Below are 115,343 nucleotides of genomic sequence, written 5' to 3'. Positions count from 1 at the left end.
CTCGTCCTGCTGGCTCCGGCAAGTGCTGACCTCATTGCCCGTATCGCGGCAGGTATGGGAAATGATTTGCTCTCCACTCTTATTTTAGCAACGCAGGCTCCCGTGGCCCTCGCACCAGCCATGAATCAGCAAATGTATCGACATGTCGCCACCCAGAGAAATCTGGAGACTCTCGCATCATTTGGCATGCACATTTGGGGACCGGATGCCGGAGAACAGGCCTGCGGTGATGTCGGACCGGGACGAATGCTGGAGCCGATGCAACTGGTGCACCTGTGTGAACAATTTTTCCAACCCAAGTTACTTGCAGGAAAATCGGTACTCATTACTGCCGGCCCGACCAGAGAAGCGCTCGACCCAGTCCGTTATATGACCAATCACAGTTCCGGCAAAATGGGATTTGAGATAGCCAGAGCGGCTGCCCAGCTCGGTGCTGATGTTACGCTAATCGCCGGACCAACCCATTTATCGACGCCAATTGGCGCTCAAAGAATCGATGTCAGCAGTGCCGCCACTATGTATGACGCAGTGATGGTGCAAGCTCCAAATCATGATGTCTTCATCAGTTGTGCTGCGGTTGCCGACTATCGGCCAGCGGACATTGCCGATCAAAAAATCAAAAAAACTGACGATTCCGATACCATGACCATCACGCTGGTCAAAAATCCAGATATTGTCGCCTCTGTTGCTGCAATGACCACTCACCGCCCATTTACGGTCGGTTTTGCCGCAGAAACCCAACAGGTTGAACAGTATGCCCGTTCGAAAATGGCGCGTAAAAATCTGGACATGATTTGTGCAAACGATGTATCGGTCAGCGGACAGGGATTCAATAGCGATCAAAATGCACTTCATCTGTTCTGGCCCACAGGGGAGCAAAAACTATCATTAGCTCCCAAATCGCAGTTGGCGCTGGCACTCATGACACTTATCAGTGAAAAAATAGGATAAAATAACAATCGTAACCGACTGAATTCATTCACCCGGTTACTGATAGCATGTGGTAACGGAAAGGGTATGGTAATGACCGGAACAAAAAAAAGTAATCGCCGTGACGAAATTCTTCAGGCACTGGCTGAAATGCTAGAGTCTCATGATGGCGCCTCTCGCATTACTACCGCCAAGCTTGCAAAGCAGGTCGGTGTTTCAGAAGCAGCGCTCTATCGTCATTTTCCCAGCAAAGCCCGCATGTTCGAAGGGCTGATCGAGTTTATCGAAGAAACGCTGATGTCGCGGATTAATATGATCCTCAATGAAGAGAAAGATACGCTCAACCGTCTGAACATGGTGATGCAGCTGATTTTAACATTCTCTGAACGCAACCCTGGGCTGACTCGGATATTATCCGGTCATGCGCTGATGTTTGAAAACGAGCGGCTCCGTGAACGAATCAACCAGCTTTTTGAACGCATCGAAACCTCTTTACGTCAGATTTTACGTGAGCGTCAACTTCGCGAAGGCAAATCATTCCCTGTCGGAGAAAATATTCTCGCGGCTCAACTATTAGGACAGGTTGAAGGAAGTTTGAATCGTTTTGTCCGTTCAGACTTTAAATATCAGCCAACTGCAAATTTTGAACAATACTGGTCACTGCTCAGTGCGCAATTGAAATAACACTTTATGAATGATTACAAAATCGGCAAACCTGCTTTTTCCGTCTCATTATTACACCCCAAATACTGGGGGGTTTGGTTTGGATTCGGCCTTCTCGCTGCAATCGTGAACCTCTTGCCTTATTCCATATCACTTTCACTGGGACGCTCACTGGGGAAATTAGGCATGAAGTTCGGCAAAAAGCGGGTCCATATTGCCAGAACAAACCTGAAACTCGCCTTTCCTGAAATGTCCTCCGATGATATCGAAGCGATGGTGGTCGAGAACTTCAAAAACACCGGTGCAGCGTTAGTCGAATCGGGGATCACATGGTTCTGGCCGACTTGGCGTTTTCGCCGCATTCTGGTCGAAAAAGATATCAGTGCCCTACGCAAACATGCAGAAAATAATAAGGGTGTGCTGTTGTGTGCAGTGCATGCCCTGAATCTAGAGATCTGTGCCCGTGGTTTTGCTGTACTCGGCTTACCCGGCTATGGTGTTTACCGCCCACATGGCAATCCCGCTTATGAATTTATCCAGTATCGCGGCCGAACCCGCAACGGCAACAAACTGGTATACCGCCGCGATCTCAAGCAGATGATTCGCGTGTTACGTAAAGGCGAACGGCTGTTTTATCTACCGGATCAAGACTATGGTCATAATAAGTCCGTCTTTGTGCCATTTTTTGCTGTTGATGAGGCCTGTACCACAACCGGTACCAGCCTGATTGCCTACCCCAGTAAGTGTGCTATTGTCCCCGTTTCCGGATTCCGGACGACTCAGGGCACCTATGAAATCATGGCCGATATTTCGATTGAAGAGCAATATCCCCAAAAGGATATGACGGCAGCGGCAGCCTACCTCAATCAATATATTGAGAGGGTGATCATGCGCGCCCCGGACCAATGGATGTGGCTTCATAAACGATTTAAATCGTTGCCTGACGGAACCAGTCACACTCGATATCAATAAACATCAGGATTATGCATTCATGAGTTCAACGCCAGACAATCCCCGTCAAAACAGCATTGACAATTACCTTTACAATCCGACTTTCCAGTGGTCCTTTTTGCATCCTCGCCACTGGGGAACTTGGTTAGGTATCTTGGTTGCCGCACTATTTGCTTTTATCCCCCCGAAATGGCGAGACGGGCTCGCACGTAAAATAGCCAAGCCAATCGTCAGTAAAAATGGCCGTGTCGTGCGTCGGGCTCGCGTCAACCTTGCCTACTGTTTTCCGGAAAAGAGCGAAACCGAACGCGAACAAATTCTGTACGAAACATTTGTCAAAGCAGCCCAGTACATGCTGGGCTACTCTGAATTTTTAGTACGCTCGACCCGGCATAATCAACAACGGGGAGAACTGATTGGTGAGGAAAATCTGTTACCGTTACTGGATGCCGGAGAAAAAGTTATCATTCTCGCTCCCCATGCCTGGGCAGTGGATTATCCTGCGGTCATGCTGGCGGCGCGCGGTTATAAAGTCACAACCATTATGAAACCGCAGCGTAACCCGATTGGTGACTGGCTGATGCATGTCCAACGAATGCAATATGGCGGACGTATTTTTGCACGAGACGCGGGTGTGAAACCGTTCGTTCGTTCCATTAAAGATGGTTACATCGGTTATTGGCTCCCCGATGAAGATCATGGCCCTCAGAATTCTGTTTTTGTGCCCTTCTTTGCCACCGAAAAAGCCACACTGAAAGGCTTTGGCAAAATGGCGCGTTTATCGAAAGCGAAAGTGGTCCCTGTGTTACCCGCTTATAACGATAAAACATCCAAATATGAAGTGTATATATTGCCGGCAATCGAAAATTTCCCGACCGGTGATGAAGAACAAGATGCCCGAGCAATGAATCAAGCAATTGAAGATTTGGTCACGCCACATCCGGAACAATATATGTGGAACTTATTTCTGCTACAAACACAGCGCGACGGCAAAAAAATATATCAGTAACATCAAAAAACTCAGCCACTGGCTGAGTTTTTTCATTCAAGCAATCATTTCAATCTGTCACGGATTTAAGCCACACCGTACTGATCACGATAAGCTTTCACCGCTGCCAGATGTTCAGCACTATTACCTTGCTCTTCGAGGTAAGTAATTAAGTCGGTCAGGCCTACAATTGAAATCACAGCACAACCGAAGTCTCTTTCCACTTCCTGAATCGCGGATAACTCACCGGAGCCTTTTTCCTGACGATCGATCGCCACCAATACTCCTGCCAGTGCTGCACCGTTGGCTTGGATAATGGCCATCGATTCCCGAATCGCCGTGCCCGCTGTAATCACATCATCCACCAACATGATCTTGCCTTGGAGTGCACTGCCGACCAGATGTCCGCCCTCACCATGATCTTTGGCTTCTTTGCGATTGAAACAGTATGGCGTATCGACATCATGATGATCCGCCAAAGCGACGGCGGTTGTGGTTGCAATGGGAATCCCTTTATAAGCCGGGCCAAACAACACATCGTAATCAATCCCTGAATCGACCAATGCTGCTGCATAAAAACGCCCCAGACGCGCCAAATCCCGTCCGGTGTTAAACAGACCGGCATTGAAAAAATAGGGGCTTTTCCGGCCGGACTTCAAAGTAAACTCACCAAATTTCAGGACTTCTTTTTCAAGGGCAAATTCAATAAATTCACGCTGGTACGCTTTCATGACTTTCTCTCTTTTTGTTGCTCTTTTTTCTGATAACGACTGTCGATGTTCCCATCCACAAAACAATCGCTAAAAAAATAGCGCCAACAAGGCGCCATTCTCGACCATTAATCTTCTAAGACCGCTTTCTGTACAGCCACAATATCCGTGATACCTTTTTTCGCGACAGCCAGCAGATCCAGTAGTTGTTCATGGCTGAACGGTTCGCCTTCTGCCGTCCCCTGAATCTCAATCATTTTCCCGGCTTCGGTCATCACCACATTCATATCGGTGTCGGCAGACGAGTCTTCGACATATTCCAAATCACACAACACATCATCACCGAGAATCCCGACAGAAACAGCAGCCACGTGACCTTTCATCGGGTTCTTCTTCAATTTTCCAGACTGAACTAAAGACTGAAACGCGTCCGCCATCGCCACACTTGCACCGGTAATCGACGCTGTCCGAGTGCCGCCATCAGCCTGAATCACATCACAATCAACTGTGATCATGATTTCACCCATCGCTTCCAGATCAACCACTGCACGTAAACTACGGGCAATCAGTCGCTGGATCTCCATCGTCCGGCCACCTTGCTTACCACTGGCAGCTTCCCGACGCGTTCGCGAATGAGTCGCGCGCGGTAACATCCCGTATTCAGCGGTCACCCAACCTTTACCCTGACCTTTCAACCAACGGGGAACATTCTCCTCCACACTGGCATTACACAACACTTTGGTATTCCCGAACTCAACCAACACTGAGCCTTCAGCATAGGCAGTATAATGGCGAGTAATTTGAATCGGACGAACTTGATCCGCAGCACGGTTGTTTGGACGCATAAGGTATCTACCTGTTGTTGTCTTGGATGAGTGATGAAATTGGCCGCAGATTATAGCGGAAATCCGCTCAGCAAACCACCATCAAGAATCCTCAGCGCAACGCAAATGGCATCAACCGGAATGACGCAAAACAATCCGCCGGATTCACTCTCAACGCACGTCTTACACAGTAGAATTGTGTTAAGATAAAACCAATATCAAGTCCAAATATTCAAGACTTAAGGAAAATTTGATGATTTATAGTATGACCGCATACGCACGCAAAGAGGTCAAAGCTGACTGGGGTACCGCCGTCTGGGAAATTCGCTCCGTCAACCAACGCTATCTCGAAACCTATTTCCGTCTTCCTGAACAATTCCGTAGTCTAGAACCGATTCTGCGTGAACGCTTCCGCAAACGTCTGGCGCGGGGCAAAGTAGAGTGTCACCTACGCTTTGAAGCAAATCCTTCCACAGCAGGTGAGCTAACAATTAACGAAACGCTCGCCAAACAGGTGATCGATGCGGCCAATCAAGTCATGCATATGACCGGAGAACTCAGTCGCATCAATCCATTTCAGGTCATGCAGTGGCCGGGAGTCATGGAAACGCCAGAACACGATATGGACACGATCAACACATCGTTGCTTGATGAGTTTGACGGTGCTTTAACGGAGTTCATCGAATCCCGCGGACGGGAAGGTGAAAATATGAAAGCGCTGATCGAGCATCGTCTCGATGCCATCACTCAGGAAGCCAACAAAGTCCGTGAACACATGCCTGAAGTCATCGAATGGCAACGTGAACGCCTGCTGAATAAATTTGAAGAAGCCAACGTCGAACTCGACCCCGGCCGAATCGAACAGGAACTGGTTCTCATGGCACAAAAATCCGACGTCGCCGAAGAACTCGACCGCCTTGATTCTCACGTCAAAGAGACCAAAAACATCCTCAAAAAGGGTGGCTCCTGTGGCCGCCGTCTGGATTTCATGATGCAAGAGTTCAACCGTGAGTCAAACACGCTAGCCTCGAAATCAATCAATACCGAAGTCACCGCCTCCGGCGTCGAACTGAAGGTTCTGATCGAACAGATGAGGGAGCAGATCCAAAATATAGAATAGATTCCCCTCTACTCCATACACTTCCACAAAGCCCTTGATTATAAGGGCTTTGTTATTTTCACCATCCATATACATCCATAAAATTCATCAACAGCCATGAAAAAACGGGGAGTATCTTGGGTAGTACTTTGCTATTTACTCCCCACCATAGTATAAATATCACAACATACTCCCCATTTCTGGAGGGTGATGTAATGATAACTTCGATTAGAGCTATAAATTCAAGGAGATAGAGATGGGGAATCTCACCGTCAACCAAGTTAAGGCGATAGTAAAAGACCAAAAAACGGGTCGTCATGCCGATGGTGATGGTTTCTATCTAATGATTCCTAGGATAGGTCGACCATACTGGATGCTAAGGTACACCCTTTTTAAGAAAAGAAAGGAGGTGACTATTGGCAAGGTCGATGAACTTTCTCTTGCAGATGCAAGGTTGAAAGCATCTGAGCTTCGAAAGCAAATAAGCGAAGGGATTAACCCAATTGCAGAAAGAAAACGGAGTAAGCAAGCCGATATACAAATAATCGATGATCTCTTCGAAGACTGGTACAAGGATTTGTCCAAAAGGCTCAAGCATCCCAATATACCTAAGCGTATCTATCAGAAAGAGATCTCTCCACAAATTGGTCAATACACGTTGAAACGTGTCACACCTTTAGATATCCGTAATATCATCCAAATAGTCGCTGATAGTGGCCGTCCAACCACAGCTAACGACACGCTAATGTATTGTAAGCAGCTTTTTAAACACGGTATGAAGATTGGTGTTATTGAGTCTAACCCTGCACTAGCATTTTCTAACTATGATGCTGGTGGCATTGAAGAAAGTCGAGATCGGGTCTTAGAACTGGAAGAGATTAAACATGTTTTTTCCGTCTTCAACCAAAACATTTATAGCTTCAATCGAGACAACTACCTAGCTTGTGCTCTGCTTCTTTGTCTTGGCGTTCGTAAATCAGAGCTAACAGAAGCAAAGTGGACTGAGTTCGATCTAGATAATGCTTTATGGAGCCTACCAGCGGAGCGAAGCAAATCTGGGACAGATTTCACTATTCCGCTTCCGGAGCTATGCATACAGTGGTTTAAAGAACTGTATATGCGAGCTTGTGGTTCGGAATACGTCTTCCCTAACAGAAGAGAAAGCAAAGTACCTCACATGGGCAAAGACACACTGAACAGGGCTATTTCAAAGCTATTTGGTCGAGAGCCCGGTCGTAAGGTACAACCACCAAATAAAATGGGCGATATCAAACACTTTGCGGTTCACGATCTACGCCGCACCTGCCGTAGCCTACTCGCTTCGGTAAAAGTTCCTAGCCATATCGCAGAGCGCTGTTTAAATCACAAGCTGAAAGGAGTCGAGGGTATCTATGATCGGTATGACTACTTGGAAGAGCGCAAAGAAGCACTGGAAAAAGTCACCGATCTGGTTAAGAATCATATTGTCATTTAGACATACTCAAAAAAGAAGAGAGGATGCTGCTAGCATCCTCTTATTGAATGCCTGCCTAATACACGATATGGCAATTTTGATTTAATAGTATTCTCAATCGCTCTACGTAGCCAACTTATGGACACAAATATTTCAGTGACTGAACTAAATTAGCAAGTAATGGATAACTAAAGGTATGGAAAATAACTTAAAATGATTTCTATTCTTTGATGATTCGAAACAGAATTACTAGTGAAGAGCCTCGTATAAAAATTAAGCCTTAGATTCCATTCTAAGGCTGATAGTTAAGTTAGATGCCAGATTTATAGTGTTTTTTCTCTATGTATCCTATAACATCTTTTACCACCAATTTGTGAATAGCGGATAGTAGGATAGTCATTAAATAATAATTAGGTTTGTTATTTTTTTGAGGAAGGGAAATATTCAACTCATCTGCATCTTTAGCATAAAAATTACGCCCGTAGTCGAATTTACCTGTATAAGATGACTTATGGATCGATGCGGTTACAAAAATAGCAGCATGTTTTGGAAGTTTTTCTGTATGAACTACCGCCACATGATCATCTCCGCCATATTCATAGTTCCGATATTTGGCAGAGCCAAACATATCTATCGTCGTAGTATTACTTGAGAATACAGTTACTGCATTTCCAATAAATGCCGATACGCCTTCTTCGGCTTCGCCAGCGGTAACAAAAGGTAAACTGCCCTCTATTCGATCAGCACTCTTTAAACGTTTACCACGAGTAGCTTTCCCGAAAAGTTTTTCAAGATTAAATTCACCCCAATCGATATTACCATTATCAAAGTCATCTAAAACCTTTTGTTCTTCAAGAGTTAATATGCAATTATCCAAACCTGTAATGGATAAGTACGTATCTAATTTTTTTATGCGCTCTGATTCTAACGTTGCTATGAAGTTTTCCATAAAATCGAAGTCAATTTTTCTATTTTTTACAGGCAGATGGATTTTTTTGTTTTTTACAACATTCCATCCTCCCAACTTATTTTTGTAAGAATAGATGCTCAAGTCTGTTACTTTATTAATACATTGAACGACAAATAAATATTGGTTTGGAGATAAATCAATATCATTGAAATTCCATTTTATTGCATAAGCATCTGATAAAACAGTAAATTCATTGGATTGAAAATAAGCCCTATACACATCACTATTTGAAGGAATTGAAATTACATTCTTCAAAATAGTGGCCTCTTTTCTAGGAACAAAATAATTCAAACCTTGATTTCTAAAGCTAGAAGTAAGGCAAGGAAGAGTATATTCTTCCGTTTTTTGCTTTGGCAATTCATCTGCTTTAAAAGGCAATTTTATGGTTTGTATTTTTTCGAATAAATCCCCAATCCTAAATTTTCCCCACTCTGCATTTTCTAACATATCGCTAAGTGGGGATGTCACTTTCCCGAATCATTACCTTGTTTTAAAAGGTTTGATACTTCCCATGCTAAATAACTGCTTACAGTATGTTTAAAATCGTTTAGCGTTGGCTTGGTGTCTATTGGAATTGATTGGTTCCAATCTGTTCCTTTATTAGGGTCTATGGTATTTTCGTAATATTCACTGGTAGTTAGAATATTCAGTTTACTTTTTCCAAAACGAACTAGATCGACAACTTCTTGATAACGCTCTCTTGCTTGATCTGTATCTTTGAGATTACTACTGGCTTTCTTTCGATTACTACGTGCATAACCATCATTAGAAAAATCAATAAACTTGACCATTTCATCCTTATGATGAGGTTCATTTACTTTAAACACATAAATGTAAGTTTGGACACTTGATTTACCAATAAATATGTCGATTGGCATTTTTATACTGGCAAGGAGAGTGTGTTTTATTAAGATGCGTTTGTTAATTTCCTTAGCCTTACCTGACCCCGCAGAGCCTTGAATAATGATTGCGGCATAACCTTTGCTCATCATATTTAAGGCCTTTTCCACAAAATTCATTCCGTTACCTTCCGCAGAATATGGAGGGTTAAGGATAAAAGCATCAGCAGGGAAATGCTCGTCCGTTTTACCAAAACCATACTTACCATCAAAGGTAAGTGAGTCTTCGTTTAAGATATTTGAACTACCATCTCCCATAAGAATCATATTCAGAATAGCAAGCATGTAAACGCTAGAAAGCATTTCTAAACCGAGTAGTTGTTCTGCTTTGATCTTTACTTCTTTAGCTGCTAATTCTTCGGGTGAAGTGATAGTGTTTTTTGCGTCATTGAGCATTTCATTCATAGCTGCAACTAGCAAACCTGCTGAACCTGTTGCAAAATCCCATACATAGGAATTTTTATTAACTCGTGCTAGTCGAGCTAACATAGTCGCTATGTATGAAGGGGTTAGAACAACGTCATTGAGCTTATCTTGTGAGAAGCCAAGCCAACCATACATTTCATTGAATAATTTACCCGTAAAATCGGTAGTTAAACCAATCTTGTAGTAAATTCCCAAATCATCCACGATCTTACTAAAGACCCGTTTTAATTGAGTTTCACCATCTACGACTTTATTAATATTTTCAGTAAGTAGAGTGTTTGACAAGGTCCTGATTATTAGATCTTTTTTATCTTGTGGAAGTCCTTTGTTCTCTAAAAACGCTGTGATTCGGCTGACGATAATATCTCCGTCTCTACCACCTTTGTAGTTTTGAGATTTTAACTCAGACTTCTCTAACGGAGGAACTTTATTAGGTATGCCTAAAGTAGCAATAATTGAAGCAGCAACAAGGTAAACACGGTCGTTCTCGCCTAAACCTTTTTCATTCTGATAAATATCATGATTAAGCTTACGCAAGCTTATATCAATTTCTTTTTCACGTTGTGCTTTAAGTTTGTCTAACTCTTCATCAGTCAGACTTAACGATTTGACTTTTTCAACGAAACTATCAAAGTGTTGTTCAGATAGAAATGAAAAATCAGTGTAATCACCAATTTTTTGACCAGCCCCTAAGTTGTCCTTAGATACAAAATAAACACCAATTTCATGTTGTAAATTCCCAGAGCCATCTTTGTATCCAGAGACCCCAATAGCGATGATATCGGTATAGCTTGTATGGTGTAGAACCGCATTAGCGTAGTGAATCGCCCCATTGACAGCATAGTCTTTGATGTTTTTGAAATTTGGTTCGTTTTTAGCCGTTAGATTATCGACTTGACCATCTTTATTAAGCTTTACCAGTTTGTTTTTGTAACCTTTATACTCAATCAATATAGGAAAAGATTTTAGCTGCTTGTCTTGTCGCAAAAGTTTTGCATCAGGGCGATTACCACCCTTACCACCGCTTTTCGAGTGGTAGTCATCCAGTGCTTTATCAATCTCATCATTTAATGATTCTTGTTCTAGCTTATAAGGTAGGTTGTAAGACTTTAGCCACCCGTTAGCCAAATCTGCAATATTAGGTTCGACTGATTGTACTTTTGCCATCTTTCCTGCTCAATTTTGTTTAAACCGGCGAAGTATATCATAATGGTTTCTATTGACTATTTGAATTGAAACGGAAAGCTGTTTAATTCTAGTAGGGCTGGTCGATATTCATCGACCAGCCTGATGATGCTCTTTTCCATATTCAGCATCGTCAGTCGTTCTAAGCATATCTCCGTTCAACTTGAATATGTAGGCTTGGGTAGCTGAAAATATGCGATGTCAGCAAGCCTACAACTTCTGGTAATGTTACATAAAAAAATTCTTTGTCTTTGATAGCGGAAATGAACGCTTTCTTAGATGAGAAGTAAACGTTGTTCCGAGCATGCTCATTCATGACTTTCTTGAGCCGTTCAATCGAGCTTAAATTCGGACTATAGGGCGGTAAGTGTAATGGGCTAACTCATCAGATTTTTCATACCAAAAGTGATCCTCTGAGGGGGGTATTATCTCATAAGTTGATCATTCTGATACTTACATTCCTTGCTTAGCCCTCTAAACCTCAGTCAAAAAATCTTCAGGCATATGTCATCAATGTGAAACCCCATCATTGATTACGACAGGAGCCTGAAATGAATCCCAAAACTTCCGATTACCAAAAGCAGCAACGCTATCAGGAAAATGAAATCCTAGAGCATGCCGCTGAGATACTGGCTACACGCTACGTGCGTGGTGATGCCCTAACCAATCCTGATGCCACCAAAGAGTATGTGCGCTGCAAGCTAGGCTGCTATGAGCGTGAAGTGTTTGCCTTATTGCTGCTGGATAACCAAAACCGACTAATTGAATTTAAAGAGCTGTTTCAAGGTACAGTGGATGCGGCCAGCGTCTACCCACGAGAAGTGGTGAAAGCGGTACTGGAAGTCAATGCCGCAGCGGTAATCTTTGCCCATAACCATCCATCCGGTGACTCAACACCGTCTCAAGCCGATAGACGCATAACCGAAAGACTCAAAGACGCTTTAGCTCTAGTGGATGTTCGCGTTCTCGACCATATCGTCACAGGCGATACCTGCACCTCATTTGCTGAAAGGGGATGGTTATGATTGAGCAACATTACGGTAAGCTTTCTATTGATGATGCTTTACATGCGTCACTGGAAGCACTTCTGAATCGGTACACTCTCCCAGAGAATGCTGAACGCCTCGTGCTGAACTGCCGCCAAATAAGTTACTACCGACATCGACAAGGTTTGCACCCGATAGAGGTACAATTTAAGCGAGAGTCAACCTCAAGCCCTTGGTTGGTAGTGTTCTTTGCCAGCTTCTCTTATCCCGATGACACCAGTACAACCGTTGAGCCTGAGTTGTACTTTCACCTTGCTAATCGCTGGTTCTATCAACCTGATGTGGGGAGCACGGATTTATCCCACCCAGAGGTACAAGAGCTACTCTCGGTATGGATGAAAGCCTTTGCTCGCCACCTTTCTCGCAATGTCTTTGATGACGTGCAACTGACGATGGTCGGTACGTTCAACTAAATCCTAACCCCTCATTTCTTATTTGAATCCTGAAACAAGGAGGACTCACTATGTCCAAATTAAACTTCACAGCATCATTACTACCTGTGTCAAAGAAACTGCATAAGCTGTTAAGTGAGCAACTCACCACTCATTTGCTGAGTGATGAAGCACTGACCACCAGCCGTTATCTGGTGTTTAACTTTCGCGATAAAACATACAGCGCGGATGAAGGCGGCTTCCATCCGGTTGAGATGGCGATTTGCCAAACCTCAACAGGGGAATGGAGCATCGAGTACATCACCGACTTTGCGTATATGGGCAACTACTACCCAGAGCTAGAGCGCAACTTGGACTTTGATTTTCGAGTTGGGCAGTTCTTTATGGCCTATCGTGGCTGGATACCGATGCAAGGTAGCCGTGATGCCAAAGAGCTGTATCGCCTATGGGAGAATAACTTTCTGGCCTATGTCGATATGGACGCTTACGACGAGATAGCCGTCACTCCGCAATAACTCATGACTTCCCTTCTTCTACAAATCATCAAACTTGTCACTGCTCTTATTACGTTGTTCTCATTATCTCCATTCTTCGGTGCTATTGGAGCCTTATCCAGCTTAGGGTTTCTAGTGGTGCTGTTGATTGGGTTATTAGCAGCCATTGTAGAGCTCAGTGATAAGCATAAGTCTCGTTAATGTTAATCGGCTCACGCTTTGGTGATGCCGATTGATGCTGTTTTCACCGTTGGACATTATGTGTCTGACCCACCTCTATTCTCCCGACATTAAATGTCCGACTCCGGTGTGGAGCTTTGATGTATTGAGAGCGTAGTCATGAGCAATAAAACCAGCATTGAAGGGTTATCCGCTTTGCTGCACACGCTGATGCTTATTCCTCAACATCGATGGATCACCGTTAGGGAGTTGCAGCAGCAGTTAGCCCTACTCGATATCCACCGCACCACGCGCAGCATTAAACGCTACCTCGATGAAGTCATTGTGGAGGTGTTCAACGTGGAGTGTGATTCGATGAGCATGCCCCATGTTTATCGCAAAACCTCAGAGCAATTACTGAAACTCAACAAACAGGAAATGCTCTATTGGCAACTGACCAACAAGTACTTACTACCGCTAGTTCCTGATGCACTGAATCATGGGCAAAGGTCCTCCTCGGAGAGAGACAAACCCTTGTCACACAAGGGTTCAGCACATTCAAAAGAGCAAGCATGGTTAGCCAAAGTACATGTGGCATTACCCACTATTCGCGAGTGGAGTGACGAGCAACGGCACGTGTTGAATGCGGTACACACGGCATTACTGCACAACCGTATGCTCAAGATATCTAGCCAAGTATTGCAGCAAGAGAAGGCGCTCATTGAGCCACTGGGACTCTCGGTTCAGTGTGACGCGCTCTTGCTGCTCTTTCGGTTATCCGGCCAACACACGATACGCACCCTCGCCTTGCCTTTGATTGATGAGGCCTGTGTATCGACGTTTTCTTTTACCTATCCGACTGATTTCAACCTTGAACGGTTCATGCGTGAACACGATGGAATCAGTGCGTCCTGAATTTCACTCACCGATAAGGAGAGCACCGTTATGACATTAACCAACCCCCTACTCCGATACGCCGCTATGACCATCCTGTTTATCGGGCTCACCGCTTGTGGCGACCAAGAAGAGACTCAAGCAGCAACCGCAGATATTGAAGTGTCGATATCGACTAACTCGCATTGGGGAACATTGGTTTTTGACCTGCAAGCCATCACCGACAGCACCGTAATCAGCAATGTGGTGATTAACCGAGGCAACTGCCGATTACCTGTGGGCACAGCCTCTGAGCTATCAAGAAACGTTTCATTGCAGTTCAGCCAAACCTACACCGGATACAGCAACAACTGCACCGTAGACAACGTGAAAGAAATCGAAGTCACCTCCAGCGCTGGCACCTTTGTCTACACCTTCTAACTTCCAATTCCCAAATAACACACTCAACCAACTCGTAAGGATAAACCATGAACAAGTCATCTCTACTCATCGCTACAGCGTTAGTTTTCTCTACCTCTTCCGCCTTTGCTGGTGGAACACTGGGCGGCAACCCATCCGCAGATTCGGGAGTCGTCAACGTCAGTGTTGGCAAATGCACTCAATACAAAATGGATGTGAAAGCGGCGCAACAGGCAGGTAAGGACGTAGCGAGCATCACCGTTCCTGAAGGCTGTGAAGCCGTGAAAGAAAAGTAATACCACCAGCAACGATAAAAAACGACAATGGGGAGCAATCTCGCTCCCCATTCTTTTTTTGCTTCTGTACGTAAGCTTCACACGGCCTTGACCATCACAGGCCTTGACCATCCACAGGCCTTGACCATCCGCTTAAACACGTTTTTGGACATTTCCGAATTAAAGCTTTAACTCTAACTCATCAGTTTCGGATTAAATTTTCTATGGCTTAACGCCGCGCTCACCGCAAACTGCGAGCGCAGCGAGTAATTTATCCGCGTGCAGGAACTTTTATACGTGAACTGAGCATCATCTCTATGTCCAAATCCGGCTATTAGCGGACGTTTAAAGTGTTTACTCGTTCTCCAAACCTAAGACCTTAAATATGCTAGTTTACTGGATATTCAGGACAGTGATTTCAACACATTAAGTGGTTTGAACAACACGCTTAACCGCATCTTGTAGACCGTCTTCTTTCACCTTACCCATATCAACGTTATAGCACTTAAATTCCGGCCCTGATCTAGGTAGCCAGTCTTCGAACTGGATTACTTTCATTGACTTGCCTTGAGGTGGGAGCAAAAAGTCAAGCATCCGGTTCGTCAAATCTTCATGGTGACTGGTAACAATGACCTGTCTTTTCCAACTATCGTTAGCATCGGCGTACGCCAGCTTACGAAGCAGCACGGCAGCAGGAATTAGCTGGTTCATATCAAGAGAAGTAGTAAAGTCATCAAATCCGATAACCCTATGGCCTAATTGTTCTGATAAGGCCAAGTTTAAGTTTATTGTCCAACAAATTGCTAGCTGGGATTTTTGACCTGTTGATAGGTCGTCGAACGGTACATCAGACTTCGTCTTAAAACCCCACTTTGGTGTTTTCGGAGTGCCATCGTTTTTAAGCTCGATAGGCAGAAAATCATCGGGAAAATGGAAGCTTGCAAGAAGCTGATTCATGTTTTTTAACAATTGATCAAGTTCAGCTTGCGGTATTACCTCAACAGCTGATAGCAACTGACTTCTTGCACTCGATTCCTGTTTACTTATAGCCAGAGCATCGGTGATCATTTTCTCTGCGTGCTCTAAACCATCCCAATCAATTGCGTTGGCTTCGTCTTCTACCTTCTGGATCTCTAAAGCTGACCAGTTAGTAAACACCCTGCCAAGCTGATGAATAATATCGGTTTCAGAAACGACTGAAGCACCCTCTGCAACTGGAGTTTTTATCGTTTCAAGATAATTACTAACATAGTCAGTTAACCCCTCAACAGTAAGGTTAGGTTCATTTAGAAGTTGTGAAAGCTGATTTGAATGAGCATTTATATCTCTCACAACCACCTGAGAGCGCTTTATCTGATTGAGACTAGCGGTAACAGCTTGCCCTCTTAAGGTAACCTTCTCTATCTTCCCTCTGATTTCAACAGAACGTGCAGTCGTCAATGTCGACAATTTTTCCAATTGAACCTGTAACCCCTGTTTCAAATCAATAACATCTGAAATATCAGGATGCTCGTCCCAAGCCTCTAACCAGCTACTAACATTGTCAGTAAAGCCATCAATCCAAGTTAGGAGCGAGCTGCCGTCTCCTTGCAGCTGCGCTTGTAGCTTATTAAGCCTTTGGTATTCGTAGGTTAACTCAATTCGTTGTTTCTCCAGTTCATCTACTGTATCAGCGTAAATGTCAGTATCTGAGCCTACGAATAAAGTATTCTCGAGTTCAGAGGGGGCCAAGATAGTATCTTCTGACCACTTTTTTATGAACAAGTTTGCTGGTAAAGACTGAATAGTAGATAAGAATTCTTTGGTAAAGGCAGGTGGTTCATTTCCTTTCTCAGAAAAATCGACCTGACGGCCTCGATACTCCAACAAACTATGCCCAATATGGCTCAACTGGTCAGGAAGTTGTGATCCTATCGGTTCAGCCAAGTTACTGAAGTTTCCGATGGAGCTAGAAAGGTTGCGGATTTGAGAATCCCATTTATTTTGTAGGTTGCCATTCTTTAAGGTCAACGTACTATCGACTAACAACTGACGAAACGGCAGATCGTGAGGGAGCTTATCGACAAGCTCATTAACTCTTCCAGCTAGAGTTTTTCTTTCTTCGTCATAGTTTTTTCTATACTTCAGCATATGTAGCTGGCGCTGCCAGTCTTCTAACTTTGCTTGTAACGCCTTCAAGCTCCGCTTAATCTCTTCGCCCGGCTTGTTTTCAGGCTCTAATAGTTGAATGATTTCGTCACATGCAAGCCCAGCAATATTTTCTTGATAAAAAAATGAGGCTACTGTACTGAGTTTCTTATGGTCAGTTTTAGCCTTACCGTTAAGCTCAAACCTCTTGCCATTTATAGATACCGCACCCTTGCTCTCCTTAGTGGTTATAAAACCACCTGCACCAACATTAGACTGATTAAGTACCCAGTCCATTGCTTCTAACAAAGAAGTTTTACCTACCCCGTTTTTACCCGTCACCAAAATAAGGTCGGCAGGCTGACCTGCTATCGTAAAATCAAGCTCTTTGGGGCCCCCATCTTCTGAAGCTCGGTAGCCTTTGAAATTTTCCAGTCCTATAGACTGAATAGTATCGATATTGTTACCCAAGAGAAGTTACCTCCAAAACTGGTTTACCTAATAGGTCATTGATGTCCTTAACAAGTTCATCCTGCCAGATTTGAGCAACGCTATCATTTTCACCAGTATCCACAGAAACCTTTAAAATATCCGTAAATCGAGTAAATAGCTGCGGCTCAACGCCTCTGGGAGGTTTAGCGTTTTTAACAGCTTCAGAAAGTACAGAAGAAAAATCTTGGGCTGTTATTCTCCTAGGAGTATATTCACTTGAGGCCAGCTCCCCTAACCAACGCTTCTTTGCATCTTCTACTGATTTTCCTTCAAATGATCTTACGGCTTGAAGAACAAAACGTCCCCGGTGCCAATCTTGATCACCCATAAGCTGTAACCAAGAATCGGATTTCTTATGCATATCAATAAGAGCAACTAAAGGCGCAAACTTCTGGTAGTCATGCATCAGGTCTGTGAGGCGATCCATCAGGCGGGCAACATATTTCTTTAGCTCACCCATTTCCTCTTCACTTGGTTCCGAATCAGAGCGCCAAACCACCAGATTACAAGCGGAGTGGCAATGGACAGACACAGGATAGATATCTCTTCTTGCTGGCTCACAGTCTGCAAAACTAATCTCCAATAATGATTCCATTCTTAAGCTTCTCGTAAGTAGGTTCGCCGCTTGATACTCGGCTGGTTGGCATAAAAGTAGTTTGTGGGAGAGTCAACTGCATCTAAGAGCGTTTCTGCGACAGTGTCTTTATTCCCATCATAAGGCTTTTGGTGAAAAATATGTTGCCACCCCAAAGTCACTATTATCTTTGGAGTGATAGAACCTGCCGCCGTATCTTTATTAATAACCCTGCGCAGGCTTGGACGAATATGAGCACCAGCCTGCCCTAGAGCGAGAGCCAGATGGTTATTACCTATCGGAACATTTACTTCATCCCCGGAAGAGACAAATGAGGGATCTGCATTAAGATAAAGAAGCTTATCGCCAGTGAATCTCGCCTCAGAATGTTTGAATGATAACGCAATGCCACCTTCCAGATCTTGTTCCGAAATTGGAGAAAGGAGACCTTCAAATAAAAACAGCAATGTTACAAGCTCAGACATAAGAGCTTTGTTTTCATTTATAGGATCATACTCTTTCGCTTGTCTACCATTGAGCTTAGATAAACTAGCAGCTAATGCAGAATATGCTTCCTGATCGGCGCTGCCGGCACTGATAACACCAGAAATAGAGTCTAGCCACGTAGGTGTCGCAGTGCAGTAGTCGGAATCGTCTAAGAATGTACCTTCGAGTGTTGATATAACTTGATGAAGAATGACTTCGGAAAATGGTAAGACAGAAGTAAAGCTTGCATTCATTGACTGAATACTGGTTTTTAAGGCTTCAACAATTAAAGTTCTTGCTACTCGCTCATAAATACTTTTCCAGAGTTCATCTGCTGTTAAGTTCTGTTCTCTATCAGGATGTCGAATAATTAACTTATCGCCGCCCTGCGGATGTTTCTTGTGGTGCAAGGCGTAGGTATTGACGATTTGCTGCTGGTGAAAAGTTGGGTAAGCGTCAAAAACTGCAACTATTGGTGCAGAATGTGTTTCCAAAACCTCTTTGTCATTATCTTCAAGTTCATCTGTATACTCGTCCAAAACCGTCTGAAGAGTGTGATGCACTTGTGGCTCGTCGCTACCAAAACCCACAAAAATCAGTGATTTACTTCTAAGTCGATCTCTAAAAACATCAGCAGCCCATTGTCTGTTCCGCCATTTTTGGAGCTGTCGCTCAGTGAGAAGTATCGATTCGTATCTCTTTTTAAAATCAGTATCAACAAGTCTCTCAGCACAACCATTTACCTTAAAGACCTTTAGACGATTGACATTGACATCTCCAATCTCAGCGCCTTTTTTACGGTAATCGTCAAGACAGGAAATTACATCTGAATTACTTGCACCGCTCAATTCAACATAGGCCTTTTCAAAGTTGCAGTCGTAGTTGGTGGTTATTACTTCATTAATCAGCCCCTCTCGTGACAACTTGGCTATGTAGTAATGAGCAGGCGTTGGGCATAGATCTCGATATTGATCAATTTTCAGAACCTCTACCAAGCTCTTATAACCAACATCGAGGCTAGCAAACTCCCACAGATACAGCTCAGACAGGCAGCCCAGCTGATTAGCGCTCGCGGCCTTGGTAATATCACAGAAAAAACACACTCCTTTACAGGTTTCACCAGTGATTTTATGACCAAGAGCTTCGAGTTCATGCGAGCACCAGCACTTGCATATAGTCCCATGATCTTCAGCTTTATATCGAGCCGATCGAAGCTTAAATAACTCTTTTTTTAGGGTATTCACCATCCATTTGACATTATGAACCTTCTCAGTGCTTGGCGAAGAACTTGACATAGATATACCAGCACCAGCAACAGGCACACAGCGTCGTCTCAATATTCTATCGACAGTGTAATTAAACGCATTCCTTGCAATCATCTCTTACAGGGCTCCGAATTTGGGTGGGCAGAGTAAACATTCTTGTTGTCCACTTTTGGTCGTAGGCGGACTTGGTGCGCCGTATAACAATCATAACGCAACGGCGCGGTTTGCCGTGTCCATTGCCGTGGCTTGTTTTGTGAGTAACAAATTACGTAGAAGGGGCGCATGATTATGGGCTATTTGACTTCCTTGTATCTGAACTCTCAGTATTCCGATCATATTGAGAATGTTTGCTCATCAGTTGAAGCTATTTAGCTGTGGCTGCGTATTAGCTCGCTTCACCTCCAACGCTAACTTTCAAGTTTGTTTGAAAGCATCATACTTAATCAATGCTTATCTACTGGTTATGAAGTAACTTTGTCGCATTACTAAAATTGGGTCAATGGTTTTGGAAAGAAGTTACCCCTTCGTCACGTTACTAACTTCGAATGGGGCAAAAACTTGCTAAGAGAGCGGTTGGTCTAATGCCCGTTCTCTCTCCCACATCGCATCAAGCTTCAGATATATGTTATCTACAAAAACGCAAATAACGGGATAATAGCGGTTTGTTGGATTGTGCCAACAAACCGCACTATTACATCAATCGATATCGCTTCTAGCAGCATCAACTGCTAACGAATCCGCTATCTCATTCCCTCTAACACCAGAATGAGCTTTGACTTTAAGTACCTCGACATACTTTCTAGAACGCAGTTCATCGACTTGTTTCCAGAGTTGCCGATGCTTAACCTGCTTCTTATTCGCTTTACGCCACCCTCGGTCTTTCCAATCGTCCATCCAGATGTTGAAACCTTTCACACAGTAATCGCTGTCCGAATAGATAACATCACCGTCTTCGGCATACTCTAATCCTTCGATAAACGCCAGTAACTCCAGCTCCGCACAATCCGTATCTCGGTCAATGGTGATGCTCTCTTCATGGACAATATCGTTGTCTTCATCCATGACCACCAGCCCAATACCACCTCGTGTACATCCGTGTTGGTTGTTTGGTGCAGCGCCGTCTACGTAAATTGAATAGCTCATTTTTTTATCTCTCTCTAATTGTAAAAAGGGCGCATGACTTTGCTTAGCCAGCGCCCCGTTGATGATGTGATTTGATGTTTGTGTTACTGAAAAGATTCTTGGTTGTCTCGCAGTGCTAGACGTTGCTCCATCCATTCCTCTATTTCACTTTCGACCCAAGCCACGGCACGTCCACCGAGTGGGACACTCTTCGGAAAGTCGGTTTCATCTGCCATGAACTTGTAGATAGTGGAGCGGCCTAGCCCTGTTAGTGACATCACTTCTTTTAGTCGTAAAAATCTCATGGGAATTGTCTCCTCTTGTATATACCCATGTGATAAGCCGCCACTGTAAAGAAATGCAGTCGGTCTACTCCAAGCTAGAGCCAAAGCAGTAACGCTTTTCTTCCCACGCTTCAGCAAGGCTGCTCATACGGTGGAAGACAGTGTTCTTTATGTTGGTGTCTTTACTACGACAACGAGTCCCTACCCCATAATTGCCTCGGTCATTGAGAAACACCAATGAACGCGCTTCGCCGCTGTAGTGCTTTTCTATCGCTTCTTGCCAAGCCGTTTTAAGGTGCTCGACCAATTCATTGCGCTTATCCCAACAAATAGCGGGACCAAAGTGCTGGCTATAGTCACTAAACAGCATCACGCGATAGTTGTGAGATGGCACCTTGTCTTCCCGCTTACGCCATACATAGAACAGAGAATCCGTATCAAGCTTTTCTTTAAGCAACTTAAAGTAATCGTTGAGGATACTGAGGTCGGTATCTTGATGATCTTCTGGCAAAAACAAGTCCAAACGTGTAGCAAGAGAGATGTCAAACTGACTGAGTGCCTGTTCAAAAACATCGACCATTGAGGTCAGTGCTGACTCGTATAACCCCTTGTCGCTGTAATACAGCGGGTAATCTTCAAAAGTTCTATCAAGAGTAATGCTTGGGAGGTAGGTTCTATTCGCCATGAGTAATGCCTTTTTGTTTGTGAATGACATAGGCATTACTCGCGCTGTATTTTTTAGGTGAGTCGTGACTGCAACCAAAGCTCTTGTTGAAGTGATCGTTCCGGTTGGCAATGGGCTTCGCGAGACGACTGATTCGATAGAAGAACTCGTTTAACTGTAACGGGAACACTTCAGCGTCAGACAACAGCTCAAAACCTTCATTCGTAGGAGAGTAGGCTAATCCAGAGCATGGTTGGCTGTAATAAGCTTCAACCACCCTATCCCATGTCTTCCTCACTTTTTTGTAGAGAGAACGCCCCCAACCCTCTCGTCCAGTGCCGAAGTTTTGAAAGAGATCCCTATCAAAGAGCAAGATAAGATGATGATGCTGGCTGGTGGATTCACTGGCCTTCGCCCAGATATAGCGAATGACCGTTTGCTGGTATTGATAAGTTCTGTCGGTGTATTTGTCTCTACAGAGCTCATTAGTCTCCGATTCTAAAATACGAAAGAAATGGGCAAACACCGCTAGGTAATCTTCCCCGAAGTCACTCGGTAGGTTTAGGTTGATGTGAACAGCAAAGATTCTTGGGTATTGGTTTAGTGCTTCAGTCAGCACTCGGTCTATCTCCTCTAGGTATTCGAGAACGAGACCATCCTTGTGGTAGTAGAGTGGCTTTCCATTAAAGGTTCGGTCACAAGTGATGGTGTGGTGGTTAAGAGCATCTGAACGACTATGAGTAACGTTAAGTTGATGAGTCATGATTGGTTCCTGTGGTTTGTTGTGATTCCCACAGGAACTGGTACTACCGTTACTTTTTAAGCTACTTATGACTATGACCGAAATTATTCATACGCTTTCCAAAATGCTTCGTTCTTCGTTTCGCTAGATAGCTCAGTCGATAAAAGACAGATTGAAACACCTCCTCAAACTCCTCAGAGTTACGTAGCAAGTGATACTGGCCTTGTTTGGAGAAATGGATAGCTGGTTTCTCTTTACCTGAGTACATGGCTTCCACTGAACGCTTCCATGCATTACGAATACGGTTAGCCAAACTTTGCTGATACTCTCCAAAATCCCCCAGAGAGCGAAAGATGTTCCGGTCAAGGATAAGTACAACGTGGTAATGACTGCTCGTTGAGGTATCACACTCTTTCGCCCATACATATCGAATGGTGGTCTCACGATAGGATTTGCGATTTAGGCGAGCACTACGTCTTCGATATGCCGCTACCTGAGATTTCAAAGAGCGGAAGAAACGAGTCATCACTGCTGAATCATCCCCTCTAAAGTCTGTTGGTAAGTTAAGGTCCACTCGAACGATAAAAAGCCTCGCATATTGCTCTAGAGCTTTCTCAAGGACTGACTCTATCCCTTCTAGGTATTCAACGACCAACCCCTCCTTGTCGATGTATATCTTGTTTCCGTTGAAAGTGGATTCGTGTGTGATGGTTAGATTTTTAGACATGATAGAGACCTATGTTTTGTTAATGACATAGGTACTGATAGTGACGTTATTTTCTAAGTCTCTCTTTGGGTAGGGGAACCCATCCCCTACCAAGATATCGAGTGATGAGGTCGTTGGTTGAGGTGTGGGATTAGATGAGTAGATGGAGAGGTATATATATTATTAATTACCGATCCCCCTCGATTCACTCCCACTCTGTTTTTAGGTGATTACTGAGCCTTCACATCGGCTAAATCCAACCAGCTAACCTTCATTTTTTATCAAAAATCACGGCTCATGCATTTTTACTTATGGAGTTCACTCACATAAAAAGTGACAATCCAAAAAATAATTTATTTAGATAGATCAATCGGACTACACTTTATGAACATAAATAATCAGCTAAAAACAGCTACCAATAAGTAGATCACTATGACCCCAAATCAGATAACAGATACAACCTACCAGCTCCACAATTTCATCAACCCGTTTGATAGGCAAGACAGTTATATTTTGCTTTCAGGAGGGTATTCAAAGACGCTAGTTATTGATAAAAATCGTCACTCTCCCACACGTTATTTGGGAATAAAAAACTGGGAACAACTAAAGTCAATATGGCCGGGGTTCACCCCTTTTGATGACGCTTACCTGATGCCATTCAGTCCGTTAAGCGAATCAAGATTTCGAAATAAACCCATAGCTGATGAATTCGTTGAGTATCAAAACATCTATCGTTATTTCGAAGAAAAGAGCATCAGGCAACAGCCAAAATCTACTCTCATTTGTTTGTGTATGTTGCTAGCAAAAAATTATGATGAGAAACTAGGCGGAATCCCAATGGGGATAAAAATGCTGGCCACTAGACTTGGAACTAACAGCCGTAAGATAACCGTCAGTATCAAATCACTCGAAGAAATGGGATTAATCGTTTTTCACCAAAGACGGGCAGATATCGACAAGGTGACTCTTCCTTGTTTTATTGAACCTACCAGCACATTTGTACTGAAATTTACGTCTCTATTTAGAAAAGGGAAAACAATACCAAAAGAAGAGCCAGAAGCAGGTACACCTAAGATTCAGACTGCCCCTGAACAAGATTATGACAACTTCATAAAAAGCATTGCCGCTCAAGAAAGCATCTATGATGACACAGAGGAAAACTTAACTTCCAAAAAGCCAGATTATTATCTACATGGTAAGGAAGGCTTCTTCTGGTATCAAAATAAAATATACACTCTTAAAGTGAGACTCTTGAACTTAGTAAGAAAGCCAAAGGTGGAGGAGGTGGTTAAAGCTCACGCCTATCGAGCTCTGCTCTAGATGCTCTGGTGTAGCAACACCTAAAACAAAGGCACAGTTGTTTACGGCAGAATTACATGACACTAGTATACAAATATAACTCACTCTGACAGCTTGGTGCTTCGATTAGTCAAACAGAACACATACAAATGAACATCATTATCATTAATATTCTGGCGACATAGTAATCGATAGTTGAACTACAGGATACTGTCACAACTTAGAGTGACTGAGTGAAGATTATTTCATCAAAAACAGAACTATTGTCAACGTAAGAAACATAGCAACTTAAACCAACTGGGTAGTATATTGGGTAGTAAAATTCTTAATTAGACAACACAAAACTACTAAGTTTATGATTTTTAAGTAATAAAACTTATTGCTCGACGAACAGATCCAGAATATAGAATAGATTCTTGGGTAGAAAGTTATCCGTCCAAGAATGTCTTAGAAGCCCTGGATTACCTTGTAAAAAGCATTGTAAATACAGGGCTTTTTTATTTTACCCGTCCAAATCGGTTTGCAGATGTCCGTTACCAACCACCTGTTTAGTGGTGGGCGGTCATTTTATTGCCCCTCCATTATTTCAGCAACGATGGCGTAAACATGGAAAACTCACCGCAAAACAGATAATTTCATACAGCAAAGCCGAACCCAAAAAATATGCAGACGGTGAAGGGCTCGCCTTACTGGATGATCCGCTATACCACGGCCAAACCCATCATGGCTTGAGATAACCATAATGTGTCGGATTCAAAACGGTACTCAACACGAGTTTCACCTTCTGCATAATAGATACCCCCCTTTTTCACACCATTGCCTCTTCGTAGACTTTTTCGACCTCAGCAAACTTAGTGACGCTCTCTAGGCGAGTTAAGGTTGTGAGTTTCATCGAGTGGCTGAAGTTTCGTAAAGGAACATGAGTAACAGGATTCTGAAGAGTTAACGGCCGGCCTAATTGAAAGAGATAATAGAGTTCAGAGGAATCGTCGGCCCTACCGGCTTGATCGGCAGTGATCGAACTACGTGGCAAAATTTCAACCTGTTTCACAGGCCATACCTTTGTTATCGTTTTAGTACCCACATGCTGAGTTGATGGCGTTGCTAACGCTAAATAGCGAATTTCATCAGCAATATGATAAGAACCTATTTTATTCTCTAGTTGCTTAATCGTTCTGACTTTTATGTGATACCACAAAGCAAGGCCACTTTCGAAGTTTTCGAGGTAGCTTGGGTCTCGGCCTTTTTGGGGGCCTAATGCGGCAGTAAGTATCAAATCAGGGTACAGTACTTGGCGCATGCCGTAATACGGTATGCGTGCTGCTTCTTGTACGTAGAGCCTTTCCGCCATCCCAGCCACAGGGGACATGGCTTCATTGCCTTGCCCTGTTTGTATATTTGGTGCTGTGCCAATTTGGGCTTGCAAGAACTCTAGCAACCACTGGTGACCGGAATAACCACTCCCAGTCTGGCTAAGATCAGTTTGACGGGGCTCATTTGGACTAGGCAACAGGGCAAACGCGCCAATACCCACTTCTTCTATAGCGGCTGCGTAGGGGTTTGGGGTTATGGATTGGTCAAAAAAACCTGGGTATAAAGCAAACGCACCAAAAACTGGGCGGCTTTTTTTAGCAGGTTGGCCTACGATTGAACTGGATGGAGAGTCAAGCAAGCGCGGCTCTGATAAACGGATGAGTGCATCCCGATAACGGTGCATTTGATTAATGGCATCGTCTGGTACGTAATCAGTACTTTCAATATCTTCATTGCTGTCATCAAAGCGGCTTTTCTCGGTTTTAATGCGGTACTTGGCATCAAACAGCCAAATAAACTGCTTCTCTTCTGATGAGCCTGAGTCTGCTTTTGTTAAATGGGCGCTTTTAGGTAATGTCACTTCCAAAACAATATCTGGCTTTTGGTTCACTAGATACGAACGTATTTTACCCGTTTTATTGAAAATCGGTTCATGAGCTAATCTTGCCGTCACACCATCAGCACGTTTAAAGTGAAAAGCGCCACACATGCCATCTTCTTTAAATTTAAAGCTATACTCAAAAAAATCATTTTGTTTTAACTCTGCCGCACCGTTTTCCACCAATTCAAAGCCAAGGTCCTGCTCTAAAATCTGCTTTAAACACAAAAAGCACCACACTTCGTAAATCTCAGCCACCGATTTCATCGAAATGCTCGACTGATTGCCAAACACTTCTAAATAAAATTTCAGCTCCTGCCAAATACGATACACCGTGCTGTAACCGGTTTTTTGCTGGAGCACTAAAGACTCACGGTTTAACCCTGTGTGTGCACCAACCTCTTTTAAAAAACTCTGATCTAACACTTTTTGCAGCGGTTGTTGCCAACTATGTAGCTCATTTAAAAATGAATCCGACAACCGTTGCCGCTCTGGCGCTTGGTTACTTTGCCTCAGCTTTTGTTCAAACTCCGCTAATTGCCGCTTGCTTTTACTCACCGCCATTTTGATAAAGCGGTTTTCTGGAGTATCAACACTCAGTTGCTTTTTTTCGACCGCGTAGCGTTTATCGTACTGGCCATTAGTAAAGTCTTGCTTGACTTGCTCCGCTAACTTATGAGGCAGGCGGCCTTTTAATTTGGCGGCTTTAATATTGGCTACTGTGGGTTGTAAGCGACGATGCGGTGCGGCACAAATCACTTTTAAGCCTTGCTCAAAACGCTCCTTTAACGCGGCAAAATTAGCCAACCACATCAGTGGAAAATGCCCACGTTGCTGGCTGGTTGCTGCGTCTTGTTCGGTTTTTTCGACCAAACTAAAGCGCCAAAGGGGGTAAACCTTATCAATGGCTTGGTACATAGCTGGCAAGTCTTGGTGCAATGCCATTTTGGTTGGCAGCACTTCAAACGCAATATGCTGAGTCTGTGTTTTGCCATTCAGCTCAAAAGTGAGTGGCAAACGCAACCAACCCACATCGTTGCCTGTATTGATGGTGCCAGTTAAACGTGCACTCAAGTCGTCTTCACTGGGAGTAAATATAAATGCATCACAAACAGTCCTAGAGCGGTGATTTAGGCTCGCCCATTGTACTTTTTTAAGAAAAATCCACTCTACTTGATACAGCGTGTTCTCAAAAAAAATAGGGAAGTCTAAATTGACTTGATCAGTGTGGTTAAGGTCTTCTACCGCATTCAAAAATGAGCATGAGCCATCGACAAAACCTCGTGGTTGCTCGCTAAGTTTTATTGCAGGAGCAACTCTTACAAAAACATTAGAATTAGTGCATCGGCGAGTAAGCAAAGTTTTGCTTAAGGTGCGGCTTCGGCTTTCAACCGATGCGGCTTTGATGGTAAATAAAAATTCGTCTGTTTTTAGCCTTAATAATTCTGGCATGCGCTCACCCTCCTTGAAGCCAATTGTTTAAGGCCAGAAACTGGTGAAAGTGGCACTGGCTAATCGCTCGCTCATCCACTTTAACTTAGCTTTTGAACGGCAAGGTATGCGAAGTACTTTTTCCTCATCAGTAGCACCGTCAGCCACGATTTTCTCGCGATACAAGTCAGGGCGTTGATTGGCTTCGTCCGTTTCAGATGTGAACCAAATTGGGGCTAACTGAGTAGTCAGTACAGTGTTCAGTTCTACCAACAAGGCCTTCCCATCGGATGTGGTCAGTTTGTCGATATCGCCTTCGATTCTCGGCAAAACCTTACACATCATAAAGTCGTCCCACACGGCTTTTAGGGTCAAGTCGTCTTGAGGTTGGCTGCTGGCCACCGCGAGGAGTAGTTCATTAAGCGCACGAAACGCTAATTCAAACGGCGTATTTTTTAGCACTGCATTAACGGCCGATAAAAACGCAACGGTTTTAGCGCCATCCGCATCAAAGGTATTGGCTAAATCCGCTTTACTGGCATTTGACCAAATGGGGTAACTAAGACGTTTATTGCAGCTGGTTGGGGTGAAAAAGTCGTTATAGTCGTTAGGGAAAAACGCGCCAAAATCAAAGCTCAGCGCTCGGTCAATCACTTTGCGCGAAAAGCCATGCGTGGTTTCATCCATATTCACCGTACCCGCGACAATCAAATTGAATGGAATGCTGATGCCGTGTTCTAAAAAGTAAGCCCAAATGTCTTTTTCTAGCGGTGTTGTTAAATCTAAGCCAAGATCTTTGGCTAAAAGAGTAGATGGTTTTGCGTTGATCTTTTCTGAGTTGTAGCTTTCGCCAAAGTTACTATCTAAATCTTTGAAAACATCTGCGCTGAGCAGTGGATCACACTGGTAGATATAATCGCGGCCAGAGTTTGCTGATACATCAGGGTCATTCCAACAGCGCGTTTCTAAAATCGACAGGTAGTCTGCAAAGTATTGTTCTACGGGCGCTAAATTCATTTCATCTAAGCAAAGCCAGTAGGGCGGAATGTCTTGTAAGTCACGACCTGTCCAATCAATAGCTTTGCCATTCGCATCAAAGTCAATTGATTTAATAATGGCCTTCCAAGCGCGAACGATGAAGCGCAACACGTCGGTGGCAATATATTGTGGTTGTTGGCCAAGGCGAGATACATAACCCAGCAAGTCACTCGGTTCGTGCCAATCTGGGCGGACTGAGACCAAACAATAAGTTTCATCCAAACTACCAGACGCCTTAGCTTGCTCACGCACAAAACGGGTTTTACCTGTACCTGAGATGCCTGCGAGAAGGAGGAAGGGTTTGGATAGTGGGACACCCTGAATAGTAAAAGGCTCTTTTGACTTACTCTGGCTAAAATCCTCTTCCTCTAATAAATGTTCAAATTTAAATTCTTCTATGTCCTTGTATATCTGTAATAATTCTTGAAGATCTGTTATTAATTCATCGCTTTCTGGAAGACGAGCGCTGCTATAAAATTTCGCTGAAATATTTGGCTTTTCATATGACTTTCCAAGCGACGTTTCTGCCTTCAAATCAATTTCCTGTACACCCCAAGTCTTTAATCCAGGAAATTGAGATAACAATACCCTCTTTATATCCTCTGCTCTTTTTTCCGCTCTTTTCTTTCCTAAGTTTTTAGTAGGTATGGTTGTTCCTTGGTTCAACGAAAGGTAAAAGCCTGAACCATCTGCATTGAACAGATAAACCGGATAAATTCCATCTTGCGTGGTTGTAGTGATCTTTGGATTAAGAATCGATAGCCAAGGTACGTTTGCCCAATTTCCAGCCCCAACACTTGCTTTAATCTCAAATAAATCGGAGTCTTGTTTTACTAATTGTTCGATTTCATTTTTTAAATCTTGACGAAAAAGATTTGCAATAGGATGACCAGTAAATTGCTCTTTTGTTGCTTGCACCCAACCATTAACGAAATTGCTTAACTTCTCTTTGAGATTCATAACTATCCTTAAATTCAAACCAGCACTAAAAAGTTAGCGTGTATTAGAGAAATACTCTTTGATGGGGTACTTTTATTCGATTTCACCAACTGAACGATACCCACAACTTCTAATGTTTTCAGTGTTCTCGACACATAACTAACCGCTCAACCTGTAAGTGTTGCCAGCTCAGTCACTGATTGCGGCTGTTGCTCGGCAATCACTTTTAACAGTTGCTGGTTTTCTTTCGACAGCACATTGACCACCGATTTCAGCGAGTCGAACCAGATATCGACGGGGTAATCGGGGTCAGGGCTTTGCCCTTTAATCCCGATCACACAGCGCGATTGCTTTGCGTTTTTCATTGCTTTACTCGCATTTCTTTACTTGAATTGTTTGCCCGCACTCTCTACTTTCCCCTCTCGACGCTCAAAAAGACCAGCGCCAGAGAATGCGTAAAAAAGTGTTTGAAAAATCAAAAGACTGTATGCTTATACATAAAGCCCTGCTTCTTATCAACTACTGATAATAGCGCAAGGATATTTTCCGTTTAGGACGATTACAAGCCCCGTGCACAGTAAGTTCACCACCAGTACACTAGCGGTATTGTCCGTATTGGACTTCAAGCCTCGTCCAGCCCTTATGTTGACTGCTGGTTCACGGCAAAGCGACAAGCACAAACAGGATTCATCGTCTTTTTAGTCATCCAATATGCTGCCTTTCACACCCTGTCTATTTCAAAGAAAGTACGTGGGCGGGTGCTGTCGGGCAAGCTGACTTTGTGCTGTGGCCGATTACCATCGGGGACTAGGTAGCCTGCGGCCATCAGCGCTTTGGCGGCGCGATCAGGGCTTAGGCCTTCGGTGGCTTCAAGCCGGTAATATTGGCGCGGTGTTATTCATCTCACTGGAAGGTAACGGGTTTAATGCTGATGGTTTATCCACGGCCATAGGCAGCACCGATATGACGGGTTTCAATCCACTGGTCGATATCGCTTTCTAACCAGCCCACGGCACGCGCACCAATACGAATGGACCTCGGAAATTCTCCGCTGGTCATCAGGGCATAAATGGTGCTGCGGCCAAAACCTGTTTTGGCCTTTACCTCGGGCAAGCGCAAAATCCGCTGCTGACGAGCAGGGTGTACTGATGTTGTGGATGATTGTGTAGTTGGGTTAGGCGTTTGCCTGTACTAAACGGACGCTGTAGGCAGATAAATGCCAAGATCATGTAGCTTTCTGAGGCTATTGCTAACAACCTGCCCCAGAATTGACATAATGCCCCAAGGAATAAATACCGTATGGGCAGGAAGGGTGTGGCTAAGTGGCGTGAATTAAGGCTTTGCCCCAAAAGCCCAAGGGATGAGTAGTGCTTTGAAGCTTCCTACTCAAAACTCGGTTTCGTACATCGTATGGATTGAGTTTTGATATGTCGAGTGTATCGACACATAAAAAACTTATCTCGAAAAGAAGTAAAAAATCGACATGACCTGTTCAGATCTTGCCTCATTTTATTTCGAGAGATTGGCAGTTTATTGCTTTACCAAGCCCCTGTAAATAGGGGCTTTTTTATTTTCAGTAGATTTCAGATCTTTGCCTGTATTTTCAGCAAAATGGTGAGTCACTTTCCATAACAAGGAGAGAACTATGGGCAAACTCAATGCACGTAAAGCCGCCGCTTTAGCCAAAGATGAACCACACAAAACCGCAGATGGCAACGGCCTCTACTCAAAGCGTGTATACACCAAAGAGATCCGCTCGGTAATTGGGAAGCTTAAAATCGATCAGGTAACAGTATTGGATGTACGAGAAGTCATCAGACGTATTGTTGATAGCAATCGACCAACCATTGCTAACGATACTCTTATGTATATATGAAACGACTATTCCGACACGATAACAAGCTAGATCTAACTCAGATAGATCCAACTGCAGCTTTTGGTGTCAACGACGCAGGATATATTGAGGAGAGTCGCACCAGAGTATTTGTGCCAGAACAAATAAAATTGGATTAAGATTCATCTACTCAATACAAATACATGTAATACACTTAGGTGCACATAATAAATAATAGGAAAATATTTTTCTGGTATTTATTTTAATAAAATATCACTTATTTTTAAAGCATCTTAACCATAATATAGTTATCTTTATCAAGATTAACTTTAAGTAACTGATCTGTTGACACTTGAAACTGTCCTTCTTATTAAAAACAATTTTTGTATCTATATATGAAGCTAATGATATTAACTCTTCTTTTTGCTTCAAAACCAATTTCAAACGAGCATAATACTCCCATGGTTTGATTAACACATTCATATAATTGGATAATCGGCGCTTCGCTCCGACAACATTAAGACTATGCTGGCGATACATGACTAAGGGTTGGTCGATAAAATCCCATTGTCCATAATACTTAGCTAGAAGTGCTATCCACCAATCATGCATCGCTATATTTTTTATATCAATATGCTTTAAGGACTGATCAACCAATTTACATAGAGGTAAATTTAAACAACATGTGGCTCCTTGGACTGCATTTTTAAAAACAATCGAATCATCGTTCAATACCTTCTCTGATAGTCCTTGAAAAGAGAAGAAACTGTGAGATATTAAGTTACCATCAGTATCAATCAAACAAGAATCGGAAAACCATAACATGGGAGTTGTTGTTATGGTAACAACTTTTTCAAACTCTTCTATTTTATTATCACACCAAATATCATCTTGATCTGATAAAAAAAGAAACTCAGATCTATTTATATTTATGTGTTCAATAAAATTATTAATAACTCCTTTCTTAGAGCCATTAATAACAATGAAATCATTGTAATCATTTTCATTAAAAACTTGACGGCATGCTTCTTTTGTCAAATCATTAGAACTATCATCAGAGACAATAACCATTTCTGGCTTGTATTTTTGATCAAGTATACTCTGAACTTGTTCTTTTATATAACGTTCACCGTGATAGGTGCAAATAAGAACACTATATTTAATCACTACTTATTTCATCTTAAAACAGATTTAATAAAAAGGGGTAGTCATGACTATCCCTTATATATGATATTGAATGCTAATTTTTTTCATTCAATTTCACATGCCAATCCCAAGCCGTTTTAATGATATCTTCAAGACGAGCAAACTTTGGTTTCCAATTTAACTTGGCAATAATTTTATCGCTCGAACCAATTAAACTACTTGGATCACCCGGTCTTCTGTCAGTATAAATAACCTTAAACTCTTTCTGGGTTACTTGCTTAACACATTCAATGACTTCTTTAACTGTAAATCCTTGTCCATTACCAAGATTAAAGATATCGCTATCTCCTCCGGCTAATAAGGACTTGAGAGCCAAAATATGCGCTTCAGCGAGATCAATCACATGAATATAATCACGAATAGCACTGCCATCACGAGTATCATAATCACTACCGAAGACTTTAATACTATCTCTTTTACCGATAGCCGCATCCAAAATCAAAGGAATTAAATGCGTTTCAGGATTATGATTCTCACCAACTTCACACTCAGGGTCACAACCCGATGCGTTGAAATAACGTAATGAAACGAACTTGAAATCATAAGCATTACTGTAATCTTTCAGAATGCTTTCGACCATCAATTTGCTCATACCATATGGATTGATTGGCGTCTGAGGATGAGCTTCATCAATAGGCAGATACTGTGGATTTCCGTATGTGGCACAAGTTGAAGAGAAGATAAAATTTTTCACTCCAAACTCAATCATTACATTTAACAAATTTAACGTTGCAACTACATTATTTGCATAATATTTTTGCGGATGTTCTACCGACTCGCCAACATATGCAAAAGCAGCAAAGTGCATAACGGCGTCAATCTGATATTTTTCAAATACAAGTCTGATTTGATTAATATCAGATAAATCACCTAAAACGAATTCACCCCATTTGATAAACTCTTTATGTCCATAAATAAGATTATCAAAAACTATTGGATTAAATCCTTTTTGGGATAACATTTTGCAGGTGTGACTACCAATGTAACCAGCACCACCAACAACTAAAATATTTTTCATCCTATTGCCTCTTATACTTCCCAGTTTTGAGAACGGCAGTAATCAATATATTCACTTAGATGCACCTTCGGCTTCCAACCAAGTTCTCTAGTTTTAGCATCCATGACTTGAGCAACCATACGGTTACCTTTCCGTTCTGGTAGTAGCTCAATTTCACCACCAAACATCTTAGCTACATCAAGAATTGAATAACCTTCTGGACTACCAATGCCGTATTCATCACCGTGACCATGCTCACCAATAAGCATTAAAGCATCAACCGTATCATTTATATGCGTAAAATTTCTTAACTGAGTACCAGGAGATACAACAGTTAATACTTCACCATTTTTCATTTTTCGATTGAACAAAGCGATTAATGTTGCATATTTACCATTCTTAATTTCACGTGGACCATACACGTTGTAGAAATAAGTAATCGCATAATCAATACCAAACCATTTACCGTAGTTCTTAACCAATTGAGTATTGGTAGACTTGCTCCACGCATAAGGGCTAGCATCTGCATTCTCACCAGAATCACCGAATTTAGTTGAGCTACCTGCATAAAGTAACTTACATTTATGCTTTCGCACAAACTCTAAAACCGCGTAAGTGCCAGACTTATTAAATTCCAGTACTTTTTCAATATCATCGAAACTTTGTTCAACACGAGAATATTCACCGAGGTGATAAATCATATCAGGAACAAAATCGATTAAAGAATCGATATTCTGACTACTTCCTTTAATGTATGTCACATTAGGAACATGATTATCTTCACTACCAGTAAAATAATTATCCAGGGAATATACTTGAGTATTTTTATCCTGAGCTAAACGTTCACATAGATGACTACCGACGAAACCAGCGCCACCTGTTACCAAAATTTTTTTCATCGCCAAACTCTACTTATCACCTTTAAAAACATCACGAGTGTACACTTTTGAAGCGACATCATCGAGTTCTTCAGCCGTTCTATTTGCCACAATAACATCACTAATCGATTTAAATTCGTTCAAATCTTTAATCACTTCAAGGCCATCAAAACTGCTACCTTCAACAACTGGTTCAAAGACAACAACCTTAATACCGCTGTTAGTTAAGTTAGCAATAATGTCTTGAATGGCTGAACTTCTGAAGTTGTCACTACCAGATTTCATAATCAAACGATAAATACCAACAACTTTGGGTTCTTTATTCAGGATTTGTTTTGTGATAAAAGTTTTACGTGTTTTGTTTGACTCAACAATAGCATCGATAAGATTATTCGGAACATTTAATGCTTTAAAGTTAGCTTTGAGCTGCTTAGTATCTTTAGGGAAACAGTAACCACCGTAACCAAAAGAAGGGTTATGGTAATGAGTACCAATTCGTGGATCTAAGCCAACACCCTCAATAATTTGTTGAGTATTTAAGCCATAAGTTTCAGCATAAGAATCCAATTCATTAAAGTAAGAGACGCGCATCGCTAAGTAAGTATTTGCAAATAATTTGACTGCTTCAGCTTCAGTGCTATTAGTAAACAATACTGGGATATCTTCTTTTAACGCACCGTCTCTCAACAAGTTAGCAAAAACTTGAGCTCGTTCTGACTTTTCACCAACGATAATTCGGCTAGGATAAAGATTATCGTATAGTGCTTGACCTTCACGTAAGAACTCAGGACTGAATATAATATTATCAGTATTAAACTTCTCTTTTAAACTTTTGACATAACCTACAGGGATTGTAGACTTGATAACCATTACTGCATTGGGATTAATTTCAAGAACATCACTTACAACAAACTCAATTGAACGAGTATCAAAGAAGCCAGTTTCTTCATTGTAGTCAGTTGGAGTAGAAATAATGACGAAATCCGCACCTTCATAGGCTTCTTTCTTATCCAGTGTTGCTTTAAAATTAAGATCATTACGATTAAGATATTCGCTAATATCATCATCATGAATAGGCGAAATGTGGTTATTTAACATTTCTACTTTTTCAGGAATGATATCTAACATTACTACTTCATTGTGCTGGGATAATAAAATACCATTACTCAAACCTACATAACCAGTACCAGCAATTGCAATTTTACATGTCATTTTAAAACTCTCTTAATTAATGATCTTAACAATTTCCTTCTGCTTGAATCTACAGGAAAGAAAAAATCAAATATGTTTTTGTATTTTAGATACAATTTTTTAATGAATGAAATACGATAAAAACTAGGTAATACATATCCTGAAATTAAGTTTTGAATTTCCTGAGGATAATATCGGCTATAACACTTCAATATTCGTTGATGATTATTATACAAACTCGTATTACGGCTAAAACCTGCTTCTGTATGGCGATAACCAAATAAAGGTTCCGGAATAACTGCCTGACGATATCCCTCTAAAGCACACTTAGCCAAAAACTCCCAATCTTCCCAAGAAGTATGTCTTTCTGTCCCAAAACCTGACAAAGCCTCAAATACCTGCTTTTTAATAATAAAATTCGCATCACCATAAATATTTTCTAATATTCCAGACTCTTTACAAGGCCCTAATGGGAGGTATTTATATAGTACTTTATCTGAGTCGCAAAACTCAAAGTTTTCGTCGAAAGCATCAAAATGACAAGTAACAACATCACTATCCGATTTTTTTATAGCTTTAACAAAATCATCAACCATATTAGGATAAGCAATATTATCTGAATCCATAAAAATAAGGTATTCACCAGTAGCTTTAGATGCAGCAAAATTTCGTGTATCCCCAACCCCGCTGTTTTCTTTTGAATAGAAATAAAACTCCGAATAAATTAACTTCATTCGTTCGAAAACATCATTTGCTTCTGGTTGCGGGCTGCCATCATTTACAATGATAACTTCAATGTTGCGATAAGTGAGGCCCTTTAACGAAGCTAGCAAAAGTGGCAAATATAGAGGATAGTTATAATACGGAACACAGATTGAGACCAAATTATCATTTAATTTTGAATCATTTTTTTCATCACGATGAAAATATTTATGTAGTTCAACCCACCCTTTTTTTGCAAGCACAGGACTATATAAATGATTAATGCTAGAGAAAAAATCAATATCTATATTATTGATAAGCTTTGAAAGTCCTTGTTTATCATTAATATTAAACAATACTTTCTCATCAACCATTTCAGGAATTCCACCAACATTACTACATACAAATGGAATTCCATTTTGAATCATTTCAACAACCGTGTACGGGAAATTATCAACTAAAGAAGGTATGACAACTAATCCTTTATTTAATTTAATAAAATCAATCGCCTGAAAAGAGTCAAAGTCCTCATAGATATCATAATCGATCTCTCTACTTTTCAACTTCTGAGCCAAAACAGAATCTGCTCGCCCCTCTGAGGTTAAAGAAATTTTCCCGATAAATGATATTTTAACTAAATTATCTACATTTGGAATATTATCTAGAAAATATTCTAAACCTTTTCTGGTTTCTAATCGACCAAAGAAAATCAAATGCCCTTTATCGGGCACAAATTCAATCAAATTATTCTGAGCGGGATGATAACAGTTGGGTATGACACGATGACATTTTGATAACGTCCAACCCGAACGTTGCACCCAATTGAACATATATTCAGAAGGAGAGATTGCAACATCACAATGTTGAACACAATATTGTTCAGCCCACTTCAATTTCATATCATAACAAGGATTAGAGCTATAACGCAGCATCCCTTCGGTTTGCCATTGCGTTGAAGAGTGTAATGTCACCGTTAATAGTGTATTGGAAAAATAGTTCGTGGTTTGTTTAGCTTGAATTGAAACTAAGCCATTAGCAAGCCAATCTTGAAAATGAACAAAATCATAATTTTCACGTTTCAAATATTCATAAATAAAAAATGAATTTTCCAAAAAAAAACAAGCACTTGAATGTAATTCATATGATATATTTAAATCAGATTTAATATTATCTAATGCTATGTATTTTATATCGAGATCATTATAATATTGAATCCAATGCTCATGACTTTTTACTTGTAACGGACCAGTAAAGAGAAGCGTAACATCGAATCCTTGACTACGTAGATCATTAGCTAAATGATAACAGTGTGTGCCGATGCCACCATTTTTTATTGGCCCTATAATATCTGGTGATATAATACAAACTTTTTTATTTAACATAGATTTCTTTTTCAAATGTGTATAGAGCACTTTTTACGATTTGATCCATATTATAGTATTTATACTCAGCTAAACGACCCAAGAATATTACATTTTTCTCGTTTTTTGCAAGTTTTCTATACTGTACATATAATGCGTGATTCTCATCACTTGGTATCGGATAATATGGTTCATTTATACCTTCTTCATACGCTTTGGGATACTCTAAGGCAATTGTGGTTTTCTCAGTATTCTGATCCAAGAAATGTTTATATTCCGTAATTCGAGTAAAATCAAAATTGCTTGAGTAATTCTTTTGTGCCGTATTTTGATATTGTGGTTTATCAATTGTTTTCAAAGTAAATTCAAGACTACGATATGGCAACTTCCCGAGTGAATAATTAAAATATTCGTCAATCATACCTGTATAAATAATTTTTTCGTATTGACTCACATCGATATCGGAAAAATCCGTTTCTAATGATACATTTATCAAGGGTGATTGTATCATATTTTCGATTAATTTAGTATAACCTTGTTCAGGTATCGCTTGATAAGTATCTTGAAAATAGCGGTCATCTTTACTGGTATAGATAGGTACACGACTACTTACAGAAATATCAAGTTCTTCAGGCTTCTTGTCCCACTGTTTTTGAGTATAACCTAAAAATACTTTTTCATAGACAAACTGGGCTAGATCCTTGAACTTCTCATTCTGTAATAGCTCCAGAATTGTCACTTTTTTATTAATACCGAATTCAGTAATAAGTTCATGAATCAAATTATTAGCATATTCTTGGGGGAATAACTTTTCAATTGTATTGAAATTGAATGGGATTGGAACATCTTGGCCATCAATATAACCTTCAACATGATGAAAATAAGGCTTCCATTCAGTAAATTGTGAGAGATAATCCCATACTTGTTTATGATTAGTATGAAATGCATGAGGGCCATAAGTATGAACCATCACGCCATTTTCATCGACATAATCATGAATATTCCCTCCGACATGATTACGTCTATCGATAATATGGACTTCTTTATTAAGCTCTTTTGCAATTCGCTCTGCAACAACACAGCCAGATAATCCAGCACCAATTACTAGATACATATATAATCCTATTTAAAATTATGATTCATTAATCAACTAAACTTCTACATTTCAAAAAAATTGGAACCGCAAACGATTTTAACTTTTTAAAAGGGCCAATATTTAATTTCAAGCACCATCTAAAATAAGAAAGTTCTTTTATTTCAATCATGAAATTAAGATCGCAATTATAATACATTTGCTGAGGAATATAATCGGTCTTGGTAATATCCCCAAGTATGAGTTTTATATTTTTATAGTATTCATATCTAAAGCTAGAATCATTTTCTAAAAGGTATCTATTCTTATAAAGAATATGTCCAACTAACATTATTTTAAATATTTTAAAGTAAACCTCGACGTTTGAACCCTGATAGTTATCTCGTATGAAATTACTTGCAATATTAATACTTTCAAATACTTGTAATGCGTATTTACTATTAGTTTGGATGGAGTTTTCATTCAACCTGTAGTTATATTTACACTCTTTTTGAATTGATATTTTTTTTGCAGACGTAATAGTTTTCCAGAAAAATGGGATATCTTCTCCGCCAAATGGAGTAAATTTAATATTATTTAAAAAATCCTTTAAATACAATTTATCCCATACATGACAAGGTGTTAACATTAACTCATCACACAAATCTATACTTGTATTACCTTCAACCCCCAAAACATTATATGGCAAGGTTGACACGAATAAAGTTTTACCATTTGAATCATCGAAACATCTGTGAGTTGACAAAACTATTTCACTATTATTTTCTTCAGCTTTGGAAACCATCTTCTTGATAAAGTCAGGCTCCATATAGTCATCACTATCCATGAAGTGGATATATTTGCCACTAGAACGCTCTAAAGCAGAGTTTCGTGCGCATCCAAGACCAGCATTCTTTTTATTGATTAAAATAAAATCATGTGATTCTTTCAACTTATTTAGTTTATATAAGCTATCATCAGTAGAACCATCATTAACTACTATTAACTCTATATTAGAGTATGTTTGTTCAAATACCGACTTCAAACTATTTTCTAAGTATTTAGCAGTATTATAAACAGCTACTAGAACAGAAACTTTAGGACTTTCATTAAAGTTATTTCGTTCATCTTCATTCGAAGTGCTTATTTTTTCATAAGTATTATGTTCAAACCAATTTGCATTCATATCATCTGTTATAGCAGCTACTGGTAACTCTAAAACTTCACTACTATTTTGAAGACTTTTACTATATATAAAATAACCTGTTAGCCTTTCAGCTAAATACCCTAAAAATCGAGCTTGTTTTTGTCCATATTGTAACCTCCTATCGTATAAATTTGTCATCTCTTCGACATGTTTTAATATGTCAAAAACAAACTTGCAAAACTCATTAAAAATATCTCTTTTCATTACAAACATATTGGAGAAATAACTTTCGCTTTGATTTAAAAAATCATCCCAATGATTTGATATTTCAGGGTATTTTCCATTAATATAATTAGTAGCTAACTCCAAATGCTCTAATAGGTGTTCATGGGCATAATGTTCTTTAATTGTGAAGTTTGACCACTCCAGCAGAGACTGCTTCTTCCTTGTAATTATATTATATTCATCTAACTTTTTATTTATTTCTTCATCTGTCAGACCTAAGTCATCAAAAATATTTGATTTTTCATTGATTTGATAGTTGTATATATCTTCATTTTTATTATTTTTGAAATCAAGAATTCGTCTATAGTGAAATAAACCGAGGTATTCAGCATCGACATTCTTCCACATCCAATAGATAGCAGACATCTCCGCATAAAAAATATTTTTCCTTGATATATTTTCACCAGTGTTATCACATATAAACCCTAAGTCTTCATCAGATAGACTTTTACCTACCTGTACTGGATGTAAATAATTAGATTCAATAATTGGGGATTTTTTATGATATGCTAAAGCTATAAAACATTTTGAGTTCATTATAATATCATTTCCTAAATAATGAGAAAATTACTCTGAATGGCCTTGTTATTTTAAATGATTTTGAATTAAATATTTTTTTTATTTCTTCCATTAATTCTAAATTTTTCGACTTTAAATCTAAATTTTCTATTTCTAGATTTTTAATAATATCATCAAATTCGATTATTTTACTCTTTGAGTTTTCCAATGATTCTATTTTATTTGTTATCATCTCGTTGAGTCTAAAGTTATTAATTTTCAGGTATTCAATTCTAGAAATAAGCAAAAATCTATTCAGTTCCAATAAACCGAGGAATGGATGTATTTTTTTAAACATCTCTTTTACAACCTCTATCTGATTTAAAACATCGACATCTTCATTCTTATTCCAAATTATTCCAAAGCCATATTGAGAAGGTATTTTACAGAATTCATATTCTTCATTCTCCTCTATAAAATCTTGAACTGCTTTTAATAGCCCATTATTTTTGCCACCTTCATAAGCTGCAACATCGGCATAGAACATCGGCATACCATAATCACAAAAATCGCTCGATGTAGGAAATAAATAACCTTTATCTCTCGGCCTATCTTTATGCTTATAATCATCGGGATTGTAAATAACGTCCCTGTAGGAATGTGGCCAACTCATGTCATGCACAAAGATGATACTATTTTTTCTACATTTTGAATTAATTTTATGAATAGTATTTAATTCATTATATAAAGCATCATACGTATGTTCAGCATCAATAAAATATACTCGATTATAAATTTCTCGCTCTAAATAAGTTTCAGATTTTTCAATATGATATGTTATTAGATCTGACTTAACAGGTAAATTATTTTCGTCAAGAACTGGATCAACGGCATGTAATCGGCCATCGAAATTCTTACATATATCATTCAGAATAAAAGTAGTAAATCCTGTATCTACTCCTATTTCACATATACTTTTAGGTCTAATAGTATTAACTAGATCATTTATTAACGGATAAAAATTTGCCATAGAATAGTTCATTAAAGCAATTTGCGCATATTTATCGATCTTAAATAATTCACGTATTTCAGATGAAAACTCAGACTCAATATCTTTATATCGTTCACACCTAAAGTCGTTAATTATTTCATCAAATATCTTATTTATCAAAATTATATCCTTTTAGACATTTACTCTATAATCAATCTCGACCATTCCCAAGAAGTCAACTCCTTTTTCAGGTTGAGATACTATTGTCCCATAATAATCGTACCAACATAGTTGCGTGTGTACTCTGTGCTCACCCAATGCTATTGATGGAACCAGAAAATACTCTCCAGGTGCTAATACAGGCATGGTAAATGAAAACTTAACTTTGCATAAACCTGTATAAATATCTATAAAAACACCTGATGTATATGTATTGAATGCGAATATTTTTTCATTTTTAACACTTTCGATATACATCCCTACAATAATATTCTTTTTGAAACCTTCACGTTCACACAGATCCAATATCGCTTCAATTTCCCATTCAATGTCTATTATTATAGTTATTTCCTCATTACCGGAAAAAATAATATTTTCTATTCCTTGGATTTTGATATTGTTAAACTTTGCTAATCCTACTCCAAAAGACATCGCTTTATCAGATAGAGGAATTATGTAACCATCATCTGTAATATTTTCATTAGCCATATTTTTAGTATGATAAACCTCTTCCTTTTTTTCTTTAGGAAAGAGATCGTTTAAATATCTATTAACAACCACATCTGTATCAGAAAAACAAAAATTCATTCCATTTTTTATATAGCATGCTTTATTTGTATATGATTTTACGCTCTCTAAATCATGAGATACTAGTAAAATTGTCGTTCCCTTTTGGGATAAATTATCGATTTTTGCAAAGCATTTCCTTTGAAACTTAGCATCACCGACACTTAATGCTTCATCGACAATTAAAATATCAGGTTCAACATTTATTGCGACAGCAAAGGCTAGTCGCGCAAACATACCACTACTGTAGGATTTAACTGGCTGATAAACAAAATCTCCAATATCAGCAAAATCTAGGATGGTTTGAATATTTTCTTCCATCACACGACGTTTTATACCAAAGAGTGAACCTTGCAAATAGATGTTTTCAATCCCGGTCATGTCAGGGTTAAAACCAGCTCCAAGTTCTAATAATGACGAAATTCTGCCATGTGTGGTTACAGTACCGGATGTAGGTGTGAGTACTCCCGTAATAATTTTTAGTAGAGTAGATTTACCCGCACCATTTTTCCCCACAATACCGACAGTTTCCCCTTTTTTTATGTCGAAACTGACGTCATTCAATGCATAAAAATCTTTATGGTACTGTTTTTTTAAAGGGTGAAGCGCTTCTTTTAATCTATCTATCGGCTTATCATATAGACGATATGTTTTCGTTAAATGCGATACTTTTATGGCTATTTCATTGTCAATCATTACAGTACATCCGCGAAATGTGGTCTTAATTTTCTAAATGTAATAAATCCTACAATGGAGATAATTATTGTGAGTCCCCAGAAATATGCTGATAACGCAGGATGTTCCCAAAACCAAGTGTGATAAATAAGACTATCTCGATAACCTTCTACTAGATAGTAGAACGGATTAAATTTAATTATAAATTGATATTTTTCAGGAACAGTTTGTAAGTTCCAAAAAATTGGGGTCAGCCAAAATCCAAATTGAATCACCATAGCAATAATTTGTCCCAAGTCCCGAAAAAAAACCACAACCGAGCTCGTAATCCAAGATATTGCAACCATAATAGCTATTGAACAAATTAAATAATAAATTAATTGTAGCCAATATATATTTGGCTCATATCCATAGAGCAAAAACATTCCCAAAACGATCACTAGAAAAAACATATGAATAATTAATGCAGAGATAATTTTTATTATAGGTAATAAGGAAGTCTTAAATACTATTTTTTTAACCAAAAAGGCACTACCAATAATAGATTGAGATGCACTTTGTAAACATTCTGCAATAAAAAACCATGGAATCATTGCTGCAGCAAGCCATAAAATAAATGGAAAATCATCTATCGCTACACTTTTAAATCCGATTTGAAATACAAACCAAAATATAGCAATTAGACATGCTGGTTGAACAAAGGCCCAAAGAATACCAAGGTAGTTTTCCATATAGCGTGATTTAAAGTCATTCTTTGCTAGATCGATAATGATATTCTTATTTTTGTATACTTCTTTAAGATGGCTTAACATGGGTCCTACTTAAATCAATTCATGTCTAAACTGTGTTTATTAGAAAAAGGTTCTCCATTATGATCTTTTTCTGATAGCGTAACTTCACTTATATGACTAATCGGCCAATCAATGGCTATAGTAGGGTCATTCCACAATATAGAGTGCTCAGCATTTGGGTTATAAAAATCGGTACACTTATATACAAATTCGGCTTCGTCTGTTATCACGTAAAATCCATGAGCAAAACCTTCTGGTATCCATAGCTGACGTTTATTAGCCGAAGATAGATACACGCCGACCCATTCACCGTAAGTCGGTGAGTTTTTCCTTATATCAACGGCGACATCAAACACTTCTCCAGAAATGACTCGAACCAGCTTACCTTGAGTATTTTCAGACTGATAATGTAATCCGCGTAGTATTCCTCTTTTTGATTTAGAATGGTTGTCTTGAACAAATGTCGTTGGCTTACCTGTAACTAACTCTTCAAATTTGTTTTGCTGCCAGGTCTCCATGAAGAAACCACGATCATCACCAAAGACTTCAGGCTCTACTATTTTTACTGCTGGTATTTTTGTATCAATAACTTTCATTATGTGAATCTTTTAATTGCAATATGGTTTAAGGTTATTCAGAGCATTTTGCCAATCACTAGCATCAATACCAAAGTGATGTTCAATTTTTGTTATTGCTAGTTTTGAATTAGCTGGCCGCCGTGCTGGTGTTGGGTACATTTCTGTCGTGATCGCTGATAGAACAGGTTTTTGAACTAATAGATTTTGTGCTAACGCGACATCAAAAATATGATTGGCAAAATCAAACCAGCTTACATGGGGTAATCCAGAAAAATGATAGATACCATACTCAATTGGAGCTTTTGACACTATCTGCTCTGCTATATTGATAAGTACAGAAGCGATATCACCAGCATAGGTAGGACCACCAACTTGATCGGCCACAATGCCTAATGCATTTCTTTGCCTTCCTAACTTTAGCATGGTTTTTACAAAATTATTACCGTGCTCACCAAAGACCCAAGCTGTACGTATAATAATGTGGCGAGCACACTCTTTTTGTACTGCTAGTTCTCCGGCTAATTTACTCTTCCCGTAGATGCTCGTGGGATTAGTGGCGTCTGATTCTGTATACGGTTGATTACTATTTCCTTCAAACACGTAATCAGTAGATATATGCAGGATGGCAGCATCTACCATCGTAGCCGCTTGAGCAAGGTATTTAACACCATCTCGGTTTATTTTATATGCTAAATCAGCTTCTGACTCTGCCTTGTCTACTGCAGTATATGCCGCTGCATTAATGATTACATCTGGACTAAATTCTTTTATCAACTTCATGACTGCGACTTGATCTGTAATATCTAGTTGTTCTTTATCAACTGCTAAAAAAGTCGCATTTTTATTTATCAATTTTTCAACTAAACAGTGTCCTACCTGACCTTTACAGCCAGTTATCAAAACTTTCATTTAACTTCATCACTATTTTTGGTTTCGCAAATTAATCGCATTAAATACTGTCCGTAGTCATTTTTCAGCATTGGCTGCGATAAATATTCGACCTCTTTATTACTCAACCAACCATTACGCCAGGCAATTTCTTCTAAACATGCAACTTTAAGTCCTTGCACATTCTGAATAGTTTGCACAAAAGAAGAGGCTTCATGAAAACTTTCATGAGTACCGGTATCCAACCAAGCAAACCCTCGCCCTAATAACTCGACGTTTAATGTACCATCATTGAGGTACATCTCATTTAGTGTAGTAATTTCTAATTCGCCACGAGAGGATGGTTTAACCTTTTTTGCATATTCCACCACACGGTTATCATAGAAATAAAGACCTGTCACCGCATAGTTGGATTTGGGATGTATCGGTTTTTCCTCAATGGAGATAGCTTTCATCTCTTGGTCAAATTCCACCACGCCAAATCGTTTAGGGTCTTTGACTTGATAACCAAACACTGTGGCTCCATTTTCTCTACTTGCGGCATTAAGCAATGTCTTACTAAATGATTGACCGTAAAAAATATTGTCACCCAGAACCAAACATACACTATCTTTGCCGATAAACTCTTCGCCAATAAGAAAAGCCTGAGCTAACCCATCAGGGCTAGGTTGAATCGCATATTGCAAGCAAATACCAAAATCGGAGCCATCACCAAGTAAGCGTTTAAAAATATCGTTATCTTCTGGGGTAGTGATAATTAGAATGTCTCGAATGCCGGCTAACATTAAAGTGGATAGCGGGTAGTAGATCATTGGTTTATCGTAAATAGGGAGGAGTTGTTTAGATACACCACGGGTAATAGGGTAAAGTCGAGTTCCCGAACCACCGGCCAAAATAATCCCTTTCATTTCAATCACTGCTCTTATGAGTTAGTATGAATACCTAAGCGTTCACGACGATAAGAACCATCGAGAACACGCTCCCACCATTGACGGTTATTTAAATACCATTCAACTGTTTTACGAATACCAGACTCAAAGGTTTCTTGAGGTTCCCAGCCAAGTTCTTTACCAATTTTTGTTGCATCAATGGCATAACGAACATCATGCCCTGGGCGGTCAGTCACGTAAGTGATCAAGTCACGGTAATGTTTCACATTCACTGGTTTTTCCGGCACAAGCTCTTCTAAGAGTGAACAGATTGTGTTTACCACGTCTATATTGGTTTTTTCGTTATGACCACCGATATTATATGTTTCCCCCACACGACCTTCAGTGACCACTTTATATAGCGCTTGAGCATGGTCTTCAACAAACAACCAATCACGAATTTGCATTCCATTACCATACACAGGCAGCGCTTTACCATCGAGTGCATTGAGAATCATCAGAGGAATTAGCTTTTCAGGGAAATGATAGGGGCCATAGTTATTTGAGCAGTTAGTCACTATGGTCGGTAAGCCATAGGTACGCAACCACGTTCGCACTAAATGGTCGCTAGAAGCTTTAGATGCAGAGTAAGGACTTGAGGGTGAGTAAGATGTAGTTTCAGTAAACAGGTCATCTGTTGACTCGAGATCACCGTAAACTTCATCGGTTGAAATATGATGAAAGCGGAACGTTTGTTTTGCTTTTTCTTCAAGCGTTTGCCAGTAATGACGTGTAGCCTCTAGTAATATGTAAGTACCTACAATATTTGTTTCAATAAAAGCAGCGGGACCATCAATGGAGCGGTCTACATGAGATTCTGCCGCCAAATGCATTACGGCATCAGGTTGGTGAGTAGAGAAAATCCGATCCATTACAGCACGGTCACAGATATCAGCTTGTTCAAATGCATACCGAGCATTGTCTTTCACACTTAACAAGGAATCTAAATTGCCTGCATAGGTTAATTTATCTACATTAACGACTTCATCTAATGTGTTATTGATAATATGTCTTACAACCGCTGAGCCAATAAAGCCAGCTCCACCGGTAATTAAAATTTTCATCTAACCGCCATTTTTATTAATTGACATTAACCGTATGAATTCAGTAGGCACGCTACCGCCCTTGGAACTAGGCACTCCAAAAGCCTTCACACAGTTTGGTTGTATTTATTTTAAAGGTGATTATATCTCAACTGTTTTGTCAGAGCGAGTCTAACGGCTTGTGCCTTGCCATTTTGTGATTACATCCTGCGTTTATTACAGTATAGTGCAGCTGTTTGTATACTTAATTTTGGGAGGAGAATCACCATGATTGACAGCAACATCATTAAGGCTTTTACCGAAAGTGGTACCACTGACATTTTTGTGGTTTTATCGTAGCAGAATCCCCCTTTATTAAGTGGTAGCATTACCACTTAATAAAGGGGGATTCAATGTCAAAGAAGAAGCGTCGAGCATTCAGTCCAGATTTTAAACGTGGAGCCGTTGCGTTGACCCAGCAACTGGGTGTGAGCTGGCGTTATGCTGTTCTAAGTGCACCAATAAGGAATGAGGGGATGATAATTTAGATGTGTTGAATTGCCTTAGTATCCCTAACAACCCTTTACTAAATGGGTGTTGTTACATCAACAGGTGTTTTCATTTCCACTTGCTCCAGCATTCTCTTCACGCATCGTTCTTTTCGTTTGGCTTTAATACCAATCCAAATGAAGAAGCCAGAAAATAGTAATACAACAGCAAGAGGAAGCGTGGTCAAAATGTCAGAAAACGCGATCATTCCTTCTCCGGAGAAAATAAACGCGACTATACCCAATGTGATAATGCTCAGCAGTGCGCCGAAGAGGGAAAAAGGCCCCCCATGACTACGCGCAATTGATTTTACATCTTGTGACAGATTGATATAGCCATAACCTATCAATACGTTACTTTGGGGATCCTGAAATCCAGCAATGGCGACCAAATCTCCTTGATTCAATGCCCACGACTCCGACAGTCTCAGAATCACGGAGTGGGAATTCTCCAACTCAATACGCACGGTGGTGGAGGTTACGGCTTGGTAAGATTGAACCTTACTCTCTATCAAAGTCACATTCATTAGTTTTTATATTCGTGTTTTCCCATCAGAAAATAACGCTGACAGTGGCAATTAGATTAATTCATGAATCATACTAAAAGTGATCAAAATGGAAATACATCACAATGAAGACAAGCATCTATAGTTATTAGTTATATCTTTGAAAGTCAATGAGATACTTCTCATTTATATAAATAGGTCAAGAAACACTCCACCAATATTGATACAAATAACAATTAACCAATCGATGACGCACGATTTGAAAAGACTATAAGTTTAACTGGTCAATTGAAAATATGAACTGGTTAGATAGTTAATCCCCCATGCCTGTTGAATCCGTTTGATTCAGTGGCACAGAGGGATGTGTAAAAAGGTTAGCTCTCAAAACTCGTATCAGTTGCGATTCACCACCGAGTCTCGTACAACCAGATTGCCCTGAATACTTGATTTATTCTCTGACGGGTGACGTTCAAGGAAGTTATCGAGTTCTTTCATCAGCACTGCGATCAATCGTTCAGACGGATAACTGATACACGTCAGCGCCGGGGTTAGTTGCTTGGCTAATGATGAATCTTCCAGAGAAAGAATAGAAACATCTTGTGGGGTAGACAGGTTAAAGTCTTGTAGCAGTTTCATGGCAACCGCGGCATGGCTGTCTTTCATCACAATCAGTGAGGTAAATGATGAATAACTGTTGACGAGGTTCATCACCGCCAACTCTGCACTTTCATCAGCACTGACAATGAGTTGTCGGTTAATCGGGATCGACATATTCTGCATGGCGATTTTATACCCTTCAAGCACTTGCTGAGACGCATAATTCTGGCCATCAAGCAAAATCGCGACGGATGTGTGTCCCTGACTGGAAAGATAACGGCAGGCACTCTCACAAGCAAAACGATAGTCGTAACTGATAGAACGACAGTTGTCATGCACATAACTATCAACGGCTATCGTCTTGTCGAGCGCTGAAGCCGGAATATCACCACCGAAGGAGATAATCGCATCACACTGTCCATGACCCCACGATTCCATCACGCGGTGAGACTCTTCCGGCGTATCGGCAAAACTAACCAACATCCGCTTATCTCTTTGCTTGAGTGCATCGCATAGCAATGGCAAAAAAGTAGACACCTGACCCGTATCTGAGCTCGTTAAAACGACACCAATATAGTCAGACTTTTGGGTCGCAAGGCTCTGCGCCATGATATTAGGGCGATAGTTAAGCTCTTCCGCCGCTCTAAGCACAGCTTCGCGGCTTTCTTGTTTCACTCCCCGGCTGCCACTCATCACGCGAGAAACCGTCGCTTTTGAGACATTTGCCAGCCGAGAGACATCAGTGATAGTAACCATGACAATCCTATTTAACCAAGGTCAATCAAAGGGAACATTCAGGATGGAAAACGGTTCCCGTCTGTTTTCATTTTACCTTTGAAGACATATTTAACAAGAGGACTGCACAATAATTAACGCGAACAACCCGGTGATTTAATCACCGGATTGAACGTATCACCCGAATCAAGGCAAGTGATTCACTGTGCAATCCGCCGATATACGTCGATCAATTCAACGACCAGTTCCTTGGCGAGCATCGATGTCATCAAATGGTCCTGTGCATGAACCATAATGAGTGTCATCGGTGTTTTACCTTCTCCTTCATCCGCTTCAATCAGCTGCGTTTGTACACGATGAGCAAGACTTGCGAATTCACTCGCCTGGTGTAACAACATATCTGCCTGTTCAAAATCTCCGCTCTTAGCACTGCGTAGCGCTTCATAACAGAGGCTCCGGGATTGTCCGGCATTGACAATAATTCCCATGACTTGTTCTTCTAGATCCATGCTAAACTCCTATTTACCGCGCTCCTTGCATACGGCACTTCAATCATCAAATCCATTACCTTCTGAAACCTGAGCAAACCATTCACCACTTTTTTTCAGGCTGCGCTGCTGTGTTGCCAAATCCAGTCGGTAAAACCCATACCGATTTTTATAAGCGTTGCACCAAGACCAGTTATCGATAAAGGTCCAGAGGTGGTACCCGAAACACGCAGAGCCTTCTTCAATCGCCCGATGTATCCATTTCAGATGTTCACGAATAAAATCAATGCGATAGTCGTCCTGAATCTGTCCATCTTTGAGGAATTTTTCTTCACCTTCGACCCCCATGCCATTTTCTGAGATATAACAAGGAATATTGCCGTAGTGTTCCCGTAGGTTCGTCAGGATGTCATAAATACCTTTCTCATAAATTTCCCAACCCCGATGCGGGTTCATTTTGCGGCCGGGCATTTCATAAGGCTCAAAGAACCACTCCGGTACAAAAGGTGCGTTAGGATTCACCGCACTCAACCGCGCTTTCACTCTTCTTGGCTGATAGTAATTAATCCCCAGCAGGTCGATTTTACCTTTAGCAATCAGGTCACAATCACCATCATGAATATCAGGGAGTTGTCCGTATTGCTTGAGTAAAGTCACGAGTTGCTGCGGATATTCCCCCCGAATTACCGGATCAAGGAAACTTCGGTTAAACATCAAATCACAAATATTGGCAGCTTCCAGATCCGCCTGATGTTGTGAACGTGGATAGGACGGTGTCAGATTGAGCACGATGCCAATCCGTCCGCTCAGTTTCAGGTCGCGATACTTGCTCACGGCCATCGAATGCGCCAATACGGTGTGATAGGCCACAGTTGCAGCACGACGAAAATCCAACACATTCGGGTAATGGAAATCGTACAAGTAACCACCTTCAACCGGCACAATCGGTTCATTAAATGTGAACCAGTGCTTCACCCGATCACCGAACAAACGAAAACAGGTTTCGGCATAATCGGCATAGGCTTGTAACACGCGACGATTCTCAAAGCCGCCAAGTGCCTGCATCTTCATCGGCATATCGAAATGGAACAGACAGATAAATGGTTCGATCCCTTGTTCAATCAGTGTGTCGATCACTTGATTGTAAAAATCAACCGCTTCAGGATTGACGTCACCAGTTCCGTCAGGGATCAAACGAGCCCACGAAATCGAAGTGCGGAAACTGTTATGCTTGATGTCTTTCATCAATTGAATATCTGAACGGAAATGCTCATAAAACGTTGACGCATCTGTCGCAGAAACCCCTTGATGAAAGCGATTCGGTTCAGATTTGTACCAGTGATCCCAGATATTTTCCCCTTTTCCGCCAGAAAAGGCCGCACCTTCAGTTTGTGTCGCTGAGGCTGCACTTCCCCAATAGAAATGCTGCGGAAATTGATACTTCATATTTGTTCTCCATCAGCGGGCAGTTACTCTGCCCGCACTGTATCGCTCTTATTTTATTGATTGATATTTCACCACATGATTAAACGGTGACACCTTGTGGATGCTCGGCTTCTTTCTTCTTCGCTTCGGTTGCTTCTTTGTCTAATAGCTGTTTCTCATAAGCTTTTAGGAAAGGCAGATACATCAGCGCAGCAGAACACATACACAAGAGAGACAGAATTACCGGACTAACGGCCCAGTTGGCGGCCCATGATGCCCCGATTGGGCCAGGCGTTGTCCATGGTGTCAGTGAGACCACTTTTGCAACAAGACCAAGGTCCACCGCAAACCACGCAAACACCGCATTAATCATCGGAATAAAGATGAATGGTAGGAAAAAGATCGGGTTCATGATGATCGGAGCCCCGAACAAAATCGGTTCATTGATATTAAAGAAGCCGGGGACTATACCCATTTTCCCAATCGTTCTTAAGTGAACCGCTTTTGATCTCAGCAATAAAAATGCCAGTGGTAAAGTTGACCCCACACCACCGATCAATAAGTAGTGATCCCAGAACCCCTGTAGGAAAATATGAGGCAGCGCTTCACCTGCGGCCATCGCTACTTGGTTTTCAGACAGATTGGTCATCCAGAATGGGTTCATGATCCCGGTCACGATTAATGCCCCATGAATCCCAGCAAACCAAAGAAGCTGACAAATAAAGACAGCAAGTAATACTGCCGCTAATGAGTCAGAAGCAGACACTAACGGCTCAAGTAATGTCATAATTGCCTGAGGTAAAATCATCCCGGTTTGTGCTTCAATCAATAAGTTGAGTGGGTACAACGTCAGAATGATGAATAAAACAGGGATGAGGATTTCAAACGAGCGAGAAACGCCTGTCGGAACCTCTGGAGGAAGTTTAATCGTCACATGGTGACGCTTCAGGAAGGCATACACTTCGGTCGCATAAATCGCGGTCAGGATTGAAGTAAAGATCCCCTGTCCTGACAAGTATTGCATCGATATCGAACCGTCTTTTAATGGCGCTGCAACCAGCATAAATGCCATTAATGCCAGCAGACCGGTTGTCATCGGATCAAGCTCGTGATGCTTGGCCAGACTGGAGCCAATCCCGACCGATATGAACACCGTCATAATCCCCATGCTCAGGTTGAAAGGTAGCATGAGTTGATCACGGTATTCGGAGGAAAAATCCAGCCATGCCCGGGCAAAGCCCCATGTTGTATCCGCAGGAAAAGGTGGGAAGATAAACACGAGCATGAATGATCCGACGATCATGAACGGCAATGCCGCAATAAAACCGTCCCTGATCGAGGTGAGATATTTTTGTTGACCAACTTTGACCGCTATTGGTGTTAGTTTTTGTTCAATTGCATTGACCACATGGTCGTATAGAGTACTCATTTTGATGTCCTGTTCTTAATTTTTCTCAAACGCACTCGCCTATCAGTTCTATTGCAAAATCAAGCACTTTATCTCCATTCTGCATCCCATAATCCATCATATTGATAGGCTCGACTCTGATACCGTATTTGTCGGCTTTCTTTTGTAAGTCCTGTTGCATGTACTTAACCTGAGGGCCCAGTAAAACCACTTGATAGTTGCCAACCTGATCACTGAACTCCGAGGTACCATATGCCTTTATCTCAACATCAATGCCACGCTCTTTTGCTGCGGCTTCCATTTTCTTCACCAGCAACGAGGTTGACATTCCTGCTGAGCAACACAGCATGATTTTTTTCATAACCGATACTCCTTACTTCGTTTCGATACGTTTGCTTCAACGATGATTTCGCTTAAGCATTGATTCGTTTAGACACTGATTGATTTGTTTAGGCGATTCCCTGTTTAGACACTGAAAGTATGCGCCCACGGATTACACTTGGAAACCGGTTTCCAAGTGTAATCCGTGGGAATGTGAATTTGATCATTAAAACGGTCACAAGCGAGTATGATTCTATGATCTATCAAACAGATTCATCGATTCGTGGTCATGATGATTGAAAGAAAGGCACTGATTTTGCCGACTGTTTTTACCACAGTAAAAGGCAATATCACCGTATGAAGGTGTGATCTAATCTTTATTTATAAATCGTTGTTTATGAAAGAATAGCAGGTTGGACAATCGGTTTCCAAAATTACTCATCAAGGACAAGGATCGCCATGAATCATTCCGTTACCAGACTGTTCGCGGACACTCTTGATCATTATTTTTCACCATATGCAAGGAAGTTAAGCCAGAGCCCCCATCTGATCGCGTTACGCGACGGTTTTCAGATCTCAATGCCTTTTGTCTTTATTGGTTGCATTTTTGTGCCCCTGATTTTCCCGCTCACCTCAGCCCTATCGATAGGCGAAACGTCATCGATCGCATTGTGGTGGGAATCGCTCAGTATTCGTTTACAACCTGTCATTCTGCCCATGTACCAAATCACTCTCGGGCTGGTTGCAATGATTATTTCCTTTGGTATCTCCGCCAGTCTGGCAAAACAATACCGTCTTCCGGAGCGTTTATCCGGACTAACCGGTTGCCTCGCTTTTCTGATGCTGTCTGGGTTTTCAACACTCAATACCCAAGAACTTTACTATCTGGGTGGCGGTGGTATTTTTACGGCGCTCGTCGCAGGTATCTATGCCGTAGAAGTCATTCACTTGTTTATTAAGAAAGGTTGGTACATCCATATGCCTGATGACGTACCGCTGATTACTGCGCAAGGGTTTAAATTACTCATTCCGATCTTTATCGTCTTCCTGACATTATCGTTATTTGATCTCACACTAAAATATTATGCTGGTGTGCATTTCCCTCACCTGATTGAAACACTGTTCAAGCCACTCATTCTTGCCTCCGACAGTCTGGCCGCAGTGATCATTTCGATTCTGGTTTGTCAGCTGTTGTGGTTCGTCGGGATCCACGGTTCAATCATTATCACCAGTATCATGAATCCTTTCTGGATGACGAACCTACTTGCCAATCAAGCTGCCATTGAAACGGGCGTCCAAATTCCACCGCACATTTATACCGCATCATTCTGGGATTTTTTCCTTCTGATCGGGGGTGTTGGTTCAACACTACCGTTGGTATATCTTGCGTTGAAAAGCCGTTCCAACCATATGAAGTCGGTCGGAAAAGTCGCGCTGTTACCTGCAATTTTTAATATTAACGAACCAATTTTGTTCGGTTTTCCGATTATCATGAATCCGGTGTTTATTCTCCCTTTCATTTTTGTCCCGATATTGAATGCCACCATCGCCTGGTATCTGACGTCGATTGGCGTGCTGGACCGAATCGTCATGATGTTACCTTGGACCGTTCCCGCCCCACTCGGTGCCACATGGGCCGCAAATGGCAGTATCGCCAACGTGTTAATGGTGCTCTTTGCGCTCGTGAATGCTTATTGTCTGTACCTCCCCTTTTTTCGTGCTCACGAGAAAATCATTCTCGCGCAGCAAGAGCAAATGGCCGCCCAAAAACATTAATTGATCCGATCACCTAGTATCACTAAAGGCACAGCCATCTTGATGAGAAAGACCGACGGTTCTCCCCCTGAACCGCCGGTTTTCCCTTTTTCTAACAATATGCTTTTCTTATTAACTTCTATTTATACGCTGTTCTGGTGAAACAGCTTTATGTATTGAACAAAAACAAAACAATCTATTTGTGTCCTCCTTAGAAATGGAAATCAATCTGTGTACGGAATAGATGTCGATAGGCACCTGCATCACTACCGCCGGAACGGAACCGTTCTTGAACGGAGTAGAAGGTTTCCCAAACAACATTTTTAAATAACACGTATTTCACCCCAAGAATGCCACCTTTAGCATCACTCGGTAATGAACCCCATTCATCATCATGAGAGTAGTCCCCATATCTTCTGAAATCGATATAGCGGAAATAAAGTCCGTATGATCCAACTTGTGCTAAATCAGTATCTTTATAATCGATACGGTATTCTTGGCTAGTGTTATGATGCTCGGCATTCGTCATTGCAAACGCACCGCGAAGAAGAATGTCATCCGTCAGGCGATATTGCAGTTCAAATGCCCCCATCCGATCCATTTTCTGTGCATCATTTTTGTTGTCGTTCGTCGCAAAAGTCAGGCTGGTCTGCAAATCATCGGTCAAACTCCCCGTCAGGTTGGCACCTGCAATCGAAATATCAGAGCTGTTAGGCATCGTCACCAAATCACCCTGTCTCGGTCTCAGCCAGAATGCTTTGGCATTCCACCCCGGCAAGACGTCATAATCAAGCTGAACCCCGTCGGCTGCATGACCAAACGGAACGGCCTGAAATCCGTAGCCCCACCATTTTGTCCCTAATGTCACACCAACACCACCGGGACGTCCTTCAACCCAAATCCGCTGTAATGTCCCATCCTGGTCACTACTACCGTTATCCCCATTACGCCATGATTGCGTGACGGTATAGCCTTTACGGGTCTCAATCTGGAAGTTTGCACTCCAGTCTTCCGAGACTTTCATCTTGCCTTCTAAATCCATATAGAAATGCTTGTTATTGGCACCGGAACCAATCGGTTCACGATCATCGTGATCGTATTTTGCTCTGAAAAAACCAAAGATATGTACCCGATCCATCATCGCTTTCAGCGAAGCAATCGAATCACTGTCCATCGACTCTTCATAATCCATTCTTTCTTGTTTCAGCTTTTGTAGTTCACTCTGATATTGCTGATGTAACTGTTCGAGTTGTTGGATTTGAGTGTCCAGCGCCGCTTTATCCACTGCGGCAGCAACTGAACTGAATGACCAGCAGGCTGCCAGCATTACAGGGAGTACCTTCAGTCCCATCTGTTTTTTCCTGTCCATAGTTTTCTCGTCTTTATTTTATCTATCGTTTCAGACCATCCTCCCGAAATTGACCCCATGTTCCCTTGAAACCAAAGGTCCATCATGCTCAGTTCTCACAACCGTCAACAGATTTGGCAACGTTTCAAAATACGGAAACAACCATCAGCAACGATCATATCGAAAGAACCACAGCCTTTTCTCGAGAGCTCAGTTATTGTTCAAAGCCAGTCTAATTCTATAAACAACAATAGATTGTGGTGATCAGCACGATTTTTCAGATTCAGGACAAATATTGGAAACCGGTTTCCAATATTGTTACGAATATCACTTTTTTACCTCGATAAAGTGCGGTCGACATGATGAATGATGGAATTCGAATGAATAAACAGCAGGAATAACAACTTATCCAAGGGTTGTTATCGTTATAACTATATGCAACATGGTCAATAAATGTGAGCCGGTATAGAAAACAGAGGATCGTATAGAAAACAGACACATTATTTATAGACACTTGAACATAAAGCCGTTTTTATCCATTTGAGCATTTGCTCAAGTGACTTACTTCTTAGACCGAGTTTCTTTCTTAGACCTATGGATAAATTATGATAAAAAAATATTTCATCTACTTCGCTAGTGTATGTCTGTCTTTCAGCGCTATCGCTAAAACGGGTGTCTTTCCGAGACAAGATTTTGATCAACTGAGTTATGGGTTGTATTGGTTTGGTGCCGACGACCAGTATCAGAAAGGCGGACAAGATACCCGCAATGGCAGCACCTATTATGATCCATCCAGACCAACACTGATTCTGATTCATGGCTGGCAATCCAATCATACGATTGAACAAAACAGAACCGTCTACTGGGAAAACGGCGGGGGGACACCCAATATCGACTTTGCCAACCTCTGGCGAGCCGAAGGCTATAATGTGGCCATGTTATATTGGGATCAGTTCGCTGATGAACCTGAGCTAAAAGATGCTGAAGCGAAAATCTGGTCAGCCAACGGGCCGAAAAAAATGCGCTGGCGCGACAGTCGCGGAAACTACCATACAGGCCCAACAGAGAATGTCACCGAGTTATTACTGCAACAGTATCTCAATGCCATGCAAGGATATCGGGGCAATGATATTCGCCTTGCCGGACACAGTTTGGGAAATCAGGTCGCGCTTCGGCTGGCGGATCGACTGGCAACACTGGCTGAACGGGGTCAGATTGCCAACAACATCGTGCCGCAACGCGTATCATTGCTGGATGCATTCTACTCCAATCACAGTAAGGATTATTTGAATGGTCGCTGGGTTGGTGAAGCAGCCCGGGAAGCGGTCAGTCGTCTCAAACCCAAAGGGATCGCGATCGACTCCTATCGGACTTCAGCGGTCGCATCAACACCATTTATCGGTGACGAGAACCGCGCCCTGCATAATGCGGTCGCTTTTGTGGAACAACAAACCCGCTTCTTTAATCAGACACAGCAGGGAGAAAAGCATAACGCAGCTATCTGGCTGTACCTCTGGTCAATTATTTATCCGGCCCCGGTCGTTATAGATAGTAGTCTGCCGGGTATTTCTGCCTCCGCGAGCAATGCACAAGTCAAACGCTGGATGGCGACCACGGATCATTTACAACAAGTTTCGGGTGGCGATACCAAAGATCCGCTGGATAATCTCTACGAAACCGATGATGCGCTGTAGATTGAATTAGGATAGATAGCATCCGGACAGATAGCGGAGCGTGGAATAAATGACATTCACAGCCCTTTGGTCAGCATATGGGCAAGAAAATCGGTAATTTCGCGATCCGCTGCTGGACTCAGCGCTTCAAGCCATAAGACTCCGGCATAATGCTCAGCTTTGAGGAATAATCGTGTGCCTTCAAAATCAATCAGCCAAGTGTGAATATCTGCATCACACTGTTTTTCGATAATCGACGCGGGCAGTAATTCAATCAGTCGAGCACCTAAACGAGGAAACGAATCGAAATCAAAATGTGGGGTCTCCAGAATAAGCACACCGGAATCCGCCAAATATTCACGCAGAGAAAATTCAGCCATGATAAGTCAAATGCTCCTGAATCAAATCCAAAAACGGATCCGCATATTTTTCCAGCTTTCTTTGTCCGACACCACTCACCGCTAACATCTCACCATACGATGTCGGTAAAATATCGGCCATGTCGATCAACGTTGCATCACTGAATACGACATAAGGCGGAATCCCGTCTTCATCTGCAATTGATTTTCTGAGTTTGCGTAGTTTGGCAAACAGCTGGCGATCATAGGTCTTACTGCTCAACTTCTCCGCTTTGGAAGCTTTCACCGCAGTATCCAAACGCGGGACAGCCAGTTCCAGCGCCACGTCTCCCCGCAGTAACGGCCGGGCTTCTTCCGTCAGCTGTAATGTCGAATTCCGCGTAATATTTTGTTGCAACAATCCTTTATGAATCAACTGCCGGAAGATACTGACCCAATAATCATGACTGTGTTCCCGGCCAATACCGTAGGTACTTAGCTGATCATGGCCATTTTCACGAATCCGAATATTCTGCATTCCACGCAATACTTCAACGACATAACCAATCCCGAAGTTTTGCTTGACCCGATAAACACAAGACAAGGCTTTTTGAGCTTCTTTGGTCGCATCGAACATCTTCGGGGGATCCAGACAAATATCACAGTTGCCACAAGGCTGTTCACGATATTCACCGAAATAATTGAGTAACACCTGACGGCGACAGGTCTGCGCTTCGGCAAAGGCACTCATTGCATTGAGCTTATGACTTTCAACTTGCTTTTGCGGACCATCCACTTTTTCATCCAGAATACGACGCAACCAACCCATGTCAGCCGGATCATAGAGCATCACGGCCTCAGCTGGTAAGCCATCTCGCCCTGCCCGACCCGTTTCCTGATAATAGGACTCGATGTTACGAGGGATATCAAAATGCATGACAAAACGGACATTCGACTTATTGATACCCATGCCGAACGCGACGGTTGCGACAACAATCTGAACATCATCACGCTGAAATGCTTCCTGAACATAATTGCGTTCATCGACATCCATCCCGGCATGATACCCTGCGGCCCGAAAATGGTTCTGACACAATTTTTCCGTCAGCATTTCTACCTTTTTCCGGCTACCACAATAAATAATGCCGCACTGCCCTTGCTGAGTGCCTAAAAAACGAATGACTTGAGAGACTGGTTTATGTTTTTCCAGCAGCGCATAACGAATATTCGGTCGATCAAAGCTTCCCAGATAAATATGCGGGGCCTTTAAATGCAGTCGGCTTTGGATATCCTGCCGCGTCGATTCATCGGCTGTTGCTGTCAGGGCAATAACCGGCACTTGCGGAAAAGCCTGTTTCAATTGGCCCAAAGCAGCATATTCCGGACGGAAATCGTGCCCCCACTGGGAAATACAGTGCGCTTCATCGACAGCAATCATCGCAATCTGCATCTGGTGTAACCGTTCGATAAAATCGGCCATTAACACCCGTTCCGGTGAGACATACACCAATTTCAAAGTCCCAGCATTCATCCGCTGATACGTCTCAATCAGCGCCTCTTTACTCATACTCGAATTAATACAGGCTGCTGCGACACCGTTGGCAACCAATTGATCCACTTGATCTTTCATCAGAGAGATCAACGGAGAAATCACCAATGTAATACCATCAAGCATGATTGCCGGAATTTGGTAACACAGTGATTTCCCGCCGCCGGTCGGCATAATGACCAGACTGTCTTGTCCGGCAAGCACCGCATCAATCACATCCTTTTGACCTAGCCGAAACGTCTGATAACCGAAGACGGTATTCAGTACAGATTCTGAGCTGGTTGGAGCGTGGTCGTCTTGTTCGGCAATCAATGCAGCGGTCATGAAATACTCAATATGATGGGTTTCGCGGAAGAATGGTTACGCACAGCGGTTATTGTAGTGGGGTTAGATGCGGAATAAAACCATAAATTCTTCGACCCTTCTCGCGAAAGTACGCGGAACAAATCAATGCCGGAGATCCACTGGTGTGGTGTATAATGCATCTCTTATCACAATATCATCCTATTTTATTAAGCATAAAATAACTTCAGCGGTACAACTATGAACGATGAACAGCAAGCGCGACAAGGAGTGCTCTTTGCTCTAGCCGCCTACCTAATGTGGGGCATTGCACCCGTTTATTTCAAAATGCTCGAACATATCAATCCGGTAGAAATTATCTGTCACCGGATTCTCTGGTCTTTTCTGCTGCTGGCGGTACTGCTGCATTTCGGAAAGCAATGGCCGATGATTCGTAACCTGATCTCAGATCGACGCAAGATTTATTATTTAATCGCAACATCAGTGCTGATTGGTGGCAACTGGTTGATTTTCATCTGGTCAATTAATAATCATCATCTGCTGGATGCCAGTCTTGGCTATTATATCAATCCACTACTCAATGTAATTTTGGGGATGGTGTTTCTCAATGAGCGGCTACGAATCCTACAGTGGATAGCCGTTGCACTCGCCACCATTGGCGTGGTGATTCAGCTCATTCTGTTCGGTTCGATCCCGATCATTGCCATTGCACTTGCCAGTACTTTCGGGATTTACGGGCTTCTGCGTAAAAAAGTCATGGTCAGTGCATTAAATGGTTTGTTTATTGAAACATTGATTTTAGTCCCGGTCGCCCTGATATATTTATTTGGTTTTGCCAATTCCGCAACCAGTAATCTGGTCGATAATTCACTGCATCTCAATGGATTACTTGCGATGGCGGGGGTGGTCACGACACTTCCCCTGCTCTGTTTTGCCGGTGCCGCGACTCGCATGAAACTTTCGACTCTCGGTTTCTTCCAATATATCGGCCCGAGTATGATGTTTATTCTGGCAACGGTTTTTTATGGCGAACCCTTTAGCCCCGATAAAGCGACCACGTTTTTATTCATTTGGGGGGCTTTAATACTCTTCAGCTATGACGGTATTCGTAATCATCATCGCAAACGCCCTGTCGTTGTGATAGCAGAATAATCCTTTGAGACTGAAGCAAAAACGACACAAAGAACGGTGAGGAACGCTAACAAATATGAACAACGAATACCAGATCCTCCTGACGCTCGCGAGCATTCACTGGATTGCCTTAATGAGCCCGGGGCCAGACTTCGCACTCGTGATTCAGAATGCCACCCGCTATGGCAGAACAACCGGTATTTATATTGCGCTCGGCCTATCGTTTGGGATTCTGATTCATTCGATTCTCAGTCTGACTGGTATCAGTCTCATCGTCCATACTCATCCGGTTTGGTTTGCGCTGATTCAAATCGCGGGTGGCAGCTATCTGGCATGGCTGGGGCTGTCCACCTTGAACAGCCTGTATCAACGCAGGAAGCCCCGTCATCAACCCGAGACGGAGACCGCGTCTTTGTGGCTGGACAATCGCAAGCAGGCTTTCTCCAAAGGCTTTCTGACCAATATCCTCAATCCTAAAGCACTGGTGTTTTTCATCAGTCTGATGTCGAGTCTGATCCCGGCTGACTTTTCCGCTTCAGGAAAAATACTCGCTCTGGTCATACTATGGGGGTTGTCCTTTTTCTGGTTCGCTATCCTCGCGTTGCTACTTTCCAGTCAGCGATTACAAAATAAATTACACGCCGCAGCCGTATATATTGATGGACTCTGCGGTATCATTTTCTCCGTCCTCGGTCTGATGATCGGTTATCATGCAGTCACCTCACTGACATGACTGTCATCATGTTTTTGACGCGGGTGACTCAACAACGCGTTACCCGCAACATATCACGTTAAGCCTCTGGATTTATAAGACATGAGATGTCATTCTTGGTGTTGCATAAATGTTAATGCAACATGGAGGTTTACTCGTGAAAATAAAAATATTACTCATACTCTCAGGGTTATTCACGGCCCTAAATATCCACGCCGCACAGGTTGCTGATTCTGTCGCCCCGGAAATCAACACCGGCCATGATGTCAAAACGCTGACTCATGCCAAGCAGTGGATGGTTACAGCAGCAAACCCACTCGCAGCCAAAGCAGGCGCAGATATTCTTCGTCAGGGCGGCAATGCCATTGATGCAATGGTCGCGGTACAATTGATGCTCGGTTTAGTCGAGCCCCAATCGTCAGGGATTGGCGGGGGCGCATTCATGGTTTACTGGGATCAGAAAAAACAACATCTCACCACTTTTGATGCCAGAGAAACGGCCCCTGTGCAGGCGACTCCTGAACTTTTTCTGGATGAAAAAGGGCAACCACTCCAGTTTTACGATGCCGTTGTTGGCGGCCGTTCTGTCGGCACTCCCGGCACCGTGAAGCTACTTTGGGAGACCCATCAGAAATATGGCAAACTGCCTTGGAAAAAACTTTTTGCTCCCGCCATTGAACAGGCGAAACAAGGGTTCCGTATCAGTCCGCGTCTCGCCAAGCAAATCGCTGATGATACTCAGCGCCTGAGCCGATACCCCGGAACACGCAATTACTTTTTTGACCCTCAAGGAAATCCGAAACCAGCCGGTACGCTGCTCAAAAACCCGGCATATGCCCAGACATTAACGACCATAGCTAACGGTGGAGCGGATGCATTCTATCGTGGCGATATCGCTAAAGATATTGTGGCAACCGTCCGGCACGCGCCCGGCAATCCCGGTGTTCTGTCACAAACAGACTTTGACAACTATACCATCAAAGAGCGCCAGCCCGTTTGTGCCGACTATCAGGGCTATGATGTCTGCGGAATGGGGCCGCCAAGTTCGGGCGCCCTCACTGTCGGACAGATCCTCTCAATGGCTCAACATTTTGACTTGAAAAAATGGGGCGCAATGAGTGAGAAGTCATGGCAGGTTATCGCAGAGGCTTCACGGTTAGCATTTGCAGATCGCGGCAAGTTCATGGCAGATGAAGACTTTGTGCCGATGCCAACACAAGGATTGGTCGATCAAGACTATCTTGCTCAACGCGCACAACTCATTCAGCCTGGTCAAGCCCTCACCAAGGTTTCAGCGGGAAGCCCGCCATGGCAGCACGCCATGCAACTCGGCACGGATCAGGCCATCGAGCTGCCTTGTACCAGCCATTTTAATATTGTTGATCGAGACGGTAATGTCGTATCGATAACGACCACGATTGAAAACGGGTTTGGCTCTCGTCTGATGGTCCGGGGATTTTTGCTCAACAACGAGCTGACAGATTTCTCGTTCAAATCGCATGACGGAGATAACCCGGTTGCGAACCGTGTCGAACCGGGCAAACGTCCTCGTTCTTCGATGGCACCAACCATTGTCCTGAAAGATGGTCAGCCTTATCTGGCAATCGGCTCTCCGGGAGGCAGTCGCATTATCGGCTACGTGGCTCAGGCACTGATCGCGCATCTGACTTGGGGACAAGATATCCAGCAAGCTTTAAATATGCCGCATATTGTCGATCGCTTTGGCCCTGTCGATCTTGAACAAGGCACCACCGCAGAACAACTCAAACCCGCGTTGGAGAAGATGGGCTATCACGTCAATGTTCGCGATCTGAATTCTGGACTTCATGCGATTCGCCTCACCAAAGATGGTCTTGAAGGCGCGGCTGACCCACGACGAGAAGGCGTGGCGATCGGTGAATAGAATGTAACCAGTAGCATAGTTATTTAGCTCGCTCGTTTGTAAGAGATCTCTCACAAATGAGTGAGCCAATAGAGATTCAGACTAAAGATATTCTCACAAAAATAAAACCAAGCTACTGAATTAAAATGAAAAGTACGTTTATCAATCAGTTTTCTGTCAAAATTCTGTTATCCCGAACGATTGCCGAATCCACGTAAAGCCGTAGTATATAACTTGTCAGCAGGGAGTTGACATAAGGACATCGAAAGGAATTGATTCGTTGACAGGATGGTCACGAACAGGGATGAAGATGGACACACCCGGGAAGGGTAACTACATCAGGATGATGTCAGGGAACTTTTCAAGGATGGCAGTGCTAACAGGATGGTTAGCAGACGAGGACGTCAAGGACACCGCTAGGAAGGCGATGGAAGGATCGGCTGAAGGATTCAGCAGACTGATCAAGGATTAGATGCAGGACGCACTTATCGTAGCAGGATGGCTGCAAGCAAAGAATAGAACCCCGGTGGGCATTGCTCCCGGGGTTTTCCTTATTTGTCTCCGCCTCTTTTTTACAGGAGACCGACACAGACAGATAGCGCAGCGCTAATGTAAAACCCGCTCTTTCAAGAATTGAGACAGATCGATAGTCAATATCACCCTCTGCGGCGGTTTGGGTAACTGATTGTCAATAGAGAACAGTTTTCCTCCCGGGAAATGAGGGAAAGTCATTGCTGCCGGCCACTGATGCGTCGGGCGCATTCCCCGTAAATACCCGGACTCTGCGATTGAAAACTTGATTGATGAGCAACGATGCATAGCATTTACCTCACGATGACCAACAATAAGCTCACGAAGAGCACTGAATCATTTTGCGGGTATCAAAGCTTATTCTGCTTTGCGCTAGTCGCTGTTCTCCGAGCATAACAAACAGCTTTGACCCCCTCCGCTTTCAGATATGGGGTCAAAACAAAACACTTCCAAGAGAGAAAAAGGATAAAAAGTAATCGAATTATGTCCGCTACGTTATTGGTTGCTGAGGGGGATAAAGAATCTCATCTTAGATTACAAACGCTTAAATGTAATCACAAACAGCTCATCCGTTTCGGGGTAGACTTCCCGGATCAGCGCTTTCAGTGCCGGTAATTCCAGATATTCCTGCCGGGCATGGTCTTGATTGATCTCATCAAACCGAAGCGGCTCAACCGCAACAATTTCAATGTCACACACTTTTCGATGGGTCTCCAAGGTGAACACCTCAACCTGCGAACCGACCACATAATGGCTCTCAGATTGATCTCGAATCGTGATCGTTTTTAACCCCTCAACCACAAAAGGGGTCAGAAACTCAAAAAATGTGATTTGGGTTGGAATCGGATGCATCACCATTATCCTGTTCGGCAGTTAAATTATAAAGATTCCAGCTTGGCATAGGCGGTTACCAGCCATTTGATGCCTTCCCCGTTAAACGCGACCTGAACCCGGCTTTGTGCCCCTGCCCCTTCAAAATTAATAATGGTACCTTCACCGAATTTCGGGTGTTTCACCCGACTGCCCAAACTAAATCCGGTTTCATTGAAACTCTCTTTGACCACTTTCTGGCTGAATCGGCCGGTGCTGGTCGGGCGGCTGACCTGAGCTTTCATTCGCACTTCATCGAGACAGCCTTCCGGCAATTCGCGAATAAAACGTGATGGTTTGTGATATTTATCCTGCCCGTATAAACGCCGCATTTCCGCATAAGTGATGTAGAGTTTCTTCATCGCCCGGGTCATCCCGACATAGCAGAGGCGGCGCTCCTCTTCCAGCCTGCCGGCTTCTTCAACCGACATCAGGCTCGGGAACATCCCCTCTTCGACACCAACCATAAATACCAACGGAAACTCCAGACCTTTAGCACTGTGCAACGTCATCAGTTGCACGGCATCATCAAATTCATCAGCCTGTCCTTCGCCGGATTCCAGTGCAGCATGCGTCAGAAATGCCGTCAGCATACTCATCTCTTCGGCTTCTTCAGGCTTTTCAAATTGACGCGTCGCAGTGACCAGCTCCTCCAAGTTTTCCAAGCGGGCTTTTGACTTCTCACCTTTCTCTTGCTCATACATCGCATACAAACCAGAGGCTTTAATTACATGGTCGGTCTGACGGTGCAAATCCATCTCAAACGTATCATCTTCCAGTGCATTGATTAATTCGACGAAACGGCTCATTGCACCACCGGCACGGCCCACCAGCACTTTTTCTTCCAGAAGCTGAACACACGCCTGCCACATCGTACAACCACGTTCACGCGCTGCGAAACGGACTGTTTCCAGCGTTTTATCGCCCAGCCCGCGCGTCGGTGTATTCACGACACGCTCAAATGCAGCATCATCATTGCGGTTTGAAATCAGACGTAAGTAACACAGTGCATCTTTAATCTCTTGTCGTTCGAAGAATCGCATTCCACCGTAGATCCGATAGGGCAAACCGGCTTGAATCAACGCTTCTTCCAGCACCCGCGACTGAGCGTTGTTCCGGTAGAGTAAGGCGCTATCCTGCAATGCGCCGCCTTCCTCCTGCCAAATCTTAATCTTGTTAACCACAAAACGCGCTTCATCCAGCTCGTTATAAGCGGAGTACACCGAAATAGATTCGCCCTTCTGTCCTTCCGTCCATAGGTTTTTCCCCATCCGTTCGGTGTTATTAGCGATCAGTGTATTTGCGGCTTCCAGAATCGTCTGGGTGGAACGATAGTTCTGCTCGAGCCGGATCGTGTTGACTGATGAAAACTCTTGCACAAATTTCTCAATATTTTCAACCTTGGCGCCTCGCCAGCCATAAATCGACTGGTCATCATCACCGACAATCATGACATGACAATCGGGGCCAGCCATCAGCCGGAGCCAAGCGTACTGAATATTGTTGGTATCCTGAAATTCATCCACCAGAATATGTTTAAAACGGGCCTGATAATGCTCGCGGATAAACTGATTTTCCCGCAGCAACTCCTGCGTTCTGAGCAAAATTTCGGCAAAATCCACTAAACCGGCACGGTCACAGGCCTCCTGATAAGCCTGATATAAGCGCAGATAAGTCGTGGTCACCGGATCATGATAGGTATCGATATGCTGAGGCCGAACCCCCTCATCTTTCTTACCGTTAATCCACCAGCAAACCTGACGGGCCGGCCATTGTTTTTCATCCAGATTCTGCGCTTTGATTAACCGGCGAATTAAACGCAGCTGATCTTCAGAATCAATAATCTGAAAATCTTCCGGTAATTTGGCATCCAGATAGTGGGCTCGCAAGATATGATGGCAGATACCGTGAAAAGTACCATTCCACATTCCTGAAGCACTGCCCATCATCAGCGCTTCAATCCGGCCACGCATCTCGGCAGCGGCCTTATTGGTAAATGTCACTGACATGATTGAAAACGGTGAAGCTTCTTCAACGGTCATCAGCCAAGCAATGCGATGGACCAATACCCGGGTTTTGCCACTCCCAGCACCGGCCAGTACCAATAAATTCTGCAAAGGGGCTGCAACAGCTTCGCGCTGTTTATCATTTAAACCGTCGATTAAGAGAGAGGGATCCATCATGGTGACATCACTGGCTATTTATACATGGGTGTCGATTATAACCATAAATGGACATCAAATGCTCGCCTGTCTTTGTGATCTTTGTACTATCACTCTCGTTTCTTACCACACCGACACCGCCATCAATACATCATACAAACGTCACAATTGATTCATATATCAATGCTAATTTGCTGAATTCAAAATGAAAATTCTCAGTGCGTTATTTGTTCCCGATATAACGCGGCCCCCTTTTTTCCTGACACAATTTCCAGGTTGTGGGGATCATGCCGCTTAAATTAAGAGTAAGGATACCTCTCATGTTCAATGATAAATCTCATACCCGATATCTGGCATTGTCAGCTATCACACTGGCTTTGGCCGCATGTAATCACTCCGATAAAACGTATACCAACCCCGGGATTCCGACAGGAAAATCGGGGAATTTGATCATCAGTGAACCGGTCTTAAGCGGCACCGATGTTGCGGTCGTTGATGGTAATATCTCAACCACCAATGACACCAAGAACACAGTGGCCTTTGACCCGGATTCAAACCCGCTTCTTCAGATTTTGAGTGGCTTTGATGATATCTGGTATGCCGGTGACGATACCTGGGCCAGTAATGGTTCCAATACACTGACAGCCGTCAATGGCAACAGTGGTGTGGCGGGAGGGGTCTCAAGAAAAGAGAAATTTGCGATTCCGTTTAACTTCTCCAATGATGTCATCCGCGATATGGCGATCTGGAAAGAAAACTTTGATTACGTCACGACACTGACTCGCCCCGGCCAGTCAAAGCCAGACGTTGACCGCAATGACAAAGCCGCTCTGGTCTTCGCCTATCTGGATGACCAGCGGGATAAAGGTTTTAGTCTTAACGATGGTTTGGGGCCGCTCACCGAAGATTACCGCACCGGAGCCAACTCTCACTCATCCTACGGGACGGACAGCAACAACAATGTAACGCTGACAGATAATAGCGACAACGTGACCACCGTTGATGTCACCGCAGCAAATTATAATAAAGGCCTCAACAAAAAACTCGCCTCTCATATCCAAACCGGATACGGCACCACAACTGACGGGGGCAGTCCAACGGCACTAAGCAATGTGGTCGATTTACTCAATGCGATAGCTTCTCACGGAGCATCCAGCGAAGCGCCAAAATATCATTTTCTATCCCCTCGTCCGTGGCGCATTCGCAAAGATACCTACGATGTGGCTGAGTTTAATGACCCGTCTAAATCGGTTTACAGTACCATCACCGACTTAAGCAAGTTAGATCGTGTCACCTGTCTCAATCCGGACGGGACACCAGATACGGACAAATACTACGAACGTCCGGCGAATCCAATTGTTACCCCCATGTCCGGTCTGATTTGTGCCGCCCGGAGCACTTACCGTGAAACAAGCGGAGGCAGCTACACTGAGGGCTATGATTTCAATGCTTCTCCGCTGGCAACCGAGACGTTTTCCAGCCGGGCAAAAGACGGTGCGTTCCCGAGTGGTCATACGGCAGAAGCATTTGACCGCGGTCTAGGCTACGCTTACGCCATTCCGGAGCGTTTTGCTGAAATGGTGGCTCGTGCCGGAGATCTCGGGCAAAACCGGATTGTAGCCGGTATGCACTCCCCGTTAGATGTAATTGGCGGCCGGATCATGGCAACAGCGATTACAGCGGCTACGCTGATCGATCCGGATACGGGTCATGAAACCACAGCCAGTGATGCTTACCGTCAGGCCAACAGCTACTTTATGACCAAAGCAAAAACGGCTGGTTATGATAGTATTTATGACTACGCACACTGTACAACCGATGTAGAAAAGCCATGTAGCAAAACGGATCGTTATGCCGATCATGCAGCGATGAAAGCCCGCTACAAAGCTTATATGACCTATGGTTTCAGCCCACTCAATGAACCGAAACTTGCGCCTGAAGTGCCGAAAGGTGCAGAAGCGTTACTGGAAACCCGCTTCCCTTATCTGGATAGCAATCAGCGTCGTGTCGTGCTGGCAACCACTGAAATCGATTCAAATTATCCGGTGATTAATAAATCACGCGGATGGGGACGCCTAAATCTGGTTGATGCAGCTGACGGTTACGGTGCTTTCAATGTCAATACAACTGTGTTTATGGATGCGGCAAAAGGTGGATTTAACGCAGAAGATCACTGGTGGAACAATATTTCAGGTGAGGGCCGTCTGACCAAAAGCGGTACAGGCTCTTTATACTTGGAAGGGCAAAATACTTATCGGGGCGGAACACTGGTTAATGCCGGATTTTTGGTCGGTACATCTGCCACAGCATTTGGTTCGAATACCTTATATCAACAGGGTGGTACCGTTGGGGTGGCAATCAAAGCAGGTGCCTCAGATCGTACTCAAGGCATGCTGACTGTTTCTGACTTCGTTCAGGCCGACGGAAAGTTAGAGCTAGATCTAACCAAAAACGCCCGTCTGAATGCATCCAATGGTATTTACCTGCTCGGAACGGCAAACCAGCTTATGCTTAATGTCCCGATACTGACAACCGCAACAACCTACACCGTGCTGTCATCCAATCATCTGGAAGGGACCTTTGAAACGGTGACCGCGGCTGATAATAATGGCCAGGCTTATGATGTGAGCGTTGATTATTCCGGCACCGGAGCAACGGTGACGGTTTCACCGCGGGCTGAATCGCAATCGATGTGAAACGATAGTTAGCACTGAAAATCAAAGCCCTGTGATGACTCACAGGGCTTTTTATTTGCATATCAAGAAGAATCGTTAAGCGGCAATGCCACAGTGACGCAGCAAGGCATCAATCTGAGGCTCGCGGCCGCGGAAGCGTTTGAACAGTTCCATCGGCTCTTCACTCCCACCCATTTCCAGAATGTTTTTCAGGAAACGCTGTCCGGTTTCCGGATTGAAAATCCCTTCTTCTTCAAAACGAGAGAACGCATCGGACGAGAGCAATTCTGCCCACAGATAGCTGTAATAACCCGCACTATAGCCTCCGGCAAAAATATGACCGAAGCTGTGAGAGAAACGGTTCCACTCCAGACTTGGCAACACCGCAACCTTTGCTTTCACTTCCGCTAACGTCTCCAGAACCCGCGGGCCGACTTCCGGATCATAGTTGGTGTGCAGGGTGAAATCGAACAGCCCGAACTCAAGCTGGCGCAGAATAAACATTGCCGACTGGAAGTTTTTCGCTGCCAGCATTTTCTCTAACATCGCTTTAGGCAACGGTTCGCCGGTTTCATAGTGACCGGAAATGAACGCCAGTGCTTCTTCTTCCCAGCACCAGTTTTCCAAAAACTGGCTCGGTAATTCAACGGCATCCCACGGCACACCGTTGATCCCGGCAACCGCACCGACATCAACCTGCGTCAGCATATGATGGATACCATGACCAAATTCGTGGAACAGCGTCACAACCTCATCGTGGGTAAACAGCGCAGGTTTGCCACCGACCGGTTTATTGAAGTTACACGTCAGATAAGCCACCGGAGACTGTAACTCACCGGATAATGTCACCCGACGTCCCCGGCAATCATCCATCCAGGCACCGCCACGTTTGTGTTCACGGGCATACAGATCCAGATAGAAGCTACCGCGCAACTGCTGATTCTGGTCGAAGATATCGAAGAAACGGACTGATTCATGCCAGGTATCAACGCCGTCACGCGCCTGTACACTCATGCCAAAGACACGGTGAATCACTTCAAATAATCCGCTGATGACTTTGGATTCAGGGAAATAAGGGCGAAGTTCTTCATCAGAAATCTGGAACAGATGCTGTTTCTGTTTTTCACTGAAATAAGCAATATCCCACAATGCAAGTTCATCAACACCGAAGTTTTCTTGCGCAAAGTCACGCAGTGCTTGAACCTCTTTTTCACCCTGTGGCTTGGCACGTTTTGCCAAATCATTGAGGAAAGTCAGAACCTGTTCCGGAGACTCAGCCATTTTGGTCGCCAGTGATTTTTCACTGAAACAATTAAATCCGAGTATTTTGGCGATTTCATGTCGGAGTTTGAGTTGCTCCGCGATAATGTCGGTGTTATCCCACTGACCGGCATTTGGCCCACGATCAGATGCCCGGGTCACGTAGGCTTCATACATTTCCTGACGCAGTGCCTGATTATCACAATAGGTCATAACAGGTAAGTAAGACGGCATCTCCAGCGTGAGCAGATAACCTTCCTTCCCTTTCGCTTCAGCAGTCGCTTTGGCCGCAGCCAACGCACTCTCCGGCAAGCCGGACAATTCGCTCTCATCGGTGATATGCTTGGTCCAGCCCATGGTGGCATCCAGCACATTGTTAGAGAACTTTGAGCCTAATTCAGACATACGTTTACTGATTTCGCCATAGCGTTTCTGTTCGGCCAGCGGCAGACCAATACCAGACAGTTCAAAATCTCTTAAGGCATCCCGAACCGTTTTTTGCTGGGCTTGAGACAGAGATTGATAAGCTTCGCTCCCACGAATTTTCTGATACGCTTCAAATAGCCCTTTATGCTGTCCGACCCAAGTCCCGTATTCAGACAAAAGTGGCAGACAACTTTCGTACGCTTCCCGCAATGCTTCACTGTTCACCACAGAATTCATGTGACTGATCGGCGACCAGATCCGGCTTAAATGATCATCGACCTCTTCAATCGGGGCAATCAGGTTATCCCAGCTCGGCTGAGTATTGCCTTCAAGCACAGCTTCAATTTTACTCCGACAGTTGGCAATTGCCTGTTCGATCGCCGGTTTAATATGCTCAGGTTGAATCTGAGAAAACGGCGGCAGGTCCGTAAAGGTGAGCAGTGGGTTCGACATAAACGATTCCTTTTATTTTGAAAGCATCAGGCACACAGACAAATGATTCTCGCTGAAACGGCATCTGAAAGCCAATAGACATTACAAATAGTAAATATAGGTAGATTCTACGATTTTCAATAGCAACAGATCATCACAACGATTCTATCTTCACGTATAATCGCAGCTATTCTGTATTTATCCACATCATTCGGTTCGGGGAGCACACTTTGTTAAGTTACCGCCACAGTTTTCATGCAGGCAATCATGCCGATGTCCTTAAGCATACGGTACAGAGCCTGATTCTGACTGCGCTGCAAAAGAAAGATAAACCTTTCGTCTACCACGATACCCATTCGGGTGCCGGACGGTACGATCTCACCCACGAATGGTCAGAAAAAACCGGCGAATACAAACAGGGCATTGGTCAAATCTGGCAACAGTCACCGATACCTCAAGCTTTGGAAAGCTATCTGGCCGCCATTCAAACGCTCAATTCATCAGATGCGCTACGCTACTATCCCGGCTCTCCCCGGGTCGCCAAAGCGCATTTGAGAGCGCAGGATCGCATGGTGCTGACAGAACTTCATCCGAGTGATTACCCGCTGCTCCAGCAAGAATTTGCGCGCGATTCACAAGTCAAAATCTATCAGGACGACGGTTTTCGCTGCCTCAAAGCCAGCCTCCCCCCCAAAGAACGGCGCGGACTGGTACTGATCGATCCGCCTTATGAACTGGCGCATGAATATCAGGATGTCGTTAAAGCAATCGCCCAGAGCTATAAACGTTGGGCCACTGGCATCTATGCGATTTGGTATCCGGTGGTTTACCGGGACAATATAGATGATATGCTGACAGGATTAGAATCATTGGGAATTCGTAAAATCCTGCAGATTGAGCTGGGTGTTGCCCCCGACAGCAACGAAAGAGGAATGACCGCATCCGGTATGATTGTCATCAATCCCCCTTGGACACTGGAGAGTCAGATGCAAGAGATTTTACCGTATCTGCAATCGGTTATCGCACCGGAAAGCGGACACACAACCCTCCGGTGGGTTGTTCCTGAATAGAAACATGTCTCCCGACAGACGAACCCAGACATAGACAGACTTAGAATAACGGAGAAAGTAATGGCAACACATTTTGATTATATCTGTATCGGTGGTGGCAGTGGCGGTATCGCATCGGCCAACCGTGCAGCAAGATATGGCGCGAAAGTCGCGCTGATTGAAGCCAAAGATTTAGGCGGTACTTGTGTCAACGTCGGCTGTGTGCCGAAAAAAGTGATGTGGCATGGCGCTCAGATTGCGGAAGCCATTCATCTGTATGCCAAAGACTATGGTTTCGATGCCCAGTTAAATGGTTTTGACTGGTCAAAATTAGTTGAAAGCCGTCAGGCTTACATCGGCCGGATCCATCAATCTTATGATCGCGTTTTGGGAAATAACAAAGTCGAAGTGATTCGTGGGTTTGCCAAATTTATCGATGCCAAAACCGTTGAAGTCAACGGTGAACATTACACAGCTGATCATATCCTGATCGCCGTTGGTGGTCGTCCGACAATCCCTGCGATTCCGGGCGCTGAGTACGGTATTGACTCTAATGGATTTTTTGATTTGCAGGCACAGCCCAAACGTGTCGCAGTCATCGGGGCCGGCTACATTGCCGTTGAAATTGCCGGTGTACTCAATGCGTTAGGCACAGAAACCCACTTGTTCTGCCGTAAAGAGTCCCCGCTGCGTAGCTTTGACCCGATGGTGATTGACACACTGATGGAAGTGATGGCCGCAGAAGGGCCGACGCTACATACGCATTCCGTTCCGAAATCGATCATCAAAGAAGCGGATGGCAGCTTGACTCTCCATCTGGAAAACGGCGCACAGCAGAATGTCGATCAAGTCATCTGGGCAATTGGTCGTCATCCGGCAACGGATGCGATCAATTTGGCAGCCACCGGCGTTGCGACCGATGAAAAAGGCTACATCAAAGTCGATGAATACCAGCAAACCAATGTCACCGGTATTTATTGTGTCGGTGATATTATGGCAGGTGGCATCGAGCTCACACCCGTTGCGGTCAAAGCCGGACGTCAGTTATCTGAACGCCTGTTCAACCATAAACCCGATGCGAAAATGGACTACAATCTGGTCCCGACCGTGGTCTTTAGTCACCCGCCAATCGGCACCATCGGTCTGACCGAGCCGGAAGCCATTGCTAAGTTTGGTGAAGACAATGTCAAAGTCTACCAATCCAGTTTTACAGCAATGTACACGGCAGTGACCCAACACCGTCAGCCATGCCGAATGAAGCTAGTCTGCGTTGGCCCAGACGAGAAAGTAGTCGGCCTGCATGGCATTGGCTTCACTGTCGATGAAATGATTCAGGGCTTCGCGGTCGCAATGAAGATGGGTGCAACCAAAGCAGACTTCGATGCTGTTGTGGCTATTCACCCGACCGGCTCGGAAGAGTTCGTCACGATGTAAATCGGATTCAGAATCCCAATCTGAAAAATCAACCAACCACTGACTGTTCGACATAAACAGTCAGTGGTTTTTTTATCCGTCTTTTATTGATAACGATAAGACTCGTTAAAATGCTGAAAAACTAATTTAAGAGCTTCGTGTTGTTCTTTCGACACCCCAATGAATTTCAGACCATAGTCATAGTTATCCGGCAATTGCTTGGTATGGACAATCTGTGCATGGACAACCAACTGATTCAGACCAGAACGTTTTAATTGGTCGGGCAAATGAAATTGGAGAGTGACTTTCTCAGATCCATCCAATGTTGATATCGTCCGTAATTTAATCCCATCCATACTAATATCGCTGGTTATACCTTCGACGGAGCGTTGACCTTGCGATAATGTCACCCGCAGTTTATTACCTGCCCGCGGAGCGTTTCGCTGCTCGCCTTGCTGTTTAGCCACCGAGGTACTGACATGGGTTTTAAAGCCGTTGATTTGTTGATCTAACTGTTCAGAGATGTTGTACAGATCTCCCGCCACCATCGATGTCGTCCCAGCCTTGTCGGAGCTCTCCGTCAATACCATAAATAAGTCTTTGAGTTTGTCATTCAGATAATTCAAGTTCTTGGTTTGTTGCTGGTTATATTTCAGGATGGTCTCGGTACTGGCGGTGGTCTCACCGATACCATCAGACATTGAGGTAAATGCCTCTACCGTCTTTTCTGATGTTTGTTGCGATTGATGTACGGCTGAAACCACAGATTGCATGGAACCCACTGAACTTTCGACCTTTTCTGTTAACTGGCTGATGAGATCTGAAATATCTCGGCTGGAACTGGATGTCCTTCCGGCAAGGTTTCTCACTTCATCCGCGACAACCGCAAATCCTCGCCCCTGATCCCCTGCCCGGGCTGCTTCTATTGCAGCATTTAAGGCTAACAAATTGGTTTGTTCTGCAATGGTATGAATCGATTCGGTGATCTCATTAATCTGGGCAGTGAAGTTTTTCAGCACTTCCATCTGTTCAGATGCGTTGTTGACTGACATCACTGCTTTCTTCAGTTCTTCAATACTTTCATTAATATAAACAATCCCTTCTTGTGCAATGGTCAATGTGTCTTGTGAAATCTGGGATGTTCGTTCGATGGTATCACTGACAACATGAGATGTTTCCAGTAACGAGTCAATGGCTCTGTTAACTTCAGATGAGTTCTCGCGCTGCGCTTTACCACCATTGGATATCTCTGTAGACACCTCGGCCACTTGTTGGGCGGAATGTGCCATCTGGCGACTGTTACGTTTCACCAAATTAATCACATGATGCAAAGATTCCCTCATCTGCTCAACATTCTTTGACAGTAAACCAAGTTCATTTTTGCCAAAGACTTGCTTGTCATCACGGACGAGATTTCCAGACGATATTCTCGCTGTCGTATCCAACACCTGATTGACTGTTCTCAGAATACTTCGGGATACCAGCGAGATCACGAGAATAGATAACAGAATAGCCAAGATTGCCGCAATGACTTGATTCCGTTCCATGACCAAGATCTTTTGCTCTGACTCCTGAGCAAATAACGTCACCGCAGCATTCATATTTTTCAGGATAGCTAAACTCTGCTCATTAATTTTGTGCAATATTTCAGGTTCAATCTTGGTACCGGAGATGCTATGCATCATTTGTTGCTGCTCACGCCACAAGGCCATCACTTTATTGAGTTGCTGAGATATTTTCTCTGGCGCAGGCGGGAGAGTCACTGGTTGCTTCATGGTCAAATCCAAGTAGGTTTGACCGCCTTTATTCAGTGCATCTAACGACACTTCAAACAGTTTTTGGGTTGCATTGATTTTCGATAAATCGGGGCTTTTGTTGTTCAGAGTCGCGTGTTCTAACTCTAAAAAAAATTCCTTGGTTATTTTTTGTGAAAGCATTCGCTCCCGGCCAGCAATATTAATGACTAAACTATCATTTTTTTGTAGCTTGAGCGCGATCACGGTATAAGAGACCAATCCACTAATCACAACCACAAAGAACAGCGTTAACATTTGTAGTATTCGCTTCAATGAAACATTTTCCATCCCAGTCACAAATAATGTTATCGGCTGCATCTGTCATCCTCAATATTACATGGGGTAAATATGTCTATATCACCCACTCCCAGTAAATAACATATAGGTTACTAACCACTGATACGCAATGACGATGACCCGTGTTATCCTCTAACGACTTCACATAAATATGAGATAGTTTGAACAACCGAAACCCAATAGAAGCATAAAATATATAGAATACTGTGGTGTCGCTCCGGATTGATAACCATTGGGATTGAATATGGCTCTCTCCCCCGTACTGCAATCACTTCAACGCTGACCTCGCCAACTCCCACATCCCGAATACTGTGGACACAATATGCAACTTGATTAACACCTGTATTTAGTCAATTCCCCTGTAACCTCCTGATTTGGCGTGTCCGATTCACGTAATATAGCCCATTACATGCTGTATACATGGACAATTATGCTACCGAAATCTATTTGTGATTAAGCTCTCGCACCGCTCAATTATTGGTCATTACTATAATTGTGGCACCTTGACGGGTCCTATAACTATTTCGATTACAACAACAAAAGTAACGTGAAACGAAAAAGGGAATCCTATGTTAAAACAAATAGCAATCGCGACAGCGATCGGTAGCATCTTGCTATCAGGAAGTTTATTCGCAAAAACACTCACTGTTGGCTTTTCACAAATTGGTTCTGAATCTGGTTGGCGTGCTGCCGAAACCAGTGTGGCAAAAACGGAAGCAGAAAAGCGCGGAATTAATCTTAAGATTTCTGACGCCCAACAGAAGCAAGAAAACCAAATCAAAGCCGTCCGCTCTTTTATTGCTCAAGGTGTGGATGCAATCTTTATTGCACCAGTCGTTCAGACAGGCTGGGAACCGGTGCTGGAAGAAGCGCGTGACTATGATATCCCCGTATTTTTGTTAGACCGTGGTATTACTGTCGATGATGACTCTCTGTACATGACATCCGTCGCTGCTGACAGTGTTCATGAAGGTGAAGTTGCCGGGAATTGGCTGATTCATAAAATGGATGGTAAGAAATGTAATGTGGTCGAGTTACAAGGAACCGTGGGTGCCAGTGTTGCTTTAGACCGTAAAAAAGGGTTTGCCGAGGCAATTAGCAAAGTGCCTAACGTGAAAATTATCCGGACTCAGTCAGGGGACTTTACGCGCAGTAAAGGCAAAGAAGTCATGGAAAGCTTTATCAAAGCGGAAGCCAACGGCAAGAATATCTGTGCGGTTTATGCACATAACGATGATATGGCAATCGGTGCAATTCAAGCGATCAAAGAAGCTGGGCTGAAACCAGGCAGTGATATCTTGATTGTGTCTATCGATGGCGTTCCTGATATCTTCAAAGCCATGATGGCTGGTGAATCAAACGCTTCTGTTGAATTGACACCGAATATGGCCGGCCCCGCATTTGACGCGCTCATCGCCTATAAAAAAGATGGGACTATCCCTCCTAAACATATTCAAACTGAATCTAAATTCTTTGAACCTGCCGATGCACCAGCACAACTGGAGCTGAAAAAAGACATGGGTTATTAACCAACGGTAATGCGACCGGATGGTCATTGATCCACAATTATCCCGCTAAACCATCAGGTGAGGCGGGATGAAAGTCAGCCAGAATTGGAGTGATTATGTCATTGGAAAACAATAATGACATCGTTTTACATGCCAAAGGGATTTGCAAATATTTTCCCGGAGTACGAGCCCTGAATAACGTTGATTTTACGCTGAGAAAGGGTGAAATCATGGCATTGCTTGGCGAAAACGGTGCAGGAAAGTCCACATTAATTAAGTCGCTGACTGGGGTTTATCAGCGCGACAGCGGTGACATTTTGTTAGAGGGGAATCCCATCAATCCCCAAAGTACCGCTGACGCGCAAGCGCTGGGAATCGGTACCGTGTATCAAGAGGTCAACCTGCTCCCGAATATGTCCATTATGGATAACCTGTTCATTGGTCACGAACCGAAAAAATTTGGGTTAGTAGATCGCAAAACGATGCAGACAAAGGCTCGGGAGATAGTTACACAGTACAACCTTAATATCGATGTCACTCAGCCGCTCAATCATTTTTCTGTCGCGATTCAGCAAGTTATCGCTATCGCGAGAGCCGTGTCACTTTCTGCAAAAATTCTGATCCTCGACGAGCCAACCGCCAGTCTGGACAGTAATGAAGTGGAAATGCTGTACGGCATCATGCGTGATTTACGCGACCAAGGGATTAGCCTCGTCTTTATTACGCACTTTTTAGATCAGGTCTATGCCGTCAGTGATCGTATTACGATTTTAAGAAATGGCGAGTTGGTCGGTTCCGAGGAAACAGCCAAACTCCCCCGTATCGAGTTGATTAAAATGATGCTCGGCCGTGAGCTCGAAGACAACGCTCTGGAAAGAGTGGGTAAAACCCGTCTCAGTGACAGTCCTATTGCGAAATTTGTTCAGTTCGGTAAAAAAGGCACCATTGAGCCGTTTGATCTGGAAATCTATCCCGGTGAAATTGTCGGTTTAGCCGGACTGCTTGGCTCAGGCAGAACCGAAACCGCACAAGTCATTTTCGGGATTGAGCCCAATGATAGCGGTGAGAGTTATATCAAAAGCAAGCCGATCAAAATTCGCTCCGCCAGACAAGCCTCCTCTTTGGGATTCGGCTTTTGCCCCGAAGACCGAAAAACGGACGGTATCATTGCATCTGCATCGGTGCGTGAAAATATCATTCTGGCACTTCAGGCTCAACGCGGCTGGTTCCGCCCCTTGTCCCGCTCGGAACAAGAAGAAGCGTCAAAACGTTTTATCAGCCAGTTATCAATCAAAACCCCAAGTATGGAACAACCGATCGAATTCTTATCGGGAGGTAATCAGCAAAAAGTGCTACTGGCTCGGTGGTTATTAACCAAGCCGAAGTTTCTGATTCTCGATGAACCAACCCGAGGGATTGATGTAGGTGCACACGCGGAAATCATTCGTCTGATTGAGTCCTTGTGTGCTAACGGACTGGGCTTGCTGGTCATCTCTTCAGAGCTAGAAGAGCTGGTTGGTTACGCGGATCGGGTGATTGTGCTCAGAGATCGAAAACAGGTGGCAGAAATTCCAGCGGAAAATCTGTCGGTTCCCAATATCATGCAAGCGATTGCTATGTGAGGCGCATTATGGATACATCAAGTTTACGGGCTCATTTTAGCTCGGGCTGGCAGCAGAGATTACCCAAAGGCACGCCGCAGATCGCAGCCCTCATCTGTGTGCTATTGATCAATAGCCTCGCGGCAGACAACTTCTTTTCTATTAATATACAAGATGGCCGACTGTTCGGTAGCGTGATTGATATCCTCAACCGTTGCTCACCAGTGGCACTATTAACCATTGGCATGACGTTGGTGATTGCCACCGGCGGGATCGATTTGTCCGTCGGTGCCGTGATGGCGATCAGTGGTGCAACATTTGCCAGTCTGGCAACTCAGGGCTATCCGATTGCAGTCATTATTCTGGTCTCATTACTGGCCGGTGCTTTGTGTGGCTTGTGGAACGGCTTTCTGGTCGCGGTTTTCAAAATACAACCGATCGTTGCCACGCTGATCCTGATGGTTGCCGGACGAGGCATTGCCCAGCTGATTACCGAAGGGCAAATCGTGACATTCAATAATGAAACGTTAGCTTGGATCGGAAGTGGTTCTTTCTTGTATCTACCAGCACCAGTGGTCATCACGATTGTGGTTGCAGCAGCAATCTGGCTGCTGACTCAGAAAACAGCATTAGGTCTGTTTATTGAGTCCGTCGGGATTAATATCCGAGCCGCTAAAAATGCCGGTATTAATGCACCAACAGTGGTGATTTCAACTTACGTGATCAGTGGGATTACGGCTGCGGTTGCCGGTATGATCGTCGCGGCTGATATCCGTGGTGCGGATGCCAACAATGCCGGGTTATGGCTGGAAATGGATGCGATTCTCGCGGTAGTCATCGGGGGCACCTCCCTTGCCGGAGGACGTTTCAATCTCTTTATTGCGCTTGTGGGCGCACTGATCATTCAAGGCGTAAATACTGGGATTCTGCTTTCCGGCTATCAGCCCCAATGGAATCAAATCGTCAAAGCGATTGTGGTCTTGTTGGTGCTGATCATGCAATCTCCGGCCGTGGTGCAACTGCTCAAAGGAGGACGCCGACATGATAAAGCGTAATTTACCGCTCGTTATTACCATTCTGGTATTTATCATTGGCTACCTGATTTGCTTGGTTGAGTTTCCGGCTTTTGCATCAACCCGGGTGATTTGTAATATTCTGACAGACAATGCCTTTTTGGGTATCGTCGCGGTTGGTATGACCTTTGTCATACTCTCCGGTGGGATTGATTTGTCCGTTGGTGCCGTGATTGCGTTTACCGGTGTTTTTCTGGCGAAAATGATTGGTGACTGGCAGGTTGCGCCACAATTGGCCATCGTGATTGTTCTCATCATGGGCAGTGCATTTGGTGCCGGGATGGGGTGGTTAATTCACACCTTAAAAATCCCGCCTTTCATCATTACGCTGGCCGGGATGTTCTTCTTGCGGGGAACCAGCTTCCTGATATCAGAACAGTCGCTGCCAATCACTCACCCCTTTTTCCGGGAGCTGTCCCGCAGTATGTGGAAAATTGCCGGAGGCGGACGCCTGAGTTTGCTGGCAGTCATTATGCTGGCCGTGGTGATTATCGGTATTTTCGTCGCTCATCGCACTCGCTTTGGTAATAATGTGTATGCCATTGGGGGGAATGCAGTTTCCGCTGGATTGATGGGTGTTGCCGTCAAGCAAACCACCATCGGTATTTACATGCTGTCCACCTTATTGGCGACAACGGCCGGGATTGTATTTTCGATTTACACCTCTGCCGGTTATCCGCTGGCTGCTGTCGGGGTCGAACTGGATGCCATTGCTGCGGTTGTAATCGGAGGAACACTACTTTCCGGTGGTGTCGGAACCGTGTTCGGTTCTCTGTTCGGGGTGCTCATTCAAGGGTTAATTCAGACGTACATTACCTTCGATGGTACACTGAGCTCATGGTGGACCAAAATTATTATCGGTATTTTGCTATTCGCCTTCATCGGATTGCAGCGATTACTGATTGTCATTTCAGAACGGAATAAAGTCGTGAACACCATGAAAGCAGCGACTGCCGAAGGGACTTGATCTGTTTCGGTGAGCTGAGTCTGTTTCGATAAGCTGAGTCAGTTCTAATGAACGAAGCCGATTTAGATACTTGGTAGATTCGATAAAAAGCCGCTGTGAACCAGCGGCTTTATTCATTGGAGAAGAACTACAGAGAAACGGCAAAAGTGCCTGTTGGTGTCACTGGCAGATACTTCTTATAGAAGTTGAGGTATTCCGCTTCAGGATCCAGATCAGCAAACAGATCCGGATACAATGCTTTGGCAATATACTGTGTCATTGGTGCATCCATAATACTGCGCGAAGCACCGTGATAGATGCCAATCATACGGTTATTCTTGACCGCTGGCAGGCTCTCCCAACCTAAACGGTGCTTGTACCCTTTCAAACGGGCCAATGCTGTCGCACGATCAACATTCTGACCAATAATCATGGAATCATCAGCGCCACCAAATTCATAACCGGTGAGCAGTATAACATCTGGCTGAGCGGCTAAAACTTGCTCAGGATTCAAATGTCCCCACCATTCAACAAACGGCTTGGAGATGTTTTCTCCCCCGGCAACTTCGGCCATCGCACCCCACATATTTTTGCCGAAAGTGTAACCATATTCTTTCGTTCCCGGAAAACCAAACTCAGCATAGATGGTTGGTTTGGGTCGATTGGCCTTCGCCAGACGATCTTTCACCAACTGAATCATGTTTTTGTATTCAGTTGCAATTTTCTGTGCGCGCGCTTCCTGACCGGTGATCTGGCCGATAATTAACGTGCTTTCAATATGCCGCTCAAGCGTTTGCGCGTTGTAATCAATCACAATCACCGGGATTCCCGCTTGTTCCATACGGCCCACATCACTGCCTAGGCCTTTGTATTGCCACTCAGCCAATACCAACAAATCAGGGTGCAAACTAATCACTTTTTCGACAGAGAATGTCTGAGTATCCACTTTACCGACATCAGGTAAGGTTTCCAGTGATGGTCGATGCGCAACATACATCGCCCAGTTCGCTGGGCGCCACTGCTCCCAAATCCCTTTTGACATTCCTACCACATGATCAAATGACTTTTCCGTACCGATGGCCATATAGTCTTCGCCATAAAAACCGAGCACGACACGTTTAGCTGGTAGATCAAGAGTGACCTGACGACCTAATACGTCGGTCACCGTTGTCACCTGAGCAACAACCTGAGGCACAAATAAAATCAAAAAAAGCGTCATAAACCTTTTAAGCATGAATGAATTCCTTTACAAACAGGGATAGCAAAAAGTGGATTTTACCCGATTAGTAAAAAAAATAAATAATATTCATTATCATTTGATAGGAAATATCATCTTCTTTGATGTTCATCATCATTGAAAATTGAAATCATTGGTACTTAAAATTGCCACTTAAAAGGTGTTGTGAATGGCCGAGATGATAATCTTATTGGACGCACACCACATTCAGCAGCGATGAGCCTTTCAACTGGCTGACTTTGCCGTTGGTGAACATCCCTTTCTTGTCACGTCCCCAATAAGGCAGGTAAAGAGGCCACTGCTCCCGGTTCATCACTTGAGATGCCAACAGTTGTTTCCACTGACTCTCCGTCGCCATTTTCATGCCAATTTTTTGACAGGTCGCATAGGCTTGTTCATAGCTCAACCGGTTCCAAGGAATTTCATATTCCATATAAAACTGGGATGCTTTCACCCCCAGAAAAGGAATCACATATGTTACCCCGGCAATGACCGTTTGCTTACGGATAACCACGTCTTTTGCTTTGGGAACGCGAGCCTTCGGGGCTGTTGCTGCCTGATTTGCCACCGGTGCCGTTGGCGTTTTGGCCGCTTGAGGTGGCTGAGGCGATGTAGATGGCTGTCGGGCGGCACGAGGCTGACTCGCGCGCTGTTGAGCCACAGCAGATTTCGATGATGTGGAGGTTCTCGCCGCTCCTTGTTGCGGTTTACGAACCTCCCGGATAAATGCTTCGTGATATGCTTTCAACCGACGAACTTTCTTGAGTTCCTGTCTGGCTTTGCGAATATCATTATACGGGCCGATCAAGCAACGATATTGATTGGCACCGGGTTTCATCCAGACATCCGTAGAAATTTGTCGATAAAGTATCTTTGCATCAGCTAACGGCATCGGCTGACTAAAAATACCACACTGAATCCAGAACATTGAGTTCTGACTCCGAGGTCGGCTTTTTCCCCATAGGCCTTCGCCTACCGGACAATTTTTGTCTAATGTGGGAAGCTCTTGTGTAGATGCCTGTGTCGCATCACAAAGAAATTCTTCTTGTGCGTTTACCCAATGAGCCCCAAAAATACAAGAAAATAAGGCAGAACCCATCAGGATATTTCTGGTGACCTTTATCATCACGTTCACAACAAAATCCTTTCATTATTTTAAGTTGTCAAATAATCAATCGATCACAACCTTGCTCCAATACGATACGAAGAAACATGCAAAAAAAGAGCCGTATCTTTTTATTATACGGCTCAGTTTAGGAAAACTTTCATCGATAAATCAATAGACTTTCATCATCCTTTATAAATTTTAGGATTAAAAACATCCCGGAGCCAGTCACCAAGCAGGTTAATCACCAGAACCAACAGAACCAACACAACGCCGGGGAATGCTGTAATCCACCATGAACCGGAGAAAATATAATTAAAACCGATACTAATCAGCGAGCCAAGCGATGGTTGGTCAACCGGCAATCCAAGACCGAGGAAAGAAAGTGCCGCTTCAGACATGATCGCATTGGCAACCTGAACCGTTGAAATCACCAAAATCGGGGATAAGCAATTGGGCAGGATGTGACGGAACATGATTCGCAGTGATTTAAATCCCATCACGCGGGCTGCTTCAACATACTCTTTTTTCTTCTCGGCAAGTACAGAAGCACGAATCGTTCTTGCGTATTGTGGCCATTCGGCAATACCGATGATAACAACCAGCATAATCACCGCATATTCACTATAGAACTCACTCCCGAAACTTGCCTTAAAAATTGCCGAAACAATGATTGCAACCATCATGGTTGAAAAAGATAACTGCACATCGGCAAAACGCATCAAAAAGCTATCTATCCGGCCACCGAAATACCCGGATGAAAGGCCGATGATAATGCCGAGAAACAGTTGTAGTGCCACCGCCAAAAAACCGATAGTCAAGGAGAGTCGAGAACCATATAACATCGTCGAGAGAATATCGCGACCCTGATCATCGGTACCAAGTAAGAAACGACTATCCCCGTCGGGCATCCATGCCGGTGGGATTTCCGAATCCATAATATCCAACGACGTCAGATCATAAGGATTAGTCGGGGCAATCACGGGTGCCAACAGAGAAACCACAACAAAAGTGAGAAAAACAGCAAAGCTGAACATCGCGACTTTGTCATGAGAAAAATAGTAGAGAAAATCCGATTTTTTAAAGCGCTCCCAGAGAGACGGGGCAGATACGGCCTCTTTCATCATCATGCTCCTTTTCCGGTGAGGTTTACGGTCGGGTTAATCAATCCATAGAGCAGATCGACAATGGTATTCGTCACCACGAAAATGAGACCGACAAAAATAACATAAGCGGTAATCAATGGTGTATCGACCCGATTGATAGCTTCCAGAAACAGAAAGCCAGTCCCCGGCCATTGAAAAACCGTCTCGGTCAGGATGGTATAAGCGACCATCGTGCCGAGCTGTACCCCACCAACCGTCAATACCGGTAACATGGTATTTTTCAGAGCATGACGATAGTAAATCTTACGTAATGCCAATCCTTTTGCTTTAGCAAACTTAATGTATTCCGAACTCAGAACTTCCAGCATTTCCGAGCGAACCAGACGAATGAACAATGGCAACATTATCGATGCCAGTGAGACACACGGTAGAATCAGGTGTGCTAAACCATCGAGTGTAAAGAAGCCTGACTCCCATCCCAAAACATTGGCTGTGTCACCCCGACCATAAGAAGGCAACCACCCCAATTCAATCGAAAAAATATACATCAACATAATTGCGGTCAGAAAAACAGGAATCGAAATACCGATACTACTACCCGCCATAATCAGCTTGGAAAAAAAACTTTTCGGATGGATCGCTGAATAAACACCAAGAGGAATCGACAGGCAAATAATAATTGCGGCAGCACCAAACACCAACTCCAGTGTTGCGACCAGCTTTTCCAAAATCACATCCAGTGCTGGACGCTTAAAGAAATATGACGTCCCAAGATCACCGTGAGATGCCGCTTTGATAAACCGGACATACTTCACCATAAATGGGTCATTGAGCCCCATTTCATCACGAAGAACCTGTCGCTGTGCTTCTGATACGGACTGACCCACCAGCTCACGCAATGGATCACCTAAATTATCCTGAATGGCAAAAGCGACTAAGCTAATGACAAACATAACGACAAACGCCTGAACCAGACGCTTGAGCAGGAAAGAGAACATATATTGCCCCTTGGCTATCTGTGACCTCGCTACAAGCCAAATGACTTTAACGAGAGTTCAGTCTGAAAAAGGTGCTTATCCGACTGAATGAAATAAGCACCGTAATAACAGGAAAACAAATACAAGCCAGCACTCAATCACAATCAATCGATCAACACAATTTATCGATCAACAAGATATCAAGCTGGCTAAGCAGGTATTGTTACTCTTTAACGACTAGATCACCCAAGTAAGGGTAATTCATCGAGTTCACAACAGGTTTGATATCCACATTGGATTTAGCGCCCCAGGCAAGGTTTTGCCAGTGTAGCGGTACAAATGCGGCATCGTGATACAGTTTCGCTTCAACTTCTTTTAGCATCGTTGAACGCTTGGCTGAATCCGTTTCAACATTGGATGCTTCGACCAGACGATCAACTTCTGGGTTCGAATAATAGCCACAGTTATACTGGCCTTTACCCGTATCAGAATTGCGTGTCATTGTCAGGTATTCAGAAAAGTTGCCTGAATCCTGTGTATCTGAAGCCCAACCAATCATCAGCATATCTGCGGCACATTTATCAAACTCTGGCCAGTATTGTGCTTTTGGCATGGTTTTCAGATCGACTTTGATACCGATTTTAGACAACATTGAAGCAACTGCTTGTGCAATTTTTGCATCATTCACATAACGGTTATTCGGTGCAATCATCGAGATGGTAAAGCCTTTTTCATATCCGGCTTCTTTCATCAGCGCTTTGGCTTTTTTCAGGTCATAACGTGGTTTCAGATCTGGGTCGTGACCCGCATACCCCACCGGGCTCTGTTGTGCTGCGGTGGTCGCAAAACCCTTCATGATTTTTTTCACAATCCCGGTATTATTGACGGCATAAGTCACTGCTTCACGCACACGCTTGTCTTTAAAGGCCGGCTGACTTTTCTCATTCATCTGGAAAGTGATAATCCGTTCACCGGAAATTGTCACCAAATCAATGCCTTTCGCTTCATCAATTCGATCCAGATCATTGGGTGCAACCGGTGCAATCATGTCAACATCGCCGGACAACAGGGCAGCAACACGCGTTGCATCTTCTTTGATTGGGACCCATGTGAGGTGATCAACGTTGCCTTTTGAATCTTTATCCCAGTAATCCTTGAACCGTTCAAACTCAACTTTTACGCCTTGCTCGCGGTAGGTAACAACAAATGGCCCCGTACCCGATTCATGCGTGGAGGCGAAAGAATTACCGTGCTTGATAATTTCTGATTTGTCTTTGCCATCTTTGGTTTTGCCTGAATAGAACTTGCTATCCATCGCGAAAATATAAGTCGCATTTTGCAGAATCAGTGGGTAAGGGCCTTTGGTCACCAGATCAACGGTATAATCATCAACTTTGACGGCTTTATCGATTGAAGCAAAGATCCCTTTATAATCCCCTGACGATTTCAGACGATTGAACGTCCAGATAATATCATCCGCGGAAAAAGGGTTACCGGTGTGGAATTTCACACCATGACGCAAATGGAAGCGCATGGTGGTGTCATTGATGCGTTCCCAACTTGTCGCCAGACGGGGTTCAAACTCTTTAGACTGGGTATAGCGAACAAGGGGATCGAACACCATGTGAGACAATTGTAAGGTCGCTTCAGACAACTGTTCCTGAGGATCCATAGACACCGGATCAGCTGCATAAGCAATTGTAATATCGGCAGCAGCGGCTGAAAAACTCAGTCCAACAGCCATCAATGCTACAGCTAGTTTCGTTTTTATCATTTTCATTGCATAACTCCTTATGCGGGAATTTCATCCCTTCGTGTGTTTGCTTTTGTCTTTTGGGGTTAAGATCAACGCATTGCCGCAATATCTTCTTTCAGCCCTGTAAATTCAGGCATCAGAGAGATTAACTGACGGCTATATTCATGTTGCGGTGCAGAAAACAACGTTTCTGTCGGTGCAACTTCCAGTAATGTTCCCATCTTCATCACGCCAACCCGATCGCACATTTGGCGAATCACCGGTAAATCATGACTGATAAAGAGCATGGTTAAATTCAATTCTGCTTGTAAGTCTTTCAACAAATTCAGGATTTGTGCCTGAACCGAAACATCCAGCGCAGATGTGGGTTCGTCACAAATCAATAATCGGGGCCGCGTCGCCAAAGCCCGCGCGATTGAAATACGTTGGCGTTGTCCACCGGAGAACTCATGCGGATACTTGATACCCGCCATTCGTCCCAAACCAACATGATCCAGCAAGTCATAAACAATCTGACGCGTTTCAGATTCGTTTTTAGTCAAATGATGAAACCGGATCGGCTCAGCGATAATATCAAACACCTTCATGCGAGGATTCATTGAAGTATACGGATTTTGAAAAACCATCTGCATCTGACGACGTAGCGGACGACGCGCTTTTTCTGAAGTGAGAGCGGTGAGATCGATCCCCTCAAAGGTTATTTTCCCAGAGTTTGGTACATACAAACCGGCAATAATGCGTGCAATGGTTGATTTACCTGAACCAGACTCCCCGACCAAACCGAAGGTTTCACCTTCCATCACATCAAAACTCACATGGTTTGAAGCTTGCACATACTCACGCCGACTTTCAAACAAGGAATCTTTGGTCACAAAACGCAGGTTAACATCTTCAACCTTCAATAATGCACCGGAATAGTCACGCTGATCCTGACGTTGCCCAAGCCAGTGATTCTTAATATCCAGCGGTTCCATTTCACTGGCTTCTTCGATGTAACTGACCAGAGGAAAACGATCAAGCTTGATATCCGAACGGGGGACGGCTGAAATCAGGCTCTTGGTATAAGGGTGCTGCGGTGTTCCCAAAACTTGTGCTGTCGGTCCGAATTCAACCAGATCACCACGATACATCACCGCGACCTGATCGGTGACATTCGACACCACCCCCATATCATGGGTGACAAGCATACAGCCGACTTGATTCTGTACACATAACTCCCGAATCAGGCTTAATATTTGATCCTGAATCGAAACATCCAGTGCAGTGGTTGGTTCATCAGCAATAATCAAATCCGGTTCACCTGCCAGTGCAATGGCAATGACGACTCGCTGACGCATGCCTCCGGAAAACTGATGTGGGTATTGTTTCAAGCGGTTCTCAGGTTGAGGAATACCAACTTGCTGCATGAGAGCAAGAGCACGCTGATAGGCTTCTTCATCCGTCACTTTCATGTTGGCATGAATCGTTTCTTTCAATTGCTGCTCAACCGTAAAGAGCGGATTCAATGATGTCATCGGATCCTGAAAAATAAATCCAATTTTCGATCCCCGCACACGTCTCATCTGCTCCGGTGACAGGCCCGAAATCTTTTCACCATTTAAATAAACCTCACCACCGGCAATCACGCCAGGAGGGCTAAGCAGATCAATGACAGCATTACCGACCGTTGATTTCCCCGCCCCGGATTCACCGACGACACCGACGATTTCTCCGCGCTCAATCTGAAAAGAAAGAGATTTCACTGCGGCATGTACTCCGTGGCGTGACGGATATTCGATTTGAAGATTTTTAACTTCTAAAAGAGACATGACAAATTTGACCTCTGACTCGCAGTAAATTCCGAGCCGAAAGAGTTGAATCCTTTCATATCAGCATATTCTGCTGATTACTCACAAAGCTTATCATTGTGCAAAAATTTCAAAAAAAAGCAATAAACATAGTATATAAATTCAGTATAATCGGAAAAACCGCGATAAAAATCGAATAAAAATGCTTTTTTTGTGCATTATTCTTATTTAAAAAAATAAAAAACACGACCTAGAAATGTAATCGTCATCAGTTTGAAATATAAATAAAATTGAAAATACAGAATAAAAAACTAATTAGTTTTATAGATCAATGCAACATAAGTACATATAGAAATGCTAATAAAACATCGGATATAGATAGGAATCATCCAATACAAAACATACATACAATATATTAGACCAAAATAACCACTCACGCTGGCTATTAATACCATCATTGTATTAACTAAATTTTTACATTCGATAACCTGACAACCTAGTCAATTATACTAAACTCCCCATTGCGCATATCCACAATGCTATGAAACTGAATTTATTCAAAAAACTAATAACCGAAAAAACGTACTATTTTCGTGGGTATATGGTGAAAGCAGACAATAAGGTGATGAGCGATACAAAAAGCCCCCGGCACAAAAACCGAGGCTCTGAAAGTGGTCGGTGAAGAGGGATTCGAACCCCAGAAAACCATCCTCTGGTCCACTCATTTTTCAAAGAATGGATGCGCAACCAAACAGCGCTATGTTGATGTTCGTGCTCTGAAGCAGGACTTAGAAACAACCAATACAAAAAAGCCCCGGTATAAAACCGAGGCTTTGAAAGTGGTCGGTGAAGAGGGATTCGAACCCCAGAAAACCATCCTCTGGTCCGCTCATTTTTAAAAGAATGGATGCGCAACCAAACAGCGCTATGTTGACGTTCATGCCCTGAAGCAGGACTTAAGATAACAACCGATACAAAAAAGCCCCGGTATAAAACCGAGGCTTTGAAAGTGGTCGGTGAAGAGGGATTCGAACCCCCGACCCTCTGGTCCCAAACCAGATGCGCTACCAAACTGCGCTATTCACCGAGAATAAATGGGGTGGCTAACGAGACTCGAACTCGCGACAACCGGAATCACAATCCGGGGCTCTACCAACTGAGCTATAGCCACCACTGAAAAGTGGTCGGTGAAGAGGGATTCGAACCCCCGACCCTCTGGTCCCAAACCAGATGCGCTACCAAACTGCGCTATTCACCGATACATTTTATTCTTTGATATTATCTATCACTGCCGACAGCATAGGATATGTGCTCAAGGCAAACAGTCCGTTTGTCTCTCTGAAAAACAACCCAAATGGGGAATCTCAGGAAAATGGGGTGGCTAACGAGACTCGAACTCGCGACAACCGGAATCACAATCCGGGGCTCTACCAACTGAGCTATAGCCACCATACGTCTGTTGCCGATCATTCCTCCGCAAATGGCGCGCCCGAAAGGATTCGAACCTTCGACCTTTGGCTCCGGAGGCCAACGCTCTATCCAGCTGAGCTACGGGCGCATCATGCCCTATCGGCGGAGGGGAATGATACGGATATCACTCATTGTCGTCTAGCTTTTTTTCAACTTTTTTTCTCGTTTGACGCCTTTTTCGTCAGTCGCCCTTAAAAAAGGCATCTCTTCGATAATCAGACAGTTGAGTCTTGCCAGCAAAGCATCGCATTACACCGTGCTTTATCGTTACTTTTCCCATTCAATTCGTCAAGAATCCTTTTTAAACATGGCTCTCAAATTAGCAATATGTGCTTGCCCTTTTTCCATCCGTTCCTGAGGTGAAAGTTCTTTTTTCTTCTGTTCCCAAGTCACGTCATCATAAGGTAATTCATCTAAAAAACGACTGTGGGTCGGGCGAATCAACTCTCCGTACTGACGTCTTTCTTTACAGACGATAAACGTCATCTCTTTCTGGGCCCGGGTAATACCGACATACATCAGTCGCCGCTCTTCTTCGATATTATCTTCATCAATACTGGTTTGATGGGGCAAAATGCCTTCTTCAGCCCCGATCAGATAGACATACGGAAATTCCAGCCCTTTGGACGCATGCAAGGTCATCAGTTGTACCGCATCACTGTCATCGTTTTCTTCTCCACGTTCCATCATGTCACGTAAAGTCAGGCGCTGAACGACCTCTTTGAGCGTCTTTTTCTCCTGATCCGGGTTATTGCCCTCCAAATCCGCGACAATCCATGAATACAGATCAGACACATTTTTCATTCGCATCTCCGCTGCTTTCGGGCTTGACGAGTTTTCATACAGCCAATCTTCATAATGAATATCGCGCACCAGTGATCGCGTGACTTCAACCGTATCTCCCCGCTCGGCCTGATCCGATAACCGCACCAGCCATTGCGTAAAACGCCTTAAATGTTCCAACCCCTTTCCTGTCAGGTGCTGTTCCAGCCCGATTTCAAAACTGGCTTCAAACAGGCTTTTACCACGCATGTTGGCATAACTGCCTAGCTTCTCCAGTGTCACAGGACCAATCTCACGGCGCGGTGTATTAACGATCCGCAGAAAAGCATTGTCATCATCAGGATTCACCAATACCCGTAAATACGCCATGATGTCTTTGATCTCAGCTCGGGCAAAGAAAGACGTCCCCCCTGAAATTTTGTAAGGCACGCGGTTCTGCATCAGGCTTTTCTCAATCAAACGGGATTGATGATTACCGCGGTAGAGAATGGCATAGTCACGATATTCCGTATGATTGATAAATTTGTGGGCAATAATCTCACCCGTGACACGTTCTGCTTCATGCTCATCATTATTGGCCATGATGACTTTCAGTTGTTCACCATCCGGCAGTTCAGAAAAGAGCTTCTTCTCATAGACGTGCGCATTGTTCGCAATCAAAATATTAGCTGAATGCAAAATCCGATTGGTCGAACGATAATTCTGCTCCAGCTTAATGAGTCGTAAGTTGGGATAATCTTCTCCCAATAACACCAGATTCTGAGGTTTGGCCCCCCGCCATGAATAGATCGACTGGTCGTCATCACCTACAACCGTAAACCGACCACGCTCTCCCACCAGCAGCTTAACCAACTCATACTGACTGGTATTGGTATCCTGATACTCATCCACCAGCAGGTAACGTATTCTCGACTGCCAATGCTGGCGGACTTGTTCATTGTTCTTCAGTAACCCGACGGGCATCAGAATCAAGTCATCAAAATCCAGTGCATTATAGGCTTTCATCTGGTTCTGATAGCGTTCATAACAAAAAGCAAATAATTGCTCCTGTTCACCTCTGGCACTCGCCTTCGCCTGATCGGGTGAGAACATATCATTCTTCCAGTTGGAGATAGTACTGAGCAACTGACGCAATAAATCTTTATCCCCATCGATCTGTTTTTCCGTCAAGGCTTTGAGAAGCGCCAATTGGTCCTGATCATCAAACAAAGAAAAACCAGCCTTAAGACCGAGTGCTTTATATTCCCGACGAATGATATTCAAACCAAGTGTATGGAAGGTTGAAACCATCAGGCCACGGGATTCTTTTTTCCCCAATGTTTGTGCGACCCGCTCTTTCATTTCTCTGGCAGCTTTATTGGTAAACGTCACTGCAGCAATATTGCGAGCTTTATAGCCACACTGTTGAACTAAATAGGCCACTTTATTGGTAATGACTCTGGTCTTACCTGATCCGGCACCGGCAAGTACCAAACAGGGACCTGATATATATTTGACGGCTTCATCTTGTCTTGGATTTAACTTCATCCGTTATCTCATCTGCTCTGAACTTGATGACTGTTTATGAGGATATTCACTGGTCCTCATGATAATGCTCGACTGATAAATTTACCACTCGGGTAAATATGCGAGTTTTTACATAATTTACTGCACAAGTGTGTTGCATATATGGCTACTCTGTAAGCTATAATGGCAACCTAATTCATGCTTCAATACCAAAAAGTTAGCAATCAAGCGAACCACTTATTCTGATAGCGGATTTATTTTTATCAGAAGCATCTTGTTGCACAAACTGGGGAAACAAACTCGTTGAGGCTAGTTCATCATTAAACTTGGAGTTTAACATCGAATGAAAAAGCGGACATTATTATGGACACTCTCGATGCTACTGATTGTTATTGTGCTGTTAGGTAGTGTTATCGGAGTCAACTTGTTCAAGCAAAAAGCGATGAATGACTATTTTGCGAACATGCCCGAACCCTCATTTCCGATTACAGTTTCTCAGATTAAAGTACAAGATTGGACACCGGTTATTGAAGCTATCGGTTTTATCGAACCAAAGCAGGGGGTTACACTCACCTCTGAAACCAGTGGTGTCATTAAAGATATCGCATTCGAGTCAGGCGCTTTCGTCGAAAAAGGACAGATGCTGATGAGTCTCGATTCGGCTGTTGAAAAAGCGAACTTAAAAAGTGCGCAGGCTCGTTTACCTGCGGCGAAAGCAAAATATGAGCGCTACAGAGGCCTGTATGCAAAAGGGTCTTTATCTCAAGAATCTTTCGATGAAGCTGAAGCCGCTTATTTCTCTCTGTCTGCCGATATCGAAAGTTTGAAAGCGACTATCGCCCGACGTGAAATCACGGCCCCCTTCTCCGGTTCGGTGGGTATTCGCAATATTTATGTCGGCCAATATATGAATGTCGGCTCCAGTATCGTCCGTCTGGAAGATACGTCCGTGATGCGTCTGCATTTCACAATACCACAGACCGACCTGTCTAAGATTTCAGTTGGTCAGACAGTCAACATCACTGTCGATGCTTATCCGGATGACTCATTCAAAGGGACGATTAAAGCTATCGAGCCTGCGGTCAGTGCACAGAGTGGCTTGGTTCAGGTGGAAGCCAATATTCCAAATAGCGATGGCAAGCTACGCAGCGGGATGTTCGCCAAAGCAAATATCCTACTACCGGTCCAAAAAGATCAAGTGATTATTCCTCAGGTGGCAATTGCTTACACGCTTTATGGTGACAGTGTTTACGTTGTGACCGAGAAAGATGGTGAAAAGCGTGTCAAACAACATGTTATTGAGGTGGGAGAACGCAAAAAAGATGTAGCTCACATATTAAGTGGTGTGAAAGACGGAGATACGATTGTCACTTCCGGTCAAGTCCGCTTAAGTAATGGGGCGAAAGTTCATGTGGTGGAAAGTGATACGCTGACACCATCATCTGAAGTTCCCATGCTTTAACCGGAGGTTGCATGCGCTTTACTGATATTTTCATCAAACGTCCGGTTCTCGCCATATCACTGAGCCTCTTGATTGCCTTGCTTGGATTACAAGCTGTATTCAAACTGCAAATCCGAGAGTATCCAGAGATGACGAACACCGTGATCACTGTGACGACTGGCTACTATGGTGCCAGCTCGGATTTGATTCAGGGATTCATCACTCAACCCTTAGAGCAAGCCATTGCTCAAGCCGATAATATCGACTACATGACCTCTTCATCCTCAATGGGTGGTTCAACAATTACGGTCAAAATGAAGCTCAATACCGATCCGAATGCGGCATTGGCAGATATCTTGGCAAAAACCAACTCGGTACGCTCACAGCTGCCAAAAGAAGCCGAAGACCCAAGCGTAACAATGTCAACCGGCTCAACAACTGCGGTACTCTATATTGGCTTTTCCAGTGATGAGCTCAATTCCAGCCAAATCAACGATTATCTCGAGCGTGTGGTCAATCCACAGTTATTCTCGGTCAGTGGCGTATCGAAAGTTGATCTCTATGGCGGGATCAAATATGGCCTGCGTATTTGGTTAGACCCGAATAAGATGGCTGCACTGAAGTTGTCAGCTTCACAAGTCATGAGTGTTCTGAGCGCCAATAACTATCAATCAGCGACAGGGCAATCGACAGGGGAATTTGTTCTCTATAATGGGGATGCGGATACACAGGTTTCCACGACAACAGAGTTAAAACGGTTGGTCATCAAGTCGGATGAGGGACAAATCATTCGTTTGGGAGACATTGCTAAAGTCTCGCTGGCAAAGAGTCATGATACCTATCGGGCAACTGCCAACGGAAAAGAAGCCATTGTTGCCGCGATCAATGCTGCCCCCAGTGCTAACCCGATCGATATTGCACGAGATGTCAGAGCTATCATGCCGCGCATCGACAAGAATATGCCGAGCAATATCAAGATGACGATGCTCTATGACTCGACCGAAGCCATCAACGAGTCGATTGACGAGGTGATCAAAACCATCGGAGAAGCCGTTTTAATCGTATTGGTGGTGATTACTCTGTTCCTTGGCTCTTTCCGTGCGGTCATGATTCCGATTATCACGATTCCACTATCTCTGATTGGGGTTTCTCTGGTCATGCAAGCTTTCGGGTTTTCCTGGAACTTAATGACACTGCTTGCCATGGTACTTGCCATCGGTTTGGTGGTTGATGATGCGATCGTTGTTCTTGAAAACGTTGACCGTCACATCAAACTGGGTGAAACGCCGTTCCGGGCTGCAATTATCGGAACCCGAGAAATTGCACTGCCGGTTATAGCAATGACACTGACATTGGCAGCGGTATATGCACCGATTGCACTGACACAAGGGATAACGGGCTCACTATTTAAAGAGTTTGCCTTATCTCTGGCAGGATCGGTGATCGTTTCCGGGATTATCGCCCTGACACTCTCACCGATGATGTGTTCAAAAATGCTTGTCGCACACAGTTCCCCTAGCGGATTTGAAAGTAAGGTTCACTCTGTATTGGATCGAATCACTAACCGCTACGAGAAGATGCTGGCTGCGGTCATGCTGCACCGCACCGTTGTGATTGCTTTTGCATTAATCATTCTTGCCAGCCTCCCGGTTCTCTTTAAATTTATTCCGTCCGAGCTGGCACCGGCTGAAGATAAAGGGGTGGTGATGTTTATTGCCAATGGTCAGTCAAATGCCAACCTCGATTACATGCAGAAAACCATGGAGCACGTCAATGACATTCTGATGGCTCAACCCGAAGTTGACTTAAATTTGGAATTCACTGGTGTACCCACATCAAACCAGTCGCTCGGTTTCTCCGTCATGGTGCCTTGGAGTCAACGTGAAGCAAGTCAGGCTGAGATACAGAAACGACTCCAAGGGCTGCTGAAAGAAGTACCGAGTATGTCCGTGTCAGCCTTCGAGATGCCAGAACTCCCGGGGGCAGGTTCAGGTCTACCGGTTCAGTTAGTGCTGAAAACCCCCAACAGCTTTGAAAACCTATTTACTTTGGCTTCGGACATTCTGGGCAAAGTTCAACATAGTCCTTTGTTTGTCTACTCAACACTGGATCTGAACTTCGATTCTGCAACGATGAAGATCAGCATTGATAAAGACAAAGCAGGTGCTTATGGCGTAACGATGCAGGATATTGGTACGACACTGGCAACGCTGATGGCTGACGGGTATGTCAATCGCGTTGACCTCTACGGACGCTCGTATGAAGTGATTCCGCAAGTTGAACGTAAGTACCGGCTCAATCCAGAATCGATGAACAATTACTATGTCCTCGCCGCCAATGGTGATGCAATTCCCTTACGCAGTCTGATTAAGATTGATGTGGTTTCAGAACCTCGGGCATTGCCTCACTTTAACCAGTTGAATTCAGCAACGATCAGTGCAGTACCAACCCCCGGAGTCACGATGGGAAGTGCTCTCGAATGGTTGAATCATGAAGTTGATAAGACACTACCGATCGGATACACCCGTGACTATATGGGGGAATCTCGTCAGTTCATTACCGAAGGGAGCGCGCTCTATACAACCTTTGCTCTCGCTTTGGCAATCATCTTCTTGGTTTTGGCGATTCAGTTTGAATCTGTCAGAGATCCAATCGTCATCATGGTCTCTGTACCACTTGCAATCTGTGGGGCTTTGGTTGCCTTGGCATGGGGCGGGTTCTTTGGTTTCACGTCTCTCAATATCTATTCTCAGGTCGGATTGATTACCTTGATTGGCTTGATAACCAAGCACGGCATCTTGATTTGTGAGGTTGCCAAAGAGGTACAGTTGAAATTCAATAAAGATCGGATTGAAGCTGTGATGGAGGCTGCTAAGATTCGTCTGCGCCCAATCCTGATGACAACAGCCGCAATGATTGCCGGTCTGATTCCGTTAATGTCTGCCACCGGAGCCGGTGCCAAACAACGTTTCAGTATTGGTATTGTGATTGTTGCCGGGCTTGCAATCGGAACATTGTTTACCCTGTTTGTTCTCCCGGTCATCTATAGTTACTTGGCAGAGAAACATAAACCACTGCCGGTTTTTGTAGAAAACGATGAAGAAAAGCAATCAACCGATGAAACACCAAACCATACGGCTTCATAGGCACTTCGCAGGGTGTGTTTGATATCCAGATAAGTAAAAGGCCACACGTTGTGGCCTTTTTTGTCCACTTTGATAACGACTTTCTTACCTGAATTACATAGAATAACAGCAGTAGAAGAGGAGTTTTACCCTATATGTTTGATCCCAAAAAACTAGAGCAAGTCGCAAAACAAATTCATGATGCCATGCCTCAACCGGTCAAAGACCTTGGCGCTGATGTTGAACAAAAAGTTCGTCAGGTTATTCAGGGACAATTGAATAAGCTGGATGTTGTTAGTCGTGAAGAATTTGATGTTCAGACACAAGTATTACTTCGTACCCGTGAAAAGCTGACTCAGCTGGAAACAAAAGTTACTGAGTTGGAAGATAAGTTGTCCAAACAAGATCAGTAACCTCTGAGCACGGAGAACAACTTACCATATCCTGCAAGTTGTCATGACAGACCGTCTCATCATATTCAAAAAGCAAAAGGCCTGAATCATTCAATTCAGGCCTTTTTATTATCTCATCAGTGTAGCGAGAATCACGCCACCCCAAGGGTGACGGCTATATCACTCACTTAACCACCAACAGCAATGCGCTTCATGTCTTTCATATAGCCACGCAATTCTTCACCAATGTACTCGACCGGATGATTGCGAATCATGCTGTTCACATCGATCAGATAAGCATTATCAACCTGATTCGAGGTTTCGCCTAAACCTTTACCAATCACGTCCGTGCTCACTGAAGGCATGAATTTTTCACGCAGTAGCGGTGTCGCAACATTAGCAAACAGGTAGTTTCCGTATTCAGCTGTATCAGAGATAACAACATTCATTTCATACAAGCGTTTACGAGCGATAGTATTGGCAATCAGTGGTAGCTCATGCAGAGATTCGTAATAAGCTGACTCATCAATGATTCCGGAAGCCGTCATTGCTTCAAATGCCAATTCAACACCGGCACGAACCATCGCGATCATCAGGATACCGTGGTCGAAATACTCTTGTTCAGTGATTTTCACATCGGATTCAGGGTAGTTTTCAAACGCCGTTTCACCCGTTTCTTTACGCCAGTTCAATAGATTGGCGTCATCATTTGCCCAGTCAGCCATCATTGTGCTAGAAAATTCGCCGACAATGATATCGTCCATGTGTTTGTTATACAGAGGACGCAGCAAGTCTTTCAATTCTTCAGACAGTTCAAATGCTTTAACTTTAGCAGGGTTCGACAGACGATCCATCATATGTGTAATACCACCGAATTTCAGTGCTTCAGTGATCGTTTCCCAACCATATTGCAGCAGTTTTCCTGCATAACCGGCATCGATGCCTTCCGCAATCATTTTTTCGTAGCATACGATAGAACCAGCCTGCAACATACCGCACAGAATCGTTTGCTCACCCATCAAATCTGATTTAACTTCGGCAACAAAAGAAGACTCGAGACAACCCGCACGGTGTCCGCCGGTTGCAGCGGCCCATGCTTTCGCGATTTCCAGGCCATCTCCTTGTGGATCATTTTCCGGGTGAACCGCAATCAGGGTCGGCACACCGAAACCACGCTTATACTCTTCACGAACTTCAGTCCCCGGACACTTCGGTGCAACCATCACAACAGTCAAATCTTTACGGATTTGCATCCCTTCTTCAACAATGTTGAATCCATGAGAATAACCCAGTGCTGCGCCTTCTTTCATCAGAGGCATGATGGTTTCAACAACATTGGTATGCTGTTTATCAGGCGTCAGGTTAACCACCAGATCAGCTTGAGGAATCAGTTGCTCATAGCTACCTACTTCAAAACCATTGTCTTTTGCATTCTTATAAGACTGACGTTGCTCATCGATAGCCGCCTGACGCAGTGCATACGCAACATCCAGACCAGAATCACGCATGTTCAGACCTTGGTTTAAACCTTGTGCACCACAACCAACGATCACAACTTTCTTACCTTTGAGGTAATCTGCTTCAGTGGCAAATTCTTCACGGTCCATAAAACGGCAACGGCCAAGTTGGTCCAGTTGCTGACGTAAGTTCAATGTATTGAAATAGTTAGCCATGTAGGGGCTCCTTCGTTATTGATTCATCATGTCGGTAGCAAACACCGAATATCCCACATATTAAATCAGACATTCTGTTGCCGAAAGTGATATATTCACAACCAAGTATTGCAAAAAACGCAACACAAATAGACAACGATATGAATATCAAAATATTAGAACTTTTTGTCCACCTCTGTGACAGTAAAAACTTCAGTAAAACTGCAGCGGCAATGCACATTAGTCCATCCGCGTTAAGTCGCCAGATTCAAAAGTTCGAGGATGAAATCGGGCAACATCTATTTATCCGGGATAACCGCCGGGTAGAAATCACGCCAACCGGCCTTCAACTCCTGCCGATTGCCATGAAAATTATCAGTGAGTGGCAGCAGTTTCAAGCACAGTTGCATGAGAACAATCAAACTCTGAAAGGTGAAATTCGGCTGTTTTGTTCGGTTACCGCCAGCTATAGCCACCTTCCCGAATTACTCGCTGATTTTCGCTCTCAACACCCGTTTATTGAATTTAAGCTGTTAACGGGCGACCCCGCTCAGGCGATCGACAAAGTTCTGAACAATGAAGCCGATCTAGCCATCTCAGCGTTGCCGGAGCAACTGCCTAACCGGATTGTATTTGAATCAATCAGTGAGATACCGCTGTCAGTCATTGCTCCTGTCGGTGTCAGCAGTTTCGAACAGGCACTTTGTGCCGACCCGATTGATTGGTCAATGATTCCATTCATCATCCCAGAATCAGGAACAGCAAGAGAAAGAGCCAATACTTGGTTTAAGGAAATGGAAATTAAGCCGAACATCTATGCTCAGAGTGCCGGACATGAAGCGATTGTGAGCATGGTTGCACTCGGATACGGGATAGGTATTGCGCCAGATGTCGTCATCAATAACAGTCCGGCCCGCGAAAAGGTGCAACGCTTACCGGAGAGTCAACTGATACAACCATTTCAACTGGGTGTCTGTTGCCGTCAGTCCCAGTTAGAGCAACCACTGGTAAAAGCCTTATGGCAAGTTGTTACTGCAAAAAGAAGTATTGTGACTTAATGCCTGTTTTTGCAGAAGACTTAAGGACATTGTTGATTTCATAAAAAATGCCTGAGTACAACAACTCAGGCATTGGCATATACCGTTTCAAGACCATTCAAATGGATTGATCACACTTTAAATTTACCAACCAAATCGAACATTTTCTCCGAGACCGCCCGGAATGCTTCTGCACTATCAATCTGATCTTGAGCGTCTTCGGTTAGTTGATTCGCAATACCATTAATCTGCTGCGTATTGCGTGTAATATCCTCACAAACACAAGACTGTTCCTCAGTTGCTGTTGCAATCTGGATTGAAGCACCTTTTATCTGATCAATCGAACTGGCTAACATGATCAAACTTTCGCTGGCAGTATTAGCTTGCTCGACAGCATTATCGGTCATCGATTTACTATTTTTCATGACGTTTGCAGCTTGTTGCGTTGTCTGTTGCAACGCTTGAATCATTTGCTGAATTTCTTCCGTTGAACTGGTTGTTTTTTGTGACAGATTACGAACTTCGTCAGCAACCACAGCAAATCCCCGTCCATGTTCTCCGGCTCTGGCAGCTTCAATCGCCGCGTTCAGTGCCAGTAAATTGGTTTGTTCCGCAATGCCCTGAATCGTCGTAATGATCGTGGTAATCTGCTGAGAATTGTCATTGAGCTTACTGATAATATCACTTGTCGTATGTACTTCACTGGCAAGCATCTCTATCGACTCTCTGGTATTTTCAACGACTAATTTGCCATCCGTACATGCCGTGGAGCTACTTTCCGCGATTCCTGCAGCCTGTTCGGAGCTAGATGCAATTTCGGCCGTTGCCTTTGACATCTCAGAGATGGCATCGGTGACCAACGTGACTTTCTCTAACTGTTGCCCTGAATCAATCTGCCACTGATGTGCTTTCTCCGTCGCTGTCGCAGCCATGCGCTTCAGATCTGCGCTAAGACTGACCACTTCCCGAATCAGACTCCCTAACTTATCCACAAACCCATTAAAGGCGCGCGAGAGCTCTCCGACCTCATCTTTCGCAGTCGTATCAAGCTTCCTCGTCAGATCACCATGTCCTTGAGAGATTTGTTGCAGAACCTGCGTCACACTGTTGATCTGTGAGGTAATGACTTTTGAAACATAAAATGCGATCAGAATGAAAATAATGACTAAAGGGATCACAATCGCAAACGTCACATAAGTCTGTTTTACCGCAGCTGCATAAACTTCTGATTTAGGAACGAGTGCAACAAAGCGCCAACCCAGTTTAGAAATAACGATTTGTCCAAGAAAATCCGTGCCACCGCGGTTCACTTCAAATAAATCTTTCGGGTGTTCACTCATCAACTTAAAAAATGGCGTATCAATATCACTGACCGATTTAAAACTATTTTCCGGTTTGAACGGATCGACCAAAATCGTGTCATTATCTTCCAATAATACAATATAGCCATTCTCACCAATCGTAATATTCTTAACGATATCAGTCAGTTCATTCACCGATATATCCAAGCTAACGGCGCCGAGAACTTGATTATTTTTATCTTTTACCGCTTTGGCAATCGCAATATAAGTGGCATCATCGCCCTTCCAGTAATAAGCATGGGTCATGACGGCTTTACCATTTGCAGCCATTGCAGCCTTATACCATGGGCGAATGCGGGGATCGAAAGGAGAAGAAAACTGACTTCCCGGCCATTCAATATAACTCCCTGTTGCACGTCCGGTATAAACATAAGCTAGGTTTTGTTTTGCTTTACCAAAGCGTTCAAAGATATCAAAGAGTCGCTTTGATTGCCCCTCGAGAGAAGACCATCCCTTAAAGTCATCCACTTTCTGTTGGTCAACAAAGCTTGGCGCATTCGATAAATGTTCGGTAACCTCAGGAATTGATGCAAGGTAATCAATACTTTTTTTCGCGTTATCAAAGAAAATATTAAATGCACGATCAACCTGTGAGATTTCTTTCATCGTCGCTTTTTGAAATTGGGTGATAGCCGCATCAGTCACTTCTCTTATGGAGAAAGTCGCTAAAAAAGCAACAGGCACTGTCACTGCAATCACAAACGTTGCAATCAGCTTTGTTCTAATCTTCATGAGTACCCTCTCACCAAATTTCGGCCTATACCAAATCTAATTTGAAAATAGTGTGTGATAGCGTTTCTACAAAATTCACCGGCGTTATCCAACAAGCTCATCACATACTTTAATGGATTAAGTTATCACACAAATAAAATTAAAAATCACTAGATAGCGTCGCTTATTGAGTAAAAGAGTCGTAAATAGAACAATTGATAGGATCTACGAATTGAGAGCAAGACATAAACAAGTATAGGATCAAGAGCGACTATACTGATATTTCCACATTGACAAGGTATTCTCCATGATGAATATTCAATTCATCTTTTTATGCTTATCAAATGAAACATCTTCGATTGAATGAACTTTATTTCAGAGAATAACAACTGATATAGGTTTAAGTTTATATTATCTGCATCAGTTCCATTGAGAATAATATGATTTATCAACGGAAAAATACAACACAGTGCTTTCGACAAAAGACCAAAATTAATTGGCCCTGATGATTTTAGAATCAAAGCGTTATAGTATATTTTTCGGCACGATTCTCCGTAGTTTAACCCCAATGCGTTTAGATAACCGAACCTTTCCGTCAGGGTTAAAATCTTTGGTGACCTGCCATGACCCTCTGCCTAATTCTGGCATCAGGCCTAAACTCATAAACCTCTACGCCAGTATCCAGCAATGCGGCTCTATTTCTTTGGTAACCGCTAAAGGCCTCTAAATTATCGTTAGATGCCAGACTATTGGTGATAATTTTTATTTTGACTCGTCCCTTGTTCCAAGATATATACACCGGTCTTATACTGCATTTCTGATGCGAAAGGCCCGGTAAACTGAGATAAGGTCTGTGTTGTCCTATCGAGTGGTTCCGCACAATAGTCGTGAACAGATAATTTCACGCTGTCTGGTGCTGAAGAGCAGCCAGCAATGAGCAGAAAAATAGAATATAAAACAATATTGGATGTAGATTTTCTTCGACATAAAAAACAACAAGGAAAGTGTGTAATCGCGTCAAACAACATACTCGACAGCTCACATTATGTCACGGTTACTTGGTCCACGGACGACAGTAGCACCAGATCATTCTCATTTTTATGAGGATGAATATATAAAAGAACAACTGATGAAGTTTTGAATATTCTGATAGGCCAGAGGCGCTGAATAGATGGATGAATACATCAAATTCTGACGGGAAAAATAGGGCAATTAACGGGCATGGATAGGTGATTTTTTGACATAAAAAAAGCTGTTGATAAACAACAGCTTTTTAAAGGTGGCGGAGAGATAGGGATTTGAACCCTAGGTACGCTATTAACGTACGCCGGTTTTCAAGACCGGTGCTTTCAACCACTCAGCCATCTCTCCACAAATTGTTACTTAAATAAAGTCTTATTGATTAGATGCTTTATTTAGTTTTGCCTTCAGATTTTTCAAAATCTGAAAACAAGGAAGTAAGCCTGGCGATGTCCTACTCTCACATGGGGAGACCCCACACTACCATCGGCGCTGTTTCGTTTCACGTCTGAGTTCGGCATGGAATCAGGTGGGTCCAAAACGCTATCGTCGCCAAGCAAATTCTTTCAATTCGAAAAGCTGATTCTCTCTACACAATCAAGTCTCTTATGAGCCCTAAAACCCCTTCGGTGTTGTATGGTTAAGTCTCACGGGCAATTAGTACAGGTTAGCTCAACGCCTCACAGCGCTTACACACCCTGCCTATCAACGTTCTAGTCTCGAACAACCCTTCAGGACGCTTTAAGCGCCAGGGAGAACTCATCTCAAGGCTCGCTTCCCGCTTAGATGCTTTCAGCGGTTATCGATTCCGAACTTAGCTACCGGGCAATGCGATTGGCATCACAACCCGAACACCAGAGGTTCGTCCACTCCGGTCCTCTCGTACTAGGAGCAGCCCCTTTCAATTCTCCAACGCCCACGGCAGATAGGGACCGAACTGTCTCACGACGTTCTAAACCCAGCTCGCGTACCACTTTAAATGGCGAACAGCCATACCCTTGGGACCGACTTCAGCCCCAGGATGTGATGAGCCGACATCGAGGTGCCAAACACCGCCGTCGATATGAACTCTTGGGCGGTATCAGCCTGTTATCCCCGGAGTACCTTTTATCCGTTGAGCGATGGCCCTTCCATTCAGAACCACCGGATCACTATGACCTGCTTTCGCACCTGCTCGAGCCGTCACTCTCGCAGTTAAGCGGGCTTATGCCATTGCACTAACCTCACGATGTCCAACCGTGATTAGCCCACCTTCGTGCTCCTCCGTTACTCTTTGGGAGGAGACCGCCCCAGTCAAACTACCCACCAGGCACTGTCCTCACCCCGGATAACGGGGCCAAGTTAGAACATCAAACATACAAGGGTGGTATTTCAAGGTCGGCTCCACAATCACTAGCGTGACTGCTTCAAAGCCTCCCACCTATCCTACACATGTAGGCTCAATGTTCAGTGCCAAGCTGTAGTAAAGGTTCACGGGGTCTTTCCGTCTAGCCGCGGGTACACTGCATCTTCACAGCGATTTCAATTTCACTGAGTCTCGGGTGGAGACAGCGTGGCCATCATTACGCCATTCGTGCAGGTCGGAACTTACCCGACAAGGAATTTCGCTACCTTAGGACCGTTATAGTTACGGCCGCCGTTTACCGGGGCTTCGATCAAGAGCTTCGACCTAAGTCTAACCCCATCAATTAACCTTCCGGCACCGGGCAGGCGTCACACCGTATACGTCATCTTACGATTTTGCACAGTGCTGTGTTTTTAATAAACAGTTGCAGCCACCTGGTATCTGCGACTCTCAATAGCTCCATCCGCGAGGGACTTCACCGTCAAGAGCGTACCTTCTCCCGAAGTTACGGTACCATTTTGCCTAGTTCCTTCACCCGAGTTCTCTCAAGCGCCTTGGTATTCTCTACCCGACCACCTGTGTCGGTTTGGGGTACGATTTCTTGTGAACTGAAGCTTAGAGGCTTTTCCCGGAAGCATGGCATCAATGACTTCACATCCGTAGATGCTCGACATCGTGTCTCAGCCTATTGTGGGACCGGATTTGCCTAATCCCACAGCCTACGCACTTGAACCTGGACGACCGTCGCCAGGCCCACCTAGCCTTCTCCGTCCCCCCATCGCATTCACAACAAGTACGGGAATATTAACCCGTTTCCCATCGACTACGCTTTTCAGCCTCGCCTTAGGGGTCGACTTACCCTGCCCCGATTAACGTTGGACAGGAACCCTTGGTCTTCCGGCGGGGAGGTTTTTCACCCCCCTTGTCGTTACTCATGTCAGCATTCGCACTTCTGATACCTCCAGCATGCTTTACAACACACCTTCAACGGCTTACAGAACGCTCCCCTACCCAATGCGATAAATCGCATTGCCGCAGCTTCGGTTTACAGCTTAGCCCCGTTACATCTTCCGCGCAGGCCGACTCGACTAGTGAGCTATTACGCTTTCTTTAAATGATGGCTGCTTCTAAGCCAACATCCTAGCTGTCTGAGCCTTCCCACATCGTTTCCCACTTAGCTGTAATTTGGGACCTTAGCTGGCGGTCTGGGTTGTTTCCCTCTCCACGACGGACGTTAGCACCCGCCGTGTGTCTCCCGGATAGTACTTACTGGTATTCGGAGTTTGCAAAGGGTTGGTAAGTCGGGATGACCCCCTAGCCTTAACAGTGCTCTACCCCCAGTAGTATTCGTCCGAGGCGCTACCTAAATAGCTTTCGGGGAGAACCAGCTATCTCCGAGTTTGATTGGCCTTTCACCCCTAGCCACAAGTCATCCGCTAATTTTTCAACATTAGTCGGTTCGGTCCTCCAGTTGATGTTACTCAACCTTCAACCTGCCCATGGCTAGATCACTCGGTTTCGGGTCTATATCCAGAGACTAAACGCGCAGTTAACACTCGCTTTCGCTACGGCTCCCCTAATCGGTTAACCTTGCCACTGAATATAAGTCGCTGACCCATTATACAAAAGGTACGCAGTCACACCACGAAGGTGCTCCTACTGCTTGTACGTACACGGTTTCAGGTTCTATTTCACTCCCCTCACAGGGGTTCTTTTCGCCTTTCCCTCACGGTACTGGTTCACTATCGGTCAGTCAGGAGTATTTAGCCTTGGAGGATGGTCCCCCCATCTTCAGACAGGATATCACGTGTCCCGCCTTACTCGTTTTCACTTAAACAACGCCTTCGGTTACGGGGCTATCACCCTCTATCGCGTGCCTTTCCAGACACTTCACCTAACGCTGTAAAAGCTTAAGGGCTACTCCGATTTCGCTCGCCGCTACTTTCGGAATCTCGGTTGATTTCTTTTCCTCGGGGTACTTAGATGTTTCAGTTCTCCCGGTTCGCCTCATCAGGCTATGTATTCACCTGATGATACATGCTGCTGCATGTGGGTTTCCCCATTCGGAAATCGTAGACTCAAGTGGCTCTTACTGCCTCATCTACGCTTATCGCAAGTTAGTACGTCCTTCATCGCCTCTGACTGCCAAGGCATCCACCGTGTACGCTTAGTCACTTAACCATACAACCCGAAGAAGTTTCGAGCTGCATTATCAGTAACCTAGGTGTCTCTCATTATTTTACATGAGTGAGAGACTGGTTTTGCCGGACTCAATTGAATAGACACTAAATCGTGTCATTCCAAGAACACTTGATTGTGTTGGTCTTTCTCTTTCGAGAAAGTATTGAGAACTTTTACAAATAATCGTCTGTTTCCAGAGAAACACACATTATTTTGTCAGCTTTCCAAATTGTTAAAGAGCAAAGATTTTGTATATTACAAAACCATTTTTAAACATACTATTTAAATACATTTAAAAATGGTATCCCGTAGGGGAGTCGAACCCCTGTTACCGCCGTGAAAGGGCGGTGTCCTAGGCCTCTAGACGAACGGGACAATGCACTCTACATAAACCAAATCAATCTGTGTGGACACTCATCCAAAATATCTTTTCGTAAGGAGGTGATCCAGCGCCAGGTTCCCCTAGCGCTACCTTGTTACGACTTCACCCCAGTCATGAACCACAAAGTGGCAAGCGTCCTCCCGAAGGTTAAACTACCTGCTTCTTTTGCAGCCCACTCCCATGGTGTGACGGGCGGTGTGTACAAGGCCCGGGAACGTATTCACCGTGGCATTCTGATCCACGATTACTAGCGATTCCGACTTCATGGAGTCGAGTTGCAGACTCCAATCCGGACTACGACGTACTTTTTGGGATTCGCTCACTTTCGCAAGTTGGCAACCCTCTGTATACGCCATTGTAGCACGTGTGTAGCCCTACTCGTAAGGGCCATGATGACTTGACGTCGTCCCCACCTTCCTCCGGTTTATCACCGGCAGTCTCCCTGAAGTTCCCACCCGAAGTGCTGGCAATCAAGGATAAGGGTTGCGCTCGTTGCGGGACTTAACCCAACATTTCACAACACGAGCTGACGACAGCCATGCAGCACCTGTCTCAGAGCTCCCGAAGGCACACCAGAATCTCTTCCGGCTTCTCTGGATGTCAAGAGTAGGTAAGGTTCTTCGCGTTGCATCGAATTAAACCACATGCTCCACCGCTTGTGCGGGCCCCCGTCAATTCATTTGAGTTTTAATCTTGCGACCGTACTCCCCAGGCGGTCTACTTAACGCGTTAGCTCCGAAAGCCACGGCTCAAGGCCACAACCTCCAAGTAGACATCGTTTACGGCGTGGACTACCAGGGTATCTAATCCTGTTTGCTCCCCACGCTTTCGCATCTGAGTGTCAGTATCTGTCCAGGGGGCCGCCTTCGCCACCGGTATTCCTTCAGATCTCTACGCATTTCACCGCTACACCTGAAATTCTACCCCCCTCTACAGTACTCTAGCCTCCCAGTTTCAAATGCAACTCCGGGGTTAAGCCCCGGGCTTTCACATCTGACTTAAAAAACCACCTGCATGCGCTTTACGCCCAGTAATTCCGATTAACGCTCGCACCCTCCGTATTACCGCGGCTGCTGGCACGGAGTTAGCCGGTGCTTCTTCTGCAGCTAACGTCAAAATGTAACTCTATTAAAGCTACACCCTTCCTCACTGCTGAAAGTACTTTACAACCCGAAGGCCTTCTTCATACACGCGGCATGGCTGCATCAGGCTTGCGCCCATTGTGCAATATTCCCCACTGCTGCCTCCCGTAGGAGTCTGGACCGTGTCTCAGTTCCAGTGTGGCTGATCATCCTCTCAGACCAGCTAGAGATCGTCGCCTTGGTGAGCCCTTACCTCACCAACTAGCTAATCCCACCTGGGCATATCCCGACGCGAGAGGCCCGAAGGTCCCCCTCTTTGGTCCGTAGACGTTATGCGGTATTAGCCATCGTTTCCAATGGTTATCCCCCACATCAGGGCAATTTCCCAGGCTTTACTCACCCGTCCGCCGCTCGTCAGCAAAGAAGCAAGCTTCTTTCTGTTACCGCTCGACTTGCATGTGTTAGGCCTGCCGCCAGCGTTCAATCTGAGCCATGATCAAACTCTTCAATTAAAGTTTTTGTGACACCAAAGTGTCGGCTCAATGAATACTGCTTTTCGTCTCCGCTTTAAAAAAAGCAGAAGCAAAAAGTGACATTACATAAGTAATGTTGAATTGACTGTGCTCTTGTCAGATAACAGTAAACTGCTTTCCAACTTGATATTGGTCACTCGATTCATTGATAAAATCTTATTGGATATTTATCGACGAGTGCCCACACAGATTGATTGGTCTATATTGTTAAAGAGCGATTCTTCAAAACGTTCTACGTTCGAAGAGGCGGTCATTCTAGCGAGATAAATCTTGGTGTCAAACACTTTTTTCAGATTTATTTTTCGGTGAAGACCGGACTGACACAGATGGGGATTTCTCTCCGCTATCCCGTGTCAGCGAGGGGCATTATAGGCATCGCCTTTCGATTGGCAAGCCCTTTTTAATAAGTTTTCCTATGTTTCTAATCAACCGAGTGTTTTTTAGGCAGAAAGTCTATTTTTACTCCAAACTGAAAAGCCATTATCCTTATTCGACACCACGAAAAGCAAAAAACTAACATTTTGAGGAGAGCATCATGAGTTCAATTCGGCGCTATAAAGGGATTGCCCCAGAACTTGGTCGACGTGTTTATGTGGATAGTACTGCTGTATTAGTCGGTGATATCCGGATCGGGGATGATTCGAGTATCTGGCCTTTGGTGGCGGCCCGAGGCGATGTTAACCATATCCATATCGGGAAAAGAAGTAATATTCAGGATGGTTCGGTTCTTCATGTCACTCACAAAAATGCCGCGAACCCGAATGGTTTCCCACTGATTATTGGCGATGATGTCACTGTAGGTCATAAAGCAATGCTACATGGTTGTACAATTCAGGACAGAGTTCTGGTTGGTATGGGCAGCATTATTCTTGATGGGGTGACGGTAGAAAGTGAAGTTGTCATTGGAGCAGGTAGTTTGGTCCCACCCAACAAAACATTGCAAAGCGGCTACCTTTATATGGGCAATCCTGCCAAACAGGCTCGCCCACTCACGGATGAAGAACGAGCCTTCTTAGTTAAATCTGCAGAGAACTATGTTCAGAATAAAGATGACTTTCTTCATCAAGTAGAAGATATCGGCTAGTTAGAGACGGTCAGGTCGATTTGCCCGAGCGCATTGTATGCTTCATCTTCAATTAGCTGCTCGGCCAATTCTTCGCAATCGAAACGATATTGAGAGAAAATCCTGACAGCCTCTTCTTCATTCGTTATTTGCTGGCCGGAAATGTGTTCCAGAACAGTAACGGCAACAGTACACTCAATTAACGCCCCCTGACATTGAGCCGGAAAGCGGATTTGCTGCGTTGCTTGATCCCAAGACTGCACATCAGGAAAAAGAATCGACTGATTCATAGACTGCCTTCCAAATTGCGTCTCAGCTCTCTTAATATCTGCCGCGTGCCGGGGCGAATGCCACGCCATAGCATGAAGCTTTCCGCCGCTTGTCCAACTAACATCCCCAAGCCATCATAGGCATGAGCACACCCATTCTCCACAGCCCAGTGATTAAAAACCGTGAGCCCTTTGCCATACATCATGTCATAAGCAACACTTCTTTCTGCAAAGATATCACTGGAAATATCCGGTAGCGCTCCGGACAGACTTGCTGACGTCGAATTGATTACCACATCGAATGCCGTATGGATTTCTGACATCGGTTGAGCCGAGACTGGTACGGATGTTAACGAGTCTTGATTTTGACGGTTATGTTCTTGGAAAAAAGTAGCAAGATCTTGTGCTTTGGTGAAAGTCCGGTTGGTAATCACAATTGAGTCGGGAGATTGTGCTAATAAAGGATGAATCACGCCTCTTGCTGCACCACCCGCACCAATTAACAAAATTTTCGCTCCCTTCAAGGGCACCTGATACTGCAATAAATCCTGAACCAGACCAGCACCATCGGTATTGTCCCCGAGAATGCCGCCATCATCGAGTTTCTTTAATGTATTGACCGCACCAGCAATTTGGGCGCGCTCGGTCAACAGATCGGCAAACGCGTATGCTTCCTCTTTAAAGGGAACAGTCACATTACATCCCTTTCCCCCTCGAGAGAAAAACGCATCTACTGCTGTTTTAAAACCATCTATCGGCGCCAACTCAGCCGTATAGACCATGTCTTGGTTGGTCTGGCGAGCAAACAGTGTCTGTATAAAAGGAGATTTGCTGTGACCGATTGGATTGCCGAATACTGCATACTGATCCTGATAAGCCATATCCTTGCCTTCACTCAAAGAAAATAGAAAAGAATCTTTTGACCCTATCACTCCCAACGAACACTGTCACCAATCTCTTGGCGTCAAATATTCCGTCAGACGCGCTTCTGCACTGTCGGGCTGAGGTTGATAACCGTACTCCCAACGAACCAGTGGCGGCATAGACATCAGAATCGACTCGGTTCGTCCACCCGATTGCAGACCAAACAATGTGCCCCGGTCAAACACCAGATTAAATTCCACATATCGTCCTCGTCGGTACAGCTGGAACTGACGTTCATGTTCAGTAAACTGACAGTCTTTGCGCCGCTCAACAATGGGCAGATAAGCGCGAGTGTATCCCTCACCGACTGCTCGGATATAAGCAAAGCAGGTGTCGAAATCCCACTGATTCAGATCATCAAAGAAAAGCCCGCCAACACCGCGGGTTTCTTCTCGATGCGGTAAGAAAAAGTACCGATCACACCAATCCTTATGTTGTTGATAAACCTCTGAGCCAAACGGCTGACAAATCTCTTTCGCCACTTGGTGCCAATGATGGCAATCTTCGTCAAACGGATAGAATGGCGTTAAGTCAAACCCGCCACCAAACCACCAGACGGGTGGTTCGCCATCCTTTTCTGCAATGAAGAAACGAACATTCATATGTGAAGTGGGAACGTAAGGATTATTGGGGTGCATGACCAAAGAAACGCCCATTGCTTCGAATCGACGTCCTTTTAACTCCGGTCGATGGGCCGTTGCAGACGCAGGCATTTCATGACCGGTGACATGGGAAAAATTAACGCCGCCCTGTTCAAATATATGACCATTGCACATCACACGACTACGTCCGCCACCACCCAAGCGGTCACCCGGTTCGCGGTGCCATTCATCTTGCTCAAATCGGGATATCCCATCAGCGGCTTCAAGCTGCTGACAAATTGAATCCTGTAGTTGCAGTAAAAAAGTTTTAACGGCCTGTTTATCAATACCACTCATTGCGATTTCTCTTGTCTCTACCCTTGTCTTAATATTTCCAGCGTGCGTGCATCTCGAATCTCACTGGGTTTATCGCGCCCACCGGTTTGCCCGGCCAAAATAGCACGGAGACAGTGGCCAAGTTGCTGCTGCACCGCTTCTGTCGTCATACAAGGCGGCTGGCCGGTTAAATTGGCACTGGTTGAAGTAATGGGTTTGCCATAAGCATCGCACAATTGCCGAACCTGTGGATGATCCGTGACCCGAACGGCAATCGTATCAAACACACCACAGAGCCAAACCGAAACACGATCACTGGCCGGCATAACCCAGGTGACAGGTCCCGGCCAACTGGCCTGAACATCAGCCAATTGTTGTGCTGAAAGCTGACTTTCATCAATGTAAGGTTGTAACTGTGCATAACTGGATGCAATGAGAATCAACCCCTTTTCAACCGGACGGTTTTTGATTTCCAGTAACTTTTGAATCGCGTCAGGCTGGTCAGGGTCACACCCGACGCCAAATACGCCTTCAGTCGGATAGGCAATCACATCACCTTGATGCAACGCATCAAGCACCTGCTCAAAATTATTCACAATACTTCTCATTATGCTCGGATGATGATGCCACTAGTGTACAAACGATCATGCCAAAAAACGAAATCAATTTTGTCCGAAAATACGTTATCGGGGGAACCTTCCAGACGCAAACGTTTTCCTTCGGCAAATTTCCCCGTATAATGCGCGCAAAATTGTCGCACGTTGACAGCATAAACATACTTGAGCATTGCAATAAACCTGAAGGAGTCTGAGATGAAAGTCGGAATTATAATGGGCTCGAAGTCCGATTGGCCAACGATGAAGCTCGCCGCAGAAATGTTAGAGCAATTCGGTGTGGAATATGAAACCAAGGTCGTTTCAGCACACCGTACACCTCAGTTACTGGCCGACTATGCAAGTCAGGCCAAAGCACGTGGTCTCAAAGTGATCATCGCTGGTGCTGGCGGCGCTGCTCACTTGCCGGGCATGGCCGCAGCTTTTACCAGTCTACCCGTGCTGGGTGTTCCGGTTCAATCCAAGGCGTTAAAAGGAATGGACTCGCTACTTTCTATCGTTCAGATGCCTAAAGGTATCGCGGTTGGTACTTTAGCGATTGGTGAAGCTGGTGCAGCGAACGCAGGTATTCTGGCAGCGCAAATTATTGGCGTTCACGATGAACAGGTTATGCAAAAAGTTGAAGCGTTTCGTCAATCGCAAACAGATACCGTTCTTGCCCATCCAGATCCAACCGAGGAATAACCAGTATGCACGTACTTGTCTTAGGCGCAGGCCAACTCGCGCGGATGATGTCACTTGCCGGAGCGCCCTTGAACATTCACATTAGCGCCTTCGATGTGGTCAGTGGGCAGATGATTCATCCGCTGACTCAGGAAGTACAAGGGCATGGTTTGGAGAATGCCATTCAGCAAGCGGATGTCATTACTGCCGAATTTGAACACATCCCACATGATGTTCTCCACCAGTGCGAACAGAGTGGGAAACTACTCCCCGGCGCACAAGCCATCAAAACCGGTGGTGACCGTCGTCTCGAAAAAGCACTGCTTGATGAAGCCGGCGTCAAAAATGCCAAGTATTTTGTCATCAAAACCAGAGATGACTTTGACAGTGCGATTCGCCATGTCGGTATACCAATGGTTCTGAAGAGTGCTTTAGGCGGGTATGACGGAAAAGGTCAGTGGCGACTAAAATCAACAA

89 protein-coding genes, 7 tRNA genes, 3 rRNA genes and 2 pseudogenes (2 of these 101 cut by a window edge) are annotated in these 115,343 nt (G+C 43.9%); 34 read left to right on the top strand and 67 right to left on the bottom strand.

The window, feature by feature from the left end; translation table 11 throughout:
• The 4 genes from coaBC to lpxM form a co-directional block, all read left to right on the top strand.
• Positions 1-951, top strand: partial view of a bifunctional phosphopantothenoylcysteine decarboxylase/phosphopantothenate--cysteine ligase CoaBC gene (gene coaBC, locus BSQ33_RS09625; protein WP_088133968.1) — the 3' portion only. 252 nt of this gene lie to the left of the window's left edge; only the last 951 of its 1,203 coding nucleotides appear in the window; its start codon lies beyond the left edge, outside the window; it ends in the stop codon at positions 949-951.
• A gap of 72 nt (positions 952-1,023) precedes the next feature.
• On the top strand, positions 1,024-1,614 hold the full coding sequence (gene slmA / locus BSQ33_RS09620) for a nucleoid occlusion factor SlmA (RefSeq protein ID WP_072960582.1): 591 nt from the start codon (positions 1,024-1,026) through the stop codon (positions 1,612-1,614).
• A 6-nt stretch (positions 1,615-1,620) separates the two neighbouring features.
• A complete protein-coding gene (gene lpxL, locus BSQ33_RS09615) occupies positions 1,621-2,565 on the top strand; it encodes an LpxL/LpxP family Kdo(2)-lipid IV(A) lauroyl/palmitoleoyl acyltransferase (RefSeq protein WP_088133967.1) in 945 nt (314 codons plus the stop codon).
• Positions 2,566-2,584: 19 nt separating this feature from the next.
• Positions 2,585-3,553: a lauroyl-Kdo(2)-lipid IV(A) myristoyltransferase gene (gene lpxM / locus BSQ33_RS09610; RefSeq protein ID WP_088133966.1), complete on the top strand. Its 969-nt coding sequence runs from the start codon at positions 2,585-2,587 to the stop codon at positions 3,551-3,553.
• A gap of 65 nt (positions 3,554-3,618) precedes the next feature.
• Here the strand turns inward: lpxM and pyrE are convergent, their stop codons facing one another.
• Both pyrE and rph read right to left on the bottom strand, forming a co-directional pair.
• Positions 3,619-4,263: an orotate phosphoribosyltransferase gene (gene pyrE / locus BSQ33_RS09605; RefSeq protein WP_088133965.1), complete on the bottom strand. Its 645-nt coding sequence runs from the start codon at positions 4,261-4,263 to the stop codon at positions 3,619-3,621.
• Between the two features lie 107 nt (positions 4,264-4,370).
• The gene (rph, locus tag BSQ33_RS09600) at positions 4,371-5,087 is read right to left on the bottom strand and encodes a ribonuclease PH (protein WP_088133964.1); all 717 of its coding nucleotides are present in this window, start codon (positions 5,085-5,087) and stop codon (positions 4,371-4,373) included.
• A gap of 232 nt (positions 5,088-5,319) precedes the next feature.
• Between rph and BSQ33_RS09595 the strand changes: the two genes are divergently transcribed.
• Complete coding sequence (locus BSQ33_RS09595; RefSeq protein ID WP_088133963.1) at positions 5,320-6,186, top strand: YicC/YloC family endoribonuclease; 867 nt, start codon at positions 5,320-5,322, stop codon at positions 6,184-6,186.
• Between the two features lie 235 nt (positions 6,187-6,421).
• Positions 6,422-7,639, top strand: coding sequence for a tyrosine-type recombinase/integrase (locus BSQ33_RS09590; protein WP_088133962.1), 1,218 nt, complete (start codon positions 6,422-6,424; stop codon positions 7,637-7,639).
• A gap of 289 nt (positions 7,640-7,928) precedes the next feature.
• On the opposite strand, the gene BSQ33_RS09585 is transcribed toward BSQ33_RS09590, so the two are convergent.
• From BSQ33_RS09585 to BSQ33_RS09575, 3 genes and pseudogenes are all read right to left on the bottom strand, one after another.
• On the bottom strand, positions 7,929-9,056 hold the full coding sequence (locus tag BSQ33_RS09585; protein WP_198298088.1) for a restriction endonuclease subunit S: 1,128 nt from the start codon (positions 9,054-9,056) through the stop codon (positions 7,929-7,931).
• The gene (locus BSQ33_RS09580) at positions 9,053-11,080 is read right to left on the bottom strand and encodes an HsdM family class I SAM-dependent methyltransferase (RefSeq protein ID WP_088133960.1); all 2,028 of its coding nucleotides are present in this window, start codon (positions 11,078-11,080) and stop codon (positions 9,053-9,055) included. The genes BSQ33_RS09585 and BSQ33_RS09580 overlap by 4 nt, the downstream gene beginning before the upstream one ends.
• A gap of 160 nt (positions 11,081-11,240) precedes the next feature.
• Positions 11,241-11,468, bottom strand: a pseudogene (locus BSQ33_RS09575) (hypothetical protein); the annotation flags it as partial.
• A gap of 181 nt (positions 11,469-11,649) precedes the next feature.
• Here BSQ33_RS09575 and radC point away from each other — a divergent pair.
• The 6 genes from radC (at position 11,650) to BSQ33_RS09540 (ending at position 14,778) form a co-directional block, all read left to right on the top strand.
• Positions 11,650-12,123 carry a RadC family protein gene (radC, locus tag BSQ33_RS09570; protein ID WP_002030999.1) on the top strand — a complete coding sequence of 158 codons (474 nt, stop codon included), beginning with the start codon at positions 11,650-11,652 and terminating at the stop codon, positions 12,121-12,123.
• Entirely contained in the window at positions 12,120-12,557 is a 438-nt protein-coding gene (locus BSQ33_RS09565; protein ID WP_075989496.1) for a DUF2787 domain-containing protein, read from the top strand. The genes radC and BSQ33_RS09565 overlap by 4 nt, the downstream gene beginning before the upstream one ends.
• Positions 12,558-12,607: 50 nt before the next feature.
• On the top strand, positions 12,608-13,051 hold the full coding sequence (locus tag BSQ33_RS09560; RefSeq protein ID WP_088133958.1) for a DUF2787 domain-containing protein: 444 nt from the start codon (positions 12,608-12,610) through the stop codon (positions 13,049-13,051).
• A 318-nt stretch (positions 13,052-13,369) separates the two neighbouring features.
• Positions 13,370-14,104 (top strand): WYL domain-containing protein, encoded by a 735-nt coding sequence (locus tag BSQ33_RS09550; RefSeq protein ID WP_088133956.1) that lies wholly within the window; start codon positions 13,370-13,372, stop codon positions 14,102-14,104.
• A 30-nt stretch (positions 14,105-14,134) separates the two neighbouring features.
• Positions 14,135-14,503 carry a hypothetical protein gene (locus BSQ33_RS09545; protein WP_088133955.1) on the top strand — a complete coding sequence of 123 codons (369 nt, stop codon included), beginning with the start codon at positions 14,135-14,137 and terminating at the stop codon, positions 14,501-14,503.
• A gap of 47 nt (positions 14,504-14,550) precedes the next feature.
• Complete coding sequence (locus BSQ33_RS09540) at positions 14,551-14,778, top strand: hypothetical protein (RefSeq protein WP_088133954.1); 228 nt, start codon at positions 14,551-14,553, stop codon at positions 14,776-14,778.
• A 405-nt stretch (positions 14,779-15,183) separates the two neighbouring features.
• Here BSQ33_RS09540 and BSQ33_RS09535 read toward each other — a convergent pair whose 3' ends face one another.
• The 8 genes from BSQ33_RS09535 to BSQ33_RS09500 all read right to left on the bottom strand — a co-directional run bounded on the left by BSQ33_RS09535 (position 15,184) and on the right by BSQ33_RS09500 (position 23,240).
• The gene (locus BSQ33_RS09535; RefSeq protein WP_088133953.1) at positions 15,184-17,355 is read right to left on the bottom strand and encodes an AAA family ATPase; all 2,172 of its coding nucleotides are present in this window, start codon (positions 17,353-17,355) and stop codon (positions 15,184-15,186) included.
• On the bottom strand, positions 17,348-17,971 hold the full coding sequence (locus BSQ33_RS09530) for a hypothetical protein (RefSeq protein WP_055044061.1): 624 nt from the start codon (positions 17,969-17,971) through the stop codon (positions 17,348-17,350). Before BSQ33_RS09530 ends, BSQ33_RS09535 begins: the two co-directional genes overlap by 8 nt.
• 2 nt (positions 17,972-17,973) lie before the next feature.
• A complete protein-coding gene (locus tag BSQ33_RS09525; protein WP_055044062.1) occupies positions 17,974-19,815 on the bottom strand; it encodes an SIR2 family NAD-dependent protein deacylase in 1,842 nt (613 codons plus the stop codon).
• Between the two features lie 582 nt (positions 19,816-20,397).
• A complete protein-coding gene (locus BSQ33_RS09520) occupies positions 20,398-20,844 on the bottom strand; it encodes a ribonuclease HI (protein WP_088133952.1) in 447 nt (148 codons plus the stop codon).
• Positions 20,845-20,927: 83 nt separating this feature from the next.
• Entirely contained in the window at positions 20,928-21,128 is a 201-nt protein-coding gene (locus BSQ33_RS09515) for an AlpA family transcriptional regulator (protein ID WP_005496783.1), read from the bottom strand.
• 64 nt (positions 21,129-21,192) lie between these two features.
• A complete protein-coding gene (locus BSQ33_RS09510) occupies positions 21,193-21,792 on the bottom strand; it encodes an inovirus Gp2 family protein (RefSeq protein WP_088133951.1) in 600 nt (199 codons plus the stop codon).
• Positions 21,782-22,534 carry an inovirus Gp2 family protein gene (locus tag BSQ33_RS09505; RefSeq protein WP_088133950.1) on the bottom strand — a complete coding sequence of 251 codons (753 nt, stop codon included), beginning with the start codon at positions 22,532-22,534 and terminating at the stop codon, positions 21,782-21,784. Before BSQ33_RS09505 ends, BSQ33_RS09510 begins: the two co-directional genes overlap by 11 nt.
• Before the next feature lie 61 nt (positions 22,535-22,595).
• On the bottom strand, positions 22,596-23,240 hold the full coding sequence (locus BSQ33_RS09500) for an inovirus Gp2 family protein (protein ID WP_088133949.1): 645 nt from the start codon (positions 23,238-23,240) through the stop codon (positions 22,596-22,598).
• Positions 23,241-23,651: 411 nt separating this feature from the next.
• Here BSQ33_RS09500 and BSQ33_RS09495 point away from each other — a divergent pair, with 411 nt between their 5' ends.
• Positions 23,652-24,539: a hypothetical protein gene (locus tag BSQ33_RS09495; protein WP_088133948.1), complete on the top strand. Its 888-nt coding sequence runs from the start codon at positions 23,652-23,654 to the stop codon at positions 24,537-24,539.
• A gap of 787 nt (positions 24,540-25,326) precedes the next feature.
• Here the strand turns inward: BSQ33_RS09495 and BSQ33_RS09490 are convergent.
• The 3 genes from BSQ33_RS09490 to BSQ33_RS21990 form a co-directional block, all read right to left on the bottom strand.
• A complete protein-coding gene (locus BSQ33_RS09490) occupies positions 25,327-27,882 on the bottom strand; it encodes a restriction endonuclease-like protein (protein WP_088133947.1) in 2,556 nt (851 codons plus the stop codon).
• Positions 27,883-27,909: 27 nt separating this feature from the next.
• Positions 27,910-29,859 (bottom strand): MrcB family domain-containing protein, encoded by a 1,950-nt coding sequence (locus tag BSQ33_RS09485; RefSeq protein WP_088133946.1) that lies wholly within the window; start codon positions 29,857-29,859, stop codon positions 27,910-27,912.
• A gap of 146 nt (positions 29,860-30,005) precedes the next feature.
• Positions 30,006-30,203 carry a hypothetical protein gene (locus BSQ33_RS21990; RefSeq protein ID WP_232471917.1) on the bottom strand — a complete coding sequence of 66 codons (198 nt, stop codon included), beginning with the start codon at positions 30,201-30,203 and terminating at the stop codon, positions 30,006-30,008.
• A 421-nt stretch (positions 30,204-30,624) separates the two neighbouring features.
• Here BSQ33_RS21990 and BSQ33_RS21575 point away from each other — a divergent pair, with 421 nt between their 5' ends.
• Positions 30,625-30,840 carry a hypothetical protein gene (locus tag BSQ33_RS21575; RefSeq protein ID WP_157721376.1) on the top strand — a complete coding sequence of 72 codons (216 nt, stop codon included), beginning with the start codon at positions 30,625-30,627 and terminating at the stop codon, positions 30,838-30,840.
• Here BSQ33_RS21575 and BSQ33_RS09475 read toward each other — a convergent pair.
• Positions 30,775-30,960, bottom strand: a complete 186-nt coding sequence (locus BSQ33_RS09475) for an AlpA family transcriptional regulator (protein ID WP_088133945.1) — start codon at positions 30,958-30,960, stop codon at positions 30,775-30,777. The two genes, BSQ33_RS21575 and BSQ33_RS09475, sit on opposite strands and share 66 nt — an antisense overlap.
• Before the next feature lie 523 nt (positions 30,961-31,483).
• Between BSQ33_RS09475 and BSQ33_RS09470 the strand changes: the two are divergent.
• Positions 31,484-31,839 (top strand): annotated as a pseudogene (locus tag BSQ33_RS09470) (phage integrase central domain-containing protein); the annotation flags it as partial.
• Positions 31,840-31,945: 106 nt separating this feature from the next.
• Here BSQ33_RS09470 and BSQ33_RS09465 read toward each other — a convergent pair.
• The 20 genes from BSQ33_RS09465 to BSQ33_RS09370 form a co-directional block, all read right to left on the bottom strand.
• On the bottom strand, positions 31,946-32,839 hold the full coding sequence (locus BSQ33_RS09465) for a glycosyltransferase (RefSeq protein ID WP_088133944.1): 894 nt from the start codon (positions 32,837-32,839) through the stop codon (positions 31,946-31,948).
• A gap of 73 nt (positions 32,840-32,912) precedes the next feature.
• The gene (galE, locus tag BSQ33_RS09460) at positions 32,913-33,896 is read right to left on the bottom strand and encodes a UDP-glucose 4-epimerase GalE (protein ID WP_088133943.1); all 984 of its coding nucleotides are present in this window, start codon (positions 33,894-33,896) and stop codon (positions 32,913-32,915) included.
• Between the two features lie 11 nt (positions 33,897-33,907).
• Complete coding sequence (locus BSQ33_RS09455; RefSeq protein ID WP_088133942.1) at positions 33,908-34,774, bottom strand: NAD-dependent epimerase/dehydratase family protein; 867 nt, start codon at positions 34,772-34,774, stop codon at positions 33,908-33,910.
• A 9-nt stretch (positions 34,775-34,783) separates the two neighbouring features.
• Entirely contained in the window at positions 34,784-35,965 is a 1,182-nt protein-coding gene (locus BSQ33_RS09450) for a nucleotide sugar dehydrogenase (protein ID WP_088133941.1), read from the bottom strand.
• Entirely contained in the window at positions 35,962-38,028 is a 2,067-nt protein-coding gene (locus BSQ33_RS09445; RefSeq protein ID WP_088133940.1) for a glycosyltransferase, read from the bottom strand. Before BSQ33_RS09445 ends, BSQ33_RS09450 begins: the two co-directional genes overlap by 4 nt.
• Positions 38,018-39,121, bottom strand: coding sequence for a UDP-galactopyranose mutase (gene glf, locus BSQ33_RS09440; RefSeq protein ID WP_088133939.1), 1,104 nt, complete (start codon positions 39,119-39,121; stop codon positions 38,018-38,020). Before glf ends, BSQ33_RS09445 begins: the two co-directional genes overlap by 11 nt.
• A gap of 28 nt (positions 39,122-39,149) precedes the next feature.
• A complete protein-coding gene (locus BSQ33_RS09435) occupies positions 39,150-41,048 on the bottom strand; it encodes a DUF4422 domain-containing protein (protein ID WP_088133938.1) in 1,899 nt (632 codons plus the stop codon).
• Between the two features lie 7 nt (positions 41,049-41,055).
• A complete protein-coding gene (locus BSQ33_RS09430) occupies positions 41,056-42,180 on the bottom strand; it encodes a class I SAM-dependent methyltransferase (RefSeq protein WP_088133937.1) in 1,125 nt (374 codons plus the stop codon).
• Positions 42,181-42,192: 12 nt separating this feature from the next.
• Complete coding sequence (locus BSQ33_RS09425; RefSeq protein WP_088133936.1) at positions 42,193-43,482, bottom strand: ABC transporter ATP-binding protein; 1,290 nt, start codon at positions 43,480-43,482, stop codon at positions 42,193-42,195.
• On the bottom strand, positions 43,482-44,273 hold the full coding sequence (locus tag BSQ33_RS09420; protein WP_088133935.1) for an ABC transporter permease: 792 nt from the start codon (positions 44,271-44,273) through the stop codon (positions 43,482-43,484). The genes BSQ33_RS09425 and BSQ33_RS09420 overlap by 1 nt, the downstream gene beginning before the upstream one ends.
• Before the next feature lie 14 nt (positions 44,274-44,287).
• The gene (gene rfbC / locus BSQ33_RS09415; protein ID WP_088133934.1) at positions 44,288-44,848 is read right to left on the bottom strand and encodes a dTDP-4-dehydrorhamnose 3,5-epimerase; all 561 of its coding nucleotides are present in this window, start codon (positions 44,846-44,848) and stop codon (positions 44,288-44,290) included.
• A 12-nt stretch (positions 44,849-44,860) separates the two neighbouring features.
• Positions 44,861-45,739 carry a dTDP-4-dehydrorhamnose reductase gene (gene rfbD, locus BSQ33_RS09410; protein WP_088133933.1) on the bottom strand — a complete coding sequence of 293 codons (879 nt, stop codon included), beginning with the start codon at positions 45,737-45,739 and terminating at the stop codon, positions 44,861-44,863.
• Complete coding sequence (gene rfbA, locus BSQ33_RS09405; RefSeq protein WP_088133932.1) at positions 45,736-46,626, bottom strand: glucose-1-phosphate thymidylyltransferase RfbA; 891 nt, start codon at positions 46,624-46,626, stop codon at positions 45,736-45,738. The genes rfbD and rfbA overlap by 4 nt, the downstream gene beginning before the upstream one ends.
• Positions 46,627-46,640: 14 nt before the next feature.
• Positions 46,641-47,711, bottom strand: coding sequence for a dTDP-glucose 4,6-dehydratase (gene rfbB, locus BSQ33_RS09400; protein WP_088133931.1), 1,071 nt, complete (start codon positions 47,709-47,711; stop codon positions 46,641-46,643).
• Between the two features lie 544 nt (positions 47,712-48,255).
• A complete protein-coding gene (locus tag BSQ33_RS09395) occupies positions 48,256-48,624 on the bottom strand; it encodes a hypothetical protein (protein WP_157721375.1) in 369 nt (122 codons plus the stop codon).
• A gap of 492 nt (positions 48,625-49,116) precedes the next feature.
• A complete protein-coding gene (locus BSQ33_RS09390) occupies positions 49,117-50,076 on the bottom strand; it encodes a LacI family DNA-binding transcriptional regulator (protein ID WP_088133929.1) in 960 nt (319 codons plus the stop codon).
• A 179-nt stretch (positions 50,077-50,255) separates the two neighbouring features.
• A complete protein-coding gene (locus BSQ33_RS09385; RefSeq protein ID WP_072962985.1) occupies positions 50,256-50,564 on the bottom strand; it encodes a PTS lactose/cellobiose transporter subunit IIA in 309 nt (102 codons plus the stop codon).
• Between the two features lie 39 nt (positions 50,565-50,603).
• Complete coding sequence (locus BSQ33_RS09380; protein WP_088133928.1) at positions 50,604-51,989, bottom strand: glycoside hydrolase family 1 protein; 1,386 nt, start codon at positions 51,987-51,989, stop codon at positions 50,604-50,606.
• 79 nt (positions 51,990-52,068) lie between these two features.
• Entirely contained in the window at positions 52,069-53,397 is a 1,329-nt protein-coding gene (locus tag BSQ33_RS09375; RefSeq protein WP_088133927.1) for a PTS sugar transporter subunit IIC, read from the bottom strand.
• 25 nt (positions 53,398-53,422) lie between these two features.
• Positions 53,423-53,737 carry a PTS sugar transporter subunit IIB gene (locus BSQ33_RS09370; RefSeq protein WP_077336160.1) on the bottom strand — a complete coding sequence of 105 codons (315 nt, stop codon included), beginning with the start codon at positions 53,735-53,737 and terminating at the stop codon, positions 53,423-53,425.
• Positions 53,738-54,156: 419 nt separating this feature from the next.
• On the opposite strand from BSQ33_RS09370, the gene BSQ33_RS09365 reads away from it, so the two are divergent.
• Positions 54,157-55,473 (top strand): PTS sugar transporter subunit IIC, encoded by a 1,317-nt coding sequence (locus BSQ33_RS09365; protein ID WP_088133926.1) that lies wholly within the window; start codon positions 54,157-54,159, stop codon positions 55,471-55,473.
• A 190-nt stretch (positions 55,474-55,663) separates the two neighbouring features.
• Here BSQ33_RS09365 and BSQ33_RS09360 read toward each other — a convergent pair whose 3' ends face one another.
• Positions 55,664-56,803, bottom strand: a complete 1,140-nt coding sequence (locus BSQ33_RS09360) for a hypothetical protein (RefSeq protein ID WP_088133925.1) — start codon at positions 56,801-56,803, stop codon at positions 55,664-55,666.
• 602 nt (positions 56,804-57,405) lie between these two features.
• Between BSQ33_RS09360 and BSQ33_RS09355 the strand changes: the two genes are divergently transcribed.
• Entirely contained in the window at positions 57,406-58,494 is a 1,089-nt protein-coding gene (locus BSQ33_RS09355) for a hypothetical protein (RefSeq protein ID WP_088133924.1), read from the top strand.
• A 56-nt stretch (positions 58,495-58,550) separates the two neighbouring features.
• Here the strand turns inward: BSQ33_RS09355 and BSQ33_RS09350 are convergent, their stop codons facing one another.
• Positions 58,551-58,853, bottom strand: a complete 303-nt coding sequence (locus tag BSQ33_RS09350; RefSeq protein ID WP_088133923.1) for a DUF3630 family protein — start codon at positions 58,851-58,853, stop codon at positions 58,551-58,553.
• Positions 58,846-60,684, bottom strand: a complete 1,839-nt coding sequence (recQ, locus tag BSQ33_RS09345) for an ATP-dependent DNA helicase RecQ (RefSeq protein WP_088133922.1) — start codon at positions 60,682-60,684, stop codon at positions 58,846-58,848. Before recQ ends, BSQ33_RS09350 begins: the two co-directional genes overlap by 8 nt.
• A gap of 219 nt (positions 60,685-60,903) precedes the next feature.
• Between recQ and rarD the strand changes: the two genes are divergently transcribed.
• The 3 genes from rarD to ggt all read left to right on the top strand — a co-directional run bounded on the left by rarD (position 60,904) and on the right by ggt (position 64,409).
• Positions 60,904-61,815, top strand: a complete 912-nt coding sequence (gene rarD / locus BSQ33_RS09340; RefSeq protein ID WP_088133921.1) for an EamA family transporter RarD — start codon at positions 60,904-60,906, stop codon at positions 61,813-61,815.
• Positions 61,816-61,870: 55 nt separating this feature from the next.
• Complete coding sequence (locus BSQ33_RS09335; RefSeq protein ID WP_088133920.1) at positions 61,871-62,527, top strand: LysE family translocator; 657 nt, start codon at positions 61,871-61,873, stop codon at positions 62,525-62,527.
• A gap of 115 nt (positions 62,528-62,642) precedes the next feature.
• Complete coding sequence (ggt, locus tag BSQ33_RS09330; RefSeq protein WP_088133919.1) at positions 62,643-64,409, top strand: gamma-glutamyltransferase; 1,767 nt, start codon at positions 62,643-62,645, stop codon at positions 64,407-64,409.
• A gap of 1,044 nt (positions 64,410-65,453) precedes the next feature.
• On the opposite strand, the gene yqfB is transcribed toward ggt, so the two are convergent.
• Both yqfB and uvrD read right to left on the bottom strand, forming a co-directional pair.
• The gene (yqfB, locus tag BSQ33_RS09320) at positions 65,454-65,771 is read right to left on the bottom strand and encodes a N(4)-acetylcytidine aminohydrolase (protein ID WP_088133917.1); all 318 of its coding nucleotides are present in this window, start codon (positions 65,769-65,771) and stop codon (positions 65,454-65,456) included.
• 26 nt (positions 65,772-65,797) lie between these two features.
• Positions 65,798-67,972, bottom strand: coding sequence for a DNA helicase II (gene uvrD, locus BSQ33_RS09315; protein WP_088133916.1), 2,175 nt, complete (start codon positions 67,970-67,972; stop codon positions 65,798-65,800).
• A 299-nt stretch (positions 67,973-68,271) separates the two neighbouring features.
• On the opposite strand from uvrD, the gene BSQ33_RS22110 reads away from it, so the two are divergent.
• A complete protein-coding gene (locus BSQ33_RS22110; RefSeq protein WP_269768101.1) occupies positions 68,272-70,647 on the top strand; it encodes a phosphatase PAP2 family protein in 2,376 nt (791 codons plus the stop codon).
• Between the two features lie 75 nt (positions 70,648-70,722).
• Here BSQ33_RS22110 and prlC read toward each other — a convergent pair whose 3' ends face one another.
• Complete coding sequence (gene prlC, locus BSQ33_RS09305; protein WP_088133914.1) at positions 70,723-72,765, bottom strand: oligopeptidase A; 2,043 nt, start codon at positions 72,763-72,765, stop codon at positions 70,723-70,725.
• Between the two features lie 209 nt (positions 72,766-72,974).
• On the opposite strand from prlC, the gene BSQ33_RS09300 reads away from it, so the two are divergent.
• Together BSQ33_RS09300 and gorA are read left to right on the top strand one after the other, a co-directional pair.
• Positions 72,975-73,814, top strand: a complete 840-nt coding sequence (locus BSQ33_RS09300) for a 23S rRNA (adenine(2030)-N(6))-methyltransferase RlmJ (protein ID WP_088133913.1) — start codon at positions 72,975-72,977, stop codon at positions 73,812-73,814.
• 60 nt (positions 73,815-73,874) lie between these two features.
• Entirely contained in the window at positions 73,875-75,227 is a 1,353-nt protein-coding gene (gorA, locus tag BSQ33_RS09295; RefSeq protein ID WP_088133912.1) for a glutathione-disulfide reductase, read from the top strand.
• An 83-nt stretch (positions 75,228-75,310) separates the two neighbouring features.
• Here gorA and BSQ33_RS09290 read toward each other — a convergent pair whose 3' ends face one another.
• A complete protein-coding gene (locus BSQ33_RS09290) occupies positions 75,311-77,320 on the bottom strand; it encodes a methyl-accepting chemotaxis protein (protein WP_088133911.1) in 2,010 nt (669 codons plus the stop codon).
• Positions 77,321-77,868: 548 nt separating this feature from the next.
• On the opposite strand from BSQ33_RS09290, the gene ytfQ reads away from it, so the two are divergent.
• From ytfQ to yjfF, 4 genes are all read left to right on the top strand, one after another.
• Positions 77,869-78,828: a galactofuranose ABC transporter, galactofuranose-binding protein YtfQ gene (gene ytfQ / locus BSQ33_RS09285; RefSeq protein ID WP_088133910.1), complete on the top strand. Its 960-nt coding sequence runs from the start codon at positions 77,869-77,871 to the stop codon at positions 78,826-78,828.
• Between the two features lie 95 nt (positions 78,829-78,923).
• Complete coding sequence (ytfR, locus tag BSQ33_RS09280) at positions 78,924-80,429, top strand: galactofuranose ABC transporter, ATP-binding protein YtfR (RefSeq protein WP_088133909.1); 1,506 nt, start codon at positions 78,924-78,926, stop codon at positions 80,427-80,429.
• Between the two features lie 8 nt (positions 80,430-80,437).
• Complete coding sequence (gene ytfT / locus BSQ33_RS09275; RefSeq protein ID WP_088133908.1) at positions 80,438-81,463, top strand: galactofuranose ABC transporter, ATP-binding protein YtfT; 1,026 nt, start codon at positions 80,438-80,440, stop codon at positions 81,461-81,463.
• Positions 81,450-82,448, top strand: a complete 999-nt coding sequence (yjfF, locus tag BSQ33_RS09270; RefSeq protein WP_088133907.1) for a galactofuranose ABC transporter, permease protein YjfF — start codon at positions 81,450-81,452, stop codon at positions 82,446-82,448. The genes ytfT and yjfF overlap by 14 nt, the downstream gene beginning before the upstream one ends.
• Before the next feature lie 127 nt (positions 82,449-82,575).
• Here yjfF and BSQ33_RS09265 read toward each other — a convergent pair whose 3' ends face one another.
• The 12 genes from BSQ33_RS09265 to rep all read right to left on the bottom strand — a co-directional run bounded on the left by BSQ33_RS09265 (position 82,576) and on the right by rep (position 94,175).
• Positions 82,576-83,661 (bottom strand): ABC transporter substrate-binding protein, encoded by a 1,086-nt coding sequence (locus tag BSQ33_RS09265; protein WP_088133906.1) that lies wholly within the window; start codon positions 83,659-83,661, stop codon positions 82,576-82,578.
• 190 nt (positions 83,662-83,851) lie between these two features.
• The gene (locus BSQ33_RS09260) at positions 83,852-84,790 is read right to left on the bottom strand and encodes an SPOR domain-containing protein (RefSeq protein ID WP_232471975.1); all 939 of its coding nucleotides are present in this window, start codon (positions 84,788-84,790) and stop codon (positions 83,852-83,854) included.
• 164 nt (positions 84,791-84,954) lie between these two features.
• Entirely contained in the window at positions 84,955-85,893 is a 939-nt protein-coding gene (locus BSQ33_RS09255; protein ID WP_088133904.1) for an ABC transporter permease, read from the bottom strand.
• A gap of 2 nt (positions 85,894-85,895) precedes the next feature.
• A complete protein-coding gene (locus tag BSQ33_RS09250) occupies positions 85,896-86,873 on the bottom strand; it encodes an ABC transporter permease (protein ID WP_088133903.1) in 978 nt (325 codons plus the stop codon).
• A 202-nt stretch (positions 86,874-87,075) separates the two neighbouring features.
• A complete protein-coding gene (locus tag BSQ33_RS09245) occupies positions 87,076-88,632 on the bottom strand; it encodes an ABC transporter substrate-binding protein (RefSeq protein ID WP_088133902.1) in 1,557 nt (518 codons plus the stop codon).
• Positions 88,633-88,697: 65 nt separating this feature from the next.
• On the bottom strand, positions 88,698-90,416 hold the full coding sequence (locus tag BSQ33_RS09240; RefSeq protein ID WP_088133901.1) for a dipeptide ABC transporter ATP-binding protein: 1,719 nt from the start codon (positions 90,414-90,416) through the stop codon (positions 88,698-88,700).
• 989 nt (positions 90,417-91,405) lie between these two features.
• A tRNA-Pro gene (locus BSQ33_RS09230) sits at positions 91,406-91,482 on the bottom strand.
• 8 nt (positions 91,483-91,490) lie between these two features.
• Positions 91,491-91,566: transfer RNA gene (locus BSQ33_RS09225), tRNA-His, on the bottom strand.
• Positions 91,567-91,576: 10 nt separating this feature from the next.
• Positions 91,577-91,653: transfer RNA gene (locus BSQ33_RS09220), tRNA-Pro, on the bottom strand.
• A gap of 115 nt (positions 91,654-91,768) precedes the next feature.
• Positions 91,769-91,844: transfer RNA gene (locus tag BSQ33_RS09215), tRNA-His, on the bottom strand.
• Between the two features lie 32 nt (positions 91,845-91,876).
• Positions 91,877-91,953: transfer RNA gene (locus BSQ33_RS09210), tRNA-Arg, on the bottom strand.
• A gap of 200 nt (positions 91,954-92,153) precedes the next feature.
• Positions 92,154-94,175 (bottom strand): DNA helicase Rep, encoded by a 2,022-nt coding sequence (gene rep / locus BSQ33_RS09205; protein WP_088133899.1) that lies wholly within the window; start codon positions 94,173-94,175, stop codon positions 92,154-92,156.
• Positions 94,176-94,497: 322 nt separating this feature from the next.
• Between rep and BSQ33_RS09200 the strand changes: the two genes are divergently transcribed.
• The 3 genes from BSQ33_RS09200 to ubiK all read left to right on the top strand — a co-directional run bounded on the left by BSQ33_RS09200 (position 94,498) and on the right by ubiK (position 99,133).
• Positions 94,498-95,616, top strand: coding sequence for an efflux RND transporter periplasmic adaptor subunit (locus BSQ33_RS09200; protein ID WP_088133898.1), 1,119 nt, complete (start codon positions 94,498-94,500; stop codon positions 95,614-95,616).
• Positions 95,617-95,627: 11 nt separating this feature from the next.
• A complete protein-coding gene (locus BSQ33_RS09195; protein ID WP_088133897.1) occupies positions 95,628-98,741 on the top strand; it encodes a multidrug efflux RND transporter permease subunit in 3,114 nt (1,037 codons plus the stop codon).
• Positions 98,742-98,875: 134 nt separating this feature from the next.
• The gene (ubiK, locus tag BSQ33_RS09190) at positions 98,876-99,133 is read left to right on the top strand and encodes a ubiquinone biosynthesis accessory factor UbiK (protein WP_074372357.1); all 258 of its coding nucleotides are present in this window, start codon (positions 98,876-98,878) and stop codon (positions 99,131-99,133) included.
• 167 nt (positions 99,134-99,300) lie between these two features.
• Here the strand turns inward: ubiK and ilvC are convergent, their stop codons facing one another.
• The gene (gene ilvC / locus BSQ33_RS09185; protein WP_088133896.1) at positions 99,301-100,785 is read right to left on the bottom strand and encodes a ketol-acid reductoisomerase; all 1,485 of its coding nucleotides are present in this window, start codon (positions 100,783-100,785) and stop codon (positions 99,301-99,303) included.
• A gap of 140 nt (positions 100,786-100,925) precedes the next feature.
• Here ilvC and ilvY point away from each other — a divergent pair, with 140 nt between their 5' ends.
• Positions 100,926-101,822: an HTH-type transcriptional activator IlvY gene (ilvY, locus tag BSQ33_RS09180; protein ID WP_088134565.1), complete on the top strand. Its 897-nt coding sequence runs from the start codon at positions 100,926-100,928 to the stop codon at positions 101,820-101,822.
• A gap of 110 nt (positions 101,823-101,932) precedes the next feature.
• Here ilvY and BSQ33_RS09175 read toward each other — a convergent pair whose 3' ends face one another.
• The 6 genes from BSQ33_RS09175 to BSQ33_RS09145 form a co-directional block, all read right to left on the bottom strand.
• Positions 101,933-103,894: a methyl-accepting chemotaxis protein gene (locus tag BSQ33_RS09175; RefSeq protein WP_088133895.1), complete on the bottom strand. Its 1,962-nt coding sequence runs from the start codon at positions 103,892-103,894 to the stop codon at positions 101,933-101,935.
• A gap of 1,259 nt (positions 103,895-105,153) precedes the next feature.
• Positions 105,154-105,244: transfer RNA gene (locus BSQ33_RS09165), tRNA-Ser, on the bottom strand.
• 90 nt (positions 105,245-105,334) lie between these two features.
• Positions 105,335-105,450 (bottom strand): 5S ribosomal RNA (gene rrf / locus BSQ33_RS09160).
• Positions 105,451-105,529: 79 nt separating this feature from the next.
• A 23S ribosomal RNA gene (locus tag BSQ33_RS09155) occupies positions 105,530-108,419 on the bottom strand.
• Between the two features lie 299 nt (positions 108,420-108,718).
• Positions 108,719-108,794: transfer RNA gene (locus BSQ33_RS09150), tRNA-Glu, on the bottom strand.
• 59 nt (positions 108,795-108,853) lie between these two features.
• Positions 108,854-110,395: ribosomal RNA gene (locus tag BSQ33_RS09145) — 16S ribosomal RNA — on the bottom strand.
• Together the 16S, 23S and 5S rRNA genes with 2 tRNA genes alongside form the textbook arrangement of a ribosomal RNA operon.
• A 556-nt stretch (positions 110,396-110,951) precedes the next feature.
• On the opposite strand from BSQ33_RS09145, the gene BSQ33_RS09140 reads away from it, so the two are divergent.
• Positions 110,952-111,500, top strand: a complete 549-nt coding sequence (locus tag BSQ33_RS09140; protein WP_021021484.1) for a gamma carbonic anhydrase family protein — start codon at positions 110,952-110,954, stop codon at positions 111,498-111,500.
• Here the strand turns inward: BSQ33_RS09140 and BSQ33_RS09135 are convergent.
• From BSQ33_RS09135 to BSQ33_RS09120, 4 genes are all read right to left on the bottom strand, one after another.
• Complete coding sequence (locus BSQ33_RS09135; protein ID WP_021021483.1) at positions 111,497-111,769, bottom strand: DUF1488 domain-containing protein; 273 nt, start codon at positions 111,767-111,769, stop codon at positions 111,497-111,499. The genes BSQ33_RS09140 and BSQ33_RS09135 overlap by 4 nt on opposite strands.
• Positions 111,766-112,629, bottom strand: a complete 864-nt coding sequence (gene aroE / locus BSQ33_RS09130) for a shikimate dehydrogenase (RefSeq protein ID WP_088133894.1) — start codon at positions 112,627-112,629, stop codon at positions 111,766-111,768. The genes BSQ33_RS09135 and aroE overlap by 4 nt, the downstream gene beginning before the upstream one ends.
• Positions 112,630-112,695: 66 nt before the next feature.
• On the bottom strand, positions 112,696-113,610 hold the full coding sequence (gene hemF, locus BSQ33_RS09125; RefSeq protein WP_021021481.1) for an oxygen-dependent coproporphyrinogen oxidase: 915 nt from the start codon (positions 113,608-113,610) through the stop codon (positions 112,696-112,698).
• Positions 113,611-113,627: 17 nt separating this feature from the next.
• Positions 113,628-114,197, bottom strand: a complete 570-nt coding sequence (locus tag BSQ33_RS09120) for a Sua5/YciO/YrdC/YwlC family protein (RefSeq protein ID WP_420070610.1) — start codon at positions 114,195-114,197, stop codon at positions 113,628-113,630.
• A 204-nt stretch (positions 114,198-114,401) separates the two neighbouring features.
• On the opposite strand from BSQ33_RS09120, the gene purE reads away from it, so the two are divergent.
• Both purE and BSQ33_RS09110 read left to right on the top strand, forming a co-directional pair.
• Positions 114,402-114,887 carry a 5-(carboxyamino)imidazole ribonucleotide mutase gene (gene purE, locus BSQ33_RS09115; RefSeq protein ID WP_072963465.1) on the top strand — a complete coding sequence of 162 codons (486 nt, stop codon included), beginning with the start codon at positions 114,402-114,404 and terminating at the stop codon, positions 114,885-114,887.
• 5 nt (positions 114,888-114,892) lie between these two features.
• Positions 114,893-115,343: the 5' portion of a 5-(carboxyamino)imidazole ribonucleotide synthase gene (locus BSQ33_RS09110; RefSeq protein ID WP_021021478.1), read on the top strand. 680 nt of this gene lie beyond the right edge of the window; 451 of the gene's 1,131 nt are visible here — the first part of the coding sequence; it begins with the start codon at positions 114,893-114,895; its stop codon lies off the right edge, out of view.

Source organism: Vibrio gazogenes (assembly GCF_002196515.1).
In the GTDB taxonomy this organism is placed as follows: domain Bacteria; phylum Pseudomonadota; class Gammaproteobacteria; order Enterobacterales; family Vibrionaceae; genus Vibrio; species Vibrio gazogenes_A.
This window is presented reverse-complemented; position numbering and strand designations above follow the sequence as displayed.

Excerpts from the sequence above, each read along its gene's own strand:
- slmA (WP_072960582.1), top strand. The coding sequence starts at position 1,024 with ATGACCGGAACAAAAAAAAGTAATCGCCGTGACGAAATTCTTCAGGCA.
- lpxL (WP_088133967.1), top strand. The coding sequence starts at position 1,621 with ATGAATGATTACAAAATCGGCAAACCTGCTTTTTCCGTCTCATTATTA.
- lpxM (WP_088133966.1), top strand. The coding sequence starts at position 2,585 with ATGAGTTCAACGCCAGACAATCCCCGTCAAAACAGCATTGACAATTAC.
- pyrE (WP_088133965.1), bottom strand. The coding sequence starts at position 4,263 with ATGAAAGCGTACCAGCGTGAATTTATTGAATTTGCCCTTGAAAAAGAA.
- rph (WP_088133964.1), bottom strand. The coding sequence starts at position 5,087 with ATGCGTCCAAACAACCGTGCTGCGGATCAAGTTCGTCCGATTCAAATT.
- BSQ33_RS09595 (WP_088133963.1), top strand. The coding sequence starts at position 5,320 with ATGATTTATAGTATGACCGCATACGCACGCAAAGAGGTCAAAGCTGAC.
- BSQ33_RS09590 (WP_088133962.1), top strand. The coding sequence starts at position 6,422 with ATGGGGAATCTCACCGTCAACCAAGTTAAGGCGATAGTAAAAGACCAA.
- BSQ33_RS09580 (WP_088133960.1), bottom strand. The coding sequence starts at position 11,080 with ATGGCAAAAGTACAATCAGTCGAACCTAATATTGCAGATTTGGCTAAC.
- radC (WP_002030999.1), top strand. The coding sequence starts at position 11,650 with ATGAATCCCAAAACTTCCGATTACCAAAAGCAGCAACGCTATCAGGAA.
- BSQ33_RS09565 (WP_075989496.1), top strand. The coding sequence starts at position 12,120 with ATGATTGAGCAACATTACGGTAAGCTTTCTATTGATGATGCTTTACAT.
- BSQ33_RS09560 (WP_088133958.1), top strand. The coding sequence starts at position 12,608 with ATGTCCAAATTAAACTTCACAGCATCATTACTACCTGTGTCAAAGAAA.
- BSQ33_RS09550 (WP_088133956.1), top strand. The coding sequence starts at position 13,370 with ATGAGCAATAAAACCAGCATTGAAGGGTTATCCGCTTTGCTGCACACG.
- BSQ33_RS09545 (WP_088133955.1), top strand. The coding sequence starts at position 14,135 with ATGACATTAACCAACCCCCTACTCCGATACGCCGCTATGACCATCCTG.
- BSQ33_RS09540 (WP_088133954.1), top strand. The coding sequence starts at position 14,551 with ATGAACAAGTCATCTCTACTCATCGCTACAGCGTTAGTTTTCTCTACC.
- BSQ33_RS09530 (WP_055044061.1), bottom strand. The coding sequence starts at position 17,971 with ATGGAATCATTATTGGAGATTAGTTTTGCAGACTGTGAGCCAGCAAGA.
- BSQ33_RS09525 (WP_055044062.1), bottom strand. The coding sequence starts at position 19,815 with ATGATTGCAAGGAATGCGTTTAATTACACTGTCGATAGAATATTGAGA.
- BSQ33_RS09520 (WP_088133952.1), bottom strand. The coding sequence starts at position 20,844 with ATGAGCTATTCAATTTACGTAGACGGCGCTGCACCAAACAACCAACAC.
- BSQ33_RS09515 (WP_005496783.1), bottom strand. The coding sequence starts at position 21,128 with ATGAGATTTTTACGACTAAAAGAAGTGATGTCACTAACAGGGCTAGGC.
- BSQ33_RS09510 (WP_088133951.1), bottom strand. The coding sequence starts at position 21,792 with ATGGCGAATAGAACCTACCTCCCAAGCATTACTCTTGATAGAACTTTT.
- BSQ33_RS09505 (WP_088133950.1), bottom strand. The coding sequence starts at position 22,534 with ATGACTCATCAACTTAACGTTACTCATAGTCGTTCAGATGCTCTTAAC.
- BSQ33_RS09500 (WP_088133949.1), bottom strand. The coding sequence starts at position 23,240 with ATGTCTAAAAATCTAACCATCACACACGAATCCACTTTCAACGGAAAC.
- BSQ33_RS09495 (WP_088133948.1), top strand. The coding sequence starts at position 23,652 with ATGACCCCAAATCAGATAACAGATACAACCTACCAGCTCCACAATTTC.
- BSQ33_RS09490 (WP_088133947.1), bottom strand. The coding sequence starts at position 27,882 with ATGCCAGAATTATTAAGGCTAAAAACAGACGAATTTTTATTTACCATC.
- BSQ33_RS09485 (WP_088133946.1), bottom strand. The coding sequence starts at position 29,859 with ATGAATCTCAAAGAGAAGTTAAGCAATTTCGTTAATGGTTGGGTGCAA.
- BSQ33_RS21990 (WP_232471917.1), bottom strand. The coding sequence starts at position 30,203 with ATGAAAAACGCAAAGCAATCGCGCTGTGTGATCGGGATTAAAGGGCAA.
- galE (WP_088133943.1), bottom strand. The coding sequence starts at position 33,896 with ATGAAAAATATTTTAGTTGTTGGTGGTGCTGGTTACATTGGTAGTCAC.
- BSQ33_RS09455 (WP_088133942.1), bottom strand. The coding sequence starts at position 34,774 with ATGAAAAAAATTTTGGTAACAGGTGGCGCTGGTTTCGTCGGTAGTCAT.
- BSQ33_RS09450 (WP_088133941.1), bottom strand. The coding sequence starts at position 35,965 with ATGACATGTAAAATTGCAATTGCTGGTACTGGTTATGTAGGTTTGAGT.
- BSQ33_RS09445 (WP_088133940.1), bottom strand. The coding sequence starts at position 38,028 with ATGTTAAATAAAAAAGTTTGTATTATATCACCAGATATTATAGGGCCA.
- glf (WP_088133939.1), bottom strand. The coding sequence starts at position 39,121 with ATGTATCTAGTAATTGGTGCTGGATTATCTGGCTGTGTTGTTGCAGAG.
- BSQ33_RS09435 (WP_088133938.1), bottom strand. The coding sequence starts at position 41,048 with ATGAACTCAAAATGTTTTATAGCTTTAGCATATCATAAAAAATCCCCA.
- BSQ33_RS09425 (WP_088133936.1), bottom strand. The coding sequence starts at position 43,482 with ATGATTGACAATGAAATAGCCATAAAAGTATCGCATTTAACGAAAACA.
- BSQ33_RS09420 (WP_088133935.1), bottom strand. The coding sequence starts at position 44,273 with ATGTTAAGCCATCTTAAAGAAGTATACAAAAATAAGAATATCATTATC.
- rfbC (WP_088133934.1), bottom strand. The coding sequence starts at position 44,848 with ATGAAAGTTATTGATACAAAAATACCAGCAGTAAAAATAGTAGAGCCT.
- rfbD (WP_088133933.1), bottom strand. The coding sequence starts at position 45,739 with ATGAAAGTTTTGATAACTGGCTGTAAAGGTCAGGTAGGACACTGTTTA.
- rfbA (WP_088133932.1), bottom strand. The coding sequence starts at position 46,626 with ATGAAAGGGATTATTTTGGCCGGTGGTTCGGGAACTCGACTTTACCCT.
- rfbB (WP_088133931.1), bottom strand. The coding sequence starts at position 47,711 with ATGAAAATTTTAATTACCGGTGGAGCTGGCTTTATTGGCTCAGCGGTT.
- BSQ33_RS09390 (WP_088133929.1), bottom strand. The coding sequence starts at position 50,076 with ATGGTTACTATCACTGATGTCTCTCGGCTGGCAAATGTCTCAAAAGCG.
- BSQ33_RS09385 (WP_072962985.1), bottom strand. The coding sequence starts at position 50,564 with ATGGATCTAGAAGAACAAGTCATGGGAATTATTGTCAATGCCGGACAA.
- BSQ33_RS09380 (WP_088133928.1), bottom strand. The coding sequence starts at position 51,989 with ATGAAGTATCAATTTCCGCAGCATTTCTATTGGGGAAGTGCAGCCTCA.
- BSQ33_RS09375 (WP_088133927.1), bottom strand. The coding sequence starts at position 53,397 with ATGAGTACTCTATACGACCATGTGGTCAATGCAATTGAACAAAAACTA.
- BSQ33_RS09370 (WP_077336160.1), bottom strand. The coding sequence starts at position 53,737 with ATGAAAAAAATCATGCTGTGTTGCTCAGCAGGAATGTCAACCTCGTTG.
- BSQ33_RS09365 (WP_088133926.1), top strand. The coding sequence starts at position 54,157 with ATGAATCATTCCGTTACCAGACTGTTCGCGGACACTCTTGATCATTAT.
- BSQ33_RS09360 (WP_088133925.1), bottom strand. The coding sequence starts at position 56,803 with ATGGGACTGAAGGTACTCCCTGTAATGCTGGCAGCCTGCTGGTCATTC.
- BSQ33_RS09355 (WP_088133924.1), top strand. The coding sequence starts at position 57,406 with ATGATAAAAAAATATTTCATCTACTTCGCTAGTGTATGTCTGTCTTTC.
- BSQ33_RS09350 (WP_088133923.1), bottom strand. The coding sequence starts at position 58,853 with ATGGCTGAATTTTCTCTGCGTGAATATTTGGCGGATTCCGGTGTGCTT.
- recQ (WP_088133922.1), bottom strand. The coding sequence starts at position 60,684 with ATGACCGCTGCATTGATTGCCGAACAAGACGACCACGCTCCAACCAGC.
- rarD (WP_088133921.1), top strand. The coding sequence starts at position 60,904 with ATGAACGATGAACAGCAAGCGCGACAAGGAGTGCTCTTTGCTCTAGCC.
- BSQ33_RS09335 (WP_088133920.1), top strand. The coding sequence starts at position 61,871 with ATGAACAACGAATACCAGATCCTCCTGACGCTCGCGAGCATTCACTGG.
- ggt (WP_088133919.1), top strand. The coding sequence starts at position 62,643 with ATGCAACATGGAGGTTTACTCGTGAAAATAAAAATATTACTCATACTC.
- yqfB (WP_088133917.1), bottom strand. The coding sequence starts at position 65,771 with ATGCATCCGATTCCAACCCAAATCACATTTTTTGAGTTTCTGACCCCT.
- uvrD (WP_088133916.1), bottom strand. The coding sequence starts at position 67,972 with ATGATGGATCCCTCTCTCTTAATCGACGGTTTAAATGATAAACAGCGC.
- BSQ33_RS22110 (WP_269768101.1), top strand. The coding sequence starts at position 68,272 with ATGTTCAATGATAAATCTCATACCCGATATCTGGCATTGTCAGCTATC.
- prlC (WP_088133914.1), bottom strand. The coding sequence starts at position 72,765 with ATGTCGAACCCACTGCTCACCTTTACGGACCTGCCGCCGTTTTCTCAG.
- gorA (WP_088133912.1), top strand. The coding sequence starts at position 73,875 with ATGGCAACACATTTTGATTATATCTGTATCGGTGGTGGCAGTGGCGGT.
- BSQ33_RS09290 (WP_088133911.1), bottom strand. The coding sequence starts at position 77,320 with ATGCAGCCGATAACATTATTTGTGACTGGGATGGAAAATGTTTCATTG.
- ytfQ (WP_088133910.1), top strand. The coding sequence starts at position 77,869 with ATGTTAAAACAAATAGCAATCGCGACAGCGATCGGTAGCATCTTGCTA.
- ytfR (WP_088133909.1), top strand. The coding sequence starts at position 78,924 with ATGTCATTGGAAAACAATAATGACATCGTTTTACATGCCAAAGGGATT.
- ytfT (WP_088133908.1), top strand. The coding sequence starts at position 80,438 with ATGGATACATCAAGTTTACGGGCTCATTTTAGCTCGGGCTGGCAGCAG.
- yjfF (WP_088133907.1), top strand. The coding sequence starts at position 81,450 with ATGATAAAGCGTAATTTACCGCTCGTTATTACCATTCTGGTATTTATC.
- BSQ33_RS09265 (WP_088133906.1), bottom strand. The coding sequence starts at position 83,661 with ATGCTTAAAAGGTTTATGACGCTTTTTTTGATTTTATTTGTGCCTCAG.
- BSQ33_RS09260 (WP_232471975.1), bottom strand. The coding sequence starts at position 84,790 with ATGATAAAGGTCACCAGAAATATCCTGATGGGTTCTGCCTTATTTTCT.
- BSQ33_RS09255 (WP_088133904.1), bottom strand. The coding sequence starts at position 85,893 with ATGAAAGAGGCCGTATCTGCCCCGTCTCTCTGGGAGCGCTTTAAAAAA.
- BSQ33_RS09250 (WP_088133903.1), bottom strand. The coding sequence starts at position 86,873 with ATGTTCTCTTTCCTGCTCAAGCGTCTGGTTCAGGCGTTTGTCGTTATG.
- BSQ33_RS09245 (WP_088133902.1), bottom strand. The coding sequence starts at position 88,632 with ATGAAAATGATAAAAACGAAACTAGCTGTAGCATTGATGGCTGTTGGA.
- BSQ33_RS09240 (WP_088133901.1), bottom strand. The coding sequence starts at position 90,416 with ATGTCTCTTTTAGAAGTTAAAAATCTTCAAATCGAATATCCGTCACGC.
- rep (WP_088133899.1), bottom strand. The coding sequence starts at position 94,175 with ATGAAGTTAAATCCAAGACAAGATGAAGCCGTCAAATATATATCAGGT.
- BSQ33_RS09200 (WP_088133898.1), top strand. The coding sequence starts at position 94,498 with ATGAAAAAGCGGACATTATTATGGACACTCTCGATGCTACTGATTGTT.
- BSQ33_RS09195 (WP_088133897.1), top strand. The coding sequence starts at position 95,628 with ATGCGCTTTACTGATATTTTCATCAAACGTCCGGTTCTCGCCATATCA.
- ubiK (WP_074372357.1), top strand. The coding sequence starts at position 98,876 with ATGTTTGATCCCAAAAAACTAGAGCAAGTCGCAAAACAAATTCATGAT.
- ilvC (WP_088133896.1), bottom strand. The coding sequence starts at position 100,785 with ATGGCTAACTATTTCAATACATTGAACTTACGTCAGCAACTGGACCAA.
- ilvY (WP_088134565.1), top strand. The coding sequence starts at position 100,926 with ATGAATATCAAAATATTAGAACTTTTTGTCCACCTCTGTGACAGTAAA.
- BSQ33_RS09175 (WP_088133895.1), bottom strand. The coding sequence starts at position 103,894 with ATGAAGATTAGAACAAAGCTGATTGCAACGTTTGTGATTGCAGTGACA.
- BSQ33_RS09140 (WP_021021484.1), top strand. The coding sequence starts at position 110,952 with ATGAGTTCAATTCGGCGCTATAAAGGGATTGCCCCAGAACTTGGTCGA.
- BSQ33_RS09135 (WP_021021483.1), bottom strand. The coding sequence starts at position 111,769 with ATGAATCAGTCGATTCTTTTTCCTGATGTGCAGTCTTGGGATCAAGCA.
- aroE (WP_088133894.1), bottom strand. The coding sequence starts at position 112,629 with ATGGCTTATCAGGATCAGTATGCAGTATTCGGCAATCCAATCGGTCAC.
- hemF (WP_021021481.1), bottom strand. The coding sequence starts at position 113,610 with ATGAGTGGTATTGATAAACAGGCCGTTAAAACTTTTTTACTGCAACTA.
- BSQ33_RS09120 (WP_420070610.1), bottom strand. The coding sequence starts at position 114,197 with ATGAGAAGTATTGTGAATAATTTTGAGCAGGTGCTTGATGCGTTGCAT.
- purE (WP_072963465.1), top strand. The coding sequence starts at position 114,402 with ATGAAAGTCGGAATTATAATGGGCTCGAAGTCCGATTGGCCAACGATG.